At 53.3% G+C, this 115343-nt stretch carries 95 protein-coding genes and 2 pseudogenes (2 of these 97 cut by a window edge); 41 read left to right on the top strand and 56 right to left on the bottom strand.

What is annotated here, in order from left to right; all coding sequences use genetic code 11:
* On the top strand, window positions 1-565 hold the 3' portion of the coding sequence (locus ACO6S1_RS12405; protein WP_422342993.1) for a S24 family peptidase. The gene continues 71 nt to the left of window position 1, outside the view; 565 of the gene's 636 nt are visible here — the last part of the coding sequence; its start codon lies off the left edge, out of view; the stop codon is at window positions 563-565.
* Between the two features lie 23 nt (window positions 566-588).
* Here the strand turns inward: ACO6S1_RS12405 and mobF are convergent, their stop codons facing one another.
* The 5 genes from mobF to ACO6S1_RS12380 all read right to left on the bottom strand — a co-directional run bounded on the left by mobF (window position 589) and on the right by ACO6S1_RS12380 (window position 8106).
* Window positions 589-3516 (bottom strand): MobF family relaxase, encoded by a 2928-nt coding sequence (gene mobF / locus ACO6S1_RS12400; protein WP_422342992.1) that lies wholly within the window; start codon window positions 3514-3516, stop codon window positions 589-591.
* A 43-nt stretch (window positions 3517-3559) separates the two neighbouring features.
* Window positions 3560-5824, bottom strand: a complete 2265-nt coding sequence (locus ACO6S1_RS12395; protein WP_422342991.1) for a type IV secretion system DNA-binding domain-containing protein — start codon at window positions 5822-5824, stop codon at window positions 3560-3562.
* The gene (locus tag ACO6S1_RS12390; protein WP_422342990.1) at window positions 5814-6146 is read right to left on the bottom strand and encodes a hypothetical protein; all 333 of its coding nucleotides are present in this window, start codon (window positions 6144-6146) and stop codon (window positions 5814-5816) included. The genes ACO6S1_RS12395 and ACO6S1_RS12390 overlap by 11 nt, the downstream gene beginning before the upstream one ends.
* 602 nt (window positions 6147-6748) lie before the next feature.
* Complete coding sequence (locus ACO6S1_RS12385; RefSeq protein ID WP_168820586.1) at window positions 6749-7093, bottom strand: single-stranded DNA-binding protein; 345 nt, start codon at window positions 7091-7093, stop codon at window positions 6749-6751.
* Window positions 7094-7623: 530 nt separating this feature from the next.
* The gene (locus tag ACO6S1_RS12380) at window positions 7624-8106 is read right to left on the bottom strand and encodes a MarR family winged helix-turn-helix transcriptional regulator (RefSeq protein ID WP_422342989.1); all 483 of its coding nucleotides are present in this window, start codon (window positions 8104-8106) and stop codon (window positions 7624-7626) included.
* Window positions 8107-8221: 115 nt separating this feature from the next.
* On the opposite strand from ACO6S1_RS12380, the gene ACO6S1_RS12375 reads away from it, so the two are divergent.
* The 4 genes from ACO6S1_RS12375 to ACO6S1_RS12360 are packed head-to-tail and all read left to right on the top strand — an operon-like array spanning window position 8222 to window position 13696.
* Window positions 8222-9067, top strand: a complete 846-nt coding sequence (locus ACO6S1_RS12375) for an alpha/beta fold hydrolase (RefSeq protein ID WP_422342868.1) — start codon at window positions 8222-8224, stop codon at window positions 9065-9067.
* Window positions 9064-9465, top strand: a complete 402-nt coding sequence (locus ACO6S1_RS12370; RefSeq protein WP_422342867.1) for a hotdog fold thioesterase — start codon at window positions 9064-9066, stop codon at window positions 9463-9465. Before ACO6S1_RS12375 ends, ACO6S1_RS12370 begins: the two co-directional genes overlap by 4 nt.
* Window positions 9466-10584, top strand: a complete 1119-nt coding sequence (locus tag ACO6S1_RS12365) for an efflux RND transporter periplasmic adaptor subunit (protein ID WP_089132079.1) — start codon at window positions 9466-9468, stop codon at window positions 10582-10584. It abuts the gene before it with no gap.
* Between the two features lie 4 nt (window positions 10585-10588).
* The gene (locus ACO6S1_RS12360) at window positions 10589-13696 is read left to right on the top strand and encodes an efflux RND transporter permease subunit (RefSeq protein WP_422342988.1); all 3108 of its coding nucleotides are present in this window, start codon (window positions 10589-10591) and stop codon (window positions 13694-13696) included.
* A 334-nt stretch (window positions 13697-14030) separates the two neighbouring features.
* On the opposite strand, the gene ACO6S1_RS12355 is transcribed toward ACO6S1_RS12360, so the two are convergent.
* From ACO6S1_RS12355 to ACO6S1_RS12330, 6 genes are all read right to left on the bottom strand, one after another.
* Window positions 14031-15224, bottom strand: a complete 1194-nt coding sequence (locus ACO6S1_RS12355) for a hypothetical protein (protein WP_168820582.1) — start codon at window positions 15222-15224, stop codon at window positions 14031-14033.
* Window positions 15221-16255: a DUF4238 domain-containing protein gene (locus ACO6S1_RS12350; RefSeq protein ID WP_168820581.1), complete on the bottom strand. Its 1035-nt coding sequence runs from the start codon at window positions 16253-16255 to the stop codon at window positions 15221-15223. The genes ACO6S1_RS12355 and ACO6S1_RS12350 overlap by 4 nt, the downstream gene beginning before the upstream one ends.
* A 19-nt stretch (window positions 16256-16274) precedes the next feature.
* Window positions 16275-16961 carry a hypothetical protein gene (locus ACO6S1_RS12345; protein ID WP_168820580.1) on the bottom strand — a complete coding sequence of 229 codons (687 nt, stop codon included), beginning with the start codon at window positions 16959-16961 and terminating at the stop codon, window positions 16275-16277.
* 234 nt (window positions 16962-17195) lie between these two features.
* A complete protein-coding gene (locus ACO6S1_RS12340) occupies window positions 17196-18371 on the bottom strand; it encodes a tyrosine-type recombinase/integrase (protein WP_168820579.1) in 1176 nt (391 codons plus the stop codon).
* Window positions 18358-19446 carry a tyrosine-type recombinase/integrase gene (locus tag ACO6S1_RS12335; protein ID WP_246218638.1) on the bottom strand — a complete coding sequence of 363 codons (1089 nt, stop codon included), beginning with the start codon at window positions 19444-19446 and terminating at the stop codon, window positions 18358-18360. The genes ACO6S1_RS12340 and ACO6S1_RS12335 overlap by 14 nt, the downstream gene beginning before the upstream one ends.
* 589 nt (window positions 19447-20035) lie before the next feature.
* Complete coding sequence (locus ACO6S1_RS12330) at window positions 20036-20257, bottom strand: hypothetical protein (protein ID WP_173202931.1); 222 nt, start codon at window positions 20255-20257, stop codon at window positions 20036-20038.
* Between the two features lie 341 nt (window positions 20258-20598).
* Between ACO6S1_RS12330 and ACO6S1_RS12325 the strand changes: the two genes are divergently transcribed.
* The gene (locus ACO6S1_RS12325) at window positions 20599-20844 is read left to right on the top strand and encodes a DUF6437 family protein (protein ID WP_173202930.1); all 246 of its coding nucleotides are present in this window, start codon (window positions 20599-20601) and stop codon (window positions 20842-20844) included.
* Window positions 20845-20932: 88 nt separating this feature from the next.
* Here ACO6S1_RS12325 and ACO6S1_RS12320 read toward each other — a convergent pair whose 3' ends face one another.
* Together ACO6S1_RS12320 and ACO6S1_RS12315 are read right to left on the bottom strand one after the other, a co-directional pair.
* Window positions 20933-21322 (bottom strand): single-stranded DNA-binding protein, encoded by a 390-nt coding sequence (locus ACO6S1_RS12320; RefSeq protein ID WP_422342987.1) that lies wholly within the window; start codon window positions 21320-21322, stop codon window positions 20933-20935.
* A 392-nt stretch (window positions 21323-21714) separates the two neighbouring features.
* Window positions 21715-21854: pseudogene (locus ACO6S1_RS12315) on the bottom strand (DUF6915 family protein); the annotation flags it as partial.
* Window positions 21855-22049: 195 nt separating this feature from the next.
* On the opposite strand from ACO6S1_RS12315, the gene ACO6S1_RS12310 reads away from it, so the two are divergent.
* From ACO6S1_RS12310 to ACO6S1_RS12295, 4 genes are read left to right on the top strand one after another with little or no spacing between them, the layout of a single operon-like run.
* The gene (locus ACO6S1_RS12310) at window positions 22050-22802 is read left to right on the top strand and encodes a hypothetical protein (protein ID WP_422342986.1); all 753 of its coding nucleotides are present in this window, start codon (window positions 22050-22052) and stop codon (window positions 22800-22802) included.
* The gene (locus ACO6S1_RS12305) at window positions 22802-24001 is read left to right on the top strand and encodes a M48 family metalloprotease (RefSeq protein ID WP_422342985.1); all 1200 of its coding nucleotides are present in this window, start codon (window positions 22802-22804) and stop codon (window positions 23999-24001) included. The genes ACO6S1_RS12310 and ACO6S1_RS12305 overlap by 1 nt, the downstream gene beginning before the upstream one ends.
* Complete coding sequence (locus ACO6S1_RS12300) at window positions 23998-24606, top strand: hypothetical protein (protein ID WP_173202928.1); 609 nt, start codon at window positions 23998-24000, stop codon at window positions 24604-24606. The genes ACO6S1_RS12305 and ACO6S1_RS12300 overlap by 4 nt, the downstream gene beginning before the upstream one ends.
* Window positions 24607-24612: 6 nt before the next feature.
* On the top strand, window positions 24613-24945 hold the full coding sequence (locus tag ACO6S1_RS12295) for an excalibur calcium-binding domain-containing protein (RefSeq protein WP_217271962.1): 333 nt from the start codon (window positions 24613-24615) through the stop codon (window positions 24943-24945).
* A gap of 193 nt (window positions 24946-25138) precedes the next feature.
* Here ACO6S1_RS12295 and ACO6S1_RS12290 read toward each other — a convergent pair whose 3' ends face one another.
* The 7 genes from ACO6S1_RS12290 to ACO6S1_RS12260 form a co-directional block, all read right to left on the bottom strand.
* Window positions 25139-26089, bottom strand: coding sequence for a DUF2493 domain-containing protein (locus ACO6S1_RS12290; protein WP_173202926.1), 951 nt, complete (start codon window positions 26087-26089; stop codon window positions 25139-25141).
* 238 nt (window positions 26090-26327) lie between these two features.
* Entirely contained in the window at window positions 26328-27062 is a 735-nt protein-coding gene (locus tag ACO6S1_RS12285) for an RES family NAD+ phosphorylase (protein WP_422342984.1), read from the bottom strand.
* Window positions 27034-27411, bottom strand: coding sequence for an MbcA/ParS/Xre antitoxin family protein (locus ACO6S1_RS12280; RefSeq protein WP_173203001.1), 378 nt, complete (start codon window positions 27409-27411; stop codon window positions 27034-27036). The genes ACO6S1_RS12285 and ACO6S1_RS12280 overlap by 29 nt, the downstream gene beginning before the upstream one ends.
* A gap of 86 nt (window positions 27412-27497) precedes the next feature.
* The gene (locus tag ACO6S1_RS12275) at window positions 27498-28436 is read right to left on the bottom strand and encodes an ArdC family protein (RefSeq protein WP_173203003.1); all 939 of its coding nucleotides are present in this window, start codon (window positions 28434-28436) and stop codon (window positions 27498-27500) included.
* A gap of 162 nt (window positions 28437-28598) precedes the next feature.
* Window positions 28599-30578, bottom strand: a complete 1980-nt coding sequence (locus ACO6S1_RS12270; RefSeq protein WP_422342983.1) for a ParB/RepB/Spo0J family partition protein — start codon at window positions 30576-30578, stop codon at window positions 28599-28601.
* Window positions 30579-30724: 146 nt separating this feature from the next.
* Window positions 30725-34972 (bottom strand): strawberry notch-like NTP hydrolase domain-containing protein, encoded by a 4248-nt coding sequence (locus tag ACO6S1_RS12265; protein WP_422342982.1) that lies wholly within the window; start codon window positions 34970-34972, stop codon window positions 30725-30727.
* A gap of 98 nt (window positions 34973-35070) precedes the next feature.
* Window positions 35071-35979 (bottom strand): DUF7146 domain-containing protein, encoded by a 909-nt coding sequence (locus ACO6S1_RS12260; RefSeq protein WP_422342981.1) that lies wholly within the window; start codon window positions 35977-35979, stop codon window positions 35071-35073.
* 409 nt (window positions 35980-36388) lie between these two features.
* On the opposite strand from ACO6S1_RS12260, the pseudogene ACO6S1_RS12255 reads away from it, so the two are divergent.
* Together ACO6S1_RS12255 and ACO6S1_RS12250 are read left to right on the top strand one after the other, a co-directional pair.
* Window positions 36389-36781, top strand: a pseudogene (locus ACO6S1_RS12255) (lytic transglycosylase domain-containing protein); the annotation flags it as partial.
* An 18-nt stretch (window positions 36782-36799) separates the two neighbouring features.
* The gene (locus ACO6S1_RS12250; RefSeq protein ID WP_173205603.1) at window positions 36800-37009 is read left to right on the top strand and encodes a DUF5818 domain-containing protein; all 210 of its coding nucleotides are present in this window, start codon (window positions 36800-36802) and stop codon (window positions 37007-37009) included.
* A gap of 1 nt (window position 37010) precedes the next feature.
* Here ACO6S1_RS12250 and ACO6S1_RS12245 read toward each other — a convergent pair whose 3' ends face one another.
* Both ACO6S1_RS12245 and ACO6S1_RS12240 read right to left on the bottom strand, forming a co-directional pair.
* On the bottom strand, window positions 37011-38210 hold the full coding sequence (locus tag ACO6S1_RS12245; protein ID WP_422342980.1) for a tyrosine-type recombinase/integrase: 1200 nt from the start codon (window positions 38208-38210) through the stop codon (window positions 37011-37013).
* Window positions 38211-38448: 238 nt separating this feature from the next.
* Window positions 38449-39468 (bottom strand): DUF1838 family protein, encoded by a 1020-nt coding sequence (locus ACO6S1_RS12240; RefSeq protein ID WP_422342979.1) that lies wholly within the window; start codon window positions 39466-39468, stop codon window positions 38449-38451.
* A 660-nt stretch (window positions 39469-40128) separates the two neighbouring features.
* Between ACO6S1_RS12240 and ACO6S1_RS12235 the strand changes: the two genes are divergently transcribed.
* Window positions 40129-41439: a M24 family metallopeptidase gene (locus ACO6S1_RS12235; RefSeq protein WP_422342978.1), complete on the top strand. Its 1311-nt coding sequence runs from the start codon at window positions 40129-40131 to the stop codon at window positions 41437-41439.
* A gap of 35 nt (window positions 41440-41474) precedes the next feature.
* Here ACO6S1_RS12235 and ACO6S1_RS12230 read toward each other — a convergent pair whose 3' ends face one another.
* From ACO6S1_RS12230 to ACO6S1_RS12190, 9 genes are all read right to left on the bottom strand, one after another.
* The gene (locus ACO6S1_RS12230) at window positions 41475-42722 is read right to left on the bottom strand and encodes an MFS transporter (protein ID WP_422342977.1); all 1248 of its coding nucleotides are present in this window, start codon (window positions 42720-42722) and stop codon (window positions 41475-41477) included.
* Between the two features lie 36 nt (window positions 42723-42758).
* Complete coding sequence (locus tag ACO6S1_RS12225) at window positions 42759-43790, bottom strand: DUF1838 family protein (RefSeq protein ID WP_422342976.1); 1032 nt, start codon at window positions 43788-43790, stop codon at window positions 42759-42761.
* Window positions 43791-43814: 24 nt separating this feature from the next.
* Complete coding sequence (locus tag ACO6S1_RS12220; protein ID WP_422342975.1) at window positions 43815-46220, bottom strand: TonB-dependent receptor; 2406 nt, start codon at window positions 46218-46220, stop codon at window positions 43815-43817.
* Window positions 46221-46487: 267 nt separating this feature from the next.
* The gene (locus tag ACO6S1_RS12215; protein WP_422342974.1) at window positions 46488-47003 is read right to left on the bottom strand and encodes a DUF3598 domain-containing protein; all 516 of its coding nucleotides are present in this window, start codon (window positions 47001-47003) and stop codon (window positions 46488-46490) included.
* Between the two features lie 36 nt (window positions 47004-47039).
* On the bottom strand, window positions 47040-47450 hold the full coding sequence (locus tag ACO6S1_RS12210; protein WP_422342973.1) for a nuclear transport factor 2 family protein: 411 nt from the start codon (window positions 47448-47450) through the stop codon (window positions 47040-47042).
* Window positions 47450-48868: an MmgE/PrpD family protein gene (locus ACO6S1_RS12205; protein WP_422342972.1), complete on the bottom strand. Its 1419-nt coding sequence runs from the start codon at window positions 48866-48868 to the stop codon at window positions 47450-47452. The genes ACO6S1_RS12210 and ACO6S1_RS12205 overlap by 1 nt, the downstream gene beginning before the upstream one ends.
* Window positions 48869-48944: 76 nt before the next feature.
* Entirely contained in the window at window positions 48945-50183 is a 1239-nt protein-coding gene (locus ACO6S1_RS12200) for a serine hydrolase domain-containing protein (RefSeq protein WP_422342971.1), read from the bottom strand.
* Between the two features lie 5 nt (window positions 50184-50188).
* Window positions 50189-50548 carry a hypothetical protein gene (locus tag ACO6S1_RS12195; protein WP_422342970.1) on the bottom strand — a complete coding sequence of 120 codons (360 nt, stop codon included), beginning with the start codon at window positions 50546-50548 and terminating at the stop codon, window positions 50189-50191.
* Window positions 50549-51742, bottom strand: a complete 1194-nt coding sequence (locus tag ACO6S1_RS12190) for a class I SAM-dependent methyltransferase (RefSeq protein ID WP_422342969.1) — start codon at window positions 51740-51742, stop codon at window positions 50549-50551.
* Window positions 51743-51974: 232 nt separating this feature from the next.
* On the opposite strand from ACO6S1_RS12190, the gene ACO6S1_RS12185 reads away from it, so the two are divergent.
* The 5 genes from ACO6S1_RS12185 (at window position 51975) to ACO6S1_RS12165 (ending at window position 58335) form a co-directional block, all read left to right on the top strand.
* Entirely contained in the window at window positions 51975-53243 is a 1269-nt protein-coding gene (locus tag ACO6S1_RS12185; protein WP_422342968.1) for a c-type cytochrome, read from the top strand.
* Entirely contained in the window at window positions 53240-54478 is a 1239-nt protein-coding gene (locus ACO6S1_RS12180; RefSeq protein ID WP_422342967.1) for an MFS transporter, read from the top strand. The genes ACO6S1_RS12185 and ACO6S1_RS12180 overlap by 4 nt, the downstream gene beginning before the upstream one ends.
* Entirely contained in the window at window positions 54475-55671 is a 1197-nt protein-coding gene (locus ACO6S1_RS12175; protein WP_422342966.1) for a class I SAM-dependent methyltransferase, read from the top strand. Before ACO6S1_RS12180 ends, ACO6S1_RS12175 begins: the two co-directional genes overlap by 4 nt.
* Before the next feature lie 81 nt (window positions 55672-55752).
* Window positions 55753-57357: a GMC family oxidoreductase gene (locus ACO6S1_RS12170; protein ID WP_422342965.1), complete on the top strand. Its 1605-nt coding sequence runs from the start codon at window positions 55753-55755 to the stop codon at window positions 57355-57357.
* Window positions 57358-57537: 180 nt separating this feature from the next.
* Window positions 57538-58335 (top strand): IclR family transcriptional regulator domain-containing protein, encoded by a 798-nt coding sequence (locus tag ACO6S1_RS12165; protein WP_422342964.1) that lies wholly within the window; start codon window positions 57538-57540, stop codon window positions 58333-58335.
* Here ACO6S1_RS12165 and ACO6S1_RS12160 read toward each other — a convergent pair.
* The 4 genes from ACO6S1_RS12160 to ACO6S1_RS12145 are packed head-to-tail and all read right to left on the bottom strand — an operon-like array spanning window position 58332 to window position 63604.
* Window positions 58332-59747 (bottom strand): FAD-dependent oxidoreductase, encoded by a 1416-nt coding sequence (locus ACO6S1_RS12160; RefSeq protein WP_422342963.1) that lies wholly within the window; start codon window positions 59745-59747, stop codon window positions 58332-58334. The two genes, ACO6S1_RS12165 and ACO6S1_RS12160, sit on opposite strands and share 4 nt — an antisense overlap.
* Window positions 59744-60856, bottom strand: coding sequence for an NAD(P)-dependent alcohol dehydrogenase (locus ACO6S1_RS12155; RefSeq protein ID WP_422342962.1), 1113 nt, complete (start codon window positions 60854-60856; stop codon window positions 59744-59746). Before ACO6S1_RS12155 ends, ACO6S1_RS12160 begins: the two co-directional genes overlap by 4 nt.
* Window positions 60843-61703, bottom strand: coding sequence for an isocitrate lyase/PEP mutase family protein (locus tag ACO6S1_RS12150; RefSeq protein ID WP_422342961.1), 861 nt, complete (start codon window positions 61701-61703; stop codon window positions 60843-60845). Before ACO6S1_RS12150 ends, ACO6S1_RS12155 begins: the two co-directional genes overlap by 14 nt.
* Window positions 61700-63604 (bottom strand): AMP-binding protein, encoded by a 1905-nt coding sequence (locus ACO6S1_RS12145; protein WP_422342960.1) that lies wholly within the window; start codon window positions 63602-63604, stop codon window positions 61700-61702. Before ACO6S1_RS12145 ends, ACO6S1_RS12150 begins: the two co-directional genes overlap by 4 nt.
* 139 nt (window positions 63605-63743) lie before the next feature.
* Between ACO6S1_RS12145 and ACO6S1_RS12140 the strand changes: the two genes are divergently transcribed.
* Both ACO6S1_RS12140 and ACO6S1_RS12135 read left to right on the top strand, forming a co-directional pair.
* On the top strand, window positions 63744-64082 hold the full coding sequence (locus ACO6S1_RS12140; protein WP_422342959.1) for a hypothetical protein: 339 nt from the start codon (window positions 63744-63746) through the stop codon (window positions 64080-64082).
* Between the two features lie 13 nt (window positions 64083-64095).
* The gene (locus ACO6S1_RS12135) at window positions 64096-65187 is read left to right on the top strand and encodes a class I SAM-dependent methyltransferase (RefSeq protein ID WP_422342958.1); all 1092 of its coding nucleotides are present in this window, start codon (window positions 64096-64098) and stop codon (window positions 65185-65187) included.
* A 2-nt stretch (window positions 65188-65189) separates the two neighbouring features.
* Here the strand turns inward: ACO6S1_RS12135 and ACO6S1_RS12130 are convergent, their stop codons facing one another.
* Together ACO6S1_RS12130 and ACO6S1_RS12125 are read right to left on the bottom strand one after the other, a co-directional pair.
* Window positions 65190-66359, bottom strand: coding sequence for an FAD-dependent monooxygenase (locus ACO6S1_RS12130; protein ID WP_422342957.1), 1170 nt, complete (start codon window positions 66357-66359; stop codon window positions 65190-65192).
* A gap of 11 nt (window positions 66360-66370) precedes the next feature.
* Window positions 66371-67951 carry an FAD-binding oxidoreductase gene (locus tag ACO6S1_RS12125; RefSeq protein WP_422342956.1) on the bottom strand — a complete coding sequence of 527 codons (1581 nt, stop codon included), beginning with the start codon at window positions 67949-67951 and terminating at the stop codon, window positions 66371-66373.
* A 125-nt stretch (window positions 67952-68076) separates the two neighbouring features.
* On the opposite strand from ACO6S1_RS12125, the gene ACO6S1_RS12120 reads away from it, so the two are divergent.
* Genes ACO6S1_RS12120 through ACO6S1_RS12070 form a run of 11 tightly spaced genes read left to right on the top strand, consistent with a single transcriptional unit; the run spans window position 68077 to window position 79405 of the window.
* Window positions 68077-69453 carry an MFS transporter gene (locus tag ACO6S1_RS12120; RefSeq protein ID WP_422342955.1) on the top strand — a complete coding sequence of 459 codons (1377 nt, stop codon included), beginning with the start codon at window positions 68077-68079 and terminating at the stop codon, window positions 69451-69453.
* Window positions 69453-70931 (top strand): aldehyde dehydrogenase family protein, encoded by a 1479-nt coding sequence (locus ACO6S1_RS12115; protein ID WP_422342954.1) that lies wholly within the window; start codon window positions 69453-69455, stop codon window positions 70929-70931. Before ACO6S1_RS12120 ends, ACO6S1_RS12115 begins: the two co-directional genes overlap by 1 nt.
* Window positions 70928-71737: an alpha/beta fold hydrolase gene (locus ACO6S1_RS12110; protein ID WP_422342953.1), complete on the top strand. Its 810-nt coding sequence runs from the start codon at window positions 70928-70930 to the stop codon at window positions 71735-71737. The genes ACO6S1_RS12115 and ACO6S1_RS12110 overlap by 4 nt, the downstream gene beginning before the upstream one ends.
* A gap of 9 nt (window positions 71738-71746) precedes the next feature.
* A complete protein-coding gene (locus ACO6S1_RS12105) occupies window positions 71747-72247 on the top strand; it encodes a cupin domain-containing protein (RefSeq protein ID WP_422342952.1) in 501 nt (166 codons plus the stop codon).
* Window positions 72247-73230: an ornithine cyclodeaminase family protein gene (locus ACO6S1_RS12100; RefSeq protein ID WP_422342951.1), complete on the top strand. Its 984-nt coding sequence runs from the start codon at window positions 72247-72249 to the stop codon at window positions 73228-73230. The genes ACO6S1_RS12105 and ACO6S1_RS12100 overlap by 1 nt, the downstream gene beginning before the upstream one ends.
* Complete coding sequence (locus tag ACO6S1_RS12095; protein WP_422342950.1) at window positions 73214-74503, top strand: serine hydrolase domain-containing protein; 1290 nt, start codon at window positions 73214-73216, stop codon at window positions 74501-74503. Before ACO6S1_RS12100 ends, ACO6S1_RS12095 begins: the two co-directional genes overlap by 17 nt.
* A 6-nt stretch (window positions 74504-74509) precedes the next feature.
* The gene (locus tag ACO6S1_RS12090) at window positions 74510-75937 is read left to right on the top strand and encodes an MFS transporter (protein ID WP_422342949.1); all 1428 of its coding nucleotides are present in this window, start codon (window positions 74510-74512) and stop codon (window positions 75935-75937) included.
* Window positions 75934-76974: a class I SAM-dependent methyltransferase gene (locus tag ACO6S1_RS12085; RefSeq protein ID WP_422342948.1), complete on the top strand. Its 1041-nt coding sequence runs from the start codon at window positions 75934-75936 to the stop codon at window positions 76972-76974. The genes ACO6S1_RS12090 and ACO6S1_RS12085 overlap by 4 nt, the downstream gene beginning before the upstream one ends.
* The gene (locus ACO6S1_RS12080; RefSeq protein ID WP_422342947.1) at window positions 76971-77261 is read left to right on the top strand and encodes a hypothetical protein; all 291 of its coding nucleotides are present in this window, start codon (window positions 76971-76973) and stop codon (window positions 77259-77261) included. The genes ACO6S1_RS12085 and ACO6S1_RS12080 overlap by 4 nt, the downstream gene beginning before the upstream one ends.
* A complete protein-coding gene (locus ACO6S1_RS12075; RefSeq protein WP_422342946.1) occupies window positions 77258-78205 on the top strand; it encodes an alpha/beta hydrolase family protein in 948 nt (315 codons plus the stop codon). Before ACO6S1_RS12080 ends, ACO6S1_RS12075 begins: the two co-directional genes overlap by 4 nt.
* Window positions 78206-78208: 3 nt before the next feature.
* On the top strand, window positions 78209-79405 hold the full coding sequence (locus tag ACO6S1_RS12070) for a serine hydrolase domain-containing protein (protein WP_422342945.1): 1197 nt from the start codon (window positions 78209-78211) through the stop codon (window positions 79403-79405).
* Between the two features lie 7 nt (window positions 79406-79412).
* Here ACO6S1_RS12070 and ACO6S1_RS12065 read toward each other — a convergent pair whose 3' ends face one another.
* Genes ACO6S1_RS12065 through ACO6S1_RS12050 form a run of 4 tightly spaced genes read right to left on the bottom strand, consistent with a single transcriptional unit; the run spans window position 79413 to window position 82638 of the window.
* Window positions 79413-80099 carry a glutathione S-transferase family protein gene (locus tag ACO6S1_RS12065; protein WP_422342944.1) on the bottom strand — a complete coding sequence of 229 codons (687 nt, stop codon included), beginning with the start codon at window positions 80097-80099 and terminating at the stop codon, window positions 79413-79415.
* Window positions 80096-80827 carry a glutathione S-transferase family protein gene (locus ACO6S1_RS12060; protein WP_422342943.1) on the bottom strand — a complete coding sequence of 244 codons (732 nt, stop codon included), beginning with the start codon at window positions 80825-80827 and terminating at the stop codon, window positions 80096-80098. Before ACO6S1_RS12060 ends, ACO6S1_RS12065 begins: the two co-directional genes overlap by 4 nt.
* 15 nt (window positions 80828-80842) lie before the next feature.
* Window positions 80843-81667, bottom strand: a complete 825-nt coding sequence (locus ACO6S1_RS12055; RefSeq protein WP_422342942.1) for an isocitrate lyase/PEP mutase family protein — start codon at window positions 81665-81667, stop codon at window positions 80843-80845.
* Between the two features lie 8 nt (window positions 81668-81675).
* Window positions 81676-82638 (bottom strand): phytanoyl-CoA dioxygenase family protein, encoded by a 963-nt coding sequence (locus tag ACO6S1_RS12050; RefSeq protein ID WP_422342941.1) that lies wholly within the window; start codon window positions 82636-82638, stop codon window positions 81676-81678.
* A 199-nt stretch (window positions 82639-82837) separates the two neighbouring features.
* Between ACO6S1_RS12050 and ACO6S1_RS12045 the strand changes: the two genes are divergently transcribed.
* Genes ACO6S1_RS12045 through ACO6S1_RS12035 form a run of 3 tightly spaced genes read left to right on the top strand, consistent with a single transcriptional unit; the run spans window position 82838 to window position 85753 of the window.
* Window positions 82838-84043, top strand: a complete 1206-nt coding sequence (locus tag ACO6S1_RS12045; protein ID WP_422342940.1) for an FAD-dependent oxidoreductase — start codon at window positions 82838-82840, stop codon at window positions 84041-84043.
* Window positions 84043-84822: a maleate cis-trans isomerase family protein gene (locus ACO6S1_RS12040; RefSeq protein WP_422342939.1), complete on the top strand. Its 780-nt coding sequence runs from the start codon at window positions 84043-84045 to the stop codon at window positions 84820-84822. Before ACO6S1_RS12045 ends, ACO6S1_RS12040 begins: the two co-directional genes overlap by 1 nt.
* A 13-nt stretch (window positions 84823-84835) precedes the next feature.
* Window positions 84836-85753 carry a polysaccharide deacetylase gene (locus tag ACO6S1_RS12035; RefSeq protein WP_422342938.1) on the top strand — a complete coding sequence of 306 codons (918 nt, stop codon included), beginning with the start codon at window positions 84836-84838 and terminating at the stop codon, window positions 85751-85753.
* Window positions 85754-85757: 4 nt separating this feature from the next.
* Here the strand turns inward: ACO6S1_RS12035 and ACO6S1_RS12030 are convergent, their stop codons facing one another.
* Window positions 85758-87272, bottom strand: a complete 1515-nt coding sequence (locus ACO6S1_RS12030) for an aldehyde dehydrogenase family protein (protein ID WP_422342937.1) — start codon at window positions 87270-87272, stop codon at window positions 85758-85760.
* Between the two features lie 204 nt (window positions 87273-87476).
* On the opposite strand from ACO6S1_RS12030, the gene ACO6S1_RS12025 reads away from it, so the two are divergent.
* Window positions 87477-89816, top strand: coding sequence for a transketolase (locus tag ACO6S1_RS12025; protein ID WP_422342936.1), 2340 nt, complete (start codon window positions 87477-87479; stop codon window positions 89814-89816).
* A 101-nt stretch (window positions 89817-89917) separates the two neighbouring features.
* On the opposite strand, the gene ACO6S1_RS12020 is transcribed toward ACO6S1_RS12025, so the two are convergent.
* A complete protein-coding gene (locus tag ACO6S1_RS12020; protein WP_422342935.1) occupies window positions 89918-92257 on the bottom strand; it encodes a TonB-dependent receptor in 2340 nt (779 codons plus the stop codon).
* Between the two features lie 486 nt (window positions 92258-92743).
* Here ACO6S1_RS12020 and ACO6S1_RS12015 point away from each other — a divergent pair, with 486 nt between their 5' ends.
* Both ACO6S1_RS12015 and ACO6S1_RS12010 read left to right on the top strand, forming a co-directional pair.
* Entirely contained in the window at window positions 92744-94780 is a 2037-nt protein-coding gene (locus ACO6S1_RS12015; RefSeq protein WP_422342934.1) for a 3-hydroxyacyl-CoA dehydrogenase NAD-binding domain-containing protein, read from the top strand.
* Window positions 94781-94810: 30 nt separating this feature from the next.
* Window positions 94811-96553: a class I adenylate-forming enzyme family protein gene (locus ACO6S1_RS12010; protein WP_422342933.1), complete on the top strand. Its 1743-nt coding sequence runs from the start codon at window positions 94811-94813 to the stop codon at window positions 96551-96553.
* A gap of 3 nt (window positions 96554-96556) precedes the next feature.
* Here the strand turns inward: ACO6S1_RS12010 and ACO6S1_RS12005 are convergent, their stop codons facing one another.
* The 5 genes from ACO6S1_RS12005 to ACO6S1_RS11985 form a co-directional block, all read right to left on the bottom strand.
* Window positions 96557-97486 (bottom strand): acyl-CoA thioesterase, encoded by a 930-nt coding sequence (locus tag ACO6S1_RS12005; protein ID WP_422342932.1) that lies wholly within the window; start codon window positions 97484-97486, stop codon window positions 96557-96559.
* A 41-nt stretch (window positions 97487-97527) separates the two neighbouring features.
* Window positions 97528-98700: a thiolase family protein gene (locus ACO6S1_RS12000; protein WP_207987585.1), complete on the bottom strand. Its 1173-nt coding sequence runs from the start codon at window positions 98698-98700 to the stop codon at window positions 97528-97530.
* A gap of 164 nt (window positions 98701-98864) precedes the next feature.
* Entirely contained in the window at window positions 98865-99395 is a 531-nt protein-coding gene (locus ACO6S1_RS11995) for a nuclear transport factor 2 family protein (protein ID WP_422342931.1), read from the bottom strand.
* Window positions 99396-99549: 154 nt separating this feature from the next.
* On the bottom strand, window positions 99550-102093 hold the full coding sequence (locus ACO6S1_RS11990; protein ID WP_422342930.1) for a TonB-dependent receptor: 2544 nt from the start codon (window positions 102091-102093) through the stop codon (window positions 99550-99552).
* 285 nt (window positions 102094-102378) lie between these two features.
* Window positions 102379-103197, bottom strand: a complete 819-nt coding sequence (locus tag ACO6S1_RS11985) for a helix-turn-helix transcriptional regulator (protein WP_422342929.1) — start codon at window positions 103195-103197, stop codon at window positions 102379-102381.
* A gap of 200 nt (window positions 103198-103397) precedes the next feature.
* Here ACO6S1_RS11985 and ACO6S1_RS11980 point away from each other — a divergent pair, with 200 nt between their 5' ends.
* Window positions 103398-104180 (top strand): DUF2189 domain-containing protein, encoded by a 783-nt coding sequence (locus tag ACO6S1_RS11980; protein ID WP_422342928.1) that lies wholly within the window; start codon window positions 103398-103400, stop codon window positions 104178-104180.
* 78 nt (window positions 104181-104258) lie between these two features.
* Here ACO6S1_RS11980 and ACO6S1_RS11975 read toward each other — a convergent pair whose 3' ends face one another.
* The 3 genes from ACO6S1_RS11975 to ACO6S1_RS11965 form a co-directional block, all read right to left on the bottom strand.
* Window positions 104259-104555, bottom strand: coding sequence for a YMGG-like glycine zipper-containing protein (locus tag ACO6S1_RS11975; RefSeq protein ID WP_422342927.1), 297 nt, complete (start codon window positions 104553-104555; stop codon window positions 104259-104261).
* A 501-nt stretch (window positions 104556-105056) separates the two neighbouring features.
* Entirely contained in the window at window positions 105057-106037 is a 981-nt protein-coding gene (locus tag ACO6S1_RS11970; RefSeq protein WP_422342926.1) for a cation diffusion facilitator family transporter, read from the bottom strand.
* A gap of 124 nt (window positions 106038-106161) precedes the next feature.
* Complete coding sequence (locus ACO6S1_RS11965) at window positions 106162-106341, bottom strand: PspC domain-containing protein (RefSeq protein WP_089132939.1); 180 nt, start codon at window positions 106339-106341, stop codon at window positions 106162-106164.
* Between the two features lie 620 nt (window positions 106342-106961).
* Between ACO6S1_RS11965 and recF the strand changes: the two genes are divergently transcribed.
* Both recF and mobA read left to right on the top strand, forming a co-directional pair.
* Complete coding sequence (gene recF, locus ACO6S1_RS11960; RefSeq protein WP_422342925.1) at window positions 106962-108035, top strand: DNA replication/repair protein RecF; 1074 nt, start codon at window positions 106962-106964, stop codon at window positions 108033-108035.
* 360 nt (window positions 108036-108395) lie between these two features.
* The gene (gene mobA / locus ACO6S1_RS11955; protein WP_422342924.1) at window positions 108396-108986 is read left to right on the top strand and encodes a molybdenum cofactor guanylyltransferase; all 591 of its coding nucleotides are present in this window, start codon (window positions 108396-108398) and stop codon (window positions 108984-108986) included.
* 67 nt (window positions 108987-109053) lie between these two features.
* Here mobA and ACO6S1_RS11950 read toward each other — a convergent pair whose 3' ends face one another.
* Window positions 109054-109320, bottom strand: coding sequence for a hypothetical protein (locus tag ACO6S1_RS11950; RefSeq protein ID WP_422342923.1), 267 nt, complete (start codon window positions 109318-109320; stop codon window positions 109054-109056).
* Between the two features lie 205 nt (window positions 109321-109525).
* Between ACO6S1_RS11950 and ACO6S1_RS11945 the strand changes: the two genes are divergently transcribed.
* On the top strand, window positions 109526-110953 hold the full coding sequence (locus ACO6S1_RS11945) for an amidohydrolase (RefSeq protein WP_422342922.1): 1428 nt from the start codon (window positions 109526-109528) through the stop codon (window positions 110951-110953).
* 336 nt (window positions 110954-111289) lie between these two features.
* On the opposite strand, the gene ACO6S1_RS11940 is transcribed toward ACO6S1_RS11945, so the two are convergent.
* The 4 genes from ACO6S1_RS11940 to ACO6S1_RS11925 form a co-directional block, all read right to left on the bottom strand.
* Complete coding sequence (locus ACO6S1_RS11940; RefSeq protein WP_422342921.1) at window positions 111290-112330, bottom strand: ABC transporter ATP-binding protein; 1041 nt, start codon at window positions 112328-112330, stop codon at window positions 111290-111292.
* Window positions 112327-113937, bottom strand: coding sequence for an ABC transporter permease (locus ACO6S1_RS11935; protein ID WP_422342920.1), 1611 nt, complete (start codon window positions 113935-113937; stop codon window positions 112327-112329). Before ACO6S1_RS11935 ends, ACO6S1_RS11940 begins: the two co-directional genes overlap by 4 nt.
* An 18-nt stretch (window positions 113938-113955) precedes the next feature.
* Window positions 113956-114993 carry an extracellular solute-binding protein gene (locus tag ACO6S1_RS11930; RefSeq protein ID WP_422342919.1) on the bottom strand — a complete coding sequence of 346 codons (1038 nt, stop codon included), beginning with the start codon at window positions 114991-114993 and terminating at the stop codon, window positions 113956-113958.
* Between the two features lie 169 nt (window positions 114994-115162).
* Window positions 115163-115343 carry the final stretch of a DUF6607 family protein gene (locus ACO6S1_RS11925; protein ID WP_422342918.1) on the bottom strand. The gene runs 830 nt beyond the window's last position, so 181 of the gene's 1011 nt are visible here — the last part of the coding sequence; its start codon lies beyond the right edge, outside the window; it ends in the stop codon at window positions 115163-115165.

Raw genomic sequence — 115343 nt, 5'->3', positions numbered from 1 at the left:
AATGCTTGGCCGTAATGCAGCCTATATCCAGCAGTTCATAAAGCGCGGCACGCCGCGCAAGCTGGACCCGGAGGACAGGCTTAGGCTGGCAAGCTTTTACGGTATTGACGAACAACTCTTGGGCGGGCCGCCCCCAACTGGCAATGACGGCATGGTCGAAGTCCCCGTACTCAATGTCAATGTTTCGGCAGGACATGGCGCGCTGGCGACAAGTGAGGATAGGAAAACACGTTTCTCATTCGATGAACGCTGGCTACGTAAACTGACCCCGGCTAGAGGCGCCAGCCTTTCGGTTGTCCGCGTCATGGGCGATTCCATGGAACCAACTCTGTCGGACGGCGATGACGTTCTGGTGGATGCTTCCGACCATGGTTCACGGCTCCGCGATGGGGTATATGTTATGCGGATCGATGATACGCTGGTGGTCAAGCGCATTGCACTAAGACCGGATAGTCCCTTCATTACCATTGCCAGCGATAACCCGACCTATCCGACTTGGAAGGATATTGATCGCAGCACCGTCCATATCGCTGGCCGCGTGCTTTGGTTTGGTCGCGCGCTTTGATCAGAGGTTTGCCCTGAGATCATCTAAATTCCCATATCCAACGGCTTGCTGTGTTCTTTTTCAAGTTCTCGCTGGTCCTTTTGCGGTTCTTTGGGCGCAATTTCATTTCCTTTGGAAAGACCCGTGGCTGCGGCTTTACCAAGACGCTGTGTCACTTCAAGCGCCGATCTTTTTGCGCCGTCATTTTTCTCGACTGCTGCTTCCAGTTTCTCGCGGTTATCAACGATGAGCGTCAAACCATCCCGCAATCTCGTAATCGTAACCAGAAATGTCTGCTTGTTGGAAAGATTGCGCTCGCGGCTATCCATGACCGCAATCCCGCGATCAGAAGTAAGCCCCTGCGCCATATGCGCATTGAGCGCGTAAGCCAGATCAATACGTTTTAGCATGGGATCGCTATGGGGCAGACGATGCTCGATGCCGGAAGATGTTCGCAAGTGAACATGCTTGGCATCAATTGCTGTAATATTTGCCTGATCCGCGTTGAACAGCCCGCGTTTGTGATCGCTGTCGGTCCAGCGAATTTTATCACCGGCATAAATATCGAGCTGCTTCTTTTCATAGAGAGCGATCTGGTCTTCAGATGCATTTGCGCGAAGCTTGCTCACCTGAAAGCTCCGCTCCCTGCCCCCACGATCTTTCAGGACAAGCTGCTTTGCGCGCTCATCGACCGAGACCACATCATATTGCCCCTTGCCAAGGCGCTGACTTCTGTCCGGAGCTTTAAGTTCAATCATCATGCCGGGTTTGTAGCTGTGAATATAGCGCAGTTCCTCGCGGGTGCTGTTGACGCGGGAGAAGGTGTCCAGTTTTTGCCCTCGTTTTCCCAGTTCGCCGTTTTGTTTAAGCCCGGCCTGGACCGCTTCATTGACGGCTGTGCGCAGCGCTCGTCCTGATGCATAGATGGCGGTGGATTGCCGGTCTTGTGGAGAAAGCGCTAACCAGCGTTCGGCGGCGATTAGGGCGCTACCCTCTTTGGTTTCGGTAATATGGTCTTTCAAATAGGACATAGCCTCGCCGACATTTCCGGCCTGAGCTGAATATTGCGCGCGGCGTAGTATTTTATCGCGGGCGCGTAAATTGGTGATCATTTTGGCTGTATCAATGCCCGATGCCTGTACAAGCGCAAAGGGCTTGCCGGCATCGACAGCGCCCAGCTGCTTCTTGTCTCCGATCATAACCAGACGGTCGACCTCGAGCAGGTTTGCGAGCCGGACCAGCTTTTCTTTTTCGACATTGGAGACCATCGAGGCCTCGTCGAGTACCAGCACATGGTCTTTCATGGCGGCTTTGGCTTCCATGATAGCCTTCTTATCCGCTCGCTCCTCAAGGAGGTTCTTATGATTTCCAATAAAGCGCGCCAAGGTCATCGACGCAATTCCGGTATCGCGTTCGAGCATCTGGACCAGCGTATTCTGGACGGCGAGACCCAGCACCGTTTTGCCATTCTCGCCAAGAAGCTGCGAGACAGGTTTGAGAAGGCTGCTCTTGCCTGCCCCTGCTATGCCCTGCACAGCGATAATGCGGTTGGACGATGATAATATCATCCGGCCTGCGGATTCCTGACCTTTGTTAAGTGTCATCCCAAAATTGAGAGCCGCGACCGCCTGCAGCTGATCGCCTGCCATGTCCGATGACAAAATAGGCTCCGACTTGCCCCTGCCCGCTTCCACCTGTCCAATTATGCGCCGTTCGATCTGCAAGGCATCGCGCGTGGTGACAAAATTGCGGTCGCGTCCTTTGCCCCGGACGAGCTCACCTTCCCTGACCAGAGCCCTCACGCGGCGTTCGACATGGGCAATGGATGTCGGGAGGCCAAAATCTAAAGCAGTCTTGTAAACATCATATACCCCAAATGCCGCTTCACGCTGCCCCAGATGACGGATGGCTGAAGCGGTCGCCTGCGCTGCGGCAATCTCTTCGCGTGGCTTTTTGAGAATATGCGCTGGCACCAAAGGATCGGCTGAGGGCTTTGGTCCAAATCCTTGAATTTTTTCAGCGAATGTGCGCAGGAAGATCATTCCTTTTTGTGCCAGTGACAGATTGGGATTTTGATCAATCTCCAAACCTGCTGCGCGAATATTGGCTTTGTCGATCAATCCGCTGAGATCGAGCTCCATCAACTGTGTTGCTTCCTGCCAGGTCGCGGACAAGGCATCTCTGTCTTTGATAGTTTCTTTGGGCGCACGGGTTGCAAGGGCAGCAATTTTGCCAGCTTGCAATCCTGGTCCCCGGCGAGCATCGAGCACCTCCTGTCGGCGCGTAGAAAAAGCCATGACCGCTTCGCGCGAAATGCCTGCTGCTTCGAAATTGCCATGCTTGCCTTGGTGGGCAGGCTGATATCCCAGTTTCTCGATTTCAAGACGAAAGCGCGCCATGGTCATGCTGTTCAGAAGAGTGTTGTTCGACCATAGTTTGTCATTATGAAGCGCCCGCCATTTGGCGTCCGGGCCTTGGGTGACATTGGCGACAACCGCATGAAAATGGACATTGGGTTCTTGATTGCGATTGGTGTCATGCTGAAATAGTCCAATTGTCAGATTGCCCGTTCCAATGGTCTTAATTTTACCACGTGAAAAAACCCTTGTTTCTGCGACATTTTTCTCGGCCCATTGCAGCGTCTCGATCACCGCTGTCCGGTACGCTTCGATGATCCGTTTATCGCCGCCCACCAAAGCGATTAACGACCAGCTTTTTGGCAGCGAAAAGGTAAGATCGGTTCCGGCACGGTGACATTGTTTGTCGCTGCCAACACGCTCGCCATTTGGCAGTTCGCCGCGCAGCAGAGCTTCAAAGGCCGGCGCGTCGACTGGGCCCTTTAAACCGAGACGCTCGGCTCCTTCTCCAATCCACTGACCGGACCGGTCGGCATCGGCTTTGGTATAATAATTATCTGCCGCAAAATAGGTTGCAGCGCCGCCCGCGGAGCGAACATTGGAAGCGGAGAGCATAGTCCATTCCTTTCATTAGGGCGCGCCCTCCACCGCGCAGGCTTCACATGTCATATTCGCCGATATCGCGGTCCGGCTCATCGCGCACCGCGCCTTCACGCAGGTCGCGGCCAGCATCACGCGGCGAACCGCTGAGCGATCGGGTCTTGTTTGCTGGATCAGGCAGATCAGGGCGCTGCAGTTTGTCATCTTTGGGAGACGGAGATGGCGCCTGCTCTTCCTTGCCGGGAGATTTATCTGGACCATCGGAAGCCGGATCCGCTGTGCCATCCTTGAGCAATTGATCTCGTGGTTCATCAGGCAACTGGTCGTCTGTGATTTCGTCGGGTTCCCGGAAGGCAAACTCCTTCTGATCGGCTGCGGATTGTTTGACGCCTTCTTCATTGTCATCGGCGTCCGCTGCTGGATCTACCTCCCCGCCGTGGCTATTTTTATCTGCCCTGTCAGGCTTGGAAGACGGCAGTCGTTCTTTACTGGGTGCACTGGATTGAGCCGTTTCATCTGGATCATCAAATGCCCGCGCAATAAATCCTTCAGCTAGACTGGGCCAGGATTGCGGGACAAGTTTAACCGGCGCTGCAGGGAAGCCATCGGGAAATTTTATGTAACCGTTGAGGCGCGGCAAGTTCATAAACTGATCGGGTAGCAGAAGCGGTTCGATCTGCCTTCTGGGGGTTAGACTGACCGCATCACGGGCATTATTATAACCGTAACTATAGCCTTCTTCCATGTCTCTGATTTGCCGGTGACCAATGAAATCCGAACACCATGTTGCGGTTTCCCGATCAGCCGTTGCCAGGATTAATTTGGTGCGCGCAAGCGAAGACAATGTCATCGCCATATTTTCACCATATACCTCCTTGAGTTTGGCAAATGCGTGGATGCCGGTGACGATGGCGCCGCCAAAATTGCGGGCCGTTTGCAAACCTTTTTCCAGCGCCGGCAACCGGTGCAATGCGCCCAGCTCATCAATCATGAACCACACCCGCAAATCGGATGTCCGGCTCATCGACATGAGGGTATTCATCGCAGTATCCATCCACAAGGTTAGCAGCTTGGAACAGATACTCATGTCCACATAGCGCGCGGATATAAATATGATCCCGCCGCGTTCGCATTCACCCTGCACCCAGTCGCGGATTGAGAAGTGCGGACCATGTTTGGGCAGCAACATCAAAGCCTCGGCATTTGCATTAAGCACAGCCCGGATTGAGGTTGCCATGCGGGCCGCTTTGGGCGCGGTGAGTTGCTCCGCGACAGTGCCCTTTAGGAGCTTATGCACATCGGTGAGATCGGCCGTAATCAGTTTGTTTGCGAGCGCCTCGTTGGTCGGTGTTCCCGCCTTCATCAGCTGCATGCAGGATTGCACAAATACCGAGCGGGCACCAATAACCCAGAACTGGTCATCGCCGCCGCCATCCTGGGGCACAAGCGCTTTAGCCGCACTATGAAATTCAGCAATAGTACTGCAATCATTGAACACGCTCCACTGCGGACAGCGGGCATCAAGCGGGTTCAGTATGACATCACGGGAGGCGTCATAGAAATGTTCGATAAAGGCACCGGTCAAATCGAATATGACGGCGCGCTGTCCCTTTCTACGAGCCTCGTCAATCATCTCCAACAAGGCCACGGTCTTGCCGGTTCCGGTTGTCCCGATCAGCATCGCATGGCTCTGCTCAAGTCGCCAGGGATAACGAACGCCGGCTATTGCCGAGGGCTTGTAATAACCTGCCGCAGCAAGCTGGTTCGATCCCGCTAAACGCCAACGCCAGCCCAATTCGGCGCGCATTTCGCGTGCCTGCTCACTAGCATTACGGCGGGTTATTTCCGCTTGCAGTTCGGGCAGCGTTGCAAGCTGCGCGCCGCGTTCATGTTTACTTTCTTTTGACCGTCCGCCAAAATATTCTGCGACCCAGTAGAACAGGATAAAGGCAGGCAGAAACAGCAATGCGGAGATGGCCAGAGCCGTGCGGAGCGCTGTCCCTAATGCTTCCATTGCGCGCACGACAGGCGGAAAATTCTGAACCGCTGAGATGGCCATTTCATTGCTCGCGCCGCCGGCAAGATCAAGATTTACCGGCTTGGTAGGATCAAACTCCATGAACCCGTAAAGCGAGGCATAAAGGTTCATACCGGCAAGGTAACGCTGATGGTCGGTAAGACCGGATGTCACCATCCAATACGAAACGCCTACCAAGAGAACGGCAGCAATGATCAGAGGAGCTTTGAGCCCGCTAGCAAACATGAAACCAAAGTGCCCGAGAAGCTGGCTACCGCGCGTGAAGTTTACAATATTACGCTTCATCTTGGCCTCCATTCGAAGAGGCAGCAGCAAGCCCCAATCGTTGTAGGCGACGGGCATAGGCATCGTGGGTTTTTTGCCGAAGCGAGCTATCTGGATGGGCGGTTAAAATGGCATCAAGCGCTACGGACGAGAATACGATCTCGCGGGCTTTGTCGAGGTCTTTTAGGGTATCCTTACGACCTTCATCCTGCGTAATATACGCCGCCATGACAAGATCGCGAATGAAGACGCTGACACATTCGCCGTGGTCATCAGCTTCCGATCTGACCCACTGTGCAAGCGGATAAGAAAGATAGGTTTGTAAGCAAATATGGTTGGTCATACTCAGGTTCCTTGACGTTCAAGAACCTGGTTCACCCTTCGAAAAGCCCAATAAGAATAAATCGTGAACAAGTCTAAGTCAATCGGTTATGTTTCTATAATTATCAATAACTTGCGGCGATTTGATTGGGCTAAGACTTGGCAAAAACCCACCAAGTCTTAGAGGATTTGTCTGTTACATCGGTCGATTTTGGGACTTAAACAGTTGATATCAATGAAAATATCCAAGGCAGCGAGCTGCGTACGGTGTGCTGTCAAGTTCCCAGCTCGGCAGGCCCGATCCAGTCCAATTTCTCGACCGCTAAATAGCTGATTTAAAACAACTTTCCTTCAAAAGTACAGGATGGGTGTATTTGGGACGGGAAGAGAAGAGGCCCAAAAAAGGCCGTTTGGCAACCAAATAGCATGCAAAAGACGAAAACTGCCGAGCGGTTTTTATCAATTTTCTGCTGGATTGGAGAGACTGTTGGTGCGTTTGCAATGGCATTGAAGGTACAAACTGGCGATATAATTTATCGCCAAATAGACGTTATAATTGGAGCAAAGAAAAAGGCCCGGTAGCGAATGCTACCGAGCCTGGGAAAGTTGGAATGTTTGTATCGATTAATCAGCAGATTTGACTTTCGCCTTGGAGAGAAAATCAACTTGCTCAGCGATGATTTCGCAGCCGTAACGAGTGACGTTTTTATCGTCTGTCCACTTGGTATAATGTAGACGTCCTGTGACCATTATCATGGCTCCTTTGGTGACATGGTCTGCAACGCATTTGCCGATACCATTGAAGCAGGTGATCCGGTGCCATTCGGTTTCTTGCTGGCGTTCTCCTTCACTGTCTTTGTAGGACCGAGTTGTGGCGAGTGAGATGTTGGTAATCGTTGCATCTGACCTGGTTTCGCGAACCTCCGGATCGTTTCCTACGAAGCCGACGAGTGTAACTGTGTTTTTCATGATTGAAGTACCTTTCGAAGCTATTTGTTCGTCCAAGGGACTATCCCTTTGACTAAGCCCCGAAAGGTCCGGTTGGGGTCTGGACTGCACCGAATGATAATGAGGGAAACCCCGCATGAAGGGGTGGTGCGGGCAGGCATCCGCAGGATGACAACACGGCCCTGAAGATGCGCGGGTTGCAGGTCCAGGCACCATCCGGACAGGGGCGGTTTATGTCAGATATGGGGATGTGTTTTTTGGATGACAAAAACTGGTGAAAAGGATTGAGGCGTCCAAAATAGGGCGAATGAATGCCGCTTCACTTGGGAGGGCACGATGTCGTCTTGTGGGCCGTTTGCAGCCAGTCTGGTTCTGCCCGTTTTGGGCGCAAAAGCAGGCACTAGCCCGCAAATAAAACAAGACGCCGATTGCACCAACTGCCGACATTTGCATAAAGAAAGGAGCGAGTGGCCCCAGCCACTCGCTCCAGCTAATCCAACTGATCCTGATTCAACGGGAGGAAGTACCAGGTTCATTTGGATTTTCGCGGTCTAAAGCGCGCAACTGCCCCTTAGATTGCCAACCATTTTTTCCATCGCGGTTCTGATGATTGCCACATCTGCGTCAGAAACATCCTTTAACATTATCTCATAAACGGCGTTAGCTTCTCTCCGAAGTTCCGGAATAATACTGACTGCCTTTGGACGCAGGAATATTCGCCAGACACGCCGGTCACCTTCTGCGGACCGACGTTCGACAAATTCCAGTTTTTCGAGATGATCAATCGTCAATCCGATCGTAGCCCGTTCCAGCTCAAGGCAATTTGCCAGCTCTGTTTGCGTCATTCCCTCGGTCTTGATTAGATAGGCCAATGTTCTCCACTGTGTGCGGGACAGGCCGAACTGGGCAATCGATTCATCAAATGCCTTGCGCAGAACTCGGGGTACTTCCTCCAGCAAAAACGCAAACTCATCGGTCTCATTAAGGAACCCGTCTTGCGCGTTGGCACTCATTGTAGCTGTTTCGGTTGTCATGATAGTGACCATATCGTAAATTTAATATAATATAAAGCCCTTTACTGTCTATCACTATACAGCCTATAAAATCGGTATGGATCATGAAGAGAGCACCTTTACGGGCCACAACGGCTTGAAGATTAAGGCAAGCACGACTGGGCAAAAAACCGGCTTTCCGGTAATGCTTGCGCATGGCGGCGGGCAAACCCGTCATGCCTGGGCGAAGGTACTGGATGAACTCGCCAACGCTGGCTACCGCGCGACGGCCATCGATATGCGTGGCCATGGGGACAGTGAATGGGCATCAGATGGCGCTTACGATATGCGCGATTTTGCGCGTGATCTAATCGCTATTTCCAAGCAGCTTGAAAATCCTCCAGCGTTAGTCGGAGCGTCACTGGGCGGAATCGCGGGTATGATTGCTGCCGGTGAGCTTGCCCCTGCAAGTTTTAGGTCACTCACCTTGGTTGATATCGCGCCGAAGATGGAAGCCGTCGGAGTATCGAGAGTGGTCGGGTTCATGCAGGCCCACATGACAGATGGATTTTCCTCCCCAGAAGAAGCTGCCAAAATTATCGCCGAGTATATGCCACAGCGAGAGAAACGCACCGGCACAGGCAAGCTTGATCGATATTTACGCAAACGGGAAAACGGGCGATATTATTGGCATTGGGACCCCAATTTTATTCACCATGTGACGCACGCTCGGGACAACGCTGCCGAAGCAAAAGAGAATGGTTTCGACAGGTTAAGCGCTGCGGCTGCCAGGTTGACACTGCCGGTTCATCTCATACGCGGAGGTTCCAGCGACATGGTCTCTGAAGAAGCTGTGGCCCATTTCCAAACGCTGGTTCCTAGCGCGCTTTTAACCGACATTGCGGATGCTAGCCATATGGTCGTCGGTGACCGCAATGATGCGTTTTGTTCGGCGATAATCTCCTTTTTGAATGCGACCCACAATCGCGGTGCCGCAGCATGAAATATGATACGGAAAATCTTGCTGACGTAATGCAGATTGCGCCTTTCCATCGCTGGTTGGGTCTGAAAATTGTTCAGCAAAACAACGATCAACTGGAACTGGAAATGCCGTGGCGGGACGAACTCGTATCTAATCCCGTGATTGGAGCCGTGCACGGCGGCATATTGGCGTCTCTGATCGATTTAACCGGGCTTTATGCGATTATTGCTGCAGGGGGTATTGCCAGGGCGACCGTGGATCTGAGGGTAGATTATCATCGGGCAGCCACCAACGGCCCGCTTCGTGCAATTGGGCAGGTCGTGAAGCTAGGAAAAACCATAAGCACCGCAGACACCCGCATTTTAGATGATGATGATCGCTTGGTAGCCAGCGGGCGCGGGACATATTTGAGCACGTAAATGGGTGTCAAAAATATCATATTTCTCTTGTCTGTAGCCATGCTGGGCTTGGTTTCGGGCTGTGCGAACGACGATACTGCGAATGCCAATGATGATGACATTCAAACAAGCGCCGCATTCGAAGTAGACTTTCTGATAGCGAAGTCCGAACCTTTGGCCGATCCTGTCGAGGTTTTTGGAACGATTGCGGCCAAGCAGAGCAGCGCAATCGGCGCTCTCGTGGAAGGACCGCTTGAAACTATGTTTGTGACCGTCGGCGATAGGGTCAAAAAGGGCCAAGCGCTTTTCCAGATCAGGCAAGCAGATTATAAAAGACGGGTTGCGGAAGCATCCGCAGCGCTACGCCTGACGGAAGCGCAGGCGACACAGGCCCAGCGCCAACATGACCGCGTAATTGCGCTTTCCCCGCGAGGCTTTGTATCGAAAGCACAGGTCGAAAGGGTTGAAACAGACCTGGTCGTCGCGAAAGCGCAGGTATCTCAATCGCAATCGCTACTGGCCACGGCCAAACAGGCGCTGCGCGATACTGTTGCCCGCGCTCCATATAACGGCGTCGTTACAGCCAGATTGGTCGATGAGGGGTCCTATCTCAACAATCGCTTTTCGATGGGTGAACAATCTGCAGCCTTGCAACTACAGGAATTAGAAATAGTGGCAGCAATCGTCAGTGCTCCGCAGGCCCGGGTTGATGATTTCAAGCTCAACCAGAAGGCAAAAGTTTATATTGATGGCTTTGATGAGCCTTTCGACAGCTTTGTGTTCATCATCAATGACCGGGTTGACCCGGAATCCCGGACGGTCGAATTGCGATTGCCGATAAGAAACCCCAATTATCGAATCAGTAGCGGACTTGGCGTGCGCGCGCTTATCGAGACGCCGCCGGAATCCGCAATTATTCTTCCTAGATCAGCCGTGAAAGGTGATAGCGCAGCCGCATATATATTCCTGTTTGAGAAAGGCATCGCACGCCGAAGGGATGTAAAGGTCGAAAGCATAGATTTCGAACGGGTCAAGGTCACCCAGGGCGTCCGGACCGGCGAAAAAATCATCCAAAACCCACCATCCACTTTGCGCGATGGGCAAAAAGTAGAGCGCAAGCAAAGAAAGCCTGCACGGTAAGCTGATGTGGATTTCTGATGTCTCGATCCGGCGTCCCGTTTTTGCGACAATGGTGATTGCTTCGCTAGTCGTTCTGGGTCTGTTGAGTTTCGGGAGACTGGGTGTTGATCTGTTCCCCAAAATCGAATTCCCTTATGTTTCGGTAACAACGACTTTGCCCGGCGCGTCTCCAGATACGATCGAGACTGAAATCACCGACGTTATCGAGGAAGAGGTCAACAGCGTTTCTGGCATTCGGCAAATGCGTTCAGTCAGCGCCGAAGGCGTCAGTCAGGTCGTGTTGGAGTTTGAGTTGTCGGAAGATGCCGACGTCAAGGCCCAGGATGTCAGGGACCGGGTGGCCAGCATATTAAGCAATTTGCCGGAAGAATCGGACGCGCCTATTGTCGAAAAGCTTGATCCGGACGCAGCGCCGATACTGTCGCTGCTTATCGCAGGAGATGCGCCGGTCCGAGAACTCACGGTCTTTGCCGATGAGGTCGTTAAAGAGAGGCTTCAGCGTATTCGCGGCGTAGGTTCTATCTCCATTGTAGGTGGGCGCGAGAGAGAAATGCGGGTCTGGCTTGATCCGGCAAAAATGCGGGCAAGCGCTATTAGCACGGATAATGTCGTAGCCGCCTTGAGAAACGAAAATGCCGAGTTGCCGGGCGGCCGCCTTGAGATTGATGGTCGCAGCAAGCAATATGGGACCAGAACATTGGCGGAAGCCAATACAGCCTCGGAATTTGGCAATCTCGCGGTAGCATATCGGCCCAACGGACAGGTCACACGGGTCCGCGATATCGGTCGCGTGGAAGACTCGGTCGAGGATGAAACCAGCTATGCCCAATTAAATGGTCGCCCCGGGGTTGTGCTTGAGGTTCGCAAGCAATCTGGAAGCAATACCGTTGCAATGACCAGAGCAATCAAAGCGGAAATCGAGCAGATCAAGGACCAGCTGCCGAGCGGGGTTGAAATTGTTGTCACGAGAGAAACAGCGAGATTCATCGAATCGGCCATTGGTGATGTTTTGTTTGATCTGATGATCGCGGTGGTATTGGTTGTTTTTGTCACATTCTTTTTTCTGCTCAGCTGGCGGGCAACTTTTATCGTTATGCTGGCCATCCCGACTTCCGTTATTGCCACGTTCGCTGCCTTTGCCGCCTTCGATTTTACGCTTAATTTCATGACATTATTGGCCTTGACGGTCGCGATTGGATTGCTTGTTGATGACGCTATCGTCGTTGTTGAAGCCGTGCAAAGCGATGTCGATGAAGGCGCTGATCCAATGGAGGCCGCACCAAAAGCAACCAAGCGGGTCGCATTGGCGGTGCTTGCCGGGACATTTGCCACGTTGGCAGTGTTTGTGCCCATCGCCTTTATGGACGGATTAGTAGGACGCTTCTTTCTTCAATATGGTTTAGCGATTGTATTTTCGGTTAGCGTGTCATTACTGGTTGCGCTGACCTTGTCTCCTATGCTTGCCTCGCGCTTCCTCAAATCGGAAAAAGAAAAAACAGGCTGGTTAGGACAAATTGAGATCTTCCACGAGAATATGCGGAAGCGTTATGAAAAGCTTGTAGGTTGGTCGATCAGAAGACGATATCTCGTTTTTTTGGGAGCAATCATAAGCCTTTTGATCGGAGGTCTTTTTGCAGCAATGGTTCCTGCCACATTCATGCCACTCACAGATAGGTCAGAGTTCCTCGCAAGTGTTGAACTACCTTTGGGAACGGGGATTGAAACTGCTAAAGAGGCATCGTTGCTTGCCGACCAGGCATTGCGCAAAATTGAAGATGTAGAATATGTGTTTGTTACCGCTGGAGCAGGAACAAATCAGAAAACCAATCTGCTCGATTTTTATGTTGATCTCACACCTAAACAAGGTCGATCGGTCAAACAGGGTGCGATCATGGACCAAGCCCGTGAGATCCTTGCAAAGACGCTACCAGAAGCCAAGGATATATCCGCTGTAGAAGTGCCGTGGGTTTCCGGTGCCGGTGTGGGATCGGCTCAGATAGAGCTGATTATTTCGGGTTCTGATCTTACAACCATTAATGAATATGCCGGCATCTTGGCGGCAAAAATGCGCGCTTCGCCGGAATTGGTGGATGTTGCCTCTACTTATGAAGGCGGCAGACCGGAATTGCAGATTAGGTTAGACCGAAATCGGGCAGCAGATTTAGGGGTAACGGCGCGGGACGTCGCTGCAGCATCGCAGACTTTAATCGGCGGGAGAGACGCGGGAACATTTGAAGCAGAAGGTAGGCGCTATGATGTTAGAGTTCGAGTCGATGAAGATAAACGGCAAACTTTGAATGACGTTGCCCGGCTCCCCGTCCGATCAGGGAGCGGGAGTTTAATAGACTTGGCTGCAGTTGCAGATATTGAGGTTGCGGACAGCCCATCTCAGATTGATCGCGTAGACCGAGCCAGGCAAATCACAATCATGGCAAACACACCGCCCGGCGTAGCATTAAGTGTCGCTGTTGCTCAGGTTGACAAAATTTTGGCTAGTCATCCCCCACCTGAAGGAATGTCGACCAAAATGGAGGGTATGGCGCGGAGATTGGCAGACACGACTTCTGCTATATTGCTCGCATTCGCGCTCGCATTTATCGCCCTTTACATTGTCCTTGCCAGCCAATTTGACAGTTTCGGACAGCCTGTCCTGATAATGCTTACAGCCCCCCTTTCGTTTTCCGGAGCGTTTATTGCGCTTTGGCTTTCCAATCAGGAATTGAGCATGTTCGCCCAGATTGGTCTGATTGCGCTTATGGGAATTGTGATGAAAAACGGGATTCTTCTGGTAGACCTTGCAAATGATTATCGAAGGAATGGTATGAGCGCGGCAGATGCTATGCAAAAGGCCGCTCCCGAACGGCTCAGGCCAGTGTTAATGACGGCTTTGGCGGCAATTTTTGGTATGATGCCGGTTGCTTTTGCTCAGTCTGATGGCGCTGAATGGCGTAATGCGATGGGCTTCATCATTATGGGCGGATTAGCGACATCGACTTTTTTAACGCTGTTGGTCGTGCCTGCTGCTTATGCCTTGCCCGATGATTATGCTCGGCTAAAAACCCTAGTTCGCGCAAAGCTATCAGGAGAATTTTGGAAAGAACGCCGCGCTTAATCAACTTAGACATCGTAGTTGAGTTCTCATTTTCGTTTGACAATTCCAGCAATCCGATGACGAGCGCATATGATCGACAGAGCGAATAAGAGGTTGGTTTAATGTCTGCTTTCGGGATAAAGCGGAATCCGTCGGAACGTCCGACGTTGGGGCGCATTGAAGACGGACGCTCCTAGGCCGAATGCGGAATATCTGCTTTGGGGTCGCGAACCCAAACAGCTGACATTCGAAAACTGTCTGCTGCGGACGTTTCGGTTCGCAACCATCTATGACCGTTTACGATCCCATACCTGATATGTACTCAAAACCCATCGCTACGAATTAACTATATTTTTCAATCATTTACTTCCGTACCGTCTTCTTCGGTAAAGAAGCGCATCTCGAAGAGTTGTTCCTTGTCCGCCTTGTTTGTGGCGCGAACGCTGTGAAGACGGCCCGCTGGCAGATTATTGCGAAAATACTCGACTGACTGCCGAGCGGCCTCCATCGCCATCAACGTGGTTGGTTTCGTACCGGGCATCTGGATGTCGAGGCTTTGCTTTCGCAGCAAATCGTCCTCCGGAACTCTGAACTTGTATTCTACTAGCATTTTAACACTCGCTCCCATTTCATTGGCCTGCTGCTGATGCCGCTTCGCATATTCCTCATCGAACATTGGCGAAGCAGCATCGCTGGCAATCTTCTGGACAACGCCTATCCCGAGCCATGACAGTGCTTCGGCCTCGTCCTGCTTGGATTGGTCCCAGGCACCCTTCTTGTTCAGATTGCCGTGAAAATAGTGCCCGCGCGTCGAGATCAGGTGATCGATGACTTGCTCTCTGCTCGGACCGTCATTGATTAAAGTCAGCGTATCCGAAGGATGTTTTATAAGATCGGTTTTCCATTTCGACAGGGCATGATCGATCGCACCGCAAAGGGCTGCCGACTGGCTGAAGGATTCTTTCAGTTGCTTCGTTTTGAACTTACCTCCGCCATACAGCGCCTCGATCAGCAGGAATGCAAAACGATAGGAATCAATATAGCGCTTGGCGGCGAACGCCTCACGCGCCATCGACACCAGAGAAGATATGAAGTCCGGACCTTCGCTGTCTTCGGCGGCCATCAGGGCGCGCGTGAACAGATCATATGTCAAAGGGAGCGGCTTGCGCTCCTTCTTGCCTATCTGGAACGATGGCAAAACGATCTGCTCCTCTTCCTCGGGGGTCTCTGCTTCATGATAAATCGTCACAGCGTCGATACTGATCGACGTATCGAAAAAGCACTGGAGATAGGAAAAGGCCCGTTTGATATGGTCCCGAACGACGGGAACGAAAATATCATTACCAGTAATTGTGGCCTTCGATTTCTGATCCGGTGTGTCGATGACGGAAAACGCCATGCTGGCATCCATCCCGCTTTTGGTAAACTCAATCGCGGTAACAAGGTTGTTTTCTTCCACCAACTGGCATTCCCCGCCGAGCAGAGGTACCGGCCAATGATCCTCGACGCTGATGGCCCGGTCGAGGGGGAATACATAGCGGATTTTCATCCTACATCTCGCTCACGATGAGCAGCTGCCTCGCGCTCTTCGATCATCTCCTTGGCAACGCTGAAATCATCGTCAGGATCAATCACAAACCGATGCGCAAAAAAGGCTTGCATCGAATTGTAGCACTGAACCTGCTCGGGATCGACCGCAATGGACTGGCCTGCCCTGATACGTCTGATCATAGCATTAACCGGGTCAAGATCGCGACGCAGCTCCAAAGCGCTCTTCATTTGTTCGGCTGTGATTTCTCCCGCCCTTAGTTTTCCAAGCGCGTAGCTCGCTACCTCTTTATTGAAGGACTCGTCCGATGTTTTCATCATCTGACCCAGAACAGCCTTGTCGTAGGCGCATAAAAGGACATCGGAGGATATTGGAAGATAAATTTGAATGTAAGCCGCCCCAATACCAAGATGGCCTCTATACACAGTCCTAGGTTCGTCATTGTGAAGCACAACTGGGTGGTCTCCGATATAGAAAGATCGACCTTCGGGCGCTGCCATCAGAAAGAACTCTTTTTCAGCAATGATCTCGGCGTACTTTCCGAGGTGCTGAATCTGGTGCCGAACGTGTTCAGTCTTCAAACCTTCCTCATCCAGATTCATCAACCCGTCCACTTTCGCAGGATCGAAGCCCATTCGTCTCACGTGGCTTCGCATTTGCTGATCCAGCCGTTCGGGCATCAATCGCATGCCTTTCGTTCTGATGAATTGGAAAGCGATCAAAGAGGCTAAGCTTCCAATTTCTTCTTGAGTCCGCTCCAGCGTTTTCTCTATCCTAATTCGTTCGACAATAGGTGCTAGTTGTGCCTCTATTTGACTCGTCCATGGCTCGATTGTGGCCAATATATCTTCATCAACCCAAAAATCATTGAAGCGGCGTTCCCCCATGATGTTGTCGATGGAAGTAGGAAACGATCTTTGTTCATTAAGATCGAGTACGTGAACTTGCTCTTTGGCGGCCCTCTTTCGATCCTTGCTTAGGAAACCTCTCAGTAAGAGTTTGGGCACATAATGCTGATGCTGAGCGGTCACCGAGATACCTATTTTCTTTTCAATTGTTCTTTGTTTCCTGATCTAACCAAAAATTGCAGCTAAAGTTGTTTAAATAGCGATCGTGGGAGCTTGGCTTGGCCTCGAACGTTTCTGGCATCCTGGCCGGATCACCCTCAGATTTGAGAAACTCTCTAACTGCGTGCAGGGCTTGCATTCGGAGCGTTTCCCAATGACCATACAACTTTTCTTGGCGTTCGCGCTCGACTTTGGCAGCGCTGGGCTTTCGCTTAGGTTGTGGGCGGGTGTAGTCGGGTCGCATGTCAACATTGTGGAAGAATTGAATGGAACCATAGAACCAAGGATCTTGAATCGTGCGGCGACACTGATAATTGACCCGCACGTCAACCTTATCTGAGAAGGAGTGCGGTGGAATGATCGCATCATCGAGTAAAATCAATTGTGTCTCTTTTTCTTGATCCTCTAAGCGCCGCCTCATTTCGCGCACGGCGGATGTTAGGTCATGACCAGAACTCCACGCTTGGGTGTGAGTCTCAGAGCGCTTTTTGGCAGCCTTAGCTTTGGCAAAATTTTCTAAATCTCGTTCGAATTTCCGAAGTTGCCTTGTAATGTACGGGCCACAGCTCAAAAGACCCAAATCGTATAGTCCACCTGAAGATGCCCGGTCCAATGCTTCACGAATACATTGGTCAATCTTTTGAAGGTCAAGCGCTTTGATCGCGCTCATTTCGTGTCTAGAAATATATAGGTTGCTCATCCTGCTATCACCGAAGTTGTATTCTGAAACCTGCTCAAAGCAATCGCTGCCAATTAGGTTGGATTTCTAAATCTTAATTTGGGTAATTTTGATCCTAGCGCTATGGGAACAATAAGGGAACGGAAAAATGTGAGCTATGGAGGTAAGCTTGGGTGACGCTCTTGGTCCGAGATTTGGGCGTAAAGCGGATATTCGATTGGTTCGCTAATGGAATAGGTTGTTTCCCACTACATCCCCTATTCGATTACTCGCTTCCAGCAACGTAGCATCATCAAGATGAGCGTAGCGTTGTGTAGAATTGATCGCTGCATGCCCCAACAACTTTCCAATCATCGGCAGCGTCTCTGATCCCCGCGCAGCAAAACTGGCATAGTTATGTCGTAAATCATGAAGCCGCACATCCTTTAGGCCAATTTCCTCTCTGAAATTCGCCCAAAAACACCCGACCGCGCCACCGGGCCTTTTCTGTTCCATAGGAAACACCCGCGCCTCACCTTTCTGGCGCGGGATGCTTGCAATAAGCGCCTGCGCATCTTTCCCAAGCCAGACGATACGCGGCCCAGTCTTACTGTCCTTCAGCTTCAGGCGGCGTCCATGCACCTCCGACCATTTGAGATTGACGATCTCCCCTCGCCTGCAACCAGTCAGAGCCAACAACATGATGATCGTCGCGATCATCGGCTCGTCTTTGCGGGCTTCGATAAGCGCCTTTCCCAATCGTGCCGCTTCTTCGGGCGTCAGGAAGCGCTCGATCTTGCGTCCCCGATTGCGTCTGATCGCATTAAACGGATTGCTGTTTTCCGGAAGATATCCCCACTGCTCGGCTTTGTTGAACATGGCGCGCAAAATTTCACTGGCGCGGTTGGCCGCGCCCGGCCCTGCTGCGCGGGATAGCTGCGCGTGCCAACGGATGGCATCGGCAGGTTCAATCTCATCAAGAAATTTGCTTTCGAAGGCCTTGTTCAAATGCTTGCCGCGATAGAAACTCTGAGTCTTTCGTGTCGATGGCTTCCAATTGGGCGATGAAGTTTCCCAATAATATTCCAGAAACTGCTGATAGCTGGGCATGTCATGAGAGCGCTTCTTTTCATCCGCTGGGTTCATTCCAAGCTCAATGCGCAAGATAAGACGCCGTGCGACGTCCTTTGCCACCGTTTCACTGATCACCGCAGCATTGGCAATCGTGACCGTGCGCTGCCGTCCGCTTATGCGCATTTGCAAGATATAGACCTTTCTGCCTGACGCATGTTTGCGCACACCAAAGCCAGGAACGACTTTGTCAAAGACTGTTTTGCGCTCCGGTTTGCCGAATTTATCAAACCGGTTTTCAACGCGGGCAAGCTCTTCGCCAATGACGCGTTTCAGATCATAGCTGGTCATGAGAAATCCCCATCTGAGACGCGAGGCCGGAACAGACACGTTCGGCAGATTCACAGATCACATCATCTGCCAGATGCGCATAGCGCGCTGTAGATTCCGGAAGAGCATGGCCGAGTAATTTTCCGATGATAGCCAGCGGAATGCCATCTGCAATGGCAGTCGAAGCAAAGCTGTGGCGCAAATCGTGAAGTCTCACATCGGGAAGCGCGGCGCGCTTTCTTATTTTATGCCAGTACTGGCTTAGGTTGATTGGGTCGCCTGACCTTGTTGCCTGAAAGACAAAATCATCCGGCTTGCCCTGTTCAAGCGCATTCAGCACATCAACGGCTTGTCTGTTCAAATAGATGGTCTTGGGACCGGTTTTGCTATCGGGCAGCACGAGGCGCGGTATTTGAATATAGCGCCAGCGCAGCGTTTCGATTTCGGAGGCTCTGGCTCCGGTATAAAGAAGCATAAGGATTGCCGGAACAACATCCGGGTTGGGAAGTTCAGAATCTGCCAATACCCTGCCCAAGCGCTTATATTCAATTGGCGACAGATAGCGTTCCGGAAGGTCGCGCTTGTAGCGGGATACGCCGCGACAGGGATTTGTTCCCTTGGGCCGGTGACCCAATTGCTCGGCATAGCGCATCATTACAGACATTAGTGGGATGGTACGATTGAAAACACCGGTCCGCTTGGACAGCGCATCGCGCCATCGGTTAATATCTACGCGTTCGATCTGGTCAATCTGCATCTTTCCAAATACCGGCACTAACTCCCGCGCAATATATCCCTGACAGGCCTTTTGCGTTGTTGGCTTCCAGTGCTGCGCATAGTCGCGCCAGAACTCGTGAACATACTCATCAAATCTGGGAACATATTTTTGCTTTGGTTTTGTGGGCAGCCCAACAAGCGCAGCCTCCGCAATCAGCTTCCTTGCTTCGGCTCTTGCAATATGAGCTGGCACCGCCCTTGCCGCGCCCAACGTTTTCATCCGCTGCTGTCCGCGATACCTATATTTGACGACCCATGTAACTTTTCCGTTTGACCGCTTGCGCAATCCAAATCCGGGAAGTTCAATATCCCATGTCACGCCAACCTTGAGCGAAGTGCGCCTTGCGACATTACCGTCCAGCTTTAGGCGTATGGTCTTTCTGCGACGGGAGACCCCCTGTAATTTTGACCCAGCTAACTGCTGGTCATTTGAGGAATCATGTTTGCGAGTTTTATGCCGTTTTCCATTCATTCATGCAATCTAGATTGCGTACGGTGTGCACCTTATGTTCTCATCCCGGTATGATGCTTCCAGATAATATTCTTGATCAATTCAGGTGGAGTTATGCCACGTGGATAGCATGGACAAAAGCGTGCGCTGGTGCACGGCATCAGCGCTCCACAAACACCCCAATGACCAGAATTTAATACTGAGACATTTGCAAAATATATTGGCAGCGGAATTGGAGTTCCACTGCCCTCAATGCACCCATTTGGGTGTTTTCAATATCAATGCCAGCCCGGGTCGCAAATGGCTAGAATCGATACGGAAATTCGATATTGTTTTCTCGAGCCTCTTACGCCCAGTTGGGTCTGTATGATTGTATCAATTCGCCGCGACGGCCTATCAAACATGCGAATAAAAAGAGGCAGAGACCGTTTCCGGCCCCTGCCCTTTTTTTTGGCCTTCAGAATTCATCCAGCAACGCGCCGTGCACGGTATGGACAACCCTGTTCATTGCCCAAGCCGGAAGCGCGTTATAATCTCCCTCATCCAAGGCTATGTAGCCCTGGTCGTCGTCCTCAACCACATGCTGATCGAAGAAGCTGTGAAGCGCCCTTAGTTCCGCTGTTTCTACCGCCGCAAAATAACTCTGTGCATCAAATACAGTATCAATTGCCTGTGTCATATCTACCTCCTGAAATTTGTCAAAATTGACAGAAGGTCTGGTGATGCGTGGAGGGCTGCCGGGTCACAGGACCGGCTGGAACAGGCGGCCGCGAAGCGGCGATGGGGGAAACGATTTTATTGGTGCGGAGGCGCAGCCGTAGCGCCAATAAAATGGTGGGGCCCCGTCGTCCTTTACGCGGTAGGCCTTCGCGCATCATGCTTGGACTTCAAGTGAGAATACCCTCTCCAAACCCATATTGGACCGTCCAGATAATATTCGCAAAAAAACCGTTTTCCTACAGGTGGGGAACTATGCCACTATGAAATTTCAAGGGGTCATAACTGAGAAAAGGAAATCTCATGACCAGAAAAACCGGCGCTATTGCCGCACTCAAGAAACTCGAAGCCGACCGTGAAAAGCTGAATCAAAAACAGCGTGAACTGGAAGCGAAAGCAGCCACCGAACTCGGGCGCGTGTTGCTTGGCACCGGTGTGGAGAGCTTTGGCACCAAGCATCTGAGGCGACTTGCGATGGCGCTTAGCGAACTGGGCGTAGAAGAGGCGTTCAATAGGCTCGGAATTTCAAACTATCCGGCGGCCAAATGAGCTGTCGCTCTTACCATTAGGAAATAAAAGAAAAGGCCCCGCCGGGGAAACCGGCGAGGCCTGAACGGTTTACGATGAGGATCTCTAATCACTCATCGATATCGGGGGCATCCTTGTTATCCTGAGACGCGCCGCGGGTGAGAAAATCTACCTTGTCGGCAAGGATTTCGCAGCCATAGCGTTTGATACCTTCACCATCTTCCCACTGGGTAGAGTGGATACGGCCTTCGATCGAAACCATCTGGCCCTTCGTGCAATACTGCGCAACGTTCTTGCCAAGTCCGTTGAAACAAGTGACGCGGTGGAATTCTGAATCCTTGACCGTATAGCCATTGTCGTCCTTGTAGGTCTTGCCTTCGCTGTTGCGGGCGGGCCGGTCGGTTACAACCGAAAGGTTGGTAACCGTTGTTCCGCCGTTAGTTTCACGGCTTTCTGGCTCGCGGGTAACACGTCCAACCAAAAGTGTAATGTTCGTCATGATATTTCTCCTGATATTCTCAAACCGGACCATTCCGGCTTGCGAACTGACGACAAGAAACAGGGAGAAGCGGCATTGCACCGAGAGGCGCATCAGCGCCGAAGGGAAACGGGCTTTGACCGGGAGGTGCGGGCAGCACCTGAAAGGTGCAACACGGCCGGTAACAAAGCCGGTTGTAATGCCGCTGACCTGGTTCAGGAAGGTTCGCGAAAAAGCCGAATTGGCTCCCGGTTGATTGCCATTCCAGGAGAACTGACGCGCTGGTGCTTTGGAGAGGTTGTTTGCAACTTAAGCCACAAACATCTGACGGCAGATCACAAAACCATGATCGGCAAACACTCACGCAACATTGGTCAGAGCTGAGGGTGTATCTGCGGCACAGTCATCAGCTATTACGCCGCGATATCTTGTTCAATCGAAACAAGTTTGGGTTGCCCGCGCATCATCCAGGCCTTTGGTTCGATCAGCCGCGCCCAGTCTGCAAAGGAGGAAATGGTACCCAAATCTCCATGACATGTTGATCTCCAGTCAAATGAAACAGTCAGAGCCGAAAAAGAGCAGAGCTGATTGAGATCCAATCGAAAGGAGTTCGATCAAACTTGTGTTCACCCCGGTTTTTTGACTAACGATCGTTTTTGGAAAACCATCGAAAGTAATTGGAACTATACTTTAAATCTGTCATAGTTGTTAAACGGGATGGCACTTTGACATTCTATTGGGGGGTATTATGCAGCGCATTATTTCGCGTTTGTTGGCAGCGTGTCTAGCAATTTCGCTTTTCTCTTCTCAAGCAATGGCGCAAGAACGTACGGCCATCAAACAAGGCTTTGAGCTGGCCGCAAACAGCGGCAAAAAAATACTCATCTTCAGACCTGCCGTGAGCGTTGGTGCACAATCAACAGGCGGTCTTTTTGAACCCAATGCAGAATGGACGGAAGAAGCGAAGAAAAACATCGCGATTGCTTTGGCTGAGTTACAAGCTGGCCTAGGGAATGAAGTCATTGAGGCGCCTGAGGCGTACGAAGAAGACGCACGAAACCTTCAGGAACATATGGCCCTGTTTTCCGCGGTTTCACAATCTGTGATCAACTATCAGTTTTTTGTTGGCAATAGGCTTCCTACAAAGAAACGGGACAACAAAGCCGATATCTTTGAATGGTCATTGGGAGGCGGAGTTTCTGAGCTTCCTGGCGCGTCTGAGGCAGACTACGGTCTGTTTATCTATAACAAGGATGCATACGGATCGACCGGGCGCAAGTTGTTTCAGATAGCGGCTATGCTTACCGTTGGTGCAGGGGTTACTTCCGGCGAACATCACGGCTTTGCGGGTTTAGTCGATTTGAAAACAGGCGATTTGCTCTGGCTCAATGCCGATTTTGCGATGGGCGGCGATGTTCGTAAGCCTGAAGGAGCACAAAAGCGTGTCAAACAGCTACTCGAAGAGTTTCCCGGTAGCGAAGTAGTAGCAGAAGAAAAATAATGTACAGCATTGCAATGCGCCTTAATGTTCTATTGCTCGCACTAACTCCGTCAATCGTTCTCGCAGACGCGCCTCCATTGCCTCCACCCTATGAAGGGGTCTATCAGCCGCAGGGGGTAGATGAGGTTGGTTTTTGGCAGAGGGATGATGAAAGTGAGCGCGCCCTTAACAATTCGCCAATAGTCATTAGAGATGAAAAACTGAACACCTATCTGAAGCAAGTGTTGTGTGAAGCTGTTGGTCCGGATCGTTGTGGAAGCACTCGCATCTATGTTCTTAGAGAGCCAATCTTCAATGCGTCGATGTCGCCCAACGGTACCATGCGAGTGTTTAGCGGTCTCCTTTTGCGTGTACGCAGCGAGGCCGAGCTTGCATCTGTTTTAGGGCATGAGTTTGGGCATTTTGAAAAAAGACATAGCTTGGAGCGATTCAAATCTGCTCGATCCGGTTCAGATCTCCTAAGTTGGGCGAGTTTGTTAGCAAGTATGTCACCCAGCTATCAAACCCGTTCGTCTTTTCAGAATTTGGAGTTTTCGGTTTACGGCAACCTCTATCGCTTCAAGCGGGATCAAGAGAGAGAAGCCGATCTATTGGGATTGAGCTATCTGAATGGCAGTAATTTTCGCCCTCAAGCCGCTTCGGAGGTTTGGCTTAACTTGATGGGAGAATATGAAGCATCCGCAAGAGTGAGGGGTTTGAAAAAGCCTCGTTTCAATAGAATTGCTTTCACTGCATCGCATCCACCACAAGCCGAACGCGCCGAATATTTGTCAGACTTAGCTGACTCCGAAGGTGCAGAGCGGGATGACGGGGCTGACCGATATCGCGAAGCGCTGGCCGACTGGATTCCTAAATTTTTGAATGATCAAATAGGTTTGAATGACTTTGGCGGTAGTGAGTATATTATAAACTCGCTTGCCGAAAAGGGATGGACAGCCGACCTTTGGTTCGCGCGCGGCGAGCTATATAGGTTGCGCGGCAATCAGCGTGACTTGGTGAATGCCGTAAATTTCTATCGGGAAGCAATTGTTCTAAATCCCGAAATGGCCGATGCCTATCGGGGCTTAGGGTTGTCCCAATTGAAAACTGGACAACGAACTGATGGGCAGGCTGCATTGGCGCAATACCTAGCGCTAGAACCAGATGCTTCTGATGCTCCAATGATTAGCATGCTTCTTCCGAAGGAGAAAACAGAGTGAGTACTGTAAAAAAGGCGTTATCGGTCTTTTCTGGCATACTGATGCTATCTGCATTGCTGATGACATCCCCAGCGGCGGCGAATGGTTACCGAGAACAAGGTAAAACCGTAAAAGTTGCAAAGTCCAACCTTCACGTAACTCCGCCCCAAGACTGGAACAAATTGGGTCGCAGACCTGGGAAAAATGCCGAAACATGGACGCTTGATGGCGAGCAGCTGAATGACGTTACATTTTACGGCGGAATTGCTCCAGGAAAGCCCCTCGTTAAGGAACGCAACAAGAAGCGAGAGCCGCTTCCCAAAATGAAGAAGGATGCGCTACTCATTGATGTTCCAGAACTGCTCGAAGGCACCTACCGTGCTTACAAACAGATCGGCATTTTTAAGCTTGCGTCGACTGAGCCAACTGAATTTCTCGGATTGAACGGCGTGAAGTTCACATACGAATATGTTGATGCCGACAATCTGACCAGATTGGGGGAAGCGCGCGCGGCTATCGTTGAAGGTGAGTTGTATATGGTCACGTTTGACGCTCCACGATTACACTACTTTGCCAAGGGGCTGGATGCCTTCCATGCTTTGGTAGAAACAGCGAAGTTGCTCTGAGGCGGAATGACATTCCAATGTACAATCCGAATTAGTCGTACGTTGATAATTGGCACAATATCGGCATTTGTTATGACATTCCTGATCCCTACGCTGGCTGTAAATGCTCATGGCGGCAGAACAGCAGCCGATGGTTGTCATAACGACAGAAAGAACGGCGGTAGACATTGTCACGGCGGCGGCTCTGCAAAACCATCGGCGGTTCGTTCTCAGCCAAAAGCTGATTACTATCCGAACTGTGCAGCGGCAAGGGCAGCAGGTGCTGCTCCGGTCCGTCGAGGACAACGCGGGTACGGTTCGCATTTGGATAGAGATAATGACGGCATCGGTTGTGAGTAAGTATAAGTTGGTAGGATAGAATTGAACCAAACATGCCATTGCCCTCAAAGGCGTAACTACCGCTCGATATAGCAATCACAAATAACTTGTACCCGTCTAGTTTTGCCATTTGGATGTCATTCCCTTACGGGTTTATACAAACTTAAAGCGCCCCTTCGATGTTCAAATACATCCATGATTGCTCCTGTGAAGCTCAGCCGGTGGAAGATGTTGCCTTTGGAAAAGCTCCAAGCGGTCCGCGCCGATCCACAACCGTGATCCGGCGTGATTTGGCTTCGATTACCAAACGTTCCAATACACCGTTTCCCGGAAATGCAATGACGTAGCGAGGACGAAGATTCAGCATCTGCTCGTTGCGCTTAAATCCAGCGCGTGCGCCCAGTTTGCGATTGAGCGAAAATGTAAGCTGCGCAACGCCGCGCCGTTCGGCCCAGGATGCCGCAAGACCATCTGCGCCTTTACCGTCACCGCCGTGCACCAGCACCATGTCCGGAACAGCATCAAAAACTTTGTCGAGTGTGGCCCAGACATTGTTCGCAAACGTCTTGGCATCTTCGATATCCGCCTGCTTGGTGCGACCGCCAGCAAAGATAATGGGCGTACCTTCAGGCATCAGGGCCTTGCGCTTGCTTTCACTGCGCGCACGCAGAAAATCGCGGCCATGAATGACAGCTGATGTGAGCATAGCGCCGTGATTGGCGCGCGAACTCGACACAGGCTTCCACGAGGAACGGATTTCTTGCAGATAGAGCGATGCAGCAACCTCCCGCATTTCTTCAAAGGCGATCATCGAAGCTTCTGCAGCTTGTGCGCGTTCGATCTGCTCTTCGAGATTGGACGTATGCACTTCCGAGCCATCGGCATTTGCGACCAATACGCGAACTTCATCCGATGCTCGGTCGAGCTGCTTTGCTTTTTGCATCGCCGAACGGTGGAAGAGATTGACAAAGCCCCAGGCCAGGCTCTCTGCATCGGCTTCAAGGGCGGTATCGGTGAACATCGCGAACAGGTCGGACCAGACGGCAGCTATGGTTTGCGAGATCGCGTCGTGCTCTGGAAAATCTGCCGGTTCAAAGGGTGATTGTTTTATAGTCAATCCGGAAAGATCGAGCCCGGAAAGAGATTGGGTAAAATTATTGTCCATGATGTTTCTCCTGATAAGCGGCAAGCAAGCGACGATCCGCTTTCCGCGAGGAGCCCGGCAGGACCGGCGGGACGACAAGCGCACCGCCAAAGGCGGGAAACCTGCGGGGGCAAGGCTGGCGCGGGCCACACGGGCCGCAGCCCGCGCGGGTTGCGCTTGGCGCAACTGCTGGTCCAGGGCACCTCCCGTTCAGGAAAGCGGGAGTTGTGCGGACATATCAGGAGATATTCTGGACCAGCTATTGCACGAGTTTCGTGAGGCCAAAACTTTCGGGTTCAAACGCAAATTTGCCGCCACCGGGAAAGGAAGCAATGGCATGTAGCTGGCCGCGCTCCAGCCTCAGGTGCCATGTCTGACCCAGCGTCGGCTCGCGCGCTGCAAATACGGCCGGGTCAAGCAGCGCGACATTGCACCTGCCATCGGGATCACGTACAGAGATGAAACGGATCAATTGTGCCGATGCTTGGCGGGCAACGCTCGCGAGATCCTGACATGCGCCGTAATCATCGCTTTGCACCCAGTCGTCCGCCCGCTCGTCAAACGGAGCCTTGGTCAGATCCAGAGCGCGGGATGAGGAAATTGCAATGGAAAAACTCAGATGCTCGCTGGTCGTATTGCCAGGTACGAAATCCGGCGAACGGGCAAAGAAACGCAGCCGCCAATAGGCAGTTTCGGCAATTGCAGTGGCTTCCTGTTCACTGGCATAGAATATACCGGGTCGTTCGTCAGCCTTGCGAAACCGGCTGGCAATGCGGTGACCATAGCGAAAGGGTGATCCGAGAAGATAATGCAGTCCTTGTGCTGCCTTTGGCAGATCAGGCTTTGCATCCTCCACCAGTTCTTCAAGGCGGGATTGGTCTTCGAGATTATCTGCAAGGCGATTGGTAGAGATACGGTGCTGCGCTTCAACCACACGCCAGACTGTCCGGCGATAGCGCCGGAACTCAGACGCGAGCGCGGTGGGCGTCCACATAATCACATACGGTCATCAGGCCTTTGAAACTGTCGATCAGGTCAATCGGTTTGGCGCCCAGATCAAGATTATGGGATGTAAGCCAGGATTTGGCCGCCTTGTCATCGCTGCCCAGCAATGCATCAAGACTGCGGAACAGACGCAGCAGAAACTGGCCAGCTTCAAAGGATTTGGAGGCAGGATCGAGTTTGGTCTGATCGGAGCGTAAACGGGATATGGTAGCGCCGGACAAACCCAGTATCGCGCCCAGCTTGGCGTTGCTCAAGCCCCAATATTCTGCAATTCTGGCAACCGCGGTCGTCAGAATTCTGTCATCATCTGATTTGGTTTTTGGCAATCTGCTTGCCATCACATACCCTTTCATTTGAATATATTTATCTATAATCATTCATTTGAATAATTGCAAGTATTTTCGATATTCTGAACATCCGCTCGCTATGCGGCTTCCGCCAGCTCATCATCAGCTTCCTCGGCCAATGCAGCATCGTAGCCACCCAGCTTCAGAAGCAAGCTCGCCGCCTCCTCGGCGCGCGCAGCAGCGGTCAGCATTGCGCGGTCATCATTTTTGAGCAGTTTGAGCCAGCTCGCGATATAGCTGGCATGATTGTCGAGATGACTGACCGGCAAGCCCAGTTCTGCGCCCAGGATTGCGCTAGACAGTTCTGCTACCAGTTCTTCCGCTGCATAAGCAGCGCTTCGAAAACGGTTTTTGAGATTGCGGTTCAAACGTAATTTATGACCAGTCCAGTGCGAGCATTCATGCGCGAGCGTCGCGTAATAATGATCATAACCATAAAACAAATGCGCCGGCGGCATGGTAATCCGGTCGAGCAGAGGTTCGTAATAAGCGGCACTTCCGGTTTCCCGGATATTGGCACCGACAGACTCAAAGAAACTATCTAGCGCTGCCTCCCTGCCCTCCGGTTCAATCTCTTGTACTTCCAGTTTAGGGTAATAGCGTTCGGGCAGATTATCGCATTGATCGGCATTGAAGATAGCATAGGATTTGACGACGCGGCGTGTTTCTGATTCCTGATCCTCACCAGTGCTGGCTTCGATCTCTTTTGTATAGCTTTTGTAGAAGATGGCGATGGTCGATTTTTCTCCTTTACGCACCTGCCCGCCCAAAGCGGCGCATTGCCGGTAGGTCATCCAGTATGGGGATAGAAAACCGCCAGCTTCCGCTACCATCCAGAGCCAGAAGGTGTTCATGCCGCGATAGGGCGTTCCGCAGTGCCTCAGCGGCCGCGAAACCGGAAGGCCTCGCCACGGCTGGACCCAAGGCTTGGTTCCTTCTTCCAGATTTTCGATAATGGCAGCCGTGATCCTTGCGGCCGGCGATATCTTCGGTGAGCGATGTGATCTTTTGGGCATGTCTATTCTCCTGAATATATCCAGCAAAATTGCCGGATCAGACAGGCCCAAGCCCCCTCTCCTCTTGCGTTCGAACGGACGCAAAAAATCCTAAAATAAAAGAAGCGACTTGCCTTGAAAGGCAAGCCGCTTCAGCCAGAAGACCACCTGCCAGGAGGAGGATCAGGCAGCCTTGTCGGCTATCTCTGGAATATCTTCTGATGCGCCAGCTTCCGAAGTTTCATCTTCTAAAACCTCGTCAGCCGCAGACAAATCAGCAAAGCGCATCGCATCGGGTACCCACTGCGCAGCTTGCTGTTTGACCTCGGCCTCTGCGATGAAGTTTCCGGAGAAGATGCGCTCGGCCGTTGCAGCAAGATCGGCCTTTTTGGAAGTGCCGTAGCGGTTTGAAAGTTCTAGACCGCCGACTTCTTGCATTCCGCCAAGCGTTTTGGCCTTGGGTACTCGGTCAAAATAATTGGCCGCAGTCGGACGCCACCAAGCCGCCATATCGATTTCCAAGATACCGCCCAGATAATCGTGCAGTGAGACTTGCCGGTCGCCTTCAACATTCAGGCTGGCAACCAGCGTTCGCGAGACAACATGGCCGAGCCACGCACTGCGCGCATCATCACTCATTGCCCGAAATGCTACAAAACGCTCGACATCAGTAGTGCCAGCTTTCCAGCTTTCATCCAGTGACCCGCGCAATTCCGCCAGGCTTGCACTAGCCGGTGCATCCTTTGCCTCGAAATTATGCGCCGGACCATTTGCAACAGGGCCCTTGAGAGTCGATGCCTCCTGTGCCTGCCAGTCATGGCTGTCGCTATCCGCAAGCGTGAAGATCATAAAATCGAGCGCGAGCGCCGGATCGCTGGCCACATGAAGCGACAAAATATCACGCCGCTGCATCGCCAGTTCATCGACGAGGCGTTTCGAAAGCGCTGCGCGCTTGGGTTTAGCGGCCTCGCCTTCCTCGACCAGCTCAACGCCTTCCTCTTCGACCGGGGCATCGGCCTTTTCGGTATAATATTGGGGAACCAGTGTCGGTACGCCGTCATCGCCAAGCGCCAGAAAAGCGCCTGCTTCGCTGCGAAGCGCATCGGCCAGAACTGGCTTGCGATCATTGAGCGCGCGCATTTCCTGTTCGATTTCCGACACTCGTTTTTCGGCCGCGAACACATCATCTTCGCTGCTGTCTTCATTTTCGAGGATGACAGCTTCGCCGTCATATTCGATTTCCAGTTCAGACAAACGCGCGATAGCTTCTTCCCTAAGCGGTTCAAGCTCGGTAGGAAGCCGGTTCAAACCTTCGACAAGTTCATGCGAGACATAACAGTCAAGCGTTGGCTTTACCCAGGCAAGACCATGCTGGTCTTTGACCTCATCGGCCCGCCATTCCATTTTCTCCGCGGCCAGGCGCTCAAGAAGCGCGACATCAACCCAGCTTTCACTTTCATCATCATCGAAGAGTTCTCGGTCGATTTTGCCGCCTGCCGCAAGATAAGCATCGCGTCCGACGAGAACAGCGCGGGGATCACTGGCCAAAACACTGGCGTCCAGAACCATTCGCCGGATGCTGTCGGGTGTAATTTGATAATAAGCGCCAGAAACTTCCTCGAACACTTGGGCCTGACGTTCGACATCCGAGGTCGCTCCATAAGCTTTTGCAATATCGAGCGTGATGTCACCGCTTGCCAATGCTTTAAAAACCACTGGTGCCAGCTTGGCGAGACGCAATCGCCCTTCGACAAAGCGAACCGTTTGACCAAAACGAATGGCTACGTCTTCGATACTGGCTCCGTCGTCAACAATATCCTGAAACGCCTCGGCTTCATCGGCTGGATTGAGTTTTACGCGCTGGAAATTCTCAGCCAGACTGATTTCGCGAATTTCATGCGCTTCGCCGTTTTTGACCAAGCATGTAATCGGCTCGGTCTTCTTAATCGCTTTGTCCTTGGCAAGAGCCTTCAACTGTTTGAGACGCCGGCCACCTGCCGTGACCTCAAATTTACCCCGCGCAATCGCGTTAACGACGAGGTTTTGTAACAATCCTCGCGCGGCAATATCCGCCTTCAGCCATGCATCGGCCGCCGGATCAGAACGCTTGCGGACGTTTTTCTTGGATTCAACGAGCTTGTTGAGTGGAATAGATTTGAACATTTTATAACTCCTGATTGATCGAACCAACGTTCTTCGGCGACCATCGCCAAAACCGGGTTCAAAAGAGCCAAGCCTCCTCCCCTCTCATTGCCCGGGGTAACAGGTTGGCTTTCTGATTGATTGCAATTGAAGGAGAGCGGGATTGCTCAGGCCCCCAGTTTTTCCAGTATCTGCGCTGCTTCATTCACTGGAACAAAAAGACGCGTGCGGTAACGGATAATCTCGGTAAAACAGCCTTTGGATTTATACCAGTCGAGCCGCTCGGCTGAAAAGCCCGTCAGTTCCAATCGCTGGCTGCCGTTGATCAGCGAGCGTTTGGCCATAAGGTCATCATGACTTTGAACTGAAAACGGCTTGCCGCTTTGCATGACCATTTCCGCAACACGGGACGGATTGATTGTCTGGTTCATGTCGAGACCAAAGGCGCGAGCAAGATCTGCCATATCAAGTTCGGAAATTTCGCGGCCAATGATTGAACGCCCGTCGTGTGCTGCAATACGGGTGACACGGACAAACTCTCCTGGAATTTTATTCCAGACTGGCAAGAGCAATCCGGTGGCAAGATGGACGCGTTCATGGGCCGTTTCTGACGCCGCTTGTTCTTCCTCATCCAACCAGCCTTTTCGGAAGCTTTTGAAATCGACCTGCTCCCAAAGACTTTCCGACAAAGCTTCGAGAGTCCAGTTTACCGATTTTAGCGGCCTGATCAGGCGGCGGCGTTCGATTGTCTCTCCCTCATCGGTGATCATACGGCGGGTAGGAACCGACAAGGCCATACCGCCGGAACGCGCATTGCGTAATAGTTGGACCTGCGGCAGGCTAAAGTCCTGAAGCTTGTAAAGCCGCTTGAAGCGAAGCGGTCTAAGCGGGCGCTGTGTTTCCAACGTCACAAGATGCGTGGTAGCGCCAGAAATGCCATCCGTTCGAAGCAGCTTGTCCGACACAATTTGAAATGTATCAACCGCAATGGTTTCAACGCCCAGGTCCAGGGTTCCCGCTTCGCGCGCTGCTTCAACGCGCGCTTCGATAAGCGACAGATATTCATCAAATATAGCGTTCTGCAAAGCGATGGGCAGCGCCAATATCCGGTTTAACCAGCGCTGGATGGTTGGCAGTTTTTCAACAAGATCACCATCGGGTGTTTCAAGCTTGAGTCCCGTGACATCCTGAAAACGGTCAAGCGAAACAGCTTCCAGCTTGCCTGCATAGAGCAGGTGGAACCAGCTGGTCAGCGCATCGCGTGCATATTCGCTTTCAAGATTATCAGCCGGGTTAAACAGGTTTTGCCCGCCGGTTTGTCTTTGTCCGCGGGTCAAGGCGCCAAGGCTATCTAGCCGCCGCGCGATGGTGGAGATAAAACGCCGCTCACCTTTGACATCAGTGGTTACAGGCCGAAAGAGCGGTGCGGATGCCTGATTGGTGCGGTTGGTGCGGCCCAGACCCTGAATGGCATTATCGGCCCGCCAGCCCGGCTCGAGCAAGAAATGCACGCGGCGTTGCTGGTTCTGCACATCAAGATCAGCGTGATAGGACCGGCCTGTCCCGCCTGCATCGGAAAATATAAGCACGCGCTTCTCGCCGTCCATGAAACTCTGGGCTTCGATTAAATTCGACCGCGCCGTGCGGCGTTCAAGGCGTTGACGTCCGTCGCTGCCATTTACAAGCCTGCGGGTCCGGCCGGTCACTTCGGCAACATGATCTGTTCCAAAACGTTCGATTACCGCATCAAGCGCAGCCCAAATGGGCGGAAGCGCGCACAGTTTTTCGATCATCGCATCTCTTGCCTGAACCGCGCGCGGGCAAAGCACCGGATGACCTTCAGAAGTCGACATAGGCTCTGATCGCAAGTTGCCGTCATCATCGCGGAACACCCGCATCAAACGGACCGGAAAACTTTTGGCCAGATAATCAATGACATATTCGCGCGGGGACAGGTCGATATCAAGCTGCTCGCGTTCTTCGGCGCTGAGATCGGCAAGTCTGCGGTTGAGCATTGCCTCGGCGGTCGAGACAAGCTGCACAACGGCGGAATGCCCCTCTTCCAATGCCTGTTCGATCGCTGGGAGCAGGCTGGGAAGTTTCATGGACAAAAGCAACTGCGCGAAGAAACGCTGCTTGGTACCCTCGAATATCGAAAGCGCCGCCGCCTTTGCATTTCGGTTAAGCGTATCACCGCTATCTTCATCGACGATCCGCGTGGCTTCGAGCGCAGCCTCGAGATTTTTGTGAATAATCGCCCAAGCCTCGGCATAACTATCGTAGACCGATATCTGCTCTGTGGTAAGTTCATGCTCGAGAAGTTCATATTCAACGCCCGCAAAGGACAAGGCGCGGGCGAGATAAAGCCCCTGAGATTTAAGATCGCGCACGACCAGTTCCATCGCAGAAATACCGCCCGCGCGGATATCGCTTAGAAACTTGTCATAATTTGGAAAGGCGGTTTCCGGACCCCAGAGACCAAGGCGTGCCGCATAGCCAAGGTTGGCAATGTCCGAAGCCCCTGTTGCCGATGCATATAAAACCCTAGCGCGAGGCAGCAGATTTTGAAGACGCAGACCAGCTATGCCCTGCTCGGATCCTTTGACCTTGCCGCGGCTTCCCGTTCCCCCCAGCGCATTGGCCATTGCATGGGCTTCATCAAAAGCAATCACTCCATCAAATTCCTCCCCTGCCCATTCCAATATTTGAGCAAGCCTTGTCGTATCCATCCGGCCCGACCGCAGCGTTGGATAAGCGACGAACAAAATGCCTTCAGACATCGAAATCGGCCTTCCCAGCTTCCAGCTCGAAAGCGACTGGATATCAAGCGGCAGGCCGCCGAGCGCTGACCAGTCGCGGCGGGCGTCCTCGAGCAAGGTCTCGTTCTTGCTAATCCAGATATGGCGGCAATGGCCCTGCAGCCATCGGTCCATGATGACGCTGGCAATCTCGCGGCCCTTGCCCGCGCCAGTTCCGTCTCCGAGGAAGAAGCCAGTCCTATAACGAAAACCCTCGTCCGACGGTTCCAGCCCCGAGCCTTCGTTGATGGCCCTGTAAGTTCCGGGCAAATCGCGGGCGAAGGCATTCACCGCATAGATGAGCATTTCGCACTGCGCATCGGAAAGAAGCTGGTTCTTCCGCCAGTCTGCTGGAACCACCGGCTGATGCTGCGGGACCGGCGCGGCAACAGACCCCATCGCGACCGATTCCACCAGCGGGGTCGGATGAACGGGAGCATTGTCGATTGTTATCCGGCTTGGCCGGTAGGCTAGATAAATGCCTTTTTGCTCTGGCGTTGGTGCCGCAGAGTCGAGAACTTCAAAGATAAGCTTTTCGGATATTTGCGTGTCTGGTGAGGATTTTAAAACTGGCGCGACCGGGCGTTTCGAACGGTAGCTCGACACCAGCGCGAGTGGCTTTGCTTTGGGTCTGGAAGTTTGCGCATTGGATTTTGAGGCGGCGCGCTCGGGCAAAGCGCAGCAGGCGTCGTACAAACCTTCAAAATCGTCGATGTCGATTGGCTCTACGCATTGCTCGGAAGCAATTTTGTCTAATACCACCAGACGCACGGTAATGCCGGTTCCCCTGCGCGCAAAAGATCGTGTGATGCGCGCATCAAGACGAAGTGCACATGATCCAAGTTCGTTTTTGGCAAATTCGACTGCGCTAAAGCCTTCGGGCATGATCGCAACAAGCCGGCCGCCTGCCGCCAAACGCCGCCAGGCAGAGCGCAAGTGCCGCAGGGCTGAACGACCGTCTTTCCCGCGTTCGGCACTGCGCGCAAATGGCGGATTCATAAGGGCAAGATTTGGATTGTGGCGCGACGGAAGCAACTCGTTGATCAGCTCGCCATCGTGTGAGAAGGTCGGAGCACCCGGAAACAGCTCGCTTAGACACGCACTGCGCAGGTCGTCGATCTCATTGAGGATTAGCTTCGCGCCGACAAGATGCGGCCAAATGGCGAGAGTTCCCGTTCCCGCAGATGGCTCGAGTACGATATCTTCGGGCTTTATGCCCGCTGCCAGGGCCATTACCCATGCAAGCCGAGCGGGTGTCGAAAATTGCTGGAGGGAAATCTGGTCATCATGCCGGTTATGTTGTGGAGGAAGGGCTTGCTCCAGAATTTCGAAGCATTTGTCGGTTTCAGCAAAATCGGAATCTAGCGTGATTCCGGAATGTTCGCGAAGCCATAGCAGCTCAGCCAGCTCGATGGCACAGCCAGACATTTTTACCGACCAGCCATCTGTCGCATCGCTGTTTCCGGTGAGTTTTTGGAATATGGCATTGATGTCTTTTCGTGTGACTTGGGAACTTGTCTCCAGACGACGTGCTATTTCGTGAGCGGCCTTGATTACTATTTCGCTTGCCAGATCCGGTGTATCGTCGAGTTGAAGCTGTGCGTTTTGTAGAGTCATGATGGTTTTCCTCCGTTAGGCACGGACAGACCTCAGACGGCCATCTCGTGCGCAAACAGGGAAAAGCCCCCTTTCCTCTGGGTCAAAGGTGGACCGGGTTAGGTAGAAGCTGCGTTTGCTCGAAACAACTCATTATTCCAGTCATCGCCGCGCCGGCCGGGCCGGCGCGCGATGATGGACCGGCCGGGCATCTGGAAATGCTTGCGGGCTTTGGCTTCAGCGAGGTCACCGCCAGCATCATGATCGACAAAGAGATAAAGCTGCTTCACGCTTTCCGGAATGGTCACGATTCCAAAGCGCTCATTGCCCAATGTTGCCCAGATCGGAATGCCGGTAAGCTGGGTTGCGGACATTGCGCTTTCTGTGCCTTCCGCCAATCCAAGAACTCCATCTTTGGGCGGAAGAAGGCGCACAGCCCCGGTGCCGAGCGATCCGAGCGCGCGTTTGGGTTTGATGAAATCAGCCTGGCCTGAACCATCGGGAAGCAGGAAAGTCCGGTGAATGGCCATAATATACGCATCTGTGCGCACCGCTGCCAACATCGCTGGCAAGAAGCGGACATGGCCTTTGGGACCAAGAGGCGTGCGGTCAAGAAAGCGTAATTCGAGGGAAGTCATATTGACTAAACGCTTTTTGAGATAAGTCTGCGCAATAGTTCCTTGCAGGCGCTGAGCCTGCCGCCAGAGCCGCTGTGCATTGACGCTCGGTTTTAGCTCTTTGGGACTAGCTGCGGGAATTGAAACCGAACTTCCGCTGAACAGACTGCGCGCAGTCACACCTTGGCGCTCAAAACCCGCAATCACGTCTTTCTGCGGACAGCCTGCAAAACAGTGGAAGAGAATCGCGTTTCGGCCAATACTGACACCAAGTGATGGCGTATTATCGTCATGTGCCGGGCAGCAGCACATCCCTTTATCATTTTTCCAATAGCCAGAAAATTTTTCACAAATCTGTCTGGCAGTATTCTCGAGGTATGATGTGGGATTAGTTAGGACGTTACGGGACATTTAGGAGTTCCTTGCATCTGCGCCAGTTCTCCCCTTCCCGGCAGCCTCCCCTCTTCAACACGTAAGAAAACGCTTTCCTACAGCTATATGTTCTATTTATGTTCTCATTCGATTCGATGCAAAATGGAGATGAATTTTGGCAAAGATGCTATCAATGGGACTGTTTACGATTACGTTGTGCTCAAGCGTGGCATGGGCACAGGACGTGAGTTTACAGGAAAACAATAGCGCTCCTGTAACGGAACTTGGGAATCAGCAGACAGGTGGAAATTCAACGTTTCAGCTGTTCCAACATGGAATTTGGCAGCCAGAAAGACCATTACAACCTGTCTCCAAGGCATCGGCAGTTCATGACGGTGCCAGAAACAATCTACAAAAGAAAAAACCTACTCGGCTCAGCAGAACGGCCTCTTTCAGGCGGTCTATTTACCTAAGCTCCATTAGGGCAGCCGAAAGGAAACACGCCCTACCCTTTGGGTTACTCGATGCTCTAATTTGGCAGGAATCGCGTTACAATCCTATGGCTGTTAGTCCAGCAGGTGCTGGCGGACTGACGCAGTTGATGCCTGGAACCGCGTCTGATCTTGGCGTTAAAAACCGGTTTGATCCTTCAACCAATATTGACGGGGGAGCACGGTATCTAAAACAAATGCTGGATAAGTTCGGCGCAATCCACTTGGCGCTGGCAGCATATAATGCCGGACCTAACGCTGTGCTGAAAGCCAAAGGCATTCCCCGATACCGGGAAACTCGGTATTACGTAAAGAAGGTCCTTGCGCGCTGGACAGAATCACGACTGTAGGACAGAGAACGCTCAATCATGAACCATTCAAACTCAAACCGTCTACGGCTCACTGGAAAACTCATCAAAGGGGACCGGCGTTACGTCCTGCAATGTGATGATGAAAGTGTATGGAAACTGGATTTACAGGATATCGAAATTCCCGAAGATAATCGCATTATTTTGGTTGAGGGCGTAAAAACTGGAGTGGATTCGATCACGGTTGATTGGGTTGGGGATACCAAATAGCTTACTGTGTGCTGCAGTCACAGATACGAACAAGATCATCAGACCAAAGTTGCAACGCCTCGCGTTTTTCATCCATCCAGTTATATCGTTGGTAAACCTTGACAATCCCAGCCTGAGAACCGCTGATGTGGTTGAGAATTGCTTCGGTCACTTCTAGCCTTACTCCCAACCGCTGCAGGTTTGTAGCAACAGTCCGCCGGATGTCATGTAAGGTCCAATGCAGAACCGGACGTTGCAAATCAGATTGAATGTCGGCCCTCAACCGTCGCAACAATTTGGATATACCTGACGCACTAGTTTTTGGATTTGTCGCCGAAGGAAACAGCTTGCTGCTACCATCAGTAACCGGGCAACCTGAAATGACATGGCAAGCTTCGACGGAAAGTGGAATGATTACAGCGTTGCTATTTTTTGCGCTCGACGCTGGTAAGTTCCAGACTTTTTCTTCTAAATCAAACTCTGCACGTTCAGCTCCAAATACCTCGCTTCGCCGTGCAGCGGTGAACAGCATGAGTTTCAAACTATGCTGCCAAGGAAATGGCTGATTTTCAATAGCCTTCCAAAGGCTTTTCAATTCTTCATTCGACAAAACCCGATCACGAGGTTTCGGTGCTGGTGGTCTGCTTGCTGCTGTTACTGGGTTGTACGCTAGAGTTTCTATGCGTGGTAAAACCCAATTGAAAAACACTGACATTTGCGCAGCAACAAGACGGGCCATTACCGGCGCAGGACGCTCGCCATAAGCGATGCCATCAATTAACCGAGTAACATCCGTGCGCGTTATGGCGTCCACCGGACGACCGCCAAGCTCCGGTAAAACGTACTTATTGAATATGCGCCTTATTTCCTTTGCAGATCGCTTGTTCTCAACACGCTGCTGATCATAAGTGTTCCACAATGCTGAAACCGTTTTGTTCGATCTTTTATCAGGTTTCGCTACCTTTCGACCGCTCTCAATGTCAGCGCAAGCCTGGAGCGCTTTCTGCCTAGCCTGGGCCAGACCAATCCCGGGATAGTCTCCCAGAGTGATCTTTCTAAACTTTCCAGCAACCCGTTTTCGAACAATCCAACGACATTTACCTGTCGATCCTTTTACAAAGCGCAATCCCACGCAATCACTATCTGCGAGCTCCACTCGTCCTCGTGATGGTGCTTTCACTGCTTTCAATTTAGCATCAGTAAGCTTTATTTGATTTGGCATTTTGTCCTCTGAAAAACGTGCTACCCGGGTAGCGTTTCGAGAGGATACTATGGGATTATCTGGAACATATCAAGAACATTATTTCTCAATTATATAATTAAATCAGATGTTTAGAGAAAATGTGGGACATCAGAAAATCGGCTTAAAAAAACTTTTAATCAGTAGGTCGCTGGTTCGAACCCAGCAGGGCTCACCATTATTTAATGGCATGATAACGAAGTTACCAAGACGCTCTATTTTATCCAGAGGGCGTAGCAGGTAATTTGACTTTTGATGGAACATAGCCAGGCTGGTCGATATCCAGCGTGCCTTTGGCGCGCTTCTCCATCAGATCATTGACCAGATCCAGCGAGTCTATGCGTGTCTCGGTCCAGCCTTCGATGTCAAAAATTTCCGGTGTATGTTTTTCCAGGTTCTTCCGGATATTGGCCGGCAGAGCGTCATAACCCGAAATATGCTGACCATAGGCGCGCACCATGGTTCTTCCGGGCGCCTGGCCCACCTTGAGATAAGGCGCCCAACTGACCAGATTCTGCATGTGCATCTCGGCATCGGTATGGGTAAGCTTGTCGTTAAACACGTCTTCCACATCGGCGGAGAACACCAGCATGGAATCCCAATAGGTCATCGGTCCCGTATCATATGGCCCCCAATCTCCGGGCGGCATCCGATTGGGGAAGGCAAGAGTCGTCAAAGTCGGAATATAAACGCGGTTCCCAATCATCGTGATATTCAGAGGATCAGGAGCAAAGGTTGCGCGATTGTCCGATCGCTCGGCTGTATATTGCCGGCTCAGCGGGCCCAAAACAAAATGTGGTATCTCCACAATTTCGCCCGTTAGTGGATTTTCAAATGTATCTATGGGCTCTTCTTCATCAAATTTGGAATAATAGGCAACCTCGTAATGTTGCACGATAAAGTCGCCGTCCTCGCCATCGGGAGCCCATTTTTGCACAACATAATTATTCATCGTAAAAAACGGAATGATATTCCCGTCACCGGCAAAGCCAAAAACATGGAATTTCAGGAACGCATGGCGCTCGTCTTCAACGGTTGACCCCATAACTTTGGCAATGAGTTTTGACCGCTCGACAGGATCTTTCAGACGCTCCGCCAATTGGCGTTGATAGCTATCCAATTCCTTTGCGCTCAATTGCGTGTTTTCTGCCGTGCTTGGCGTGCAAGCGCCCAGTGCCACAACAGCACAGCCCAAAAGCGCGTTTTGAGCGAAATTGAATCTGCCTTTGTTTTTCCTCACAACAGCTATCCCTCTATAACAATATGCATCCCAGATGCTCTCAACATGGCTGTACAGCGACAACAAGGATATAGGCTTTGCCAAAATGCCCGACTGCCGGATAGCTCTCATGCGCAAGTTGTCGAGCTGCTTCCCGATAATTTATGATTTTGAATCAATTCCCATAAAGTCGGCTCCTCAATACCAATAGGTCATATTGACTATTGCTAGCCTTGTCCGCTGCCTGCAACAATGTCAGCCTTGCCGACATACCGTTTGCGTAAAACCTCTCTGTCTGGTTTATGATAAACCGAAACGGAACCGCTACGTCGATACACGCGTAGTTAGCAATCTTGATTTTTCCAACGAGAAAATCGGCTCGTATAAGGGCAAAGTGAATGGGGCTAACCCCGGTAACAAAAACCGCGACATTGCGGCTTTGAGGGTTTCTCTGTCCAGCACTTGCTTCCGATCAGGGATAGCAGCCATCAAATAATCCTGCGCAAGGTCGGGGTTTTATGGCAATCTAGAAACCGGCAAATTTGAACACTAAGGTGTGCACTCTCAGAATCTCAGGACTGCTAGTTCTCGCTAGTCGACCAAGCCAATATCCTGATGCGCAAAAACCGCGTTGTGCAATTAAAACTTAAGCAGGGTCAGCAATCGTACGGGAGCAAGCGAATGGACAGAAGAACTTTCATGGCAGCGAGCGCTCTTTCCGTTACGTTGAGCGCAACCTCTTCCCATGCGCGTGAAAGGTCTAGTGTGCCAGTCAATGCAGAGATCACAGGGATCGATCGTTCGCACGCTAGTTTCCTTATGAAAGAGGCCGGATTTGATGCGCTAGTGCTGGAAAAGGCCAATAATGTCTATTATGCGACAGGCATTCTGCCGGCGATGACCAGATTGGGTTTCGATGGCGATAGCTTTGCCATCATTCCGCGCGATCAAGCCGCGCCGATTAAATTCATAACACCGCAATTTGCCTATTATTTCTCCTCCGCCGATGTTGATATGCCGCCTGGAGTGCAGCCAATGCTGGTTACCGGTCCTCAAGGCGACAATGCAGCAAATCCGTTTTTCTTTGCCCATCCTGCTGGAGAACCGTTAACAGCCAAAGAGCAAAACCGTCAAAACGAAACTAAGGCCGCAGCACCCTATTTTCAATCAACACAACATGCGGTGAAATCGGCGCTCGAAGCTTTGAAACTCACTTCTGACAATGTCGGATATGATACGATTTACGCGCGCAATATCATCGAACAAGCCGTACCCAAGGCGACAGGCCGGGATGCGGTGGACATCATCAAACATATCCGCTTGATAAAGACCCCGCGGGAAATCGCCCTGATGAAAGCGGCATCACAGGCCAATATAGCGGCAGCCCTGAACACGGCCAGTTCCATGCGTTCTCTGGGAAGCTTGCGCAATATCCGCAATCATTTCAACGCGGAGGTGTCACGACGAGGTAATATACCCGGCTTTCTGGTGATTAACGGATCAATCGACGAAGCCTATGATGAAGATATCGTCGAAGGCACTACCGTTTTGATTGATGGGGTTAGCTCCCGGGCAGGCTATCATGGCGACTATGGCCGGACCGTCTTTGTCGGTGAACCGTCCCAGGCGATGATCAATAAGGTGAAGACGATAGGTCTTGCCTGGGATGAATTGCGACCCAGACTAAAGCCTGGCATGCGCTTTTCGGAAATCCGCGAAAACGGGCAGGCAATCCTGCGCAAAATGGGTAGTGATATCCATGTTCCGTTTAATCCGCACACTGTTGGGCTCGCGCATACCGAGCAACCAATTCATGGTCTTGATGGGTTGCCATTGGACCTGCAGTTGCAGCCGGGGATGATCCTCAGTGTCGACTGCCCGTTGATGGAAAACGGCTCCGGCGGCACCGCCCATCTCGAAGATCTTGTCCTGATTACCGAGGATGGCAACGAGCCTATCCATGACGTTGGAAACCAGATCATTATTGCTTAAGCCCTAGCGCGATAAAACGACCATGGGAAAACCGGCTATGGCTTGTTCGATTCAAATTCCGGATAGCGCCCAAGGGTCAACAATACCAATGCTGCGATAGGGAACAGGACGCAGAAAAGCTGTAGAAGAAATTCATAAGACCCATCACGATCAAATACCGACCCGAATATCGGAGGCGCAAACGCAGCGCCTATAAACAGGGTAATGTAAAGGGCTCCATAGATTTTTCCATATGCGGACAATCCAAAATATTTGCTGGCCATGAACGCGACAATATCAAACTCCGCTCCAGCGGCAAAACCCACGAGCAGGATTGCGACCGCAGCCTCTCCATGAGAAACTTCGCCGATTAAAAGGAGACAGGCCGATGCCGGCAAGATCAGAGCGATAGTCGCGACCATAGGTGCCCAAAAGCGATCCAGCAGCGCGCCCATTATTATGCGTCCGCCAATGACTGCTATTCCGATCAGTCCAATCAATTTGGTACCATCTTGAACCGATATTCCGCTGATGCTTAACATGGGCAGCATGTTTGAAATCAACCCCGCCACACCAAAGGCAATGGTGAAGAAGGATGCGGCGATAACGTAGAAACGGTAATCTCTTAACGCCTGGCCAAGCGTCTTTCCTGAAACCGCAGAAATGGCGGCGGCATCCGCTGGAGATTGTGGTGCCTGTGCAGCCGCTAGCACTGGTTTTAGAAAAACCAAAGCCAATGGCAGCGGAACCAGCAACACGATTAGCCCGAAGAAGATATAGCCGCCTTGCCAACCCCATCTGTCAATCGCGAATGATGCCAGCGCTGGTCCAAAGGCAGCAAAAACCCCGCTTCCTGCAAGGACAATACCAAAGGCCAGGCCGCGATGCTGGCGGAATTGATGGCCGATGACATGGGTCCAGATAACCGGGCTTGTGCCCTGCCCCACAATAGCCATGAGGGCCCACGCGGCATAAAATGCATAGAGGTTCGATTGTCCGATGAGCCCTATCAGCGCGAGCGATGCAGCGAAGGCGATAATACTGGGAATGGCGACCCAGCGCGCGCCAAATCTATCACAATAATGACCGATGACCGGACCACATAAAGTACCAAGAATAATGAACGTAAACGCCGATTGGAATTGTTGCATTGTCCAACCGGTGTCTTGTGTCACCGGCCCTGCAAAAATACCCAGCGTATAAAAAGGAATCGCGGCGACGCCGAACATCATGCCGACAAAGCATGCGATCAATACACCAGTGCCCTGACGAAATTCGGACATATGATGGCTAATACCACTCATATCGCGCCCAAAAGCCTGACAACAGTTTTACGTCAGTTACTTCCCGCCTGGGAACATCGATTTTGGCGGCGAAGCGACGGGTATTTTTCCATCAGCTGGCAAAGGAGCAGGCTTTTGCTCCCGCGCATACATTTCAAGCGAGGATAGCATTGGCATTCCCCACTTCGAACTGACATCGAGATATTCAGGATAATGCTTGGCCGCATATTCAACTGCATGTTTATCCGCAAATTCAAGCGAATCTTCAGATCCGAAAAAGCATGAATAGGAACAATGTCCGGGGGTCTCGCCCATCAGCATCCATGGCAACCAAGGGGTTGTACGCATCCAAGTACCCCGGGCCGTAATGCTCGTTAGATCAGGATTCTGAACCTCATCCCACTCAAGGGCATAAAGGAAATTCTCGGTCACCTGATTGAACTTTGATCCGCTTTCGCGTGGCCACTTATCTGGCTGCAAGGCTGCCGGATAAAAGAGATTGATCCGGGACGCTAATGAAAGGTCATTATTGCGTCGCTCCCAATCGAGCAAGAACGGCCTCTTGGGCGGTGCTACAGCGTTAAGACCACCGTAGGTCGGCGGTTGAAAATAATAATCTGTTATGGTGTGATTGAACGCAGGATTTGCGATCGGAACCACCCGAACCTTTTCGTCAAAATAAGGATTGTGCCATTCTTCGAGAATCTCACCAGTCGCTAGATCAGTATAAAACCCTATTTCGTTGAGCACCTTGCGGTAGCCTGGATCCTCTCCCGGGAGAGACGGAAGCAGCTTGGCAGCTGAAAAACCGGTGAACCCGACCAGATCACGAATGGCTTCCCCTGGCCTGACGCCTTGAACGATACCCTTGAACCAGCCGAACTTGGTTGATTTCATATCGGTGTTACCGTTGATCTTGGCATAAACTTCACGATTTCCAGCCGTGGTAGTCAGATCATAAGCTCCGCTCGAGAGGTCTCTTATGACACCGCCACCCTTTCGCACCGTTTTGGCCTTCGCCGGGCCCGCTCCAAGCGCCATAGCTGCGGCGCCGGCTGCACCAGCTGCGATAAAATTTCTGCGATCCATAATCAGCTCCTGAAATGTGTAGGGTTAATAATCGAAGGTCAATGTTGCACCCAAGCGACGGCGATTGCCAGCGGTTGGAACATACACGGAAAAGAAGGGTGAACCGCCGATGTAGAACGAGTTTGACACATATTTTTTGTCAAACAGGTTTTTGCCCCAGACAGAAACCGACCAGCGGTCGCCGCGGATCCCAATCCGGCCATTTGTAAGGACCCTTGGTTCAATTGTTGCTACGTTGAGTTCTGATACATACTGCTTGGACTGACCAGCCACATCGACCCGGCTAAACAATTCAAGCGAGTCCGAGATCGCGATATCGTATGATGCCCCGACGTTCCATTGGAGCTTGGAGGTCCGCTGCAAATCGTTGCCACCGATATCGCCATTTGCGTTACAGACTGTTCCGTCACCACAAAGATTGGCTCTCAATATCCGACTGGAAATCGTTCCATCATCATAGGTCGCATCGATGTAAGCGAGACCAGCGTTGATGAATAGTCCCTCGATAGGTTCAATTGCACCTTCTACTTCAAGTCCCTTAATCGATGCGCCACCGATATTCTGGGTGATAAGCGTCGTGGTCTGCGAGGCGCCAGTTGGCGCTACAGATAGCTGGAGATCGCCCCAGTCAATGTAGAAAGCGGCAAGGTTCAGCGTCGCCAACCCATTCATGAAGCTATTCTTCAGACCAATTTCATAGGTCCAGTTTGTATCTGGTCCGTAAAACTGTTCCTCCGCCAACAGTGGAGCGCCGCCGGGCAGGTTTGAGTTGTTAATGCCACCGGATTTGATACCTTTAGCCACGGACGCATAAATTAAATTATCCTCCGTGATTTTGAACGAGACATTGGCCCGTGGCGTAAAATAGCTATCAGAAAATTCATACGGATCCGGCGATGTCAGATCGATCTGGGTCTTTTCCTCATCTGTGTAACGCCCCTCCAATTCAAATACCAAACGCTCATCCATCAGAGGAACAGAAATACGTCCAAAAATCGCATTGGTATTCGTATTTGTAAATGTGTCGGAAGGGGTTGCAAATGATGGAACCGTCGTAATCGCCTCGGTGACAGGCGCGTCAAACACGGCGCCAGTACTGAAGTCCTGATCATCGCCATCCTGAATGAAGGCGCCGACCATTATATATATGCCGTTGTCGCCTTCATATTGCAGGCGAAATTCATGCGAATCATATTCGTAACTACCAACCGGGTTAATGCTAAACGGGAAAACGACGTTGCCTTGAAACAGGTCGCCGTCAATTGGGTTACGTGCACTCTGACCAGCGGAGAAAACACTGCCTGACGAACGGCCAAACAGATAGTTTGCCGTAATTTGATCGGTCAGCTCCACTGCGACATTGGCGCGATAGATATCTGACTCTGATTCAAGTCCATAGGATACCGGGTCAATTACATAGCCTTCGGGAAAGTCGACCGACCCAGGAGGTGCTGGCGGATCAACTGAGAGCTCACCGCAGAATAGTTGATTTTCAACCGCAGCAGGTTCGAATGAAAATGTCGCAAAGCTAAATGCAAGCCCACCGACACTACAGTTAAAGTCACCTGCACCGCGGTCCAATCGATATTGTGCCCTGGATTCTGATGAGACATCAAAATTGTAATAATCAAAGTCGATTGTCACTGCCTCGATCGGACGGAAACTGGCACCAACGGTGAGTGACTGGTTGTCATAACCACCAATCCGGCCATTTGTGCCGGGATTGATCGTGGCTGCGTTTGGAAAATTATTCTTCCAGTCGCCGTCATATTCCGAAAAACCAAGTCCGAGCCGCATCGCAAGCATGTTGTCGATCAATGGAACGCTGAGATTACCTGAAATATCGAAGCCCTTATTCTCGGAAACCTCGATTTCGCCGCTCGCTGAAATTTCGGTCAGGCTGCGGTTCGTTGTCACATAGTTGATTGCACCAGCGAAAGCATTGGCACCGTAAAGTGCGCTCTGAGGGCCTTTTACGACTTCGACACGCTCGAGGTTGGTCGAGCCAATATCTACTGCATATTGACGCGGAATATATATTCCATCAATGAACGTCGAAACATTCTGCTCTAGGTTGTTAATTGAAAACTGCGTAGTGCCCCGAATGGTCGGTGTCCCGAAACCGCCATTCGAGAAATCTTCGAACACCAGACCGGGCGTCAGCAGCGCAACATCTTCTAGTTCGGAAATCGACCGGCGCTGGATTTCTTCTGCAGAGAAAGCGGTAATGGCACCCGGAATTTCCTGAAGATTCTCCTCGATTTTTCGGGCTGTTACAACAATCATATTGCTGCTTTCTTCCGCAGCGGCGGAATCACTGGTTTGAGCAATCGCCGTATTTGTTGGCAAAAATGCCATTGCTGTTATTGCTGTGGTTCCCAGAGCCGTAAGGACGGCTGCTCTTATTTTGCTATTTTTACTCTTGGACATCAAAATCCCCCTCGATGAAAAATTGGCCTCCCAGACCGGCGTTATTCGTTTGCAAGTGTATCAAGGGAATGATGCACAAATAGTTCTTACCAGAGAATCTCCGCTAGTTGGTTAAAAATTCATTCGATTGGATTGAGAGCGCCGGTATTGGGAAATCGGCCTGCTCAACAGGTTAGGAATGGCGCCAAAACATCTTTGCTGGCACTATGGTTGAACCACCATTGTGCCATCCCCTAACGGTTTTAAGAACAAGAGCGGACAAGCCGACTAGCCAGTAGGTGGATCAAAATTGTCCCAATTTTGCCAATCAGCTGTCACAAAATGCTCATCAATCAATGTCCGCATGTAACATTTGCCATCGCGAAACCACTGCCATGTCCGGGCCCGTTCTTTGATATCCTTGTCGACCTGAATCATCTCATAAAGATAAACACCGGGTTCGTCCTTGCGCACCCAGTTCAAGCAGGTCGAAAGATTATTGTCATCCGGCTGCATCGCCGCCGCCCAACCTTTGATCAGGTCATTGTCCCACCAAATCCGGCCATCTTTGTAATTTGCAGGAAACTCGCGCGTTTCGCTTTTCCCGTCGTCCCAGAAATAATAATTGGTCTGATGATAATCCGCAGGCTTTCCATCTTCCGGTATGCGGCAAATGAGACGCGACTTGTGCGCATCGATCAATTCTCCGGTGATTGCATCATAATAGCGGTACATGCCTTCCCAGACGCCTTCATTGGCTGCCAGCAGCGGCATGTTTTTTCTGAGTATTTCGGGTTGTGCCATGGGTCGTCTCCTATGTTGTTTGTGTGGAAAGCTGTTTTATGTGCTCGATCCGACTTCAAAACCCTTGCTCAACGGTGCAGAGGCAAAGATCAGAATATCGTTAAGTTTACCGTCTTCACCAACTTCGAAGAAATTACAGTTGGACATGTGGGTTTCTTCGCCTTCGTCATCGGTCAGCGAGATATTGAACCGCACGGCCAGGCGGTTTTCCTGCGGGTCGGCCACAGCAACAAAATCCCGAAAGTTGATAACGGGAAAGCTGGTGATGAAATCTTCCAGATGGTCGCGCAACGCAGTCCAGCCGGTATAGGTAAAATTGCTGCTCGGTATGCGCATTTCGCAGTCTTGCGATATACCTGCCATTACGCCATCCAGATCATGGGCATTGAGCTTCTTGAAGAAATTTTCGATACCTGCAGTGACAAGCTGCTGTCTCGATAACGGCATTACGTATCTCCTCTTGACTGGGTGACCGTGTCAATAACGTCCCTGCTGTTCGGATAAGGGCTCGATTGCTCAACAATGACAAACAGATCCTTTGGGTCCCGGTCAAAAGCGGCCGCAGCAAAACACTGGCTGGCCTTAGTCAGTTCATCTGCTCGGCTAAGTGGTCGCAAAGGAGAACCGAACGGGATATCCACAATCTGCTCTATGGTTCGCCCGTCATTTAGCTCAAGAACGATTTTTTGGGGCGACAACGCATTGGGATCCGGATTGTCGTCCAGAATGACATGAATTTTTGCTGCATCCGCAAGAGTCTGCGGATTTGTGAAGCTTTCGGCCGTAAAGAGAGACGGATCAATTTTTCGCTGGCGGATCATCATTGGAGCCACATATTCCAAGCATAACCGAGCATAGGCGGGCTGCATATCCGGCTTGCAGCTGCGGCCAACCAGAAGCTTGATCAGAGAGGGCACGTAGGCCGTCAGGCTGGCGACATTCTTCATTTCGAAATCATGGTCTGCGCGCATATCCATCAGGGCGGTCAGTGTAGCCTGGGTGGCGCGGCCCGCCGGAAATGGCTTGTGCGCCACCTCGGTAATTTTCCAAGGATTGCCCCAAGCGTTGAAATGCGCATCGAGATTTTCGCCCTGCTCGATCAGCTTGAAATATCCGAACTTGCCGTCCACCACGTCATGCGGACCGGTCATGCCATGCGTTACCAGATCAGCAGCAGTAAGCGCGGCGCGGGCAGCGATGCCGATTTGCAGCGGCAAGGTTTCCGAACCTTCCCAATGCGCCTGCATGGTTCCGGAAACCTGACTATAGGCAATCCCCATCAGGTTGGTCATTTGCATTCGGTCAAACTTGCGAAGCCGGCCAATAGCCATGGCAGCGCCCATGAGTCCGGCAGCCGAAGGCCGGAAAAACCGTGGTTCGGTTTTAGCAGCTGCGCCGAAAAACACCGCTGTTTCAACGCCGACGATAAGCGCCAGCAACATCTCGTCGAGCGGCACGGGGCGCTCCTCAACTTCAGACAGCAGCGCGGCGGTCGTTGTGCAAAGCGCAATAACCACCGACGGTTCATGCAGCGCGTCCCATTCCAGCGCGTGAATCTGCAATCCATTCACCACTGCGGCTGAATGAGGCGACAATCGGATGCCTTCACGGCCCAATATACGGCAGGTTCCCGTCCTGTCGCCATCCCATTGCTGTGCCGCCGCCAATATTTTATCGCTGGCGGGATTGCATTTTCCAGCAACCCCAACCGCCAGTGTATCTGCCAGAAAAGTCTTGGCATGGCGCACCGCATCAGCCGGTAGATCGGAAAAATTGTGAGATAGCACGCAATCGATCAACCGATCCGTGGTCGGACTGCTGTCACGCGATGCCTCAGGCTCGCTGCTGCCAGATTGAAATGTCATAATCGGGACGAATAGCTTTTCTGGTCAAACACCGGAACGATGAATGCTGGTTGACCGCGCAACGGATAAATTTTTTCTATTTATCCAATGCTTTCAATATGGTGTTGGGAATGAAGCTGTTATCCCATTCTGGCTCTTTCGGCGGACTGTCACCCATGCGAAGAATGACAAGCTTCCTGGATGGGACAATATAAGTGACCTGATTGCCATTGCCGTCAAACAAAAACAGGTCGTTGGCGAGATAGGGTGCGCTGTGAAACACTTTTGGCGCTTGCGAAACCGGGCCCATGAAGCCGCGGCGCTCGGCATAAGGCGAGCCAATCCAAACACCTAGTCCGTAATAGGGATTGGTCGCAGAAGCTGTGCGCATCTCGTCCACATAGCCCTCCGGCAACACGGGCGCGCCATCCACTTTTCCGTCATTTACCAGCAATATTCCTAGCTTTAGCCAGCTTTCAGCCGGTAGCAGCATACAGCATCCAGAATGGGCCAGGCCGCCTTCCCGGTTCAACCAGATCGTCCCGCCAGGCGCGCCGATTTTCCTCAAGATCTCGGTCCCGATAAACTCTTCATATTGCCGTCCGGTCGCCCGTTCGATGACGATGGCAACCAGATCACCAGTGGCGTTATTATAGGAATATTTTGTGCCCGGCGTGTCGGTTAACGGATATTCGTCAATAATATACTGGCCATGATAAGGATCAAGATAGGCCCGCGGAAAGGGGCTGTCGGGATCCATCTCAAAACTCTGTTCGAGCAGCCCGCTTGCCATGGACAGCATATGACGGACGGTCATGCTTTCCTTTGGCGTTCCCTGCCACTCGACGATGAAGTCCGAGAGTTTCTGGTCAAGACTTTTGATATCGCCGAGAGCAATCGCTCGCCCTATCGCGATAGCGCTGAGTGGTTTCGAAAGGGATTTGGAGACTAGCGGCGTGGCGGCGCTATTACCCTCAAAATAGCGCTCGGCAATCAGCTTTCCATCATGCCAGACCAACAGTGCAGAGCTGTTATTTTCTGCCGCATAGCCAACTATTTTTTCCACTGCTGATGGTGGCAGCGCATCAGTCGATACATCCGGCAGACCGGACTGCGCCGCGCCCGGCACTGGTGCCATCACATCATATTCCAGCCGTTCCCGCGCCGCGATCGCAGCAAATCGCTTTCGATAAAGTATCTCTGATTCTGCCGGACGATCTTTCCAAGATGGGGACATGGGCGTTTTTGCTGGTTCGGCTATCGCCTTGTCTGTTGTCGACATGCAAGCCGTAGCGCCCAGAAGCAACGAAAGCGCAAAGAATTGTGGATATCTCAAATCGGCTATCCCTCTGCAATTTCGTCCAGCACAGCGGAATAGCGCGCACCGGAATCGTTCTGCTCTTGCTCTTTGGCTTTCTTGAGCGTCACATAATAAAGGCGATCCAGAAAGGCCTTGCGCCGTTCTTCGCGCGCCAGGGTCGTGGCTTCGTCCGGTTCGAAATTGTCCACTTCCTTCTCAATCATGATGCCCTTGGCCATAGCGATTTTCTCGACAGTATCGAGCCGGTCTCTCATGACGCAGAACTCGCTGGCCAGCACCAGGATCATAGACATGGCTTCGTCAACCCCATCAACCTCGAAAAATGTCGGCCGCTTGCCCTTGGCGTGGCGTGGAATTGCGGGTTCGGTTGTCTCTTCCATCTAACTGACCTTCCGTGCGATCAATACTTCCCAGCCGCCGCCTGGTGCATATTCGCCCGCGACAAATTCTCTATCGGCCTCTTGAGGTTCCTCTGGCGCAAAAGCTTCGAGGGCCGCCATGGGGGCATTGTCAAATGACACGGAATCAGGCGCAAATCCTGCATCGGTTGCAAGCTTGATCTGGTCCATTTCGCGCATCGCGCCCCAGAAGGGTTCGTTGTTATAATAGGTCTCATTGTCGAGAATGAACTGCATGAACGGCCCCATTTTGTGGAACGGCGGCAGGTCGGCATGGATCATATAGCCGCCCGGTTTCAGCAGCCGATAACATTCGCGAATGATTTCCGGCATAGCCTTGCCGCTCGTTTCGTGGAGCAGGATATGACTGACAATCAGATCGAAGCTTTCATCATCAAAACCTGTTGCTTCTGCGTCACGCTGCAGGAAGCCCACTTCCATTCCTTTCGCTGCAGCACGGGCATGGGCGTAGCGAACACAGGGGCCGCCAACATCAATGCCTGTAACATTGGCCTCTGGAAAAAGCTCTTTATAGGGCAGCGTTGAATGACCGACAGTGCAACCCATATCGAGAATATCCCTGGGCTCAAACCCTTCGAGATTGCGTTTGACATAATTGCAAACCGACCGGCCCATATCATCATTGTCAGGGCCCATCATTCCCATGGAGTAGAGATACACTCCGCGGTCATAGAGCGCCCCGGCAGTTACATCTACGTCGGTCGCAGCAGAGGCATATCCGCCCGGCATACAATGGATATCAATCGCGCTGATATAGCGAGGGACTTCGAAATCCGTGCTTGATTCCAGCGGGGCATTGGATTGTGCGGATAGTTGCTGGGCTTTCGCATTGATATTATCCTGATCCCGCGCCAATGGTTCAATAACCGAATCCCAAAGCAATTCCTGCGCGATCCGATTGGCAGACGCATAGGCCTGAAAATAAGGGTCTGCGACCATGGTCGACCGAATATCATGGCGATCCTTCGGTTTGCGCCCATGCTGTTTTTCAAATTGCCCGGATGCGCGGCCTTCAAAAACCGGCGTAAGCCCGGGAAGCAGGTCATTCTGGACAAATTGCTTCAGGCTTTTGGAGAAATCCTGCCGCATGCGGTCATCATGATTTCCCACAACAAGAATATCATGCTTTGCTTGTCCGGAAACATAGTGTTGCATAATTTTTTGCTCCTTGGGGACATGGTCGCGACAAACCAACGCGACCGGCCGAATTTATCTCATACTCTTTGACTATATTCCCCTCTGTTTTCCATCAGTGGTTATGATTGCAAAACTATCCGACAAGCGGTCACACTTTTCATCAATCGAGCGGGATCAGACAGCCCAACTATGGTTGGCAAAATTTGAAACCGATATGCTGGCTCAGGCTGCGTGAATAGGGAGCGATATTTTGGTCAAGGACGGTGTGGCTGAAGAACAGCAAGGACTAGCGAAAATTCTGGGCCATTGGGTAGAATATGCCTGGGCGGTGGCATTTTTTATTCACAGTATTATCAACACCCTGTTGCCGCGAACGGACAAAGCCGATGCCATGCGGGAAGTGCTGCGCGGCTGGCACTATGCGGTTGGCACGGTTGTCGGTATTTTGAGTATCTGGGTCCTGATCCGATTGTGGAAACGCCGTCATGTTCCGATCAACAATAACATGTCCGCACTGGCCAATCGTTGGTCATTTGCGTTGGTGCTTTTTACCGCAGCGTTGCTCTTCGTTGCGCCGTTATTCGGTATTTTTAATGCATGGGCCAATGGTCTGGCCATTCATTTTGGGCCGCTCCCGGCTTTTCCCTCGTTAATGGGTGAGAACCGGGCGGTCTGGCTGTTCGCAGGATATTTCCACGCCGGCATCGGTTTTTCCGTTTTGTTTTTGACCCTTACAACGCTGCTATCTGCGGGCTACTTTTTGCTCCGTTATGGCGAGGGGCTGTTTTCCGGTTTTCCGCCAGGTTTTGGCCTATTCATGTTGCTCAGCGCGATTGTTTCGATTTATGCAGCGACAACTTTTAGCGGACCGGAACCCGGAGCCCGCGCTGTGGCGATTTTTCTCGCCATCTGTCTGGCTGCCTGGGGACTCGCGCGCTTGCTTAAACGGCAGCCGTCCAAAACCGTTGATGCTTTTTCCGGTCGTGCCGGTCTTGGTATCGTCGCGGTGATAGCGGCGCTGGTAGTGAGCGTTGCCGGTCTTTACGGCCCCTATGCTTTGTTCCGGGTCAGTCCGATCGAAATGGGCGAGAGGATTGAGGCGCCCGAAGGCGTAACGTCTCATCCGGACCCTGAAATCATCGTGCAAGTGACCCCGGAAACGGCACTGGAGCGTGATGTCCGGGCAGAAAATTTCAAATGGTGTGGCTTTTGTCATACCATGAACAAAGGCGGCAAACATTTGGCGGGACCAAATCTCTACGGGATATTCGGTCGCCCAGTTGGGACAGTTCCCAACTTTACCTTTACCGAAAATTTTGCTGCTCGCGGGAAGGCCGGGGAAGTCTGGACAGAGGAACTGATGGACGAGCTGGTTGCCGACCCTGACGCATTTGCGCCCGGCACGACGATGGTTGTGTCCTCCGGCAACGTCAAAGACCCTGAACGCCGAGCTGCGCTGATCAACATACTGAAAAAAGAGACCATGGGTGAAGCTATTGAAGAAGTGCCCGCACCATGATTCATGAGGAATTTCGCAAAGGCTGGAAGGCTCTATTTGCAGGCGTCGTTGGTGTTACCACCGGTGCATCGCCAATACCATTCAATGTCCTGCCAATCGTCATCGGACCCATCCATTTCGCCATGGGCTGGTCCTTTCTGCAGATCAGCATCGGCATAACAATTTATGGTATGGTCGGCGCGTTTCTGGCACCGGCCGTGGGTGCTCTTGCCGACAAAATTGGCGTGAAGCCGGTTGCCATGGCATCGCTGACCGGCTTTGGAATTGCCTTTTCCCTGCTCTATTTTACGCCGGACAACATATATGTTTTCTACGCGATATGGGCATTGGTCGGGATGCTCGGGATCGGTTCCACCCCCGTCACATGGAGCCGCACGATCAACATGTGGTTCTACGAAAACAAGGGGCTCGCGCTTGGCATATTATTGCTTGGCACCAGCATAGCCGGACTGATCGTCCCACAAATCGCCAATGCTGTCGTGGAAGCGGCTAGCTGGCGGGAAGTATTCCCGGTTATGGCTTTGTTACCGCTACTGGTTGGCTTGCCTATCGCCTTTTTTCTATTTCGCGACCCATCGCCATCCGAACGGCCCAAGGAAATCCGCAGCGCTACCGGCGAGCTAACCGGATTCGGATTGCGCGAAGCGCTCCAGCATTATCGCTTCTGGATATTGTTCGCATCAGTAGTGTGTATTGCTCTGGCCTACGGCGGCGCGCATATTCATATGGTCCAGATTGTCCAGATGCACGGATTGACCCCGGGCCAGGCCGCAACTGTAATGGGTGTGGTGGCGAGCGGCATTTTCGCCGGAAGAGTGATCGTCGGTCTGTTGTTCGACAAATTCTGGGCACCGGCTGTGGCATTTCCGGTGTTGTTGTTGCCGGTCGCGGCCTGCGCGTTTTTGCTGGGCACGGGTACCAGCCAGCCGCTCATCTTTTTGGCAGGCTTTCTGCTCGGCTTTGCAGCCGGTGCGGAATCTGATGTTATCGCCTATCTCGCGGCACGCTATTTTGGTATGATCTCCTACGGGCGCATCTATGGATTTCTCTATGCGCCCTTTGGCATATTTTCGTCCATATCGCCGGTACTCTATGGTTACACCCGAGATACCACGGGCAGCTATGACAATATGCTGATATTCGCCATGGGATTATTCGCAGTCGGCGGATTCTTGTTATTGTTGCTGGGCAAATATCCCGACTGGAAGACAACGGAAAGGACCGTAATGGCATGAAACCAGAAGATATTGCGCCGCCCTATACGGCGGTCACCCAGCATGATGTTTTTCCTAAGCCCAATCATGACGAGGTTGCGCGCTTTAACTTCCTTGCTAGTTTCAACCGCTTCATGGCGACCGCTCTCGGCCCCGGGAACAAGCGGGCTTATGATAACCGGGTTTTGCCCAAGTTTATCAAGGACCATGGCCGCGAGCCTCAGGACCGGTTTGAAATTCGCCGGGCCATGAATGAAGATCCATGGCACCGTTTCTGGTCCGCATTGAAACGGAACTCCATGGAAATCCGTCAACAGAACGGGCGAACCATCGTTTTGCGGCAGCTGGAAGAGCTTGTCGAAAAAGCGAGCCAGTTGAACGAAGGCAGCAACAAACTCTCACTGGATCCGGATGTTCATACACCACGTTATCAGTCGGCAGTGGACATACATTGCATGCCCGGCAGCTATCATGGCGAAGAGTGCCCCGACGATATTTCCGCCGGCGCCAACTATGACTGCGGAATATTCGCCACCACCGCGGGCGGGATTGGTGCGCTGTCAGATGGCGGCGGTCAAGCGCTGGTCAAATGGATCAAGGAAGAGCGGCCCGGCTGGACGCCTAAACGGATACTCGATATCGGATGCACCGTCGGCCATAATATCGTGCCTCTTGCCCTCGCCTTTCCTGAAACTGAAATCATCGCGATAGATGTTGCCGCGCCCGTATTGCGCTATGGTCATGCCAGAGCAAAAGCGCTGGGCGCTGACAATATCACTTTCATTCAGCATAATGCCGAAGATTTGTCCCGCTGGCCGGATGAATATTTTGACTGGGTTCAAACAACCATGTTCCTGCACGAGACCAGTGGTACCGCACTCCCTAAGATAATCAACGAAGGCTATCGGACGCTGGCCAAAGGCGGACTGATGTTCCATCTTGAGCAGCCAGCCTATACCGATGCGATGCCGCTCTATGAGCAATTTATTCGAGACTGGGATGCGTTTAACAACAATGAGCCATTCTGGTCCTCCATGCACGCGATCGATCTCAACGCTGTCATGACTGACGCTGGATTTGATGCTGGCTCGCTGTTTGAAGCGTACGTCAAAGCCGTGGTTGATCGAGAGGTGTTCCCTGCAACGGCAGATAGCGGCGAAACCGAAGATCATGGCCGCGCCGCAGCGTGGCACGCATTTGGCGCATGGAAATAGGCTGGCCGATGAACCAAAAAACCAGCCAGCCGATATCTTTGCAATATGCCAAGGCGAGCTTTTAATGCCCGAAGAGCTGGCGTGACAGAGTGTGATTTCATAATCATCGGTGCTGGCTCAGCCGGAGCGGTGCTTGCGAACAGACTGTCGAGCAACGGCAAGTTCAAGGTTCTGCTGATTGAAGCTGGCGGGCGGAACCGATCACCCGTCTTATCAATACCAGCCGCCATGGCGACTGCGATCGCTATGCCAAAATATAGTTGGGGCTATCCAGTCGAACCGGACCAAAGCCGGCAGGGCCGTCCCGACAACTGGCCAAGCGGCCGAGGACTTGGCGGAAGCAGCGCCATTAACGGCCTGTTCTACACCCGCGGCCAGCCACAAGACTATGATGGTTGGGCAGCATTGGGCAACGAAGGCTGGGCCTATGCCGATGTCGAACCCTATTTTCGCGCGATTGAGAGCTCCGAAATCGGGTCTGCCACAACGCGCGGCAAAAACGGCCCTCTGACCATTTCCAGACTTCGGGAGGTCCACCCGCTGGCTGAAAGCTTTGTGGATGCAGTCGAGGAATGCGGCATCGAACAGGTCGAGGATTATAACGGGAGTCACGGATCGGGCGTTTCACTTGTTCAGGTGACGCAACGCAATGGCCGGAGACAGAGCGCCGCCGATGCGTATCTCACCCCTGTGCGAAACAGAAGCAACCTCACGATTCTTACCGACGCGCAATGCACAAAGCTGATTATCGATAAGGGTGTCTGCAAGGGCGTGCGCTATATTCGCGGCGGGCGCAGCGTTACGGCCTATGCCCGGCGCGAAGTGATCGTGAGCGCTGGTGCGATTGGCTCACCCAAACTACTCATGGTATCAGGCATTGGCCCGGCAAAAGCGCTGAAGGACGTCGGTATTGATGTGATCGAAGACCTCGGCGGGGTTGGTCAAAACCTGCAGGAACACCCCAATGTCGGGATCAGCGCCGAAGTGAACGTGCCGACATATAATATCGATGCTCGTAACCCTCTCAAAATGGCAGCGCATCTTGCACGGTGGTTCGCTTTCGGGACTGGTCCGGCAACAAGTCCCTATTCTCAAGCAGCGGCATTTTATAATGCACGCGACCTGAAGGGACGTCCCGATCTCGAAATCCTGTTTGCGCCACATGATTTCAAATGGACCGACAAAGGTCCGAAACCTGCGCCATTGCCGGGCGTGAACCTGATTGTGAGCCTTTGTCGCCCGGAAAGCAGGGGTGAAGTTCTCCTGCGTTCCGGTGACCCGGCTGCTCCCCCGATCATTCGGCACGACATGCTTGGAAATGCAGAAGATATGCGGCTGATTCTGGAGTGCTGCCGGATGGTGAGGAAGGTCTATTCCACCTCTGCATTTGGGCCGTATGTCGTGCGCGAAAACTTGCCGGGTGAGGCGGTCAGATCGGATGCAGAAATGGAAGATTATGTTCGCAGTGCCGTCTTCGGCGGAAACCATCTGGTCGGAACGTGCAAGATGGGCCAGGATTCGATGGCAGTGGTTAATGAGAAACTGAAAGTGAAGGGCATAGGGAAGTTACGGGTGATCGACGCATCAATCATGCCCCAACTGATCAGCGCCCATACCAACGCCGCCACAATGATGATCGCCGAGAAAGGCGCGGAGATGATCTTGGAAGAACATCGTTCGACATGACAATATGCAAGGTCTTGCGAGGCAATGGCGGTCCAGTACGTGGCCATCCTTGTCGCCCGGGGCGTTTCAACTGTCTGATGACGGACAAAACAGAAATGCTCGAAACGATGTCATAAAAGAGGTTGCGATAATTGTGTGAATGGGCTTAGTTATCCGCCTGACGGATAGAGAGACAAGTATATGGAACGCGGCGTACCCATCAGAGCAATTACTCGCGGCATAGCGGTGCTGTCTGCTGTCAATCGCGATGGCCCGATCACAATGATGAATATCTCGAAAAGCGCCAATATTCCATACCCTACCGCGTGCCGGATTGTGCAGACCTTTTTGCACGAAGGTCTGATTGAACGCGAGCCGGCCCGGAAACGTTATCGCGTCACATCGCTGGTGCAAACGCTGGCCACCGGATTTCAATCCGAGGATCAACTCGTGGCGGTTGCCCGGCCGCATCTTGAAGAGCTGTGCCGCAAATTTAGTTGGCCGGTATCACTGGCCACCCGCGTGGGCACAAGAATGATGGTGCGTGATTCCACACATAAGATGACATCACTCACCTTTACCAACTATTATCCGGGATATACTTTACCGATTGCCGAGTGCGCGACAGGGAAAGCATATCTTGCCCATTGTTCCGATGAAGAACGTCAAACGATCGTGGAAGCATGGAAAGCAACGGACAATGAGACCTCTAAAATGGGGTTGCTTCTGGTTTCGGATGATGTGGTGCTGAATAAAATCCGCGAAGATGGCTACGCGCACCAGATGCGTAATTTTTACAACGAAGAACCGGGAAAAACGTCATCACTAGCTGTACCGGTCAATGGTCCGGATGGTGATATACTTGGCTCTCTGGCAATTATCTATTTTGCCTCTGCACTGAAAGCCGATGAAGCGACCGCAACGTTCCTGAAGGCGATGCAGATAACAGCAACACAAATAACCGAGAGCCTTGAAAAAAGCGGTTCATCAGCAAACTAGTTGATATCCGCCCGGTTTAACTGCGCCGCATGTTGGCCCGCCAAGCGTCCCAGGGTGGTCGCCGTCATGAGGCCGTTACCGGCCATATAGCCATCGGCACCGGGCCCGGAAATCCCGCGCGCCGCACCGCCGCCTGCATAAAGATTGGGAAACGCTGTTCCATCCGGCCTTAACACCCGCGCATCTTGATCCACTTCGAGACCGCCTTGCGTATGAAACAACGCGCCTGTTACCCGCACGGCATAAAAAGGCGGAGCCAGCTTCTCTTTGCCCGCAAAGCTTCGGCCAAATTGATCTGGTTCGCCGCTTTCCACCAAAGCCCATGTCCCAGCCACACTGGCCTTCAGACCCTCGATCGCGATACCGGCCTGTTCAGCCAGTTGCTCCAGCGTGTCCGCTTTTATAAGGCAGCCAGCTGACTTGGCCTGCTGATAATCATCAAATTGTTCCATGATCCGGTGCCGGGTTTCATCATAGATACTCCAAGCAACATGTCCGTCCTGCTCCAGAACCTTGACCGCCTGTTCCGAATAACCCGCCGCTTCATTGGAAAAACGGTTTCCTGCGCGGTTAACCTGTATGCCGCCCTCGGCAATCAGTGGCCACAATATGGGTATGCCATAGCCGGCCGCCAGTCCGGCATGCCCCTGATAGGCGCTCATATCAGCCATGCTGGCGCCCAGTTTTTCACCCCATGCTACCGCATGCCCCTTGTTGCCAGAATGGCCGTGGAAGGTTGCATGTTCCAGTTCAGGGATCAGTTCTACCACCATCTCCTGGTTGCCGGCAAATCCGCAACAAGCGAGTATCAGGGCATTACATCCGATAACATCCTGCCCGCCATCGGGACGCGTTGCGCCAACGGCGATTATTCGGTCGTTGTCATTCACATACAACGTATCGACTGTTGCGTCCGTCAGAATGTCTACACCTGCCGTTTCACAAGCCGCGGCAAGCGCCCCCATCAACTCTCCGCCGGACCGGCTTGGCATCCCGTGCATCCTGAGCGCGCTATGACCCGGATAGGTAAAGCCTTCCACCAGACTGAGGCCAATATCATGATCTTCCATCAACCAGTCGATCGTTCGTGCAGACTGCTGCGCCAAATGATGGACCAGCGTCTGGTCCACTTTGCCCTTCGTCTTTGCGATAATATCTTGCGCAAAAATTTCCGGACTGTCTTCAATAGCCTTTGCCATTTGTGCCTTGCTACCAGCGGCAGGAATAAGACCGGTGGACATGGAGGTTGTGCCAAGCGGCTGGCGATCCCGTTCGATCACAAGAACGTCCACGCCAGCATCCCTGACCGCCAGTGCCGCGCACAGGCCTGTGCCGCCGCCACCGACAATGACCACCGGAATGTCCATTATGGTTTCGATAGTCTCCGCGCGAATAGTCTCGATCTTGCTCATGGGGATATCTCTTCAAATATCAGAACGGGTTTAATGACCGCACCGCTGCGCTGTGCTTCAAACGCGGTCGCGATCTCTTCAAAAGGATAGCGGGTGATCAGTTCATCATAGGGCAGATTGCCGGCGCGATGCTGTTCAATCATCCACGGAATAAGGCGATCCGGGACACTGTCACCCTCGATAATTCCAGTCATCGTAGTCGTCATGAAAGAAAGGCCGCCAGGATGCGGAACGGGATCCTCAAAGCCGCCAGGAATGGTCAGCACGCCAAAATTGCCGCCGGGATGCAAACAAGCGATCCCAGCCTCAAAAGTTGCCTGTGATCCCGCGGCATCCAGTGCATAAGAGACCCCGCCGCCTGATGCTTCCCGCACCTTGGCAACAAAATCGGGGTCATCGCCCTGCACCAGAATATCCGCGCCATATTTGTCAGCATGATGCAACCGATCCGCCTGAATATCGCTGGCGATAATTGGCGAGCAACCGGCAATCTTGCCGGCCATTATCGCCGACAGTCCGACAGCTCCGCACCCTATCACCAGTAACGGACGACCTGCTTCAGCGGCGAAATTATTCAGAACTGCTCCGACGCCAGTTTGTATCCCGCACCCCAGAGGCGCAGCTGTGGCAAAATCCATATCATCGGGTATCGCAACGGCATTGCGTTCAGTGACTAGTGCGTGCGTGGCAAAACTGCTTTGCTGGAAAAAAGCCCCGCCAATTTCCGTTCCATCAGGCCGCATAAGCGCCGCCCGGCTGCGTTGGCCTTCAATGTTCAACGCAATGTTGTCAAAACAGTAAGCCGGGTGATCATCTTTGCAGTTGCGGCACTGGCCGCAGGACCCGAAGGTCGCGATGACACGATCACCAATCTGGAAACGGCTAACATCGCTGCCGATCGCAACCACAATCCCTGCGCCTTCATGGCCAAAAACACGCGGCGTTTCGGACCATACGGATATCCCGATATCCGTATGGCAAATGGCCGCGGCGCGCACGGCTATGACCAGCTCATCCGGCAGCGGGTCGTCGAGCAACAGCGACTCGATAACTGGCAATGCGCCGTTTCCGGCCGATACGGCGGCTTGTATCTCTCTAGGCACGATCATGTCGTTTCTGCAGCGCCACCACATCATCAATGCCGAGCAAACGTGACATCTCGCCGAAGTCGAAATGCCCCGCACCTTCTCCATTGGCATCGCCAGCCTTCAAACCGGCGTAGAAATTTCGCGCAGCCTGCGCCGCCGCGAGCGGTGCGCCTGCCGGATAGATGACAAATTTCACACCAAGCTTTTGATAATCCGTCGGCGGCAGAACAGGCGTAAAGCCGCCATGAGCCGCGTTGACCAGAATAGGTTTATTCAATCGACTGGCCGCTTGTTCAATTTCTTCTAGGCTTTGCGGCGCTTCCAGAAACAATATGTCTGCTCCGTTTTTTGCATATTTATCAAGCCGGTCAATGGTAGCGTCCAGACCTTCTGTCCGCCTGGCATCGCTGCGCGCAATAATCAGTATATCCCCCTGACCACGAGCCTCGACTGCGACTTTCATGCGCGCGATCATCTCCTCGGCGTCGACTGAAACCGCCTGCCCTACATGCCCGCATATTTTGGGAAAGCCCTGATCCTCAATCTGGATCGCCGCGATACCGGCCTTTTGATACCCTTTGACGGCATGGGCCAAATTGGCGATGCTACCGAAACCAGTATCTGCATCCGCGATGATCGGCGCTTTGCTTTTGGCCGCAAAACCCCCAAAAATCCGAATGAAATCGCTATAGCCTGCAATGCCAACATCGGGTTCCCCCATGGCGGAGGCTGTGCCCCAATAGCCAGAGGCATAATGCGCGTCAAAACCGACTTCATTGGCCATTAACAGACTCATATGATCATAGATTCCTGGCGCTGCGATTATCTGATCACCAGCCATTTTCGCGCGAAGCTCGGCACCGCTCATGCCGCGCCCGATTCATGCTCAAACAGTTTATAATATTCCTCCAGCACGGCTCTATCCTCTATAGTTGCGGGAATTGTAGCCTCCTCCCTGTCGGCAATCTGCCTGATATTGCGGCGCAAGATTTTACCGGAGCGGGTCTTCGGCAGCTTGCTGACGATATGGACCTGTTTAAAGGCTGCAACCGGTCCAATTGCCGTGCGCACGTCCAGAACCAGCTGCTGCTGCAATGACGCGGGATCGCTCTGCTCCCCGGCTTTCAAGACTACGAAACCAGCGGGTATCTGGCCCTTCAAATCATCATGGATTCCAACTACGGCACATTCTGCAACCGATGGATTGGCTGCCAGAACCTCTTCAATCGCAGAAGAGGATAGCCGGTGCCCCGCGACATTGATCACATCATCCGTGCGTGTCATGACATAGACGAAACCGTCTTCATCGATATAACCGGCATCGCCAGACAAATAGTAGCCTACATAGCGTTCAAGATAGGCTTCGACATAGCGTTCTTCCGCCTTCCAGAGCGTCGGCGCAGCGCCGGGGGGAAGCGGTAGCCTGGCAACAATGGCACCGGTTTCATTGGCAGCAACCGGTACACCGTCCTCATCCAGACATGCGATATCCCACCCCGGCATCGGAACACTTGTCGAACCGGCTTTGGTTGGCAACTCCTCGATCCCCAACGGATTGGCGCAAATCGCCCAACCCGTCTCCGTCTGCCACCAATGGTCAACCACGGGCTTACCCAACAGATTTTCTGTCCATGCCAACGTGCTAGGATCGGTTCGTTCACCGGCAAGATAGACAGCTTGCAGGCTGGAAAGATCGTGCCCCGTTGACAGCGTGCCTTCAGGGTCAACTTGCTTGATCGCCCTTATCGCTGTCGGTGCTGTAAAGAAACTGCGCACTTTGTGTTTTGCCATGATCGACCAAAACACGCCCGCATCCGGGGTGCCGACGGGCTTGCCTTCAAAGACCACTGTCGTGTTACGGTTCAGCAGCGGGCCGTACACAATATAGCTATGCCCGACGACCCAGCCAACGTCGCTGGCGGCCCAATAGGTTGATCCGGGCGGGCAATTGTAAATGCCCTCCATCGTCCAGGCGAGCGCAGCGAGATACCCGCCCGTGTCCCGAACAATGCCCTTGGGCTGCCCGGTCGTTCCGGATGTGTATAATATGTAAAGCGGGTCAGTCGCTTTGACCGGCTCACACGGGGCCGGTTCAGCGTTCGCGATTTCATCGGCCCAATCCAGGACATCTGCCCTGCCCATATCCGCTGGCGCCTGTTCCCGCTGCCAGTAGATAGTCGCATCGATTTCATGATCGGCAAGGGCATAGGCCTCTTCCAGCATGGGTTGATAAGGCAGCAACTTGGTGCCCTCAATCCCGCAGCTGGCAGCAATTACCAATTTCGGTGTTGCATCATTAATCCGCGCCGCCAATTCCTTGGCCGCAAACCCTCCAAAAACCACGGAATGTATGGCACCGATACGCGCACAGGCGAGCATGGCAATTACCGCCTCCGGGGAGTTGGGCATGTAGATGATGATACGGTCGCCTTTCGTAACACCGCGCGCTCGCATAGCGCCCCCAAGCCGAGCGGTCGCATCCTTCAATTCGGCAAAGGTCAGGCTGCGAGACGTTTGTGTTACAGGGCTTTCATACTGAATGGCAATTTGATCGCCAAAACCATCGTCAACATGCCGGTCAACGCAATTATGGCAGGCGTTGAGTTCACCGCCAACGAACCAGCGCGGGATAGGTCCCTGACCACTGCCGAGCACTGTGTCCCAGCGCTTGGTCCAAGCCAATTTGTCCGCTACTTCTGCCCAGAATCTGTCCGGTTCATTTGCGGCAAAGGCCGTTAACTGCGCGTAATTCATCCGATTTCGATTCATTATCCCTCCTTCGCCGATTTTATCTATCAGGGGAGTATATCCCTAACGCCTATCCATTGCGCGGACATTATGCGACATTTGCTTCGATTATCTGCGCGCTTGCTACATATTGGAAACATCAAGAATCAGGATATGAAATATGGATGACGAGTCCCGAAAAACGGAGGTTCCGAAAGAGCTTGGTAATGAAATTGGCGGCAATGGGCGGGTCTATTTTGATAATGTCGTCATCGACAATATGCTGGACGCCTTGCTGGAACTCTCGGCGACCGTCTGGACCCATCATGACCGGGTGATCGTGCTGGAAAAAATCCTCGCTGCCAAAGGCATTGACGTTAGCGAGGAAATTGAGGCTCATTTACCTGACGAAGCGGAAATTGCCGCCCGGACGGCGGAGCGGGACGCATTTGTGGAACGCATTTTCGGTGCTTTCCTGCGCCGCCCGACCAGCGATTTGGCTGATAAAGTGAAGATCTAACAGGAGCTTGAATATGGACCGCGGAAATATTGGTGTACTGCCCCGCCCGACCAAACTGGCAGATGAAAGCTATCTTGAATTTGTTACCAGCTTTCGCAAATTCGCTATTCAAAAAGGCTTTCCTGTCATGTCGGCGAACGGCGAGGCAGCTTTGGAAAAAGCGTTCGAAACCGGAGAAGTGGCAAAGCCTGCCGATGGTTCCGAACTGCCTCTTGAAGAGATAAAGAAGGTTTTTGCCAAAGTCCCGATTACGCCAACCTGGCAGCGTTTCGTGCGTTCGCAACAGGAAATGATGTGGCGCGGAACAAGGGCCAGTTTTTTTCGCAATGCGGACAAGATCATGGCCGACATGGATGCTGCGGAAAAATCGCACCCGGATAATATCCACTATGATCCATCGTTCGAACCACCTACTTATACCCGCTGTGAAATTCATTGTCAGCCGGGCGGCTACACCGATGATCCATTGGGCGGCGCTGTCTTTCATTACGGCACCAAAATTTTCTACGAAGGTTTTAATGACCAGGACGAGATGCATACCGAGCATGCCGAGAAAACGACCAGGCCTGCCGACGGAAAAATCGAGCGCATTCTGGATGTAGGCTGCAGCATCGGACAGTCCACAACGGTCTTGAAAGATCTCTATCCGGACGCAGAAGTTTGGGGTCTTGACGTGGGCCTGCCGCTTATCCGCTATGCCCACATGCGCGCTGTTCAACGTGGCAAGGATGTTCATTTCAAGCAGGCGCTCGCGGAAGATAGCGGCTATCCCGATGACCATTTCGATATGGTGCTGGCCTATATCCTGTTCCATGAAGTGCCAGTCAAAAAGATGAAAGAAATTATCTCCGAGCTATTCCGGATCATACGACCCGGCGGTGTGTTCTCGATCTTTGAATTTCCCAATAACGACAAAGGCCAGGTGCCCGCCGGCTATCGATTCATGATCGACAATGACAGTCGCGATAATTGCGAACCTTATTCACCCGCTTTTGTCGCAAGCGATTTCAAAGGGATATTGGAAGCGGCCGGTTTCGAAGTGAAACAGGGGCCAGCGGTTTCCAATGACTTTCTGCAATCCCTGATCGCGACCAAGCCGGTCTGAATCTATTTTATCAGGGGTACGGTGGCGGGATCATAAGCAAAAATACCCAGTGCGTCCTCATTCTTGATCGGGGTATCTCGAAAGGCATAGGGATCAATGGCTTGCAACCGATCGCCGCCGAGATTGGATTCTGATTGCAGGAGAGAAGCGCGTTCTATTCGGCTCTCGGCATATATTTTCAGTGCCTGGCCCGGTGTTTCCGCAACCGCAAAAGCGCGACCGAGAATGACTCCATCTTCAATCGCACAGGATGCGCCCTGCCCCATATAGGGGAGCATCGGGTGGGCAGCATCGCCCAGCAAAGCGGTCCGGCCGCTAACCCAATTCTCAAGCGGTTTACGAATGAACAGGCCCCAGCGATATAGAGCATCTCCGGGTATAGCCTCCAACAGCTCCATCACATAGTCCGTCCAACCTTCATAATGCGCCGCCAACTCGCTCTTCTCCGCCTTCGCGTTCCAGCTTTCTTCAGCCCAGTCTTCAGCTTTGGTCAGCGCCACAATATTGACCAGTTCAGTCCCGCGCACGGGATAGCTGACAATGTTCCGCCCCGTACCCAGATGATTTATATTCAGCCTTTCGACGGATTTCGGTCCCAGTTTCTCCGCTGGCACCAATGCGCGCCAGGCGACATGCCCGCTAAATTCCGGTGGTTCGGAATCGAATAGGCTGTCACGGATGACCGACCGCAATCCATCTGCGGCGATGACAATATCCGCTTCAGCGGTGCTGCCATCTTCAAAGGTCAGAATGACACCATCTACGCGGCTATAAACGTCCGCAAGCCCGTGATTCATTGCGCAATTGCTTCGGCCAAACGCATCTATCAACATATTGAGCAAGTCAGCCCGGTGTAGCTGACAATAGGCAGCTTTGTATGTCTCACGGCAATCCCGGCGGTCAAATGTCTTGAGCAATTCCCCGGTTTCGCCATGATACAGACGCTGTTCCAAGGGCTCATTGGCATTGGCATTCAAATAATCAGTGAAGCCGAGAGATTCCAAACCGAGCGTCGCATTGGGTGAGATGGAAATACCTGCCCCCACTTCGCCAAATTCCGGCGCACGTTCATATATGACTGGATTAAACCCGGCTTTCTGAAGCGCGATACCAGCCACCAATCCCCCAATACCGCCGCCAACAATCGCAATTTTGGTGTTTGCATCAATCATGCGTCCCTGGTTCACAAGCCCAACGCTCCCGGATTGATAATGTTATCCGGATCCAGTGACGTTTTGAGATCGCGAAGCAACATGGCTGCACCGCTTTCGCGATTTTCCGTATAGGGGTAGAGCCGCCCGATCTGAAAATGGGTTCCGCCGTGCTGATGCACCAACGCATTGAAAGCCGACACGAACTCCCCGACCAATTCCCGCGCCGTCAGGTTTTCCGGAAACTCCGGCATTTTTCCTTCAAGATAATCAGGCGTAAGGCGGTTATGATATTCGTACAGGCTGTCGGGCCAGTAGAATACGGGTTCGTAAAGCAATCCAATGCCCGCCACACCGGCAAAAAATTCCGCAATAGTGACGTTCGTCTCTGTCATCCGTTCGGCAAAACTGGCCTTGAGGGATAGGTAATCCTGATGAAAACCTTGCAATGCTGATTGAGGAAACACCCCATGGATCGGCAACATCCGGCGGCCGTCAGGATGCGTCACTGGCAGAACCGGAAACGGATCGGCGCGCGTCATCAACGGCACGGTATTGACGATCTCCTCCCCTGATTTGGCAAATCCGCGAATGGCATTTATCCGGCTTTCAAGCTCTGCTTTGTCCCGGCCTTCCACCACAAAATGCGCAGTATATTTTGCCTTGTCCAGAAATCGCCGCCCACTCATTGCAATGCGAAACATTCGGCCGACGGCTGACAATGGATTTCCGGCCGCCTTGCCAATACGCCACATCGCTTTTGCGTCTTCCAAGAGATCAGGCGCGCCCGAATTTTGTCGCGCGACGTCGCCATCCATTGCAATCATCTCCGATGACAGACGGCGCATGGACAGATCGGAAAACAGCTGCGCCATGGCATCGAAATCATCATAGGCAAAGGACAGACCGCTAACCTGCGCCGGGCGTGGTTCAATTTCGAGGGTCACCGCTGTCTTGATTCCCAGCGCCCCGGCATCATTGGCGAATATACCCGTCAAATCCGGCCCGAAATTGCGGTTAAATGGCCGTGTTCCTGTCGTACCATCGGAGCCGCTGTGTAACAGCTCACCGGCACCGGTCACCACCTCGAAGCTTTTGACGGCATTCGCCGAAGCACCATTGGTGCCAGAGCCAAAAGTCACAGTCCCTTGACTCATGGAGCCACCAATTGTTGCCGATCGCCCCGACATGGGTCCCCAAAACCGTGCGCGCCTGTCATGCTTGGCAAGTGCTTCATCCAGTGCAGCCCATGTGCAGCCCGCTTCCACCGTGACGTGGCCATCCTCAACCGATATCTCACGAATGGCTGATAGCCTGGAAAAATCAAGCATGATGGCGTTTGCAGATGTAGGCTGGAAAGCCTTTGTGTAAGACATGCCTCCACCGCGCAGAAAAATTGCACAACCCTGTGCTCGGCAGAACTGAACTATCCTGACAACCATATCGGTGGTTGCCGGACTCACAATTGCAAGCGGCAGGATACCTTCAAAAAACAGGTCCTGCGAAAAGTAGCGCAGGCGGGCTTCATCGGTAGTCACCGCATCCGTACCACAAATGGCAGCCAGGCCATTGTAGCCTTGCCTTTCTTGTCCTTTTGCTATGTCGGCATCCATATTCATTCCCTTTTGTGCGATAGCGCGAGGGAAATGACGAGGGCAGCAAAACTTCTTATCCGGCTGACGGTTAAACCTGCATCTCATGCTGCGCTTTTGGCAACAGTATCATAGTGTCACATCCAATGACTTCAATTTCACCTGCAATTGATTTGGAACCAGCCACTCCATCGGTATCACCAGAGGATACCGCTCATTCCCCCTTGCGTTCTTGGTTGGTCGTGGCAGCGCTCTCTTTTGCCGCAATTGTAAGTTATATTGATCGACAAATTATCAATCTGTTGGTGGATCCGATCAAGATCGATCTTGGCCTTACCGATGTCCAGATCAGCTTGTTGCAAGGCTTTTCCTTCGCGTTGCTTTACGCAGTCATGGCTATTCCACTGGCCTGGATCGCAGATCGATATAACAGGAAATGGGTAATATTGGGCGGCCTCATCTGCTGGTCTGCTGCAACATTCGGCAGCGGCCTCGCCATGGGCTTTGTTTTTCTATTTTTCGCAAGGATGTTCGTCGGGATCGGCGAGGCAACCCTGTCGCCTGCCGGTTTTTCGATGATCAGCGACTATTTTCCCAAAGAAAAACTACCCGCCGCTATCGGTGTTTTTACCGGAACGGGCTTTATTGGATCGGGTCTGGCTCTTGTGATCGGCGGTTATCTTTACGCTCAATTGGAAGCGATAGGACCGATAACGCTGCCTTTCGGGACGTTCAAACCGTGGCAGATAACTTTTTTTACGGTATCCCTACTCAGTGTTCCGGTTTTCTTTTGCCTGTTGCTGATTCGCGAACCCGCCCGCAAAGATGGTAATGTCGTTCTTTCCGATGATGACGCTCCGCCAGCTCTGGAAATATTGAGCTTTATCCGTAGCAATGCCCTTGTGTTCTTTCCGCTTTTCTTCGGCTTCTCCTGTTTTGCAGCGGCCCAGTTTGGTATCGGCGCATGGGCACCAAGCTATTTCATTCGGGTTCATGAATGGACTCAATTGGAGGTCGGTCAATTTTTTGGACCAGTAGTGATGTTTGGCGGCGTCACAGGCGTTGTCGCAGGCGGTTTTGCAGCAGAGAAAATGCTGGCTTCCGGAATAAAGGACGCTACTTTGCGGTTGCCGATCATCGCGATATTGTGCGCTTTACCCTTCGCAATAGCTTTTCCGTTAGTATCGTCACCATGGGTTGCGCTGGCTCTGCTAGCCCTAGTCTTGTTCTTCGGAACTGTTCCCTTTGGAGCCGGTGTTGCAACATTCCCGTTGATCACCCCCAACCGCATGCGGGCGCAGGTCATTGCCGTCTATCTGCTGATTGCCAATTTGCTCGGCTATTCTGCCGGACCGCTATTGGTCGCGTGGTTGACTGATTATGTTTTCGGATCACCCGCCGCCATTGATCAGTCGCTAGCACTCGCGCCACCTGCCACAATGATTATTGGCTTGGTTTTGGTCTGTTTCGCGCTCAAACCCTATCGCAAAATGATACAGAAAACCGAAATGGAGTCTTTTTGATGGCCGTGATCACCCTCGCATCCGAAACAACATCATTCATCGCCAGGGACCAGAAATTACTAATTGGCGGTCAGTGGAAGGACGCTGGCAGTGACGCGCTGATTGACGTCATAAACCCTGCCGATGGCCATCGGATTTCCGGAATTGGCAATGCGAGCGATGCCGATATTGACGAGGCCGTTTCGACCGCACGAGAGGCATTTGAAAGCGGCGCCTGGCCGGAGATGAAGCCTGGCGAGCGCTCACGCATAATTCACAAGATCGCGGATTTGATGGAGGCGCATGCCGAAGAACTGGCGCAGCTGGAAACACTCGATAATGGCAAGCCGATTAACTTTGCCCGCGGTGATGTTTTTGCCTCCATCGGGGCCTTCCGCTATTATGCGGGCTGGGCCGACAAAATTCAGGGAACAACCCACACCATAAATTTGCCGGGCGATCATCACGTCTACACGCTGAAGGAGCCTGTTGGTGTAGTTGCACTGATTGTACCGTGGAATTACCCGTTGGTGATGGCGGCCATGAAACTTGGTCCTGCATTGGCCGCTGGTTGTACCGCCATATTGAAACCGGCCGAAGACACATCGCTTTCTGCACTGCGCTTGGGGGAACTGGCATTGGAAGCGGGTCTTCCCGAAGGCGTATTGAATATCGTGACCGGATACGGCCATACGGTTGGCAATAGTCTGATCAATCATCCCGGTATTGATAAAATTGCATTTACCGGCTCTACCACAACAGGCAAAATTATCGCCCATGCGGCGGCCGAGAACCTGACGAAAGTCACGCTGGAGCTTGGCGGAAAATCGCCCAACATCATCATGCCCGATGCGGACCTTGAAAAAGCCATTCCAGCATCTGCCATGGGCATATTCTTCAACAGCGGTCAGACCTGTACCGCACCCTCACGCATCTATGTGCATGAAGATATTAAGGACGAAGTTGTCAATGGCATCGCCGCCGTAGGTAAATCGATGAATCTTACCAACGGTCTGGATGAAGAGAGCACCATGGGCCCCTTGGTATCCGCCAAACAGTTCGAGCGGGTCAGCGCCTATATCGAACAAGGCCAAAAAGAAGGTGCACATATTGCATCGGGCGGCGTGCGTCATGGCGAAAGCGGTTATTTCCTTGAGCCAACGGTTATCGATCAGACCAGAAATGACATGAAAATTGTTCAGGAAGAAATCTTTGGCCCGGTGGTGGTGGCTCAGAGTTTCAAGACTGAGGAAGAAGCGCTCGCCTTAGCCAACGACACCCAATACGGTCTGGCCGGAGCCGTATGGACGCAAAATATCTCTACCGCGCACCGTATGGTCGGCAAGATCAAAGCCGGTATCATGTGTATCAACGCGGTCATGGGAGCGGATTGGGATGTGCCGCTCGGTGGTTACAAACAGTCAGGCATTGGCCGGGAAAACGGCAAAGACGGCCTGGAAAACTACCTCAACACCAAAACGGTATTCACTGCCCTATGAGTGTGATCCCGACCGATATACAGCACATTGATGTCGGTGACGCGGAAATTCACGTCGAGATCACCGGCAATGGGCCAGACCTCTTGCTGGTTGCCGGCCTAGGAGGGCGCGGAGCCTTCTGGAACAATCAGGTCCAGGACTTTGCCAAAGATTTTCGGGTTATCACGTTCGACCATCGCGGTTGCGGTAACAGCACGCCCGACAAGGTTGTCTATGGTGCCGAACATATGGCGCAAGATGTGCTCGCATTGATGGATGCCATGGAGATCAAGAAAGCAAGCCTTGTTGGCCATTCCACTGGCGGTGCAATCGGACAGCATATCGCACTTGATCAACCGGCGCGGCTTACAAAGCTCGTGCTTTCATGCAGCTGGGCCGGTCCTGACACTTATTTGACCGAGCTTTTCCGGACGCGGCGAGAGATACTGATAAGCTGCGGGCCGCTCGCTTATCTCACTATGGGCACTTATCTCGCCATGCCGAGTTCTCATTTGCAGCCGCAAATGACATCGGCACGAGCTTTTATGGAAGAACGGCTTGCGGCATTTCCGGGATTGGAAGTGGAATTGTCGCGAATTAACGCAGTCTACACGCATGACTTGCGCAGCCGTCTGCATGAGATTGCCACACCGACATTATGCATCGGGTCCATGGATGATCAAATCACACCGCCCGGTTTTACCCAGGAAATGGGCGATTTGATCCAGGGAGCGGAGACCCACCTGCTCGACCGCGGCGGGCACTTCAGCCCGATTGTATCGACCGAGATCTATAACAAACGCGTACTGGAATTCTTGGCGCAATAGGAGGCTGTCATGGCGGACGACATCACCAAGGGACAATCGGTCATTGTCGGGCCCGATGAAGGTCGTTCCCTATGGCAACCCATGCCCTCGCGCGGCTATGTCGATGTCAATCTCACGCCCGACAACATGCCTTATGACACCTTTTCCAGCGGGATTCAGTTATTGCCGCCCGGCTGTATGGTGCGCGAGCATGGTCATAAACAAAATCACGAACTGGTTTTTGTTTATGAAGGAACGGGTGAGGTCGATATTGATGGCAAAGTGTCAAAATTCGTTCCCGGAACGACAATCCTGTTTGCCCGCAACTGCACCCACTGGATCAAGAATACCGGCGATATCGACATGAAAATGTTCTGGGTCTTCTTCCCGCCCGGACTGGAAGACTGGTTCTATGCCATTGGCAAGGACCGCAAACCGGGTGACGCTATGCCGGAACCATTTGACCGGCCCGACAATGTCCAGGAGGTGATGGACAAGATGCGGTTCCTGCCGCCAAGAAATCCGGGCTGATGCGGATTGTTACTCAATCCGATGTTGAGCGGCTTTTGCCGGTTAGGCCCTGTGTCGACGTTATGCGACAAGCGATGTCCGCGACCTCCCGCCGCAACGTCTCCCTTCCGATCCGGCAATTCATGCCGATCCCCGATGCGCCCGGAAAACTGGCTATCATGCCCGGTACATTGGGAGAACCCGCTTGCTTTGGTATCAAGCTGGTTTGCAAATATGATCGCCCGCATGACGACCCGCTCGGCACCCATGTCGGGATGGTGATGCTATTTGATAGCGTCAAGGGCATTCCGCTGGCGATGATCGAGGGGTCCTCGCTAACTGCGATCCGGACCTCCGCAGCAAGCGCGCTCGCAACGGACATTCTGGCGCGCAAGAACGCAACCAGACTGGCGATTATCGGCAACGGCGAACAGGCTATGCGCCATGTGCATGCCATGCGGGCGGTGCGGGACATTGATAATATCAATGTCTGGGGCCGTGATACAGAGCGCGCCAGTGCCTTTGCCGCCAAGGTAGCTGATGAGACCGGCGTAGAGACGATTGCGTGGAAAACGGTCGCCGAGACCGCGGCGGATGCGGACATTATCTGCACCACCACTTCTGCCAAGACGGCAGTTCTGTTTGCAGCCGATTTAAAGGCCGGCCAGCATATTAATCTCGTCGGCTCCGCCATTCCCACGACTGCTGAAGTTGATGACGGAGCAGTTTCCAAATCACGCTTCTACGTCGACTATCGTGACGCAGCGATGGCAGCAGCCGGTGAATTGCTCGGTGCGATTGAGCGGGGTGTTATAACGGATGCTCATATTGTCGGTGAAATCGGCGAAGTGATCAATGGCAACGCTCCAGACCGTCAGAATGATGACCAGATTACGATGTACAAATCACTCGGTGTCGCCTCGCAGGATCTCGCCGCCGCGCATGCGATCTGGCGGATGGCCGAGGCCGAAAACAAGGGGATTACCGTTGACCTTATGGACTAGAACCGCGCACTTCATCCTGCCGCTTGCCATGGCGATTGGCGGATGCACCATGAACACGGAAGTTGGAGCAGCCGCACCGCCTGATAGCGCCGCAAGCACCGGCGCGGCCGACGAAGCGCTCTACATGCAGCGTTACGAAGCACAACAGAAGGCCGCCATCGCCGGTGGCGGCCTGCCCGCCTACGACCCGCTGGAGCCGGTCCGCGGCGCGTCGCCCTATCAGCCGCTACCGGTAGGACCAGCACGCATCGATGCATCGCCCCTGCAAAAGGCAGAGCAATTTGCCCGGGAGCGCAACAGTTCCGCCTTTCTGGTCTGGCATGACGGGGCGCTGGTCCAGGAAAGCTATTTTGGCGAGGCGGATCGCGATTATCTCATCAATGCGAAATCGCTGGCCAAGCCATTGACCGCGATCATCGTCGGCCGCGCTATCCAGCAGGGGCATATTAAATCGCTCGACCAGCCGGTTGCAGACTTCATCACCGAATGGAAAAGCGATCCCGGCAAATCCAAAATCCTGATCCGCCACCTGCTCGACATGCGCAGCGGGTTGTTGCCGCAGGGTTTTGGAGGCGGCCCGGAAAATGTGCTGAACCGCGCCTATCTCCACCCCCGCCATGACGAAGTGATCATCAATGAATATCCCCTGGTGAACGAACCGGGCAGCCGGTACGAATATGCCAATGCCAATTCCGAACTGGTCGCGCCGGTTATCGAGCGCGCGACCGGACAACGCTATCACGATTATGTCAGCGACGCGTTGCTGATCCCCATTGGCGCTCAGGGTGGGACGGTCTGGGTCAACCGGCCCGGTGGTGTTGCCCATGCCGGATGCTGCATTCAACTGCCCGGGCAAACATGGGTCAGGCTGGGTATTTTGTTGCTGAATGACGGGGTCTGGGAGGGCGAAAGACTGCTTCCGGATGGCTATGTCAATGCCATGCGAACCCCGACCAAAGAAAATCCGCATGCCGGCCTCGGCGTCTGGGTTGCCGGTGACTATGTCGAAAGCCGCGGGCCGCTGCATCCGTCAATGGAAGCCGGCAAAACGCTGCACAGCGAGCCCTATGCCGACAGGGATCTGTTCCTGTTTGACGGCAATGGCAATCAGGTGGTCTATATTGTCCCCTCGCAAAGATTGATCATTGTGCGAACAGGCGACCGTCCACCGAAAGACAAGCCATGGGACAACAGCTACATTCCCAATCTTGTTATCAATGCGATCAAGCGGGGGCCTGACGAACCGCAACCCGTGCCGCAAGAAGGGAAATAGCAGTTCATGGCCACCTTAGCCGAAGCATCCGACGTCAGGACCAAACAGGCTCTTCCCGCTTCCCTGAAACTCGGCTGGGGCTCCGGTGCATTTGGCGTCGCGCTGCTGATGAATGGTGTTTCCGGCCTGATCCTGCTGTTCACGGCCAGTATTTTGCAAATCGAGCCGTGGCTTGCCGGGCTTGTCATATTTCTGGCCAAACTGATTGACGTTGTTACAGATCCGATCGTTGGCGTGTGGAGCGACCGATTTGAATCGGCCAAGGGACGGCGCAGGCCCTTTCTGTTCTGGGGCTCGATTACCGGCGCGATCAGCTTTGCTCTGATCTTTACCTCGCCGTCATTCGAGAACCAGTATCTGACGGCCTTTTACATTTTCATAGTCCTGAGCTTTTACGCCATCGCCTACACGATCTACAATATTCCCTATATGTCGATGCCGGCGGAAATGACCGATAATTATCATGAACGCTCCTCGATCCATGCCTATCGCATGGTTTTTATCTCGCTCGGTTCTTTCGTGGCAACAGCCGGAGTGAAGGTGGTACTCGAAGCACTCGGCAAAACCGAACCATCAAGCTATGCCATTGTCGGCGTCGGTTGTGCGGTACTCATCCTGATCAGCACCATGATCGCCTATTTCACTACCTCTTCTGCCCGGTTCACGCAGGGCGCGCAGAAAAGCACCAAAAGCAACGCAGCTCAAGTGGTACAAGAATTTAACGCGGTCCGCAGCAACAAGCATTTTCTGCGCCTGATTAGCGTGAAATTTGCACAACTGATGGGCGTGCAAACCGCAGGCGCCGCTTTTGCCTATTTTTTCGTCCAAAGCCTTGGCCGGGATTTCAACATTCTGGCGATCTTCGGGACGACAGTGACAATTTCGACGATTATCTTCGCGCCGCTGCTCGTGAAATTCTCCCAGCGATACGGGAAAAAGAACGCCTATTATCTGGCGGCCGGCGTCAATATTTTATACGCGCTGAGCTGGTCCCTGGCCAGCGAGGGCGAGCCTTTATGGTCAATCGTGGTGCGCGCCGCATTCGTCGGGATTGCGTTTACCGGTAATGTGGTCATGGCGATGTCGATGCTGACCGATATCATCAATGCCGATGCCAACCGCACCGGCGTGCGGCGCGAGGGCGCATTTACTGCGCTATATAGTTTCGTGGAGAAGCTGACCGGCGCGGTCGGCCCGCTGATCGTGGGCTTCGCGCTGTCCTTCGCCGGGTTTAACAACAAGCTGCCCTTTGACGTGCCGCAAGGTGGCAATGTCGACACCGCCCTGCTATTTTCAGTGAGCTGGCTCCCTGCCCTATTTGGGCTCGTCGCCATCTGGATTTTATCGGGCTATAAGTTAACCGAACAGGAATTGCAGGCTTCCGGCGCACAGAACAGTGCCCAAAATGAAGCGAATAAACAGGAGAAATCATGATGGAATTGCAAGATCCCAAGTTAAAACAACGTGGCCGCGCCTCGCTCGATTTTCTGGCGCAATTGGGTGTGGCTTCTGCGCCGGTGTCGCAAAAAGTGACGTCTGAAATTAGCGACCGACTGGACGTTGATAACTTGCCGGATGATCTGGATGAACGGGAAGAGGCAATCGACAACGCGTTGTCGGACTCCACCGCTTTCGCGACCCAGCGCCTGATGGGGGATTGGCACAGCCGCAGCCATGGCCGGATTTCATGGGAAGCCTTTGAAGAAATCAAACCGGAATTGCAGCCCGTTCTGGATGCAACCACCAAGGGACCGGCAAGCCTTGTACTTGACCCGGAGCTTAAGCTTCCTGCTTATTGGGAGGGCGTCCATTTTCACCGCACGGAGGGCGGCTGGGATGCGCATGAGCATATGGGCTATGTCCATGGCGAAATTATCCACAAGAAAATGGTCGCGCGTTTCTTCCCTGGTGGGATATTCAAGCAAAGGCAAAATGTTGCGGAAATGGCCCCGCGGGACAGCTATGAGCGGATACTCGACATGGGTTGTTCGAGCGGGCACTTCACCACCGCGCTCGCCAAAACCTATCCGGATGCACAGATTACCGGTGTCGAATTGTCAGCGCGGATGCTGGAACATGCCCATCGCACGGCCAATGCCAATGGCTGGAACTGGAAACTCTATCAGCGGGCGGCCGAAAATACAGATTTTGAGGATGCCAGCTTTGATCTTGTCGCGTCCTATATCCTGATCCACGAAATTCCTGCTGACGTCGTCGAGCAGGTTTTTGCGGAAGCCTTCCGCGTGCTCGAACCCGGCGGCGACATGATCATGTCGGATGCCACCCGCTATGCCGATCTGGACAAGCTGAGCGTATGGAAAGCCGATCGCAGTGCCAAATATGGCGGTGAGCCCTTCTGGCGCGAAACCGCCAGCCTTGACCTGGCCGAAATCGCCAGAAAAGTAGGCTTTGTAGATGTCAGTGCCGACGGCATGTATCCGCATGTCGTTAAAGGGCGCAAACCGGCATGAGCGGTCCGGATCGCGACACGCCTACCAGCTTTAACTTCCCCGAAGGCAAGCTGCTGCATCCCGAACAAGTCGACAATCTCGGTCGGGCCCTGATCAGTCTGACCCGGGAAATCTGCGTGCTGACCGACCGGCAGATGGTGCTGGAAAAAATACTGGCGGACAAAGGCATCGACGTTACAGAGGCGGTTGAAAATTATCAGCCCGATGAAACGCTGCAGAGCCGGTTGGATCAACGCACTGGCGCGATTGTCAAAACCATTATCGGTGATCTGACGGGCGCAGAATGATTCATTGGCGTCGTCTGCTCCGAAGCGTAGCATTGCTCTTATTGGGTTTGGCAAGTGGTGCCGCGCTGGCGATGCAGACCACGTCGACGATTCCGAATGCACCCCCAAAGCTTGTCGTCACCGAAATTCAGACAATGTTGACAACCAAAAGCGGCCACGAATTCCCTGTTACGATATTCGCACCAGACAGATCAGGCACCTTTCCGCTGATCGTGTTCTCAACCGGTGCTTTTTCAAGCCCGGACCGCTACCTTAATATGCTCCAGCCGATTGCTGAGGCGGGATATATTATTCTCGCGCCAACCCATTTGGATGCAGAGATATTGGCGCTGGATCCCAAGCCCAAGTCTGAAACCGTTTGGACGACGCGCAATGACGAGATCGCGCATCTTGCCGCAGCCCCTGATCCGATGGTTGCGCGGCTCAAAAGACGTGGATTCACTATCGATGCAAACCGGATCGCAATAATGGGGCATAGCTATGGCGCGCTGATAGCTCAGATTGGCGCCGGAGCGATTGCAACGGAGCCCGATGGCTCGCGCCCCAATCGCAAAATCGAAAATGTCGCTGCACTCGTGGCCTATTCCCCGCCCGGTCCGCTTGCAAAGATGATCGATGCCAAGGGCTGGTCGACTATTGACGTACCAAGTCTGACGGTGACCGGAACTGCGGATATCCTGCCGGGTTTTATCGACGACTGGCGGCTCCATAAAGCGGCTTATGAAGCCACCCCCAAAGGCGCGCGGTGGCTGTGGGTCGGGGATGATGTCGATCATTATTTTGACGGGCTTTTCGGGCGGGGCGGATCCATCCGGCCGGAAATCGCAAAGCGCTTCGACCATGCAATTGCAACGACCATACAGTTTCTCGACCTGCATCTGAAGCCAGGAAAGGTTGCAGAAGGCCCGGAGCCATTATCCGGCGTTGAAGTCACAAAGGACTAGAGCATGCGAACCATACAAATCAGCATAGCAGGCGCATTGCTTTCATCGCTGGCCGCCTGCATGGCACCGGCGACCAGCGCCGTTCCGCAACGTGATATAGCCGCCGCATCCGAAGCCTTAACAGGCGCGACCGTTCTGGATGTCGACCTGTTCCAGCCAACGGTCACCATCGGCGAAAAATGTGACGAACAGAAGCTGCCCACGACCGGGGACGCGATGTCGGCCCGTCTTGCCGCCGCCATTGCGCAAGCCGATAGCTATTCCAAGGCGGAAAACGGCGTGGGCCTCGTCATTCTGAAAGACGGAAAGATATTGCATGAAAGCTATGCTGGCGATGCCGGTGCGGCGACCCCGACTGACAGCTACTCCATGCACAAATCCGTCCTTGCACTGGTGTACGGGATTGCCATTGATGAAGGCATTATCGGATCGCTGGATGATCGCGCGGGACAATATATCAGCGAATGGAAAGATGATCCGCGCGGCCAGATTACGCTGAGGCAGCTGCTGCATATGGAAAGCGGGCTGAAACTTTACAGCTTTTCCGATCCCGGCGGGAAATCACGGGAACTGCTTTTGGCAGCCGATATCAATGCGGTGGCACTGGACTATCCGCTGGCCGATGGTCCCGGTGCAGAGTTTCGCTATAATAATGTGAACAGCCAGATCGCTGGCATCGCCTTGGATCGCGCGCTTCAGGCAAAAGGCTATGACAGCTATGCCGGTTATCTGGAACAAAAGCTCTGGTGTCCGGTCGGCAATGACACAGCCAGGCTGTGGCTCGACCGGGAAGGCGGCGCTCCGCATTATTATTCCGGCCTGTTCACAAACCCGCACAACTGGGCCCGGATCGGTGAACTGATCCGCAATCAGGGCCTATTGCAGGGCAAACAAATCATCTCTGCCGAATGGATCAAGGCCATGGCAGAGCCAGCACCGACCAATCCCAATTATGGCCTGCATGTCTGGCGGGGATCGCCTTATGTTGCCAAACGCCGCTATAGCCAACAAAACCCGTTAGCGGTGACCCATGGCGCGCCCTATCTGGCCGAAGATGTGCTGTTCTTTGACGGGTTCGGCGGACAGCGTGTCTATGTCGTTCCATCCAGCGGGTTGACCATCGTCCGCACAGGCCAGGTGAATTTCGCCTATGACGACGCGAAAATCGTCAACCTGATACTGAATGGCCTATCCCGCTGAGACGCGGTCACTCCTGACCAAACATGGCTTTGAACGATTCCTCTGTCGGATTGCCAACTTTGAGGTCGTCTTCCATGACCGCCATGCCGCGCTGAACCGCGGGACGGGCACCGACAGTGGCTAGCCAGCGCTCTACATTCGAAAATGCGGTGACATCAACGCCGTGCAAATTTTGCTGTTTTTCGGTCATCCAGGGAAAGGTCGACATATCAGCCAGGGAATAGTCGCTGCCCGCCAGATATTCCTGCTCTCCCAGCCGCTTGTCGATCACGCCATAAAGCCGCTTGGTTTCGCCGCAATAGCGCTGAATTCCGTGCTCCACGCGCTCTTTCGCATAGCCGTTAAAATAGCCGCATTGCCCGAACATCGGACCAACGCTGGCATTCTGGAAAAACAGCCATTGCGTTACGATGGATTGCTGCACCGGATCTTCCGGCCAGAATTTCCCGGTCTTTTGCGCAAAATAGAGAAATATCGCCCCCGATTCAAAGACCGCATGCGGCTGGCCGTCTGGACCGTCATGATCGACTATCGCGGGCACACGGTTATTGGGGCTGATTGCCAGAAATTCCGGCGTATGTTGTTCACCCGTCAGTATATTGATGGATTTGGTCTGGTAATCGAGTGCAAATTCCTCGAGCGCGATCGATATTTTGTGCCCGTTGGGCGTCGGCCAGTAATAGAAGTCGATCATTTGGCATGTTCCTTCTGCAAGGCGAGTATGTCCTGCACCGCCCGCTGGCAGCGTTTGGCACTGGTATCGCCTTCAAAATCCTTGTTGTAATGCGACTGTACGGAAGGGCGTTCGATCGCCGCATCAAACCAGTCCGAAAGCGCCGGACGACCATCGCGCCACCGGAAATCGGGATGGATCGGATCTTTGGCTTCATAAAATTCCGCGCGAAAACCGAGATAGCTGATCGCGTGCAGCAGCGACGCATGGCCGATATCAAAATCCGTCCAGCTGCCCGCCTGTTGCTCGAGCCCATCGAGGGCGCGGATATATTTCGGCCATAAGGATTCAAAAACCCGCATATTCCATTGCTCGGGCTCCTGCCATTGCTCGGCCACCATTTGCACCGTCGTTTCAAAAATCGTGTCTCCCAGAGCCAGCCGGGTGATCGCATCCCAGCGTGCCGGGCCCGACGCCGGATACATTTTGCGTGCCTTGCTATTGGCATCGAAATATTCGCAGATCGCCTGGCTGCCATAGATGACCTGACCGGTGTCTGTAGCAAGCGTCGGCACCTTGTCGAGCGGGTTGAGCGCAGCGATACTGTAAGCATCGCCCTGATCTTCCCCATCCAGATTCTTGAACGGAAAGGTTGGAACAAAGTCAATATCGTCCCAATGCCCACACTCATGTGCGGTGACCAGAACCTTGTGAATGAAGCTGTGAAACGGGGAGTAAAAAAGTTTCATGATCAATATCTTCCTCTATTTCAAATAGGCATCCGCGCCGATGCGATCGATTTTTGGTTCACCTCCAAGCAGTTCCGGCGCGCTTTTGAGATCCGCAAAAGCCCGGTCCAATGCCGCACCGACGGCGCCGAGCGCAGTGCCAGGGAATAGCGCGACGCTATATCCAATCTGCTGCGCCATGTGAGCGTCGGTCACTTCATCCGTGTCGCGGAGCAGGTTATGCAGCAAGGGAGCTTTGCCGTCCATCTGCCGGACAAATTCTGCCATCTGTGCCCGCGTGGTCAAAGATTCCGCGAAGATCATATCAGCGCCCGCTTCGACATAGGCATGGGCACGTTCCAATGCGCGCTCAAACCCTTCTGTGGCCATGGCATCGCTGCGCGCGCTGATCATTACGTCCGCATCGGTTAGCGCATCGCGGGCCGCCTTGATTTTATCAACCATGGCGTCCTGAAGAATAAGGGGGCGGGAAAGCGGGCTGTCGGCCGGCTTTATTTCCTGCTGGTCTTCAATTTGAATGGCAGAGGCTCCGGCCCGCTCCAGCATCCTGACGGTACGGCCAACCGCAAAGGCATTGCCGAAGCCCTGATCTGCATCAACCAGCATCGGAATCCCGATGCGATCGGCAATGCGCGCGGCAATGTCAGCTGTCTCGCTCGCGGAGAGCAACCCGATATCGGGGCGTGCCAAATGCGCAGCGGCGAGCGCAGAACCGGAAACAAATATCGCCTCAAAGCCAGCGACTTCCGCCCGATAGGCGCTGAAGGCATCATATACGCCCGGAGCGACGAGAATTTCTCGTTGCTGCAATCGTGTGCGCAATTTTTTGGCCAGAGTCACCGCGGGCTTCAGTTCACAGGCGCCCTGTCTTTGCGGGAAAGTTCCCCGGCATCTTCTTTGACCTTCAGTTCCTTGAATGCTTTATATTCATTCACCCCGGCCATTTCCTGCTTTGGCCAGCGCGTCGCAAAGCCTCGCGGGAAATGCGCATCGCCATCCGCACGGCCATCTTCAGACCATAAAAGCGGGAAGTGGGAGCCCTCGGGCTTTTCGCCTTCGAGCATTTCGTCAAAACTGACACCAGCCAGATTTACACAATCCGGACGGGGTGCCCAGCGGATATCATCACCGAAAACCCGTTCCGAGATGGCAACACGCCAGTCGTCAGTCGGATTACCAGCGGAGTAATGCAGCACCCATGGATGCACAATCAGCAGATCACCCGGGTCCATATCCCATGACAGAAAACGCAAATCCGGATCGCCGCGCTTGCTCTCGATTTCCGGATGCGGCACCCGGTCATCCGGTTTGATCATCTTTCGGGCGTTGGGTGAAAACAGCCAGTAAGGCACGTCATCATGCTGCGTGCCGGCCAGAACTTCGAGGCAGTTTGCTTTCACAATCGGCGTCAATGGTATCCAGATAGAGGGCACCATGTTGCCTTTAACCGGCCAGCCCATCCGGTCACAATGCCACAGGGTCTTGGCGTCGGATTGCGGTGGCTTGGCGAAAAATTCATCGAAGAAAAACCGGATTTCCTTTGACTGCATGACTTTGCCAGCAACCTCCGCAATCGGTGATTCAAAAACGAAACGCCGATATTCCTCGATACAACGCGCCATATAGCGGCCCGGAATAGTTGGCAGCAAGCCAACGTCCTTTTTGTCGATTATGACCTCTCTCGCAATCGGTTCGAGCAGGTCAATCCAGTCGCGGTCCAGCACACTGCGTAGACAGACGACACCATCTCTCGCATAGTCGTCGATATCCTGTTGAGTGACCTCGCGAAGCGGGCGTTTGTTCAAAGCCATGATATTCTGTCCTCTGTCAATTCAGCCTTCCTATAAACAACAAGACTCGGATCTGGGTTTAAAGAGGGATCAATATCCACTCGACGGATAGTTTTGGCAACGGCGTTACCGCAGTGCGAATAGTAGAACAGAACAGCGCTCCGCGCCCCGGATAATTCCTTATGGCGCCAGACACACAAACGCTGGAGCAGCAATACATATGCAGCATCTGAAAACACAGATCGTAATCGCGGGTGCAGGACCTGTCGGGAGCGTCGCGGCCTATTTCCTAGCGAATAAAGGCATAGACGTTATCCTGTTGGAATCCGGTGGCGATTGCGCGCTGGATTTGCGCGCCTCCACCTTTCATCCACCAACTCTGGAGATGCTGGATCAGTTCGGGATAACCGAAAAACTGATCGAAAAAGGCTTGAAAGCACCGATTTATCATTTTCGGGAGCGCCAGACGGGCGAGGTCATCGACTTTGACATGGGCGAGATTTCTGACCACACGCCCTTTCCCTATCGCGTCCAGTGCGAGCAATATCATCTCTCGCGCATGTTGTCAGACAGCGTACGCAACCTGCCCGGAGCAGACGTGCGCTTCGCACACCGCGTGGTCGGATTTGACCAGGATCAGACCGGAGTCGATGTCTATGCCGAAAATCCGCAAGAGATTGTCCAGATTCGTGCGGACTATCTGATCGGAGCTGATGGATCGAACAGCATCATCCGCAAATGGCTTGATACGGATTTTGATGGTTTCACCTATCCGGAAAAGTTTCTCTGTTACACCACCACTGAGCCGTTGGAACAGAAACTGCCGAATCTATGCCATGTCAATTATGTGTCGGATCCAAAAGAATGGATGGTTCTCCTAAGAGTGCCATCGCTCTGGCGCGTGCTCGTTCCTGCCAAGGAAGAACAGCCGGATGACGAGCTGCTCGCCGAAGAGAAGAAGAATGACGTGTTTGATCGGCTGGTTGGCAATGGGGAAAATGTCGAGACCGCGCATCGTACCATATACCGCGTGCATCAGCGGGTGGCGAAGCAGTTCATGCATGACCGGGTTGCGATTATTGGCGATGCAGCGCATCTTAATAACCCGATTGGGGGTTTTGGCATGAACAGCGGCATTCACGATGCGTTTAATCTGTGCGACAAATTTGCGCGTATATATAACAAGGGTGCGGATGCCGACGAAGCGCTGGGCATTTTCGAACGGCAACGCCATAAAACAACCCATGATTTTATTCAGGCACAGACGATTAGAAACATGCAATATCTGGCTGGAGGCGAGAGCGAAGAGCATAAGCGCCGCAAAGAAGAAATGCAGCGTGTCCACAGTGACCCGGAAGCGCGCGAAGGCTTCCTGTTGCGGCAATCGATGATTGAAAGTCTGGAACAGGAAAAACTGGTCGCCTGATGCCCCTGAAGTCTAATCCAAAACCCCGCCCTGATCCCGACGCTCTTGGCTATCGCAGATTGTTCGGGGTTCTGGGGCCGTCTACCAACACTGTCGTCCAGCCGGATTTTGATGATTTGCGTGTGCGCGGTGTGACCAATCACTATAGCCGAATTGTCGTGGAAGACGCGCAGGCAATCTCGGACGAAACTTTCATGGCAGGCACGCTGGAAATTTCCCGCAACACGCTGGATGCTGTACGCGGTGTCCTGACCTGCAATCCCGACTATCTGGTCATGGGCATGTCCGCCGTCACCTTTTACGGTGGGGCCGAAGGCGCGCAGAAATGGCGCGAGAATATCGAGAGCGAGGCGGGTCTGAAATTATGCACGGGATCCCAATCGCTGATCGAGGCTTTCAAAGCCTATGGCGGGATCAAAAAGATTGTGGTGCTGTCACCTTACTACCCGTCAGCCAATGCGCATGTTGCCCATTTCATGGCCGATCATGGTGTTGAAGTCGTCCGAGACACTTGCCTGCGCTGTCCCAGCTGGACTTCGATTGCGCAAGTACCAACAGAGACATTGCGAGAAGAATTGCGGGCTCTTGATGGCGATGATGTTGATGCACTCGTCCAGGTTGGAACCAACCTGTCTATGACGCGCTTGGCGGCAGCAGCAGAAATGTATCTGGGCAAGCCCGTCATCGCGATCAACACCGCAACCTATTGGAATGCGCTGCGCCAAAATGGCATTACCGATCAGGTCAGCGGATTCGGCCGCCTGATGGAAGAATTTTAGGAAAGACATACAGATGTTTGATTATGATTATGTCCCGCTGCCAGAGCGTGCGCCGCTGAAGTGGCCGAACGGCGCAAAAGTGGCATTGATGTTTACCTTCAATCTGGAAACCTGGGATCTCGTGAAAGATACGGACCAGCCCTATTATGCCGGTGGCCCTGCCTTGCTGCCCAATGCACTGGCCGGGCGGATACCCGATTATCCGAACTATAGCTGGCGCGAATATGGCCAGCGCGTCGGTATCTGGCGCATGTTTGATCTTTTTGACGAACTTGGCGCCAAAGCAGGATGCACCACCAATGCGGTAACCTTTGAGCGGCGCAAGGCCATGACCGATGCCTGTCTGGAGCGCGGCTGGGAACTGATTGCCCATAATCATGAGCAGGGCGAACTGCTGACGGATTTTCATGATGATATTGATGCCGAACGCGACATTATTCGCCGGTCGGTCGAGATGTATGAAAAGCATACGGGCAAACGACCCACAGGTTGGCTGTCCTCCTCGCTACGCGGAACATTGAATACGCCCACCATATTGGTCGAGGAAGGCTTCAAATTTTACTGCGATATCATGAATGATGATCAGCCCTATATGATCCGCACGGATGCAGGGCCGATAGTCGCGACGCCCTATTCCAATGTCATCAACGACTTCACCATATTGACCCGCAACGCCCGCACCACCGATGAGTATCGCGACCTGCTGATTGAAGAGCTGACAGTGCTGCACAAGGAAGGCGCAACAACCGGACGGATCATGAATGTTGGCCTGCATCCGCACGTATCGGGCCGCGCCTATACCATCCGCGCCTTGCGAGAATTTATTGAATATGCGCAGGGGCTGGACGGCATATGGTGGGCGACAAGAGAAGAAATTGCTGACTGGTATGCCGACAATCACGAAGCCCATTTTCCGGAACAACTCGGCTGAAGAGTCAGATGATCGCGCAGACGGTCTTTAGCTCCAGATAGTTTTCCAGAGCAGCCTGCCCACTATCGCGGCCCCAGCCCGACTGTTTCATCCCGCCAATGGGAAGCGACGCATCGTACATGGCATGGCCATTGACCCAGACCGTTCCGGCTTTCAGGCGATTAGCCATACGCATGCCGTTCGAAAGGCCTTCGGTCCAGACGCCAGCTGCCAGCGCATAGTCGCTATCGTTCGCAGCAGCGACAACTTCCTCTGTATCGTCAAACGGGGTCACAACGACCACTGGACCGAAAATTTCTTCGCGGACAATCCGCATATCCGGCGTCACATCCGTGATCACGGTCGGTTCGACAAAACTCTGATTGGGACCACCTGTTTCGCCCCCCGACAATATCGAGGCGCCAGCCGATTTGCCGTCCGCAATATAGGCGGCAACTTTGGCGCTATGTTCTTTCGACACCAACGGCCCCATTTGCGTTTCCGGATCAAGACCGTGGCCGAGCTTGATCTGTCCGCCAATCGCAGCAATCCCCTCGGCCACTTTATCCATGATCGAGCGGTGGCAGTATAGGCGGGATCCGGCGATACACACCTGTCCGCCATTGAAGAATATCGCATTGGCAGCGCCTTGAATAGCCGCATCAATATCGGCATCAGGCATGATGATGACCGGCGACTTTCCGCCGAGCTCCAATGTTATCCGTTTCAAATTGCCTTGCGCCGCATTCATGATGGCGCGACCGGTTTGCGTCGAACCGGTAAACGCGATTTTATCGACATCCTTATGTTCGGCCAAAGCAGCGCCGGCCTCATGCCCGAATCCCGTTACCAGATTTATCACGCCGTCGGGCAGCCCGGCTTCCTGCATCAGTTCAACCAGCCTTACTGCTGTCAGTGATGTATTCTCCGCCGGCTTCAGCACCACCGTACACCCGGCCGCCAGGGCAGGAGCGAGCTTCATTGCGGTGAGAACCAGAGGCGAATTCCACGGTACAATCGCACCGACCACGCCCACCGGTTCTTTCTGGGTATAGGCGAAAACCTCCTTGCCCTCGGGCTGGTAATTGATCGACGTGGGAATGGTTGCGCCCTCGATCTTGGTCGCCAGGCCGGCAAAATATCGAAACTGGTTCACTGCACCGGGAATTTCTGCCCAGCGCCCGACATATAGCGCTTTTCCCTGATCCAGCGTTTCCAGTTCCGCCAGTTCGTCAATATTGGCTTCCAACAGGTCCGCTATTTTCCAGAGGATCCGGCTGCGTTCCATCGGGGTTATTTTGGACCATGATCCGTTGTCAAAAGCGTTGCGCGCCGCGCGGACCGCCTTTTCGACATCCCCTGCCCCCGATCTCTGAAGCTTTCCGATCACTTCACCGGTTGCGGGATCGAGCGTATCAAAGGTTTCACCGCTTTGGCAGGACAGCCATTCGCCATTTACCAGATTGGAATATATGCCTTTTTCCAGAAACTTTGTCGCAGCCGGACCAGGCCGGGGGATGGAAAGATTGATCTCTTGCATATAATATCCTCAATTTCTGGTGACCAGAAATGGCATCCGCCGCGAGAAAGCGCCATTCCGAAAAGTGACAATAGATAGCTTCGCGCCAACCGAAACATGCACAATTGATTTTGTCCATCAGATGGACAGGGTGCAATTCCTAAGCTGGTGCATAAAGACCATGATGTCTATGTGTAGTTGCAACTCATCTGGAACGCCGAGATCATGACCACAAAAACGAACAGTAAGATATCAAATGAAATGCAGATGCTGGAACTGCTGGAATCACGGTTGCGGTGGCTGTCGTCATGGACGGTGCACAATGCCAATCACATCCGGGAAAAGCGTGACGGGCTGAAAGTCGGCGGTCATCAGGCGAGCTGTTCCTCGATAACCGCGATCATGGCGGCGCTATATTTTCATGCGTTGCGACCGCAGGACAAAGTCGCGGTCAAGCCCCATGCTGGCCCTGTGCTCCATGCCATCCACTATCTGCTCGGCAATCAGAGTCAGGAAAAGCTGGAACGCTTTCGCGGCCTCGGCGGTGTGCAAAGCTACCCGTCGCGGACCAAAGACACCATCCCGGTCGATTTTTCCACCGGGTCGGTCGGCCTTGGTGTGGCGGTGACCGCTTTTTCCAGTTTGATGCAAGATTATCTGATCGCCCATGGGCAAATGGAAGAAAGCGATGCCGGCCGGATGATCGCCCTGATGGGTGATGCCGAGCTGGACGAAGGCAATATCTATGAGTGCCTGATCGAGGCCTACAAGCATGATATCCGCAATTGCTGGTGGGTTGTGGATTACAACCGGCAGTCGCTGGACAGCACGACCGCAGACCGCATGTTCCGCCGGTTTGATGACATTTTCGAAACCTGCGGCTGGCGCGTGGTCACCTTGAAATACGGCAAGCGGCAACAGGCGGCATTCAAGAAACCCGGCGGCAAGACACTCGAACAATGGATAGACAATTGTCCCAATGCGGATTTTGCCGCGCTGACCTATCAAGGTGGCGAAGCATGGCGCAAGCGGCTGATTGACGATATCGGCGGCAAGCCCAATGTGAAAAAGCTGCTCGCCGGTTTCGATGATGATGCACTTGCCGATCTGATGACCAATCTCGGCGGTCACTGTGTCGAAACGCTGTCGGATGCATTTGATGCCTGTGATGATGAGCGACCAACACTGTTCATTGCCTATACCGTGAAGGGCTTTGGCCTGCCCTTGGCGGGTCACAAAGACAATCATTCCGGCATGATGAACCCGACGCAGATGGAGGGTTATCGCAACAGCCTGGGAATCGAGCAAGGCGCTGAGTGGGAAGCCTATGGCGGACTGGGCGACAATGCGGCAGCACAACTGAAAGCTTTCGTCGAAAAAAGCGCGCTTGCAAGGCAGAAACCGGAGCCAAAGGCCGCTCCGGTCGTCGTCCCGGATCGGTTCGAAGTACCAGCGGGTGCGGAACAATCCACCCAGGCTGCGTTTGGCAAAGTTCTTCTGGATCTTGCAAAATCGGGAGAAGAAATCGGCGACCGGATCGTTACGACGGCTCCCGACGTTACCCAGACAACCAATCTCGGTGCCTTTGTGAACCAGCGCGGTCTTTTTCGGCGTCAGGAAGTAGCCGATGTTTTCCAACAAGCCAAAATTCCTTCCGCGCAAAAATGGTCCGCGCATGGCGCAGGTCAGCATATCGAATTGGGCATAGCGGAGAATAATTTCTTCCTGATGCTCACGTCGATGGGACTGACGGCCCCGCATTTCGGAACGCGTTTACTGCCGGTGGGGACGGTCTATGATCCCTTCATCGCCCGCGGCCTCGATGCGCTAAACTATGGCTGTTATCAGGACGCGCGTTTTCTGCTGGTCGGGACACCGTCCGGCCTGACACTAGGGCCGGAGGGCGGCGCCCATCAATCGATCAACACACCATTGATCGGGATGGGGCAACCTGGCCTGGTCTATTTCGAGCCGGTCTGGGCTGACGAAGTGGCGTTGATGATGCGCTGGGCCTTTGATCATATGCAGCGCGAAGACGGCAGTTCCGTTTATTTGCGCCTCAGCACACGATCGATCGCGCAAATAGAGCGTGACAATGACAGCTGGGAAGCGGACGCACTCAAGGGTGCCTATTGGTTACGCAGACCCACCAAAGGCGCGGAGGCAGCCATTGCCTTTACCGGAGCGATAGCGCCGGAAGTGCTGCAGGCTTATGACAGTCTGGTCACGGATATCCCCGGGCTGGGATTGCTCAACGTGACATCACCCGACCTGCTCCATCGCGGATGGTCAGACCAATGTGCCGCGCGCTGGCAAGGCAAAGATAAAGAGGCCTGTCATGCCAAGCTAATGCTGGACGAATTGTCACCGGATGCAGGCTTGATCACGGTTCTGGATGGCTCTCCTTCAGCCCTGTCCTGGCTGGGTGCTGTGCGAGGCATGAAGGTCAGTCCTCTCGGCACCGATCGCTTTGGCCAGACCGGAGACTTGCCTGATCTCTACAATGCCTACCGGATAGACGAGAACGCGATTATCGATGCAGCGGCTGAGTTATTTTTGGGTTGAGCACAATCGCGGAAACAAGAAATCAGAATCAAATTGCCGGACACCTCCCCCAAGGTGCCCGGCAATGCGTGACGAAGCCAAAGGCTTTGTGACACAAGCGATTAGAAATTAACTTTGCCTGTCAGGCCAAATGTGCGCCGCTCACCGAAAAATTCACCATAGGTGGTACCGAAGGGCAGAACCACAACGAAAGCATTGGACACATATTTTTTGTCAAAAGCATTGCGTATCCAGGCATTTACAGAAAAGTTTCCGAAGGTAACGCCTGCACTGCCATTGACCAGAAAGCGGTCCGGAATTGTCCCGACATTGGCCGTCGATGCGAAAAAGTCGCTTTGATAGCTGAAATCCGTCCGCAGATAATAATTGCTATCTCCGGAACCGATTTCTCCCTCCCACTGGATACCAAAGGATGCCTGGGTCGGTGGCGTACGTTCAATATCATTGCCGCCAACATCGCCATTGGAGTTACACACCACATCATCACAAGGTGCGGAGATGAAAAAGGGCGTACCCGGCGTACCACGTGTCCGCGCAAAGCGCTGATCGATAGTACCATCATCATAGGTTGCTTCAGAATGCGAGAAAGTCGCGTCAATGCTCAGGTTATCGGTGATCTGATAAAAGGCATCAAGCTCGATACCATAGATAGACGCACCACCAAGATTTTGGGCAATTGCGGTGGCATTCGGGTCAGTCGCATCCGGATCGGGAGAATTGATCACCACATCCCGCCAATCCGTGTAATATATCGATCCGTTGAGACGAAGATCACCGCCCAGAAACGTATTTTTGGAACCAATTTCAAAGGTCCAGTTGGTCTCTTTGTCAAAAACCTGGTTCTCCGGAGCGATTGCTGTGGGGTTGAAGCCACCGGCCTTTGACCCTTTTGCGACCGTGGCAAAAAGAAGACTCTCATCACTGAGATCATATTCGGCCGTAAAGCGCGGCGCGAAATCTTTAAACGTATCACCCAATATTAAAGCTCTGCGATTGTCCGTTGCTGTAATCTCGGTCTCGGAATATCGTCCTTCTGCGCCCAAGCGCAGCACGCCACTTGCCGATGTCCAATGAATTTCACCAAAAATCGATTTGATTTCGGTGTCGGTGGTGGTGTCTCCCAAAAGAAAGGCGAATGGATCGCCCGGAAAAGGATCATCGGCACTGACAATCGGATTTAGATTGTTGCTCGTAAATGTCGTGATGTCCGTACCATCGGAATAATAGATCCCGATTGCTCCACGAAACTGACCCGAATTGTCAAAATTGAGCCGTACCTCATGGGAATCATAATCCATGCTGCCAACCGGTGTATTCTGGAAATTACACCGCCCGGCAACCAGCGTTCCGCAATTGATGGGTTCCGGTTCGCCGCTGACCGCAATATCAACATCGCCGTTTACGTTGCCGAACAAATAGCTGAATGTCAGCGCATCAGAAACGTCAATTTCCAGATTGGCCCGGAAAAAGCCGGTTTTTGAGTGGACACCATAGGCCCGCGGGTCGACGATGACTGAATCTCCCGGTGCAGGCAAGTCGCCGCAAATCAGCGCAGGATTCGGGCCCACGCCAAAAATGCTGCGATTGGAACCACAATTGAAATCACCCAGAACTTCCGCCAGATAGCGGTTCGCGCGGGCTTCTTCTTTTCTGTTAAAATGATTGTAGGACGCTTCCAGGCGTACTCCGTCCAACGGTTTGAACGCTGCGGAAACCGAAATGGCTTGATTGTCCCGACCACCGACATTGCCAGATGTACCGCGATCCAAGTCCAGGCTGTCGGCGAACGGGTGGTCATTTTCCCAAGAGCCGTCAAACGATGAATATTCGTAAGAACCTGCAATGGCGAACCATTCATTGACCGAGAAGTTTAGAAAACCGCCAATATCATAGCGCTCGTCAGACCCAATTGTGCCCTCGATCTCGCCGGAAATCTCTCCCGTAATCTCGGCTTTCCTTGGAATATAGTTGATTGCGCCGGCAAAAGCGTTGCGTCCATAACGCGCGCTTTGCGGTCCCTTGACGATCTCAATACGCTGAAGACTTGTTGTACCGAGGTCCACAGCCCAGGCGCGCGGTATGTAAATGCCGTCCAAAAAGGTTGAAACATTCGATTCCAGAGCGGTGACGCGTGTTTGGGCCTGTCCGCGAATAACCGGTGTGCCGATACCGCCGGAGAAATCCTCAAAGCTGAAACCTGGCGTAAAGCGCGCAACATCATCCAGTTCCTGAATCGCCTGGCGGGATATGTCTTCTGCGTCAAACGCTGTGATGGCGAGAGGCACTTCCTGAATATTCTCAGCACGATTACGCGCTGTTACGACAATGATATTGCCATCATCTGCTTCGGCAGCCTCAGATGTTTGGGCAACCGCAACGCTTGGAACTACAAATCCGCTTGCTACTGCAAGGGCTATTAGACTCGCTTTTTGAACGCGCATTATTTTTCCTCCGTGAAATCTGAACCTTTTGGAAAAGCTATATTTTCAACGCGCCTATCTTGACGGTTGCTCCCGAACCGTCTTCAAACTTGCTCAAATTTTCACGGAATGTTGCTTCAATTAAATCCCTATCCGCCTATCGGATAGTTTGACATGGCAAGAATCGTTGCGTTCAGAACTTAAGAGAAGTGACAAACGACGCACATCCTGCATGTTATGTGGGATTGATGCGATGTGCGCATAGAGAAGTTTGATCGCAACTTATAAACAGAAAACAAGGCAGCCAGCTGCACTTCGGATGGATCAATGTGATCTCATCATTCCAAATGAGGTCAGCGACAGCATTATCAATTCCAAGAACTTCACAAGCCTGATTTCCAATCGCAATTGTTTGTGATAGCCCATTCGCTTGCTCGTTATCCGGGCCTGGTCTTCATGCACGCCGCATCTCCTTGCCGCCCAAGCATGATCTTGCAGGAGAAGAAAATGTCTGTCGTTACCACTGAAAAACATGATAATATTTTGGTCATCGTCTCGAACAACCCACCGGTTAACGCGCTTGGCGCGGCTGTTCGCCAGGGACTTGTCGATGGCATAGAAGAGGCGCTGTCTGACGATACGGTTGAGGCAGTGGTCATCCGCTGCGATGGGCGTACCTTCTTTGCCGGCGCAGATATTACCGAATTTGGCAAACCGATGCAGGGGCCCAATCTGGGTGAGGCCATTGACCGGTTGGAGGCCAGCAGCAAGCCGGTTGTTGCCGCGATCCACGGGACGGCGCTTGGCGGCGGCTGTGAAGTTGCCTTGGCCTGCCATTACCGGGTTGCGGTACCATCGGCTAAAATGGGCTTGCCCGAAGTGAAGCTGGGCCTCATTCCCGGTGCCGCCGGAACCCAGCGCCTGCCGCGCGTCGTTGGCGCAGAGGCGGCATTGCCGATGGTGGTGATTGGCAATCCGATCTCCGCGAAAAAGGCGCACTCCATTGGCCTGGTCGACAAGCTGGTTGGTGAGGATAGTCTCGCCGAGGATGCGATAGCCTTTGCGCGCGAACAAATCGGCAAGGAGCCACCACGCTCGTCCGAAGGCACGGCCAATGAAGATGGCATCAAAAACCCGGCCATATTTGACGAGTTCCGTCAGAAAAACGGCCGCAAAATCCGTGGCTTTGATGCGCCCGAAGCCGGCATTCAGGCGGTGAAAGCCGCAGGCGAACTATCCTATGCAGACGGCGTCGCGAAAGAACGGGAATTGTTCACAAAGCTGATGACCGGTACCCAGTCGGCCGCCATGCGCCACTATTTCTTCGCCGAACGCGCGGCGAACAAGATTGACGGCATTGATCCCAAAATCGAGCTGATCCCGATCAAGAAAGTCGGCATTTTGGGGGCCGGCACCATGGGCGGCGGCATTGGCATGAACTTTCTGTCGGCTGGCATCCCGGTGACCATTGTCGAACTGAAAGAAGAAGCGCTGGACCGCGGCGTCAATGTGATCCGCAAAAATTACGAGAATACCGCCAAGCGCGGCCGGATGACCGAAGAGCAAGTCGAGGGCGCGATGAGCATTTTGACGCCCAGCCTGTCCTATGATGATCTGGCCGACTGCGATCTGGTGATCGAGGCGGTATTTGAAAATATGGATGTCAAAAAGGAAGTCTTTGCCAAGCTCGACGGCATCGTGAAACAGGGCGCGATCCTAGCCAGTAACACCAGCTATCTGAATATTGACGAGATTGCAGCAGTCACCAAGCGGCCGGAATATGTGCTCGGCCTGCACTTTTTCTCCCCGGCCAATGTCATGAAATTGCTCGAAATCGTGCGCGGTGAAAAGACCGCCGATGACGTGCTGATGACGGCGATGAAGCTGTCGAAGAAGATCGGCAAGGTCGCAGCCGTCTCTGGCGTTTGCCCCGGCTTTATCGGCAACCGGATGCTCAGCCCGCGTCAGGAGCAAGCCAATCAGATGATCATGGAAGGCGCCAATTATTGGGAAGTCGATGACGTCTTGCTGGAATTCGGTTTCCCGATGGGGCCGTTCCAAATGTCCGATCTGGCCGGTGTCGATATCGGATGGCATCGCGATCCCGAACGCATCGAAACATTGCGCGATGCTTTATGCGCTGTTGGTCGCTGGGGACAGAAAGTCGGCAAGGGCTTTTATGATTATGATGAAGCGCGGCAACGCACGCCCTCTGATGAAGTGAAACAGATTATCGCTGAATTCGCCGCCAAAGCCGGCAAGGAGCAGCGCGACATTTCGAAAGATGAAATTCGCGAGCGGCTTCTCTATCCGATGGTCAACGAAGGGGCAAAAATCCTCGAAGAAGGCATGGCACAGCGCGCGAGCGATATCGATGTCGTCTGGATCAACGGCTATGGCTGGCCGCTTTATACCGGCGGTCCGATGTTCTGGGCCGACACCGTCGGGCTCGACAATATTGTCGCCGGCCTGAAAAAACATAATCTACCGGTCGCAGACCTGCTGCAGGAAAAGGCAGCTGCAGGCGGCACGTTCAACGGATAGGTTCGCGAACATCAATTAGGAGAGAAAAATTTGTCAGCTGAAGCAATAGATCCACTGGAAAAGTGGACACCGCCTGCTGGATGGCCCGTACGATCACGCAAAGATGTGGACGCATTATTATGCGCGCCGGGGCAGCCGTTTGAAATGGAAATGGTCGATATCGATGGCGTATCGACCCGTGTCTGGAAAAATGCTCTGCCCACGCTCGCGGCGATGGCGGAACATGCGCGCGGTCATGGCGACAGCGAATTTCTGATATTTGCCGACGAGCGTGTCACCTATGCCAACTGGTATCGCGCCGTGGCGGCTCTGGCGGTGGAGCTTCAGAATATCGGTGTATCGAAGGGCGACCGGGTTTCGCTCGCCATGCGCAATTTGCCGGAATGGCCGGTGATCTTCTTCGCAGCGGCCTCTATCGGCGCGATCGTCGTGCCGCTCAACGCGTGGTGGACGGATCAGGAGCTGGTTTTTGGCCTCGCAAATTCCGGCACCAGCGTGTTGTTATGTGATGCCGAGCGATGGGACCGGATTTCTCCGCACAGGGCGGACTTGCCTGACTTGCACCATGTCATTGTGGCGCGCAGTTCAGGCGCCTTGGCAGAACCCGCCCGCGCGCTGGAAGATAGTATCGGGAAGCCCAATGATTATGGGAGCCTTCCCGATCAGGACTTGCCGGCGGTCGAGCTGGCGCCTGATGATCCGGCGACGATTTTTTACACCAGCGGCACGACCGGCCAGCCCAAGGGCGCGCTGGGGTCCCATCGCAATCTGACCACCAATGCCATTTCGGTCGGTTATTCAGGCGCTGCGGCAGCCTTGCGCCGGGGCCATGAGGTTCCGGAACCGACCGTTCGGGTTGGCCTTACCGTTGTACCGATGTTCCACTGTACCGCTTGCTCCGCGATCATGATGCCGACCGTTCAAGGGGGGCATAAGATGGTCTTCCTGCACAAGTGGGATACCGTCAAGGCGATGGAGATTATCGAACGGGAAAAGGTCAATGCCACCGGCGGTGTGCCGTTTATTGCCTGGCAGTTGATCGAACATCCCGAGCGGGATCAATATGATCTGAGTTCCATCGATGCGATCAGCTATGGTGGCGCGCCTTCTGCGCCCGAATTGGCCCGCAAAATCTACGAAGTCTTTGGCGCGCTTCCCGGCAATGGCTGGGGCATGACCGAAACCATGGCGACGGTGACATCGCATAGCGCCGAGGATTATCTCAATCGCCCGACAAGCTGCGGCCCGCCCGTCGCCGCAGCCGACCTGAAAGTCATGAGCGAGGATGGCGCCCACGAAATGCCGATCGGCGAAGTGGGCGAGCTTTGGGCACGCGGCCCGATGGTGGTGAAGGGCTATTGGAACCGGCCAGACGCAACCGCCGAAACCTTCGTCGATGGCTGGGTCCGCACCGGCGATCTGGCGCGACTGGATGACGAGGGTTTTTGCTATGTTGTCGACCGCGCCAAAGACATGATCATCCGCGGCGGGGAGAATATCTATTCGTCCGAGGTTGAGAATGTCCTCTATGATCATCCCGCGGTAATGGATGCCGCTCTTGTCGGTATTGAGCACAAGACCCTGGGTGAAGAACCGGCGGCAATTGTGCATCTGGTTCAGGGGCAAACGGCCACGGAAGCGGAATTGCAGGAGTGGGTACGGGCCCGTCTCGCAAATTTCAAAGTGCCGGTCAAAGTCCTGTTCAGTGCCGACAGCCTGCCGCGTAATGCCAATGGCAAGATACTGAAACGCGATCTGAAATCGCTTTTCTAGCGTTTAGCTTTTTTGGGGCGTCAGTCGGATCAAGCCTTCCTGAACAGCTGACGCCACCAGCTTGCCATCCTGCGTATAGAGGGCGCCGCGATTGAGGCCGCGCGTGTGGCCGGTCCAATCGCTGTCCATCACATAGCAGATCCATTGATCCATTCTAAAGTCATCATGGAACCACATCGCATGATCAAGACTGGTCGAAAATAGACCCGGCGTGGTCCAGTGCAGGCCATGAGGTATCATTGACGTGGAGAGCAATCCCATGTCGGACGCAAAGGCCAAAGTGGCGCGATGGATCAACGGATCATCCGGCAGTGGGGCTACGGTCTTGAACCATTGATACTGGCGCGCGTCCGGGCTTTTGCCTTCGGGGCGAAAGCTGCGCACATCAAAGGGTCGCGGCATGCTCATCCGTTCGATATGCTTGTCCGATACCTGCGGGTTACGGGCAATTTGCTCCATCGCGCTCATGCACTGGTCGGGCGGCATGACATCCGGCATGGATATCTGATGTTGCAGCCCGTCAGCCGCTTTTTGGAAAGAGGCCGTCAGGTTGAAAATAACCTTGTCATTCTGCCGAACGACGACCCTGCGATTGGAAATGCTGCGGCCGTCAAAGTCGCGATGCACCCGAAAATGCAGCGGCTTTGTTTCATCTCCCGCGCGCAGAAAATAGGAATGGAGCGAGTGAATATTCTTCTCGGCATCGACCGTACGATCCGCTGCGACAATGGCTTGCGCAATCACCTGACCACCAAAAATCCGCTCCCGCGCCGATGAATTGAGCGCCGGAAAGACAAATTCGTCTTCACCGTCTGCCGCAAGATTAAAGGTGCGGAGCAATCCGGCTATCAGCTTCTCCGCAGACACGGAGGCGCGATTGGCCAAAGCTTCCGAAAGCCGGCGTTCGACTTGTTCGTCCGTTAGTTGATCCAAAACTGCTTCTATTCCTTAAATATGCGTATTGTCTCGAAAGTTCAGGGGTAGATTTCGAACAGGCCTGCTCCGCCCTGCCCGCCACCGATACACATGGTGACGACGCCCCATTTGGCGCCACGACGGCGGCCTTCCTGCAACAAATGCCCGGCACAGCGCGCCCCGGTCATGCCAAAGGGGTGGCCAATCGAAATCGAGCCGCCGTTGACGTTATATTTTTCCGGATCAATGCCCAGACGATCGCGGCTGTACAGGCACTGGCTCGCAAAGGCTTCGTTGAGTTCCCAGATATCGATATCATCGACGGTCAGGCCTTGCCGTTCGAGCAGCTTCGGCACGGCAAAGACCGGACCAATGCCCATTTCATCCGGTTCACATCCGGCGACGGCCCAGGACACAAAACGGCCCAGCGGTTCCAGCCCGCGTCGTTCGGCCTCTTTGGCTTCCATCAATAGAACCGCAGCGGCACCATCGGACAACTGACTGGCATTGCCGGCAGTGATATATTTGCCTTCGCCCATGACCGGCTGCAATTTCGCAAGACCTTCCAGGGTCGTGGTCGGGCGATTGCACTCGTCGCGATCAACGGTGTAGTCGACAATGCTCTCTTCCTTGGTTTCCTTGTCGACGACTTTCATCTTCGTCTGCATCGGTACGATCTCATCGGCGAAAAGCCCGGCTTCCTGAGCCTTGGCCATACGCTGCTGCGATTGCAGGGAATATTCGTCCTGATATTCGCGGCTGACATTATAACGCTCCGCCACGATATCCGCGGTATCGATCATGGGCATGAAGATATCGGGTGCAATTTTCAGAATTTCGTTATCGATGCTGCCTTCCGGCGCGCGCTGTCCTTGCATTGAAATGCTTTCCACGCCGCCTGCTACAACGCAATCCGCGCCATCGCCGCGAATATGGTTGGCCGCCATGGCGATGGCCTGCATGCCCGACGAACAGAAACGGTTGATCGTGGCACCAGCGGTGGACTTGGGCAGCCCAGCGAGAAGCGCGGCATTACGACCGATATTGGGCGCAGCGTGGGCGACATTGCCCATCAGGCTGTCGTCGACAAAATCACTCTCGACGCCCGATTTGGCAACGGCGTGCTTGATGGCGTGTGCTGCCATCGTCATCGGCGGTGTGATGTTAAACCCACCCCGTCCGGCTTTAGCGAGCCCGGTACGGGCATAAGATACGACGACTGCTTCACGCATGTTGGAACCTCCCTATATCGATCAAATACGGACCATCTGGAGAACCGTATTTTGACTGTGATGGCCTAAGTCTATTTGAAACCTTGTCAAGATGCTTGGGAATATCCGCCGGGCCTTAATGGGGAAATTGGTTTGGGAGAGAGCCGATACACTAAGCGACGCTATCAACGATCCTCCGGGCGGCGCATATTGTCACGATTATAAAGTGGATCATCGGGTTTGCGCGTGCCGAGGATATTGCCCGATCCTTCGAGAAACCGGTCAGCAGCCGGATCATCGCGGGACCAGTCGACCACTTCGCTCCGATAGGCAAATTTCCAGATGCCATCGCGCTTTTCATAGCGGTCGAGATAGCGACCGTTGATCATGACATCGCGTGCCTCGCCAGAGTCATCGACGACCCGGTGAAAGGCATAGAAATAAACCTCTCCGAACGCCTCGTCACCGAGAATTTCGACATTATTCTGACCGATCATATGATGGTTCGCGAGATGGCTGGATAGTGCGTCCATGCAGAAATCTGCAAACCCGTCCGCTCCTCCGGTGTAAATGCCGTAATCCAGATAGGCGTCGTCCCAAAATTGTGCCCGCAACAGATCGCGGTCGAGACGATCCAGCCCGCGCATGTATCGGCCGGGCAATTCCATGATGGCCAGCTTATCCAGCGCGTGGTCAATTTCCGTTTGTCTGTCCATATTTGCCAATCATCCTGTCCCGAGCTATTATTGCCAATCACCGTAAACCTGTAAGTTGCCGTGTAAATTGGCGGTTTGGCTAGCCACCAACCTACAAAAAAGGCCGGAATGGACTGCTCCACTCCGGCCATGTTTGATCAACGGGAGATGCTGATCAGAACTTGAATGCAGCCTCGACGAACACTTGACGGCCCCGGTTTTGTGTGACCACCCGGTCGTCACCGCCACCGGTCGCGCGACCAAGGGCATTGCCGGCATCCAAGAATGGCCGATCGCCAACGGTATTGGCCCAGATTTCGTCGGTCAGATTGACACCGATAAGCGACAATTTCCATTTGCCGTCCTGATCACCAATCGACACAGACGCGTCCAGCGAAACATAGTCATCCTGCACAAAATCAGCGAAATTGTTGTTTCCGGCGAAATAGGAACCGCTGTAGGCGGCATTACCGCTCAGGCCGAATTCCAGAGTATCACCAACGGGGATGAGCCAGTCAACCGCGATATTGCCCGACCATTTTGGTGCACGCGCGGCGCGGCGACCATCAATGTCGATATCATCGGCAGTCCCGCCCACGCCGTCAGGTCCGGCATCTGCCAGGAACGTATCGGTGAATTTGGCATCGGTGTAACCCAGCGTCCCCGAAAGGTTCAGCCCCTCAAGCGGCGTGCTCCATGACCAGTCAATGTCGAAACCTTGAGTGGTCAACTCACCGGCGTTGACGGTCAGAAAGCGCGTGTTGGCGCCATCAAAATTCTGAACCTGCAAATCATCGAACACGAAATAATAGAGCGACGTATTCACGCGGAAAGCGCCGCCGCCCAGCAAGGCCTTCATCCCGACCTCGCCGCCTTTGGCGGTTTCGGAATCATAAATGATCGAATCCAGCGCCGCTTCACGAGCCGCCACCGGATCAGGGAACAGAGCCGGGAACTGCTCGGCAAATCCCGGAACAACCAGCTGAACCGAAGAGGTTGGCAGGATGCTGTTATCAATACCGCCCGATTTGAATCCGGTCTTGTAAGACGCGTAGAAATTGAGATCAGGTGTCGCCTGATATTTCAAGGTGATTTCCGGGGAAATATTGCTGTCCGAAAATTTGATTGGCCCGGTGTTAAAGCCTTCGGGAACAACCAGACCCAGTCCGCCAACGATCGGGTTCAGGAATGTCAGCGCGTTGTGAACGAACGGGAAATTTGATCTGTGGGTCTTCTGTTCATCGGTCCAACGCACGCCGCCAGACAGTTCCAGTTGATCCGTGATATCCAGAGTACCGCTGGCGAAGAAAGATAGCGCCTCGCTTTTGGTTGTCCGCTGCGCAACCCAGTCATAGGTAATTCCGCGGGAATCAGGGAACAGGAACGTGCCAAGAAACGCGTTTTGGGAGGTTTCCAGCGGCTGCTTCCGGCTTTCCCAGAAACCGCCCACGACAAAGTTGAACATCCCGTCGAAATCACTGGCTAGGCGAATTTCCTGCGTGAATTGCTCCAGCGCATCGGAAAAAGGAGCCGGAGCGCCGCCCGGCAGGCCATCGGTTCGAATACCGACATAGCTGAAATGATCCAGATGCTCGTTATCGAGATCGAGATAGCCGGTCACTGTTGACAATGTCAGCGTGTCGGAAAGCTCCAGATCCATCGCGAGGCGGGCAAAGAATGTTTCCGTCTCGTTATAAGATTGCCCGACATAGCGATCCGCGCCTGTCGTTCCGGGCGCAATCACCAGCAGATCAGGATTGCCGTCCGGGTGCGGATAAAGGCCGTCCTGAATGTCGCAGCTGCTGTTTGATTCAAAGAAGGTTCCGGTCAGCGCGAAAAACACCGGATCGGCGACGCCATTGGCACCACAATCAATGTCGGAATGCCCAAGCAAACTGTCGCCTTCGTTGCGGTTATAGTTCAACTTCAGGTTCGCCGAGAAATTGTCGGTCGGATCCCATTGCAGGGTCACGCGGCCGACAATATTTTCCAATCCCTTGCCCGAATTTGCAAAGACCGAAGGCGTACCAGCCTCCAGTTCCACATATTTCTCGATATTCTGATATTGGCCGGCGACCCTGATACCCAGCGTATCGTTAAGCGGTCCCGAGATATAGCCACCGATGGTGGTGCCATTTTCCTCAAATTCCTGAGAGACTTTGACGCCCGCCTCCCAATTGGGCGTGGGGTTAGCCGATCGAACCGAGAAAACGCCCGCCGTCGCGCTCTTGCCAAAGAACAGGGATTGCGGGCCTTTGAGAATATCTATCTGCTCCACGTCAAAAAATGACGCTTGTACCAGACGCATCGTGCTCACCTGTACGCCATCAAAATCAAAGGCGACGGCAGAGTCAAACGCGGCGGAAATATTGGTCGTTCCGACCCCGCGCAAACTGATCTGTCCTCCGGCACCGGATCCACCGACCTGGACGTTTAGTGCAGGGACGCGGCTTACAACATCGGCGACTTCGTTGATCTGATATCTGTCGAGCGTATCCCCGCCAATTGCAGTCACCGTTACCGGCACCTCTTGCAATGACTCGGTCTGCTTACGCGCTGTTACGGTAATGATCACATTGTCTTCTTCTTCCGCTGCTTCCTGTGCGAAGGCCGGATTTGCGAAGCCTGAAACAGTGAATGTGGCAACCGTTGCCATCAAAACTGCCTTGACAGATTTGGCGGTCAAGCGGGATTCGTAACGTTGTGCGCGCATGTTCATAGCTCTCTCCCATTTACGTCCGTCACATTGGTAACGGACAATCCTCGTTGCCGGTGTGTCCCAGCATTGTTGTAGCGAGAGACTGACGCGCACTGGCTGTTGACTCAACTGGCCAAAAGGTCAGGAAATTTACGGTTGAAGTAATTTAGTTACGTTCAAATCAACCAATTCATCATTATATTTTACAAAAATCGCCAAATACGATGGTACAGCAAAATACCGGATGTGTAGCGCTGGCCAAATCAAGGACGAAATGAGTCAGCGGCCGGCCGAAATACTGGCCATTCAACCATGACTATTGCCCAGATAACCGAGCTGCGTGGCCTTGAATACGGTTTGGGTGCGATTGACCGCCTCCAGCTTTTCGCCAGCCCGGCTGATATGGTAGCGCACGGTCGACCGGCAGACCGAAATAATCTCGCCTATCTCTTCATCGGTCTTGCCTACCGACGCCCAGCGGATGCATTCCGCTTCCCGCTTCGACAAACCGCAGTCCGACGGGATATGTTTTGATTTTCGCGACAGGGATACATAGCCGCATATAATCCTTCGCGTGAGCGCGCCTAACAGATGGCCAAATTTCGCAAAGCTTTCCGGAAAGCTTTCGGCTTGGGGGTTTATGGCAGGAAAACTGTTGGCGGACACCTGGCCAAAGGGCAAATGTACCGGCACGACGATCAGCGCGTTATATCGCCCTTTCAACGCGGCAAAATAGTTTTGCAGGTCGATATCATCCAGAAAACTGTTGGGCGGATGGACATGAAAGCCGCTCGCATCACACCAAAAGGGCTCGCTTTCATATCGGCAGGCCCGCGGAATAGGACTGTGCAATGCATATTGCGGATCTTTCCACCAAAGTTCCGAATGCTTTACCCAGCCGAAAACGTCTGCATTCACGCAATTGCCTTCTGCATCCTCCATCGTCTTGCCGGATGAGATATCGGCGCAGAGAGCCACTCTGAACCCTCTTCGTTGCGCTATGTCATGAAGGTTACAAGCAGCCCGGCGAATATCTTTCGGCTCGCGAATGGAAACGCTTTCCAGCAGTTCTTCCAGATGAGGTTCGGTCTCGTCTGTTTGGGCCTCCACCAACATATGCGCCATGTAATATTCCTCTCCCGAAGACATGCGATCATACTGAAAATTGCGGTGCTTTTTTAAATCACATGACAAACATAAGCCGTTTTACTGCCCAAAAACACAACTCTCAATAATGGCTATGTTGCAGGCCTGCGGGGCAAATTGGTTGTAGTAAAGTGCGATTTCCGGCATAATCCTATCAAGTTTCCACAGGAGGGAATGTCATGAACATGAGCGGGCAAGCGCAAATCGCACCGGCGATGGTCGCGAGCGATCTTACCATGAGCGATCTTCGCGACGCGTTGGCGGCGGGTTGGAATGATTTCAGAGCCTATCCGCTATTCGGCCTGTTTTTCGGCGCAATCTATGTGGCTGCCGGTATGTTTCTCTATTTCGCACTTTTCGAGCGTGGCGAGATCGCATGGCTGGTTCCGGCGGCGGCGGGCTTTCCGTTGCTGGCGCCATTTGTCGCCGTCGGACTTTATGAAGTCAGCCGTCGGCGGGAAGCCGGCATGCCAATGAGTTGGCGCGCGGTGCTCGGCGCATTGCGCGGGCGCGGCGATGAGCAGATTTTGAGCATGGGCGTCATATTGTTTGTCGCTTTCGCATTCTGGTTGATGGTCGCCCATGGCATTTTTGCAGTTTTCATGGCGGAATCCGGCATCGGATCAGAATCACTCGCATTGTTTCGCACGACCGCTGGTATCATGATGCTGCTGGTCGGCACTGTCGTGGGCGGACTTATGGCACTGGCCTTTTATGCGATTACGGTCGTCAGCCTGCCGATGCTGGTCGATCGCCAGGTCGACTTCATTACTGCCATCATTGTGAGCCTTGCCACGGTGCGATCGAACAAGTTCATATTGCTGGTCTGGGCTTTCATTATCGCGATCGCGTTATTTGTGGCCATGCTGCCCTTGTTCCTCGGGCTCCTCATTGTCCTGCCCGTTCTCGGCCACGCGACATGGCATCTCTATCGCCGCGCCGTGGGCCTTCCCGGAGCATAGGGCACCGACGCGGTCAGGACGTGCCGGATAATCTGGCCGCCACACAAGCGGCGGCCAAACATTCAAAACGACGGACGATTAATCCGGATAACCGGGTTCCCCGCGACAATCATCGTCAAGCTCGCCATCATCATTATAGCCGTCACAATCGTCATCTTTGTCGATGAAATAACCTGCCGCTGCACCAGCAGCAGCGCCAATGGCCGCGCCCTTTAAGGCATCACCTGTATCGCCGGTTACCGCACCGATAATCGCGCCGGTCGCCGCTCCGGCAGCCGCGCCTTCACCAGCATAGTTTCCCGCGCAGGCCGAGAGGGATAATGCCGAGACTGCGGTGACAGAAAGGATTGATAGTTTCTTTGCAAATAGTCGCATGACCAAACTCCTGAGATTACTTGCCCCCATAGCACTGCTATAATGGCACAGATGGCAGTCCGGTTGCTGAACGAAGCCGGTTTTTCGGATGAATGGCGCGATGGTTGCGATGATCGTCGCAGCGGGGGTCCTATCAGGCAACTGCTCTTTCCTACACAGGTGGAAATATGATAATGTTTCGCCGCTCTTTCTCAGCCCTGAATATTGATAAATGCATCGCTTGAATCGCGCAGGAGAACCGGTGTGACTTGTGTGAACTTTGCATCGGGGCCTCCGATGCCGATGGAACAATGCCATATGACCAATGGGGTGTGATTTGTGTGAACTTTGCACCCACACATCGTGAATTCACCAGATCGATACCCTGTGTGATTTGTGTGAACTTTGGCCCGGAATACAAGAATGAAACGATGCAAAGGACTATGTCCACTTTGTCAACTTCGTAGCTATCAAATTGGAACTATGGGCAAATTGGAACTATGGGCGATTTGTTCCTGATTTTTATGAGCCACAATCCGTCTGACAAAGCTCGGCCTCTTCATCCTCCAGCTCAATCTGGATAGTGATGTGATGAATGGAAAAGCGCTTCTTCATATCCGCCTGAACATCCGCGAGAAATCCCTTGCCGGGATGGCCGCCGGGAATGACAAGATGAGCCGTCATTGCGGTTTCGCTGGTGCTCATTGGCCAGACATGCAGATCATGAACCGTCTCAACCCCCGGCAGTCCGGACAGCGCTTCAAAGACTTCCTCGACGTCAATATTGCGCGGTACGCCGGCCAGCGACATCCGGATGGCTTCGGTCAGCAAGCCCCAGGTGCTCCAGAAAATGAGCGCAACGATGAACAGGCTGATGAGCGGGTCGATCCAGTTCTTGCCGGTATAGAAAATCAGTATGCCGCCCAGAACCACTCCGGCGGAGACCGCGGCATCGGCCATCATGTGCAAAAAGGCGCCGCGAATATTTATATCTTCTTTCTGACCGCGCAGGAACAGCATGGCGGTGCCGAAGTTAATCACGATACCGACCGATGCCACAATGATGATTGTTGTCGATGCCACCTCGCTCGGCGCACTAAATCGCTCGATCGCCTCCCAGGCAATGGCACCGCAAGCCACCAGCAGAAAGAGTCCATTTAACAGCGCTGCCAAAATGGAAGATCCGCCCAGGCCATAAGTGAACTGTTTGCTGGGCGGCCGTTTTGAAAGCTCGGCCCCTGCCCATGCAACGGCCAGCCCGAGAACGTCTGACAAATTATGTCCGGCATCGGCGAGCAGCGCCATCGAGCCGGATAGCAGGCCAAAGGTAACTTCGACGATGATGTAGATGATATTGAGCGTGATACCGAAGGCGAAGGCACGACTGAAATTAGTCGGCATATGGCCGTGCGGGCCATGGCGATCGTGATGACTGTGAAAGAGATGACCGTGATGGCCATGATGTCCGTGGTGATCGTGACTATGATTGGACCCGTCGGACATCTGCGCTCCGATAAATTACTCAATGACTAGTTGTCACTAAATACACGGATTTATCAGAGCGGTCTATGATTATTATTCAATGTTTTCTGTATGTTATATCATTCATGCGACACTGGATCTTTAATCAGTCAACAATCAGGCCGATCGCAAGATAGATGATGATGGCAGAACCAAAGCCGAAAATTGTCGCAAGTACGAAGATTATCCGCAGCAAATTAGCGTCCATGCCGCTCCAATTTGCAAGGCCGGAACATACGCCCATCAGCTTGCCATTGGCTTTGTCGAGTTTCAGTTTGTTTTTCACTGGGCTGTTTTTCCTTTTGTTAGATGAAATCGGTTCCGGCCAGCTGGTTGGCGTAGAACGGGTGGTCTTTTTCTCGTTTGCCATCAGATCACCATCGAACCAGCAGCGTTCATTGCAGGAGCAACGCTTGCGCTGACAAAAATTGCGGCGGAGAACAGAGCGGCGAAAGAAGCGAGAAATTTGTTTTTAAGTTCGTAGGTCATGATATTTCCTTTCAGGGGATTGGGTTGGGATTAGATTACAAGAGAACCGGCATTGTTGATCGCTGGTCCAACGCTGGCACCGACAAATACGGCGGCAGAGACAAGAGCGGCGAAAGCGGCGGCGATATTGTTTGAGACATTCGTGAACATTTTGATTTCCTTTTCTTTTAAAACTGGGCTTCGTTGTTGTGTTTCCGAAGATGTCTCATACATTGCACAGGCCGTGCCAGTTTTTGATTATTGTTATTATTCAGATATTTAGTCAATTTTTTGGCCAATTGTCAAATTGCGTAAAACTGATAGTTAGCGCTTTTCACTAACTTTTAGCATTTAATGAATGATAGATGAACAACATTGGCAAGCGCGGCGAATTTTCTTCTCATCCCTCTGGGGGAAGGCTAGAGTTTAAAGCCTGTTATGACGATCTCTCAGCTCACCCTGCAAAATTTCCGGAACTATCGGCAGCTGCGGCTGGAGGCCGCGCCAGGGTTTGTCGTGCTGAGCGGCGATAATGGTGCTGGGAAGACCAACATCCTGGAGGCGGTATCGCTTTTATCTCCGGGGCGCGGGCTAAGGCGGGCAGCCCTGAAAGACATGGCCCATGAAGACAGCATCGGTGATTTCGCTGTTGCTGCGCAGCTGGACGATATCCAACTTGGGACCGGGACAAGCCCGGAACATCCCGAACGCCGCAAAACACGGATAAATGGCGCGGCGGTACCGACAAATGACCTGGCCCAATGGCTTTCGATATTATGGCTCACGCCAGCGATGGACCGGTTATTCATGGAAGGCGCATCGGGACGGCGTAATTTTCTGGATCGCCTCGTCACGGCGCTGGAGCCGGAACATGCCAGAAACTGCGCCCGTTATGATGCCGCACGGCGGGAGCGGAACCGGCTATTGGCGGATGAATATATGCCGGACAGCGAATGGCTGGACGCGCTTGACGGGCAGCTGGCCGGATTTGGCAGCGCCGTTGCCGAAGCGCGCTTTCGCATTACCGAGGGATTGAATAGCGCTCTGGCGATGACCGACGACGGTTTGTTCGCGGCGGCAAAACTATATCTGGATGACAAGGATCTCCGCAGCGAATCAGCATTGCATCAAGCACTTGCAAAAGGTCGCCAGGCGGACCGCCGCGCTGGCCGGACGTTGACGGGACCGCACCGTGCCGACCTTAGCGTGGTTCATGCAGGCAAGAAACAACCGGCAGAAAAATGCTCCACCGGTGAACAGAAAGCGCTGCTATTTTCGATCATATTGGCACATGCCGATCTTATCGCTGAACAGCGGGGAAATCGCCCGATTCTCTTGCTCGATGAGGTCGCTGCCCATCTCGATCCCGTCCGAAGGGCCGCGCTGTTCGAAAAGCTGTCGAGTAAAGGTGGTCAGGTCTGGTTGACCGGAACGGAAGCGGCCCTGTTCGTCGATATACCGGATGACGCGCTCCATTTCTGCGTCGCTAATGGAACCGTTAGAAAGCGTTAACCATAAGCTTTAGCAGTCAATTCGGGCCTTTCTACTAAGCGCCTTGTTATGCAGAAGCGTCAATCTCGTGGTTTCATGCCAGCTCTGAAGAGGCTGGGACAGTCAGTCGTTCCAATATTGCTGGTGCTGCAGGCGATAGCTTTCCCCGCGATATCGAGAGCAGCGGAACCGGCGGCCTCGCAATGTTTGCAATCCGCCGCAGAAGACATCGACGTTGGAGCAAGTCGCGGATAGCGAGCAATCGACAGATTTGCGGAGCCGAGATTCCCAGCTGACTGATTTGATTGGGGAATTGCTGGACAGAATGGGCAGCTGAAGTCAACATAGCGACCAGCGCCCTTCGCGCCGGAGCCTATTGCGATGAATGACAACCCTCCGATCTGTCTGGTTATCCTGGCCGGCGGCCAATCCCGCCGAATGGGTAAGGACAAAGCTGCAATCTCCCTTGACGGTGAGCGGCTTGTTGATCGCGCTGTTACTAAATATCGCCCCCTTGTCGATCGAATATGGCTCTCGGCGGCCAGCGATTTTGATACGGGCATCGATATTATCAGCGACGATCCCGATGCTCCCGGTGGACCTGTGGGAGCAATTTTCACCATCGCCGCCCATTTACCAATACTTTGTCCCGAAGCGGTCGGGTTTATCACCATTCCGGTAGACGCTCCGTTCGCACCCGATAACCTCGTCCAGCGCTTGGGAACAGTGGCCGGATGTGCGGTGGCGCAAGGACCGGAACGCCTGCATCCTGTATTTGGCTATTGGCGCTGCGACATTCTCAACAGCGTGCGCGGCACCCATGAAATCGGTGAGCAATCGCCCTCGTTGCATTGGCTGGCGCGGCAATGCGATGCGCAGCTCGTCAGCTGGCCGGATGAAGAGATGTTCATGAATATCAACACGCCAGACGATCTTGCCAAGGCTGAAGCCCAAAGATCGCGCTCAAAATAAAAAGCCGGCGCATGAGGGGGTGCGCCGGCTCCTAGTCATCGCCAAAGGCGAAATATTTCCGTTCGGCTTACTTCAAACGGCGCAATTCCTTTTTGGTCAGTGTCGTCATCAACTTGCCATCGGTGTTGGACAGGGTTTCAGCCTGAATGCGGCGAACCTTACCCTTATAGATCACCAGTACGTCACCGTCTTCAGCAACGCGGCTGATTTTGGCGACACTGGAGCCGTTAGCATCGTACAGGCGATCATTGCGCTGTACGTCTGCCGCGAAAGCAGAGGGGGTCGTCAGGGATAGAGCTGTTGCGGCGAGGATAATCGAAGCAAATTTGTTCATGATAAGTCTCCATTCAGGTGTGGGGAGGTTGCGGGATCAGTATGCTTACATAAAAGTAAGTTGCAATGTGAAATGCTGCACCTGCGAGTTGCATTTTTGCAATTGACTTGCGTTTGTGGCAATTCTCCGTCGCCGGTAATATTGTTGCGCAATCATATGTTGTTATGCCATCCTCCCCTGACACGTCACCACATCGGGGAAATTTATGAAACGCTTTGCCATCTTATTCGCGCTTACCACGATGCCATCTGTTGTTCATGCCGAGGACGCACAAGAGATCAAAGTCCTGCAAGATATAGATGCACGTTATAACAACACAGCTGGTGTAGCACGGCAGATATGGGACTGGGCTGAAGTTGGATACCAGGAGGAAAAAGCCAGCGCCCTGTTGCAGCAGCAGTTGAGAGCGCAAGGATTTAACATAGACACAGGTGTTGCCGAAATCCCCACAGCCTTTGTCGCGGAATATGGCAAGGGCGGCCCGGTGATCGCCATATTGGCAGAATATGACGCCCTGCCCGGCATAAATCAGGATGCTGTCGCAACGCGGTCCCCCATTGCCGGCAAGAGTGCGGCCCATGCCTGTGGCCATAACTTGTTTGGCGCCGGGTCGCTCGAGGCCGCTATTGCGGTAAAGAAATGGCTGGAAGCAACGGGCACGCCCGGTCGTGTCCGCCTTTATGGTACGCCGGCCGAAGAAGGCGGTAGCGGCAAGGTCTATATGGTACGCGCAGGGCTATTCGACGATGTTGATTTTGCCTTGCACTGGCATGCCGGTGATGAAAACTCCGCTGCAGCCAGAACCACATTGGCCAACCGCTCTGCCAAATTTCGGTTCCGCGGCGTATCTGCCCACGCGGCTGGTGCTCCGGAAAAAGCCCGCTCCGCTCTTGACGGAGTAGAAGCGTTCAACCTCATGATCAACATGATGCGTGAACATGTGCCGCAGGATTCACGTATTCACTATGTAATTACCGACGGCGGCACCGCGCCCAATGTCGTTCCGGATTTTGCCGAAGTCTTTTACTATGTCCGCCATCCCGATCCCGACGGTGTCGACGCCATCTGGAAGCGCCTCGAAGATGCCGCGCGCGGCGCAGCGCTCGGTACCGGCACCAAGGTGGATTGGGAAGTAATCCACGGAAACAATCCGCTGCTGGTCAACGAACCGCTGGCCAAGATGATGGACGCAAAACTGCGTCAGGTCGGTGGGATCAGCTACTCTCCGGAAGAGCAGAAATTTGCCGAGACTATCTATGCCAGCTTTGACAACCCCGAACTGGAGCTGGGTAGCCAGGCAGAGATCCAGCCCTATGAAGTTACGCTGGGCTATGGCTCGACCGATGTCGGTGATGTGTCTTATGCGACGCCCACCGTCGGCCTGCGCACCGCAACATGGGTACCTGGCACCTCTGCCCATAGCTGGCAGTCATCGGCGGCCAGCGGCATGTCGATCGGCTTCAAGGGCACGCAAGCTGCTGCCAAGACACTGACCCTTGCCGCGATTGAACTCTATACCAATCCGGAATTGCGCGCAGAGGCCAAGGCCGAATTCGACAAGGCGCGAGGGCCGGATTATGTCTACAAGTCGTTACTCGGCGATCGCGAGCCGCCGCTCGATTATCGCAAATAGCCAAAGTGATTCGTTCAGCTTTCTGGCTCCCAACATAAAGATTATACAGCTTCGACACAGAATCGATAAAAAATCGCACGGATTTTACGGGTCAAAATGCGATGTGCCATGGATTTTGGTTGCAATAGGGCAATCTGACCATTGCACAGGTGCCAAGATGTAGGAAAGCATTTTCCAATTCAGCTCTAATCGAAATCACATTTACTGAAACCTTATGATCGAAGCGGGTTGCTCAGCTTTTCAGAAACCGTTTGGCTGAACCTGGCCGCGCCATCGGCAACAAAAAACAAAGACTGGGTCGCGCTTGTCAAATTGACCGTGTGAGATAGGCTGGCTTTATAGTTCCGCTACGACGCTGACCAGAGAGGGATCCAGTTCAATCGACACCAACATGCCCGCTTTCAACCTACGCGAGGTCGGCACTCTGGCTTGCCAGCATTCTCCGGATAGCGCCTGCACTTTGACCGTAGCGGTGGCGCCGAGAGGATGGACTTCCGCGACTGAAAACCGGCCATCCGGTTTGGCATCATCCAGCATCACACCTTCAGGCCGGATCAATAAACTGGCCTCACCGCCATCATCTATCTGGTCCGCGTTCACCGTTCCGAACGGACTTTCGAGGACACCATTGGCAACACGACCTGCCCAAATATTGACTTCGCCCAGCAACTGGGCCGCCGAAAGTGATTGCGGTTTGAGATATACATCTGACGGTGTGCCTGACTGAATGATCGCGCCATCGACCATCAAGGCAAGCTCATCCGCCATATACAGTGCTTCTTCAGCATCATGTGTCACGACCAGCACAGCAGCGCCTGACCTTTTCAGTTCGCGCACAGCCATATCACGCAGTTCGGAACGCAGGTGGGCATCCAATCCGGAAAATGCTTCATCGAGCAGAACGATTTCCGGCTCGGGCGCAAGCGCACGCGCCAAGGCAACCCGCTGCTGCTCGCCCCCCGATAATGTGTGTGGATAGGCATCCGCCCTGTCATCCATCTGCACCGCAGCCAATCGATCCATTGCTATTTCGCGGCGGGATGCGGCCGGACCGGAACGCAATCCGAACATGACATTGCCCAGTGCAGTCAGATGCGGAAACAGCGCAAAGTCCTGAAAAACCAGACCAACACTGCGCTTTTCAGGCGGAACGATGACCTGGCCGTTGGTTAGCAGTTGCCCTGATCCGGCGATTTCACCGGAATCCAGATCTTCAAGGCCAGCCATGACCCGCAGCAAAGTTGATTTCCCTGCTCCCGAGGGGCCGAGAATGGCAGTGATGCATCCTCGCTTGAGATCGATATCGACGGTATCAAGTACCCGCCGTCCGCGATGCGATTTCACCAGACCGCGGCCGGTCATCATGGTATCGGTCATGCCCCTGCACTTTCCGTTTGGCCGCGCGACACGAGCCAGCTGACGATCATCATGATTGGCAATCCGATTGCGACAAGCATTAGGGACGGCAGCGCCGCTTGGGATAGCCGCTCGTCAGAAGCATAATGATGTGCGCTGACGGCCAGCGTTTCGAAATCCAGCGGACGCAAGATCATGGTGGCGGGAAGTTCTTTCATCACTTCCACAAACACCAACAACGCGGCTGTGGCAATACCGCTGAACGCCAGTGGCAAATGAATACGGCCAATAACCGCCCATGGGCTGGCACCAAGCGACCGTGCAGCCTGATCCATTGATGGCGTGATGCGGCCAAGCGCAGTCTCACACGGACTGATGGCGGCGGCTGCAAAGCGGGCCTGATAGGCAAACAGCAGGGCAACTAGTCCACCGCCCGCTATCAACGGCGCTGCCGACCCTGATATTGTGGTCAGCAGGGTCTGCGATGCAGAGATCAGTGCGATTACACCGAGCGCGGCAACGGCACCGGGAACGGCATAGCCCGTATGGGCCGCGCGGACCGCCGCGTTCGCAAACCAGCCTCCGGTGCGGGCGGCATATGCTGCGCCCATGCCCAGAATGGCGGCAACCAGCGCTGATAAAGAAGCAACCTTTATCGTGCCCCAAAAGGCTTCGAGCGGAGAGCGAACGGGCTGCGTTTCCACAGCGAGTGAAACGAGATGAGCGCCGGGCGCGATCAGACCAAAAAATACCGGTATGGCGCAGAGCAGGATCGTAATCAGCGTAGCAGAGCGTGACAACTGGACCCGGTGTTGTGGTTTGTTCCGGCCGCCGGCTTCCGCGACCCGGGCACCGCGCCGCGCCAGCCGCTCTCCACCGAAAATGAGCAAGGTTACCAACAACAGAATAAGAGCCAGTCGCGCTGCAGCTTGCGGATCGCCGAAAGAAATCCAGGACCGGAGAATACCCACCGTGAATGTTGGCGTACCCAGAAAATCGACGGTGCCATAGTCGGCCAGCGTTTCCATGGCCACCAGCGCTGTCCCGGCCATTATCGCGGGTCGTGCGAGCGGCAGGGAGACGGTGAAGAATGCCTGCAACGGGCTCGCGCCTAGGGTTCGCGCTGCTTCAAAACTGTTGGTACCGCTGCTTTCAAAAGCCTGCCGCGCGAGAAGAAAAACATAGGGATAAAAGGATATCGAGAAAACAAAGCCAGCTCCCAAAAGACCACTAACAGTGGGGATGGCACCAGCCGTGGCATCATAAACAGGACCTCCAACAGCGGTCATCGATAACCAGGCATAGGCCGAAACATAGCTGGGCATGGCGAGGGATAACGGCAATGCGACCAGCAATATCCGCCTACCCGGAAAATCAAAGCGCGAGGTCATCCAGGCGGTAGGCACGCCCAGCAAAAGGGTTCCAAATAGAGTAATGACCAATAAAGCGGCCGAGTTGCTGACATAATCGGCAAGCTGGGTATCCCACAAATGGCCCATGTGACTGCCACCGCCAGTTAGCCCTAGTGGGATCAGGGCCACGACCGGCAAGGTGCAGATAAGGGCCGCGATCACGCCTAAGGGCGTCGGGCTGATCCCGCGCCAAATTCGCTGCGTATATTGCCCCATATTAACCGAAATCGGGAATCAGGGCCAACCGGCGCGATCAAACAGCCGTTGAGCCTCCGCCTGATTTTCACCCAGTTTTGAAAGCGCTATCGGATCTTCTTTAAACTCACCCAGTTTTTCCAGCGCGGCATTTTCATATTTGATTGTCGGTACGACTGGATATTCGTTCGTCAGTTCAGCGAAAAAACGCTGCGGCTGTTCGGTCATCGCAAATTCGATAAACTGCCGCGCGAGTTCCGGGTTAGGCGCATTTTTGGCAACGCCAGCCCCCGAAAGGTTGACGTGAACACCGGCATCGGCGTTCGGCCAGTAAACCGCCAGGTTCTCGACTAAGCCTTTGTCTTTTTCATCGTTCATCAGCCGAGCGAAATAATAGTGATTGACCAGCGCAATATCACATTCGCCAGCGGCAACCGCCTTGATCTGGTCTGTATCGCCGCCCAGAGGATCACGGGCAAAATTGCCAGCGACATTGGTCGCCCATTCCTGCGCCTTTTCTGTTCCCCACCGGTCGATCAATGCTGCCAGCAAAGAAATATTGTAGATATTGCCGGATGACCGCGCACATACCTTACCCTTGAAAGCGGGATCGGCGAGCGATTCATATCCGGTCAGCTTGGCTTCATCGACCCGGTCAGGGGCATAAACCAGCACGCGAGCGCGTTTAGCTAGGCCAAACCAGAGACCATCAGGATGCCGCATGCCGGCCGGGACAGCTTCATTCAGCTTAGCGGAATCGAGAGGCGCGAAAAGCCCTTCCTGTTCAGCCCGCCAGAGACGTCCGGCATCGACTGTCACGATAACATCGGCAGGGCTGCGTTTGCCATCGGCTTTCAAGCGCTCGACCAGAAGATCACCGTCGGCTTCAATCGTGCGGACATCAACGCCGGTCGCCTCTTCAAAAGCGTCATAAAGCGCATAATCCGAATCATAGTGGCGGGACGAAAATACAACCAACACTTTCCCTTCAGAGGCACCAGCACCGTCGGGCGCACCGCCGCTGCACGCGGACAGTCCCAGAATTGCTATGACGAGACCGAAGATACCAAAACGCATGAATTGCTCCTTGTTAGCTAGGATATGACGCATGAACTGGACCAACTACAATCCACAGCGCTGCCAGCCGCCATGTCATTAACAGAGTATAAGCCAGTTACTACGCAAAAATTTTCAACAGTACATATTTGGCCAGCCACGACCCAATATGGCAAAGGCCGGTATGGGTTTAGCGTGCCTGGCTATTCGTCGCCGTTCTCAAAGCGTCCGGCTTTGTTGCTCGGGCAATAAGGCTTCTGGCTTTGTCGGATGCCACTCCGGCATCCATTTCTCCGTCTGCAATTTTCGTTCCCATGCTGAGCAGTTCGCCGCTGATCACCGTACCTGTCTGCGCTTCCTCTTCCACGGTT

The organism is Parasphingorhabdus sp. (assembly GCF_965233695.1).
Lineage (GTDB): Bacteria > Pseudomonadota > Alphaproteobacteria > Sphingomonadales > Sphingomonadaceae > Parasphingorhabdus.
This window is presented reverse-complemented; position numbering and strand designations above follow the sequence as displayed.

Excerpts from the sequence above, each read along its gene's own strand:
- mobF (WP_422342992.1), bottom strand. The coding sequence starts at position 3,516 with ATGCTCTCCGCTTCCAATGTTCGCTCCGCGGGCGGCGCTGCAACCTAT.
- ACO6S1_RS12395 (WP_422342991.1), bottom strand. The coding sequence starts at position 5,824 with ATGAAGCGTAATATTGTAAACTTCACGCGCGGTAGCCAGCTTCTCGGG.
- ACO6S1_RS12390 (WP_422342990.1), bottom strand. The coding sequence starts at position 6,146 with ATGACCAACCATATTTGCTTACAAACCTATCTTTCTTATCCGCTTGCA.
- ACO6S1_RS12385 (WP_168820586.1), bottom strand. The coding sequence starts at position 7,093 with ATGAAAAACACAGTTACACTCGTCGGCTTCGTAGGAAACGATCCGGAG.
- ACO6S1_RS12380 (WP_422342989.1), bottom strand. The coding sequence starts at position 8,106 with ATGACAACCGAAACAGCTACAATGAGTGCCAACGCGCAAGACGGGTTC.
- ACO6S1_RS12370 (WP_422342867.1), top strand. The coding sequence starts at position 9,064 with ATGAAATATGATACGGAAAATCTTGCTGACGTAATGCAGATTGCGCCT.
- ACO6S1_RS12365 (WP_089132079.1), top strand. The coding sequence starts at position 9,466 with ATGGGTGTCAAAAATATCATATTTCTCTTGTCTGTAGCCATGCTGGGC.
- ACO6S1_RS12360 (WP_422342988.1), top strand. The coding sequence starts at position 10,589 with ATGTGGATTTCTGATGTCTCGATCCGGCGTCCCGTTTTTGCGACAATG.
- ACO6S1_RS12355 (WP_168820582.1), bottom strand. The coding sequence starts at position 15,224 with ATGAAAATCCGCTATGTATTCCCCCTCGACCGGGCCATCAGCGTCGAG.
- ACO6S1_RS12345 (WP_168820580.1), bottom strand. The coding sequence starts at position 16,961 with ATGAGCGCGATCAAAGCGCTTGACCTTCAAAAGATTGACCAATGTATT.
- ACO6S1_RS12340 (WP_168820579.1), bottom strand. The coding sequence starts at position 18,371 with ATGACCAGCTATGATCTGAAACGCGTCATTGGCGAAGAGCTTGCCCGC.
- ACO6S1_RS12330 (WP_173202931.1), bottom strand. The coding sequence starts at position 20,257 with ATGACACAGGCAATTGATACTGTATTTGATGCACAGAGTTATTTTGCG.
- ACO6S1_RS12325 (WP_173202930.1), top strand. The coding sequence starts at position 20,599 with ATGACCAGAAAAACCGGCGCTATTGCCGCACTCAAGAAACTCGAAGCC.
- ACO6S1_RS12320 (WP_422342987.1), bottom strand. The coding sequence starts at position 21,322 with ATGACGAACATTACACTTTTGGTTGGACGTGTTACCCGCGAGCCAGAA.
- ACO6S1_RS12310 (WP_422342986.1), top strand. The coding sequence starts at position 22,050 with ATGCAGCGCATTATTTCGCGTTTGTTGGCAGCGTGTCTAGCAATTTCG.
- ACO6S1_RS12305 (WP_422342985.1), top strand. The coding sequence starts at position 22,802 with ATGTACAGCATTGCAATGCGCCTTAATGTTCTATTGCTCGCACTAACT.
- ACO6S1_RS12295 (WP_217271962.1), top strand. The coding sequence starts at position 24,613 with ATGACATTCCAATGTACAATCCGAATTAGTCGTACGTTGATAATTGGC.
- ACO6S1_RS12290 (WP_173202926.1), bottom strand. The coding sequence starts at position 26,089 with ATGGACAATAATTTTACCCAATCTCTTTCCGGGCTCGATCTTTCCGGA.
- ACO6S1_RS12285 (WP_422342984.1), bottom strand. The coding sequence starts at position 27,062 with ATGTGGACGCCCACCGCGCTCGCGTCTGAGTTCCGGCGCTATCGCCGG.
- ACO6S1_RS12280 (WP_173203001.1), bottom strand. The coding sequence starts at position 27,411 with ATGGCAAGCAGATTGCCAAAAACCAAATCAGATGATGACAGAATTCTG.
- ACO6S1_RS12275 (WP_173203003.1), bottom strand. The coding sequence starts at position 28,436 with ATGCCCAAAAGATCACATCGCTCACCGAAGATATCGCCGGCCGCAAGG.
- ACO6S1_RS12270 (WP_422342983.1), bottom strand. The coding sequence starts at position 30,578 with ATGTTCAAATCTATTCCACTCAACAAGCTCGTTGAATCCAAGAAAAAC.
- ACO6S1_RS12265 (WP_422342982.1), bottom strand. The coding sequence starts at position 34,972 with ATGACTCTACAAAACGCACAGCTTCAACTCGACGATACACCGGATCTG.
- ACO6S1_RS12260 (WP_422342981.1), bottom strand. The coding sequence starts at position 35,979 with ATGTCCCGTAACGTCCTAACTAATCCCACATCATACCTCGAGAATACT.
- ACO6S1_RS12250 (WP_173205603.1), top strand. The coding sequence starts at position 36,800 with ATGAACCATTCAAACTCAAACCGTCTACGGCTCACTGGAAAACTCATC.
- ACO6S1_RS12245 (WP_422342980.1), bottom strand. The coding sequence starts at position 38,210 with ATGCCAAATCAAATAAAGCTTACTGATGCTAAATTGAAAGCAGTGAAA.
- ACO6S1_RS12235 (WP_422342978.1), top strand. The coding sequence starts at position 40,129 with ATGGACAGAAGAACTTTCATGGCAGCGAGCGCTCTTTCCGTTACGTTG.
- ACO6S1_RS12230 (WP_422342977.1), bottom strand. The coding sequence starts at position 42,722 with ATGAGTGGTATTAGCCATCATATGTCCGAATTTCGTCAGGGCACTGGT.
- ACO6S1_RS12225 (WP_422342976.1), bottom strand. The coding sequence starts at position 43,790 with ATGGATCGCAGAAATTTTATCGCAGCTGGTGCAGCCGGCGCCGCAGCT.
- ACO6S1_RS12220 (WP_422342975.1), bottom strand. The coding sequence starts at position 46,220 with ATGTCCAAGAGTAAAAATAGCAAAATAAGAGCAGCCGTCCTTACGGCT.
- ACO6S1_RS12215 (WP_422342974.1), bottom strand. The coding sequence starts at position 47,003 with ATGGCACAACCCGAAATACTCAGAAAAAACATGCCGCTGCTGGCAGCC.
- ACO6S1_RS12210 (WP_422342973.1), bottom strand. The coding sequence starts at position 47,450 with ATGCCGTTATCGAGACAGCAGCTTGTCACTGCAGGTATCGAAAATTTC.
- ACO6S1_RS12205 (WP_422342972.1), bottom strand. The coding sequence starts at position 48,868 with ATGACATTTCAATCTGGCAGCAGCGAGCCTGAGGCATCGCGTGACAGC.
- ACO6S1_RS12195 (WP_422342970.1), bottom strand. The coding sequence starts at position 50,548 with ATGGAAGAGACAACCGAACCCGCAATTCCACGCCACGCCAAGGGCAAG.
- ACO6S1_RS12190 (WP_422342969.1), bottom strand. The coding sequence starts at position 51,742 with ATGCAACACTATGTTTCCGGACAAGCAAAGCATGATATTCTTGTTGTG.
- ACO6S1_RS12180 (WP_422342967.1), top strand. The coding sequence starts at position 53,240 with ATGATTCATGAGGAATTTCGCAAAGGCTGGAAGGCTCTATTTGCAGGC.
- ACO6S1_RS12175 (WP_422342966.1), top strand. The coding sequence starts at position 54,475 with ATGAAACCAGAAGATATTGCGCCGCCCTATACGGCGGTCACCCAGCAT.
- ACO6S1_RS12165 (WP_422342964.1), top strand. The coding sequence starts at position 57,538 with ATGGAACGCGGCGTACCCATCAGAGCAATTACTCGCGGCATAGCGGTG.
- ACO6S1_RS12160 (WP_422342963.1), bottom strand. The coding sequence starts at position 59,747 with ATGAGCAAGATCGAGACTATTCGCGCGGAGACTATCGAAACCATAATG.
- ACO6S1_RS12155 (WP_422342962.1), bottom strand. The coding sequence starts at position 60,856 with ATGATCGTGCCTAGAGAGATACAAGCCGCCGTATCGGCCGGAAACGGC.
- ACO6S1_RS12150 (WP_422342961.1), bottom strand. The coding sequence starts at position 61,703 with ATGAGCGGTGCCGAGCTTCGCGCGAAAATGGCTGGTGATCAGATAATC.
- ACO6S1_RS12145 (WP_422342960.1), bottom strand. The coding sequence starts at position 63,604 with ATGAATCGAAATCGGATGAATTACGCGCAGTTAACGGCCTTTGCCGCA.
- ACO6S1_RS12140 (WP_422342959.1), top strand. The coding sequence starts at position 63,744 with ATGGATGACGAGTCCCGAAAAACGGAGGTTCCGAAAGAGCTTGGTAAT.
- ACO6S1_RS12135 (WP_422342958.1), top strand. The coding sequence starts at position 64,096 with ATGGACCGCGGAAATATTGGTGTACTGCCCCGCCCGACCAAACTGGCA.
- ACO6S1_RS12130 (WP_422342957.1), bottom strand. The coding sequence starts at position 66,359 with ATGATTGATGCAAACACCAAAATTGCGATTGTTGGCGGCGGTATTGGG.
- ACO6S1_RS12125 (WP_422342956.1), bottom strand. The coding sequence starts at position 67,951 with ATGGATGCCGACATAGCAAAAGGACAAGAAAGGCAAGGCTACAATGGC.
- ACO6S1_RS12120 (WP_422342955.1), top strand. The coding sequence starts at position 68,077 with ATGACTTCAATTTCACCTGCAATTGATTTGGAACCAGCCACTCCATCG.
- ACO6S1_RS12115 (WP_422342954.1), top strand. The coding sequence starts at position 69,453 with ATGGCCGTGATCACCCTCGCATCCGAAACAACATCATTCATCGCCAGG.
- ACO6S1_RS12110 (WP_422342953.1), top strand. The coding sequence starts at position 70,928 with ATGAGTGTGATCCCGACCGATATACAGCACATTGATGTCGGTGACGCG.
- ACO6S1_RS12105 (WP_422342952.1), top strand. The coding sequence starts at position 71,747 with ATGGCGGACGACATCACCAAGGGACAATCGGTCATTGTCGGGCCCGAT.
- ACO6S1_RS12100 (WP_422342951.1), top strand. The coding sequence starts at position 72,247 with ATGCGGATTGTTACTCAATCCGATGTTGAGCGGCTTTTGCCGGTTAGG.
- ACO6S1_RS12090 (WP_422342949.1), top strand. The coding sequence starts at position 74,510 with ATGGCCACCTTAGCCGAAGCATCCGACGTCAGGACCAAACAGGCTCTT.
- ACO6S1_RS12085 (WP_422342948.1), top strand. The coding sequence starts at position 75,934 with ATGATGGAATTGCAAGATCCCAAGTTAAAACAACGTGGCCGCGCCTCG.
- ACO6S1_RS12080 (WP_422342947.1), top strand. The coding sequence starts at position 76,971 with ATGAGCGGTCCGGATCGCGACACGCCTACCAGCTTTAACTTCCCCGAA.
- ACO6S1_RS12075 (WP_422342946.1), top strand. The coding sequence starts at position 77,258 with ATGATTCATTGGCGTCGTCTGCTCCGAAGCGTAGCATTGCTCTTATTG.
- ACO6S1_RS12070 (WP_422342945.1), top strand. The coding sequence starts at position 78,209 with ATGCGAACCATACAAATCAGCATAGCAGGCGCATTGCTTTCATCGCTG.
- ACO6S1_RS12065 (WP_422342944.1), bottom strand. The coding sequence starts at position 80,099 with ATGATCGACTTCTATTACTGGCCGACGCCCAACGGGCACAAAATATCG.
- ACO6S1_RS12060 (WP_422342943.1), bottom strand. The coding sequence starts at position 80,827 with ATGAAACTTTTTTACTCCCCGTTTCACAGCTTCATTCACAAGGTTCTG.
- ACO6S1_RS12050 (WP_422342941.1), bottom strand. The coding sequence starts at position 82,638 with ATGGCTTTGAACAAACGCCCGCTTCGCGAGGTCACTCAACAGGATATC.
- ACO6S1_RS12045 (WP_422342940.1), top strand. The coding sequence starts at position 82,838 with ATGCAGCATCTGAAAACACAGATCGTAATCGCGGGTGCAGGACCTGTC.
- ACO6S1_RS12040 (WP_422342939.1), top strand. The coding sequence starts at position 84,043 with ATGCCCCTGAAGTCTAATCCAAAACCCCGCCCTGATCCCGACGCTCTT.
- ACO6S1_RS12035 (WP_422342938.1), top strand. The coding sequence starts at position 84,836 with ATGTTTGATTATGATTATGTCCCGCTGCCAGAGCGTGCGCCGCTGAAG.
- ACO6S1_RS12030 (WP_422342937.1), bottom strand. The coding sequence starts at position 87,272 with ATGCAAGAGATCAATCTTTCCATCCCCCGGCCTGGTCCGGCTGCGACA.
- ACO6S1_RS12025 (WP_422342936.1), top strand. The coding sequence starts at position 87,477 with ATGACCACAAAAACGAACAGTAAGATATCAAATGAAATGCAGATGCTG.
- ACO6S1_RS12020 (WP_422342935.1), bottom strand. The coding sequence starts at position 92,257 with ATGCGCGTTCAAAAAGCGAGTCTAATAGCCCTTGCAGTAGCAAGCGGA.
- ACO6S1_RS12015 (WP_422342934.1), top strand. The coding sequence starts at position 92,744 with ATGTCTGTCGTTACCACTGAAAAACATGATAATATTTTGGTCATCGTC.
- ACO6S1_RS12000 (WP_207987585.1), bottom strand. The coding sequence starts at position 98,700 with ATGCGTGAAGCAGTCGTCGTATCTTATGCCCGTACCGGGCTCGCTAAA.
- ACO6S1_RS11995 (WP_422342931.1), bottom strand. The coding sequence starts at position 99,395 with ATGGACAGACAAACGGAAATTGACCACGCGCTGGATAAGCTGGCCATC.
- ACO6S1_RS11990 (WP_422342930.1), bottom strand. The coding sequence starts at position 102,093 with ATGAACATGCGCGCACAACGTTACGAATCCCGCTTGACCGCCAAATCT.
- ACO6S1_RS11985 (WP_422342929.1), bottom strand. The coding sequence starts at position 103,197 with ATGGCGCATATGTTGGTGGAGGCCCAAACAGACGAGACCGAACCTCAT.
- ACO6S1_RS11980 (WP_422342928.1), top strand. The coding sequence starts at position 103,398 with ATGAACATGAGCGGGCAAGCGCAAATCGCACCGGCGATGGTCGCGAGC.
- ACO6S1_RS11975 (WP_422342927.1), bottom strand. The coding sequence starts at position 104,555 with ATGCGACTATTTGCAAAGAAACTATCAATCCTTTCTGTCACCGCAGTC.
- ACO6S1_RS11970 (WP_422342926.1), bottom strand. The coding sequence starts at position 106,037 with ATGTCCGACGGGTCCAATCATAGTCACGATCACCACGGACATCATGGC.
- recF (WP_422342925.1), top strand. The coding sequence starts at position 106,962 with ATGACGATCTCTCAGCTCACCCTGCAAAATTTCCGGAACTATCGGCAG.
- mobA (WP_422342924.1), top strand. The coding sequence starts at position 108,396 with ATGAATGACAACCCTCCGATCTGTCTGGTTATCCTGGCCGGCGGCCAA.
- ACO6S1_RS11950 (WP_422342923.1), bottom strand. The coding sequence starts at position 109,320 with ATGAACAAATTTGCTTCGATTATCCTCGCCGCAACAGCTCTATCCCTG.
- ACO6S1_RS11945 (WP_422342922.1), top strand. The coding sequence starts at position 109,526 with ATGAAACGCTTTGCCATCTTATTCGCGCTTACCACGATGCCATCTGTT.
- ACO6S1_RS11940 (WP_422342921.1), bottom strand. The coding sequence starts at position 112,330 with ATGACCGATACCATGATGACCGGCCGCGGTCTGGTGAAATCGCATCGC.
- ACO6S1_RS11935 (WP_422342920.1), bottom strand. The coding sequence starts at position 113,937 with ATGGGGCAATATACGCAGCGAATTTGGCGCGGGATCAGCCCGACGCCC.
- ACO6S1_RS11930 (WP_422342919.1), bottom strand. The coding sequence starts at position 114,993 with ATGCGTTTTGGTATCTTCGGTCTCGTCATAGCAATTCTGGGACTGTCC.